Consider the following 112,841-nt stretch of genomic DNA (forward strand, 5'->3'; position numbering starts at 1 on the left):
GGCCGAACGCGGTGTCCTGGGCGAACACGAGCACCTTCTTGCCCTCGACGTCGTCGAGGAAGGTACCGGCGGTGGCCACGTCCTGCGAGCTCTGACGGCCCGAGCGGAACGTGTACTCGTTGATGCCGGTGATCGCGTCCGCGGCCGCGGGACCCGAGATGTACAGCACCTGGTTCTGGGCGGCCTGCTCGGCGACCGCGAGCGCGACGCCCGAGGACACCGTGCCCGTGAGGATGTTGACGCCCGAGCCGATGAGCTCCTTGGCGGCGGTGACGGCCTTGTCGGCGTCGCCCGCATCGTCGCGGTTCTCGATCACGATGGTGGTGTCGCCCACCATGTTCGTGCCGTCCGTCGCATAGTCGAGGCCGGCCTCGAAGCCCGCGAGGAACTGCTCGCCGTAGCCGGCGAGGACGCCGGACTCGCTGGTGATGACGCCGACGGTGACCTCGGTCGCCTGGGACATCCCCGACGAGGAGGAGGACGAGCTCGACGGCTCGGTGCCGGGAGACTCGGAGGTGGGAGCACAGGCTGCCAGGATGGTGGTCAACGCGGCTACGGCGCCGATGAGCGCCGCCTTCTCTTTACGCATGGGAACTGCCCTTTCGCCATTGAAAGTTGCGTACCTGAAAGGCGATTCAGGTTATGGGTCACGCTAGGGGCGTCGAGCGTTCGAGTCAAGCGGCGGCGTGTCCCGGAGTGTCGCGGGGCCGCTCACAGGGCTCGCTCGGGCTCCTGGCCGTGCACGCGCACCGTGTCCCTGCCTGCCGCCTTCGCCTCGTACAGCGCCGCGTCGGCGCGCGCGATCAGCGCCTCGAGCGGGACGCCCCGCTCCACACGGGCGACGCCGTGGCTCGCGGTCGGCGAGCCCGGACCGCCGCCGTCCTGGGCCGCGACGAAGCGCCGCGTCACGGCGTCCGCGCGCTCCGCCGCCCGCGCGGGGCTCACGCCGACCAGCACCGCCACGAACTCGTCGCCGCCCATGCGTCCGATGAGATCGCCGGGGCCGAGCTCCTGCCGCCACGCCTGCGCGAAGCGCACGAGCGCCCGGTCGCCCTCCGCGTGGCCGTGGGTGTCGTTGACCCGCTTGAAGAAGTCGAGGTCGGAGACGACGATCGCGTCCTCGCGTCCGGCGGGGCGTGAGGCGAGGAGGCGCGCCGCCCGCGCGAGCAGCTCGCCGCGGCCCAGCACGCCGGTGAGGTCGTCCGTGGTGGCACGGCGCCGCAGCTCGTCCCGGTGGCCCGCGTCAGCGAGGTGCGTGACCGCCAGCGTGACCGCGGTGACGGTGGCGATGAGGATGAGCGTCGTGAGGCCGGTGCCGCCCACGGAGGTGAAGAGCTCGCTGCGCGGTCCCTCCACCACGTAGAGCGCCCAGCGCACGGCGTAGAACGCCGCGTACACGGTGCCGGCGACCGCGAAGGTGAGGAGCGCGCCCCGCGCCGAGGGGTGCGCCTGGGTCGGGGCGGCGTCCCGGTCGCGCCACAGCCGCCACACCTCCCGCGCCGCCACGCCGACCGTCGCGCCCATGGCCGCGAGGAAGTACGCGCCGCCCGCCCAGGTCTCGTGCGCGGGGTCCCCGGCCAGGGCGGTGCCGAGGGCGCCCGCGAGCACCGTGGCGGCGAGCCACCACGGGAGCGGTCGACCGCGCAGGGAGCGCGCCGCGCCGACCACGCACAGCCCGCCCAGCACGCCGGCGGTGTTGGCGAGCGGCACCGTGATCGCCTGCAGCGGCGAGCCGTTGCCCAGGTACAGCACCGTGCTCGAGCCGTACGCGGCGAGCGCGCACGCCCACCATCCGACCACGGGCGCGTGCGACGTGCGGCGGAGCACGAGCACGGTGTGCACCGCGGCGAGGACGACCACGACGGCGAGCGCGAGGCGCACGCTCATCGGATCGATCACGGGGCCACCGTACGGAAGCCCGCGGGCCGCGGGAAGGGCGGTGTGGGCGTTCTCACATCGGGTCCCGCGCACGCCACCAGGGACGATGCGCGGGACCGGTGGCGTCGCGACCTCCGACGGCGTGCCACGGCCTACCCTGGACGCATGGCCCGCGTCCTCATCACCGCCTTCGAACCGATGCCCGGCGCCACCGCGGAGGCGTCCGCGGATGCCGTCAGGATCCTCGCCGAGACCTGGCACGGCAGCGCCGAGATCGTGCACCGCGACCTGGAGCCCGCGTACAAGGAGGCCGCGCGCCGCCTCCGCGCCTCCGTGGCCAAGCACCTCCCCGACGCGGTCATCGTCGTGGCCACCGCGCCCGGCGCCGACGCGGTCACGATCGAGCGCCTCGCCGTCAACCTCGACGACGCCGCGACGCCCGACGCCCACGGCGCCCAGCCCGTCGACGCCCCGGTGGTCGAGGGCGCCGCCGCGGCGCTGTGGTCGACCCTGCCCGGCAAGGACATCGTCGCGGCGCTCGCGGAGCGCGGGCTGCCCGCACGGCTGTCGCTCAACGCCGGCAGCGGCCTCGCGAACCACGTGTTCTACGTGATGCAGCGCGAGCTGGCCGAGTGGGGCGTCCCCAGCGGCCTCGTGCAGCTGCCGGCGACCCCGGAGATGGGTGCGCCCGGGCCGGCGCTCCCCGCCGAGGTCCTCGCCGAGGCGCTGCGCACCATCGTCGAGACCGTCATGGGCGAGCACCCCGAGCCCGAGCCGGAGATCGACGAGGAGGACGAGTCCGAGGCGACCCAGCCGTTCCTCATGCCCATCACGGCGCCGATCCCGGGCGACACCCCCGCGTTTGGCCTGCCCGTGGCGCCCGAGGCCGAGCCCGACGCCGCCGAACCGCTTCCCGAGCTCACGCCCGCCTGGTCGCCCACCTCGGGCGAGGTGCCCGAGGTTACGCAGGAGGCCGCCGCATCGTCCGCGCCGGAGGAGGAGCCCGAGCCGGAGCCCGCGCGCGACGACGAGGAGCCGGCCGCGCCGGACGAGGCACCCGCGTACCGTCATCCCACGTGGGACGAGATCATCTCGGGCGCCCGCACGGAGTCCTGACCCGCATCGTCCCCGGAGGAGACATGGCCCACGGCCTCGCCACCAGCGTCACCCTGTCCCTGCCCGCCTGGCTCGTCGACGAGATCCCCGCCCTTCCGGACGCGCTCGCGACGCCCGAGGAGCAGATGGCGCTGGTGCACCGGCTCGCGGATCGCAACTGGCGCGAGGGCGGCGGGGGGCCGTTCGCGGCCATCGTCGTCGACGGCACCACCGGCGAGCTCGTCTCGGTGGGCGTGAACGTGGTGCTCGGCACCGGCATCAGCGCGGGCCACGCGGAGGTCATGGCCCTCGCGCTCGCGCAGGCCCGCCTCGGCTCCTGGGACCTGGGCGCGGAGCGCGACCTCGCGCTCGTCGTCAACTGGCGCCCGTGCGTGCAGTGCTACGGCGCGACGCTGTGGTCGGGGGTGCGCCGGCTCGTGGTGGCCGGCGAAGGCCCCGAGCTCGAGAAGCTCACCCGCTTCGACGAGGGACCCGTGGTCGCCGACTGGGCCGAGCAGTTCGAGGCCCGCGGCATCGCCGTCACCAGCGACGTGCTGCGCGCCGAGGCGCTCGAGGTCTACCGCGCGTACGGCGAGTCCGCCTCGACCGTCTACAACGCGCGCGGCACGGGGCCGGTCGAGCAGGTCCGGTGACCGAGCCCGCGAACGCCGGCGCCATCGCGCGCGCCACCGGTCGCGCCTGGGAGGGTTGGGTCGCCGCCTTCGAGGACGCGGGAGGCGCGGAGCTCGATCACCGGGGCCTCGTCGCGGTGGCCGCGCGCGACCTCGGCCACGTGGACAACCCGGGCTGGTGGGCGCAGACGGTCGCCGTCGCGTACGAGCAGCACCTCGGGAGGCGCACCCTCGGCCAGCGCCAGGACGGCAGCTACGAGGCCTCGGCGAGCCGCACGCATGGCGGCACGCTCGACGAGGCCATCGGGGCCTGGCGCGCGGTCGTGGACGGGCTGACCGCGCTGGGAGGCGTGCCCTTCGCGGACGCGCCCACCGAGACCGCGACCGACGGCTACCGCCGGTGGCGCGTCACGCTCGCCGACGGCACGCGCGTTCTCGCGCAGGCGAGCCTGCGGTCCGGGCGCGCGGTCCTCACGCTCACCTGGTCGCGGCTCGCGTCCGACGAGGACCGGGAGCGCAAGCGCGCCGAGCTCAGGGCGCTGCTCGCACGGCTCTGATCCCGCCCGCCGGGACACTGAGTACTCCCCCACGGTGTTCCGGCGCCCGTGCGGGACGCTGAGTACTCGCTGTCCGCCGAGCCTCTCCGACCGACCCGAGTTCCGGGTGTCCCGCAGCGCGAGCGAGATGCGTGGGAGGAGTACTCAGTGTCCCGGCCGTGGTGGTGGACGTCAGCGGGCGTCGATCTTGACGAACAGCATCGCGACGAGCCCGAGCGCGACGACCGTGATGAGGCCCAGCACGCCCCAGATGGTCGCGCCGGTGAGCGCGATCGCGAGCGTCCACATGAGCGGCGCGAGGAACGAGACCGCGCGGCCCGTGGTGGCGTAGAGCCCGAAGATCTCGCCCTGCTTGCCCGGGGGGCACACGCGCGCGAGCAGCGACCGCGATGCGGACTGCACCGGACCCACGAAGAGGCACAGGGTCAGCCCCGCGATCCAGAACACGATCGGCCCGACGTCGTGCAGGAAGGCGACCGCGAGCCCCGCGACCACCATGCCGCTGAGCGAGCCGATGATGAGCCGGCGCGGACCGATCCGGTCGTCGACCAGGCCCGCGAGCATCGTCGCGAGCCCCGCGACCAGGTTCGCGGCGATGCCGAACATGATGACCTGGGTCGGGTCGAAGCCGTACGCGACCGAGGCGATCACGGCGCCGAAGGCGAACACGCCGGCCAGGCCGTCGCGGTAGACCGCGCTCGCGCCGAGGAACCACACGGTCGGACGGGACTCGCGCCACAGGGCCACGAGGTCGCCCCACAGCCGCGTGTAGCTGCCGAGCAGCGACACCTGCGGGCGTCCGGTCGCGGGCGCCTCCGGGACGTAGCGGAACACGGGCCACGCGAAGATCACGGCCCACACCGCGCACCCGACCGCGATGAGGCGGTACGCCATGCCGTTGGAGGTGTCCATGCCCCACCAGTCGGCGCCGTCGGCGACCACGACGATGACGAGCGCGACGATGCCGCCGACGTACCCGAAGCCCCAGCCCAGCCCCGACACACGACCGACGTTGCGCGGGCTGCTCACCTGCGAGATCAGCGCGTTGTAGTTGACGCCGCCGATCTCGCCGAAGACGCTGCCGAGCGCGATGAGCCCCACGCCGAGCGCGAAGAACGGCGGCGCGGCCTGGACGAAGAAGAGCCCGAGCATGCACAGCACGAGCAGCCCGGTGAAGAGCGCGAGCCAGGCCTTGCGCTTGCCCGACGTGTCGGCGCGCTGACCCAGCACGGGCGCGAGCACCGCGACGAGGATGCCGGCGACCGTCATCCCGGTGCCCAGGCCGCCCGCGAGCTGGGACAGGCCGAGGTCGTACGCGGGGTGCCCCTCGCCGAGCGACGCGATCTCGGGATCGAGGAAGGACTCGGAGGTGAGGTACAGCGCCACGAAGACGAACGTGACGATGACGGAGTTGAACGGCTGCGTGGCCCAGTCCCACAACGCCCACGCGACGACGCGGCCCCACCGCGTCGGCCGGGCCGCATCGTCGGGGGCCGCCGCGTGCGAGGTCGCCTCGGAGGTCATGGCCCAAGAGTGCCGTCCCCGGGTGAACTATGCGCGACCAACACGCCAACGGGGGCTGAACGTCGGGGCCGGAGGTGGCACGATCGGGGTATGGACGACGCCGGGACCTGGGGCGACGATGTGCTCGCCGGGTTCGAGGCACGCCCGCTGGGTCCCGCGACGCTCATCCGCTCGACGGCTCCCCCGCCGCACCCGCGGGGCGCCGTCCTGCACGTCCACGGCTACAACGACTACTTCTTCCAGGCGCACCTGGCGGAGTTCTTCGCGGGGCTCGGGCTCGCGTTCCACGCGCTCGACCTGCGCCGGGCCGGCCGGTCGCTGCGTCCCGGCGACACGCCCCACCTCATCCGGGACATCACGGAGCTGGGCGACGACATCTCCGCCGCCGCCGACGCGATCGCGGCGGAGCATCCCGGCCTGCCGCTCGTGATCCACGCGCACTCCACGGGCGGGCTCGCCGCGGCCATCTGGGCGTCGGACCGTCCCTCGCCCACGCTCACGGGCCTCATCCTCGACAGCCCGTTCTTCGCCCGGCCGGACAACCGGCGCGAGCGGGTGCTGCTGCACGCCGTCGGACCCGTCGCGCGCGTTCGACCCGGCGCCGTGCTCGCGCACCACCCGTCGCGCTACGCGGCCCACCTGCTGTCCGACGAGGGCGGGGCGTGGGGCTTCGACCCCGACTGGAAGACGCCGCTCGGCGTGCCCGCGCGCGCCTCCTGGCTCGCCGCGGTGCGGCGCGCGCAGCGGCGGGTCGCGCGCGGCCTCGACATCCGAGTGCCGGTGCTGGTCGCGCGGTCCCACAGCTCGGGCCCGGACACGCCCGACAACCCGCTCCTGGGCGTCCAGGACACCGCCGTCGACGTGGGTGCGATCGCGCGGCTGGCGCCGGGACTCGGTCCGGACGTCACCGAGGCGGTCATCACCGGCGGGGTCCACGAGCTGTCCCTGTCGTCCCCGGTGCCGCGCGCCGCGTACCTGGCCTCCATCCGCTCCTGGCTCCCGAAGGCGATCCCATGACCCCCACGCGCCCCGACCACCCGTACTTCGACGCCCCGTTCGCCGCGCTCGCGCACCGGGGCTTCTCGCGCGACGGCCTCGAGAACTCCATGACCGCGTTCCAGTCCGCGGTCGACCTCGGCTTCTCCTACGTCGAGACCGATGCGCACGGCACCGCCGACGGCATCGCCGTCGCGCTCCACGACTCGTCGCTCGACCGCACCACCGACGCGGAGGGCGAGGTCTCGGAGCTGCCGTGGTCGGAGGTCAGGGCCGCGAGGATCGGCGGGGTCGAGCCGGTGCCGCTGCTCGAGGACCTGCTCGGCACCTGGCCCGAGCTCCGCGTGAACATCGACGTCAAGGCCGAGTCCGGCATCGTCCCCATCGCGGAGGCCATCGAGCGCACGGGCGCGCACGATCGCGTCTGCGTCGCATCGTTCTCCACCGCCCGCCGCGAGGCGACCGTCGCGAGGCTGAGCCGGCCGGTCGCCACCAGCGCGGGGACCGGCGAGGCGGCACGCTTCCTCGTGGGCGGGCTGCTCGGCCTCGGGACGCTGCGCTCGCTCGCGCACGTGCACGGCCTGCAGATCCCGTGGCGGGTCGGCGTGCTGCCGGTGCTGACCGAGCGGCACGTGCGGCTCGCCCACGAGGCGGGCAGGGTGGTCCACGTCTGGACGGTCAACAACCGCGCCGAGATGGAGTCGCTCCTCGATGCGGGCGTCGACGGCATCGTCTCGGACCGCGCGGACCTCCTCCGGGAGGTGCTCGAGGCGCGCGGCCTATGGTGAGGGGATGAACAAGACCGTCCCCACCGAGGTCCCGGTCGAGGCGTTCGTCGCGGCCGTCGAGCCGGCACGCCGCCGCGAGGAGGCTGAGCGCGTCGTCGCGCTGCTGACCGAGGTCACCGGCGTCGAGCCGGTCATGTGGGGCCCGTCGATCATCGGCTGGGGCACGATGCACTACCGGTACGCGACGGGCCGCGAGGGCGACATGCCCAAGGTCGGCTTCTCGCCGCGCAAGGCGCAGCTGACGTTCTACGGGCTCAAGGACACCCCCGAGGGCGCGGGGCTGCTGCCGTCGCTCGGCCCCTCCACCGAGGGTGCCGGCTGCGTCTACGTCAAGCGCCTCGACGCGATCGACCTCGACGTGCTCGCCGACCTCGCGGAGATCGCCTTCGCCCGCGGCGACTACGACGCGGCCGCACGGTGATGCGGTCGGCGGCCCAGGGTCGCGTGGAGGAGGGAGCCGCCGATGGGCGACCGTGACGGCGAGCCGCCGATCCGGCCGTTGCCGTTCGCGGCCGGCATGCTGCTGGGCGCGATCACCGGCTTCCTCATCTGGATCGCGACCGACACGTTCGCCCTCTTCCCCGCCTTCGTGGGTCTCGGCTTCGTGCTGGGCCTGGTGTTCTCCCGGATGAGCGGCGGCGGCCCGCAGTAGCCGTCGGCCGGGCGGTGTTCGTGCCCCGGCCCCGGCACCGACCACCCCATGTTCGCGCCTGTTCCAGGATTCACTGAAACAGCCTGCGGTTCAGGATCCCGGCGGTCGCCCTACCAGGCACGATGCGGGCGGCTCAGCCCGGGGTCGCCCACTGTTTCAACCCGATGTGAAACACGTGGGAGAGAACCCCGCGCGCGCGCGACGACACGCCGCAAACGGCGGCCCAGGAAGCGGGTCGATCCCGCATCGACCCGCCTGACGTGCCGGAACCGGCACGCGTGGCGGGTCGATCGTGGAAGGACCCGCTTCCGAGGTCGGAGATCCGACCCCGAACGCGCCCGCGCCCTACTTCCTCCGCGCCCGCTTCTCGCGCACGCGCACCGAGATCTGGATCGGCGTGCCCTCGAAGCCGAAGTTCTCGCGCAGGCGGCGCTCGATGAAGCGGCGGTACTGCGGGTCGAGGAAGCCCGAGGCGAAGATCACGAAGCGCGGCGGGCGGGTCGCCGCCTGCGTCGCGAACAGGATCTTCGGCTGCTTACCGCCGCGGACCGGATGCGGGTGCTCCGCGACGAGCTCGCCGAGGAACGAGTTGAGCCTGCCGGTGGAGATGCGCTGGTCCCAGCTCGACAGCGCGAGGTCGAGCGCAGGGAGCAGGCGGTTGGTGTGCCAGCCGGTCTTGGCCGACAGGTTCACGCGCGGGACCCAGGTGTGCTGGACCATGTCCTGCTCGATCGAGCGCTCGAGCAGGAAGCGCTCGTCCTCGCCCACGAGGTCCCACTTGTTGTAGACGAAGATCATCGCGCGGCCGGCGTCGACCACCTGCTGCACGACGCGCAGGTCCTGGTCGGTCAGCGCCACCGAGGCGTCGAGCAGCACGAGTGCCACCTCGGCACGCTCGATCGCGGTCTGCGTGCGCAGCGAGGCGTAGAAGTCCGCGCCCTTGGTCATGTGGACGCGGCGGCGGATGCCGGCGGTGTCGACCAGGGTCCACGGGCGGTCGCCGATCTCGACGACCTCGTCGACCGGGTCGCGGGTGGTGCCCGCGATCTCGTTCACGACCACGCGCTCGGAGCCCGCGAGCTTGTTGAGCAGCGAGGACTTGCCGACGTTGGGGCGCCCGACGAGCGCGATGCGGCGGGGCGCGTGCTCGTCGATCTCGATCTGGTGCATCTCCGTGGGCAGGATCGCCATCGCGGCGTCGAGCAGGTCGCCCGTGCCGCGGCCGTGGAGCGCGGACACCGGGTACGGCTCGCCCAGGCCGAGGTTCCACAGCGCGGCGGCCTCGAGCTCGCCCTGCGGGCCGTCGACCTTGTTGGCGGCGAGCACCACGGGCTTCTCGGCCTTGCGCAGCAGGCGCACCACCTGCTCGTCGGTCGCGGTGGCGCCGACCATGGCGTCCACCACGAACAGGACCGCGTCGGCCATCTCGATCGCGGCCTCGGCGGCCTGCGCGACCGACAGGTCGATGCCGGTGACGTTCTTCTCCCAGCCGCCGGTGTCGAGCAGCGTGAAGTCGCGTCCCGCCCACTCGGCGCGGTACGCGACTCGGTCGCGGGTGACGCCCGGGGTGTCCTCGACGACGGCGAGGCGCTTGCCGATGATGCGGTTCACGAGCGTCGACTTGCCCACGTTCGGGCGGCCCACGATCGCGAGGACGGGCAGCGCCTCCTCGGTCTCCGGCAGCGGCTCGCCCGCCAGCTCGGCGAGGTCCTCCGGGGTCAGGTCGTACTCGTCGAGGCCCGCGCGCAGCGCGGCCTCGCGGATCTCGTCGAGCGTCTCGGGCGCGTCCGACTCGTGGGGCGCCGGAAGCGGCTGCTCGTCCGTCATGCGTGGTCCTTCTCTTCGCGCGTCTCGCGGCGCGGGTCGTCGAGCGGAAGCTCGAGGTCTGTCGTGTCAAGGGTACGTGTCACCTGGTCGCGGAGCGTCTCGGCGAGCCTCTCGGCCGCCCACGCCTGCTTCGCGCGGCCGCCGCGCACATCGTCCGGCGGGGTCAGCACCACCGGCTCGCCGAACGCGACCAGGAGCCGCCGCCCGGGCCGCGGCCACACGTTGACGGACTCGCCGGTGTGCCGCGAGCCGACGATCGCGGTCGGCACCACCGGGGCGCCGGACTGGATCGCGAGCCACGCGGCGCCGCCGTGCACGGCCTCGGCGGTGCCGCCGCCGCGGGTGCCCTCGGGGAACACCCCGATGACGTCGCCGCGACGCAGCACGGCGAGGCCCTGCGCGAGCGCCTCGCGGCCCGACTCCCGCACGGTGATCTGCTGGGCGGCGTTGAGGATGGCGCCGAGCGGGCCCGACATCATCCCCTCACGGATCAGGAAGTGCGAGCCGCGCGGGATCACGCCGTGCACCACGGGCCCGTCGATCAGGCCGACGTGGTTGCAGACGATGATCGCGGCGCCCTCGGCGGGCACGTTGCCGCGACCCCGGACCTCGGTGCGCCACAGCACGCGCGCGAGGAAGCGGCCCACCCAGCGGGACCAGCGCGGGCCCCAGCGGCTCGGGACGGGGGCGCTCACTCCCCTGCCTCGTCGGCGGCCTCGGCCGCGGGGGTCGCCGCCGCATCGTCCTCGCCGTCGCCGCGGGTCTCCGCGACGAGGTCGAGCACGGCCTGGACGGCCTCCTCGATGGTGAGGTCGCTGGTGTCGAGCGTGTGGACGCCGTCGGCCGCGGTGTGGAACGACACGACCGTGGCGTCCTTCTTGTCGCGGCCCAGCACGGCCTCGCGCACGGTGGCGAGGTCCGCGCCCTCGCCGGCGCGGCGCGCGACGCGGATCTCCTCGTCGGCGGTCATGAGGATCCGCACGTCGGCGTCGGGCGCGATGATCGTGGTGATGTCGCGCCCCTCGGAGACGATGCCGCGGCCGTCGGAGTAGCCGCCCTCGAGCTCCGCGGCGATGACCTCGCGCTGCCAGTGGCCGAGCGCCGCCCGCGCCTCGAGGTTGGTGGCGACCTTGGAGACGGTGAGCGCGACGGCGTCCGAGCGGATGAGCGAGGACACGTCCTCGCCCTCGAGCAGCACGCGCGGGTTGCCCGGGTCGAGCACGAGACCCACGTTCATGGTCTCCACCATGGCGGCGACGTCCGACTCGATGGTCAGGTCGACGCCCTCGCGCATGCACCACAGCGTGGCGACGCGGTAGGTGGCGCCCGTGTCGAAGTACGCGAGCTGGAGCCGTCGGGCGACCTCCTTGGCCACCGTCGACTTGCCGGTGCCCGCGGGCCCGTCGATCGCGATCGAGATTCCGGTCATGATGCAGCGATCTCCCAACCCTGCCGCTCGAGCGCCGCCACCAGGTCGGGCGCGCGCGAGGGCAGCACGTAGAGCGTCGTGAGTCCCACCGGCTGCCGCGGCGAGTGCTCGATGGCGATGTCCTCGACGTTGACGTCGACCTCGGCCGTGTGCGCGAGCAGGCGCAGCAGCTGGCCGGGAGTGTCGGGGACGATGACGGTGACCGGCGTCCAGTCGCGCGTGGCCCCGCCGTGCTTGCCGGGGATGCGCGCGGTCTCGAAGCGGCCGCGGTCGATGAGGTCGGTGAGGGCCTCGCCGATGTCGTCGGCCTCCCTCACCTCCTCGAGGTCGGCGATGATGTGGTCGAGCGTCTCGACCAGGTGCCCACGGTTGAGGCGCGCGATGTCCGCCCACATGCCGGGCAGCGACGCCGCGATGCGGGTGACGTCGCGCAGGCCCTGGCCCGCGAGGGCCACGTCGTCGGCGTCGAGGATGCCGAGCGCGGCGGCGACCGCGGAGGCCGCGACCTGGGGCGCGTGCGAGACGCGCGCGACCGCCGCATCGTGCGCCTCCGCGTCCATCGTCACCACGTCGCACTGCAGCGCGTCGGGGATGCGCGCGACGAGCGCGATCGCGTCCGCGGTGGCGCCGTTCGGGCACAGCACCCACGGGCGCGCCTTGAACAGGTCGCCCTGCGCGCCCAGGCCGCCCGAGACCTCGCGGCCCGCCATGGGGTGGGAGCCGACGTAGCGGGACGATGCGCCGGTGGCGTGGGCCGCGGCGGCGATGGGGGCCTTGACGCTCGCGACGTCGGTGACGACGGCGTCCGGGTAGCGGCCGAGCGCGGCCGCGACGACCGCGGCGGCGGCGGACGGCGGGACGGCGACGATGACGAGCTCGGGCTGCGCGTCCGCGGGCGCGCCGCCCGCGCCGATCGAGCGCGCGAGGGCCTGCGCCTCGGGGTCGTTGTCCTCGATCGTGACGGCCCAGCCCTCGGCGGACAGGCCGATGCCGATGCTCGCGCCGATCAGGCCGGCGCCGACGATGTGCGTGCGGGGAGACATGCCGCTCCTACTGGGCCAGGTCGCGGCGCAGCTTGACGGCGTCGCGCAGGTACACGTGCGCGATCTCGTCGCGCGGGCGCTCGAGGTGCGCGTGCATCATCACGCGCACCACCAGCGGGAGCGCGCCGGGCACGTCCATCTCCTGCGCGCACATGAGCGGGACGGCGCCGAAGCCCAGCGCACGGGCGGCGGCCGCCGGGAAGTCGCTGTGGACGTCGGGTGTGCACGTGAAGATCACCGAGATGAGGTCGTCGGTGGAGAGCGAGTTCTCCCGCATCAGCGCCTCGATCAGCTCGATGGTGCGCTCGTGCAGGTGGTCCTTCTCGTCGCGGTCCAGGGTGATGGCGCCACGGATCGCACGGATCGTCATGGCGTCCATCGTATCGGTCGCGGGGGTCCCGTCCGGGCCCCTCCCGGCTACATGCCGGCGGCGTCCATCAGCCGGCCGACGTCCACGGGGCCCAGCTGGCGGACCTCGCCGGGCGCGAGGGTGCCCAGGCGGATCGGGCCGAACTGGGTGCGCACGAGCTCGAGCACGGGGTGGCCCATCTGGTCGAGCATGCGGCGGACGATGCGGTTGCGGCCCTCGTGAAGCTCGACCTGGACGAGCGACGAGTCCTGGGTGACGTCGAGGATGTGGCACGCGGTGGCGCGCACGGGGCCGTCGTCGAGGTCGATGCCCTCCTTGAGGTGCGTGCACAGGTGCTTGGACACGCGGCCCTTCACCTTCGCGACGTACACCTTGGAGACGCCGTGCGTGGGGTGCGCGAGGCGGTTCGCGAGGTCGCCGTCGTTGGTGAGCAGGATCAGCCCGGTGGTCTCCGCGTCGAGGCGGCCCACGTGGAACAGGCGCTCGTCGTACTGCTGGACGAACTGGTCGAGGGCGGGACGTCCCTGCGGGTCGCTCATGGTGCTCACCACGCCGAAGGGCTTGTTGAGCACCACGGTGATGTGGCTCGCGTCGACGGCGATGCGCTCACCGTCGACCTCGATGACGACCTCCTCGGGCACGACGCGCACGCCGAGCTGGTCGACGACCGAGCCGTCGACCTTGACGCGGCCGGCCTCGATGAGGTCCTCGCACTTGCGGCGCGAGCCGACGCCCGCGGAGGCGAGCACCTTCTGGAGGCGGATGCCCTCGGGGCGGTGGATCTCGAGCTCGGCCATCAGCGGCCCTCCCCATCGATATCGGCCAGGTCGGGCAGGTACGGAGCGAGCGGCGGGAGGTCGTCGAGCGTGGACATGCCCATGCGCTCGAGGAACTCCGTCGACGTGCCGTAGAGGACGGCGCCGGAGCTCTCCCCCACCTCGGTGACGAGCCCGCGCGCGGCGAGCGTCTTCATGACGGAGTCGACGTTGACCCCACGGATCTGCGACACCTGGCCGCGGGTGACGGGCTGCCGGTAGGCGACCACGGCGAGGGTCTCGAGCGCCGCCTGCGACAGACGCGCGGACTGGCCCTCCACGATGAAGCGGCCGACCACGTCCGCGAACAGCCGCGACGAGTAGATGCGCCAGCCGCCGTCGACCTCGCGCAGCTCGAAGCCGCGCGGCGCCTCGGGGTCGGCGTACTCGTCGCGCAGGCCCTCGAGAGCCGCCTCGACCTCCGCCACGGGCACCTCGACGGCGGCGGCGAGCTCGGCCGCGGGCACGGGCTCGTCGACGACCATGAGCACGGCCTCGAGCGCGCCTCGCAGGGCTGCTGGGTTCACGACGGCTCCTCACCGGGTGCGGCCGCGATCCCCGCGGCCTCGGAGGCGACGCCCATCGCATCGTCCTCGTCGAACTCCGCCGACACCTCGACGGCGGAGTCGCCTCCGGTCCACCGGACCGTCAGCTCGCCGAGGGAGCGTACCTGATCGAAGGCCACCACGGCCTCCCGGAACAGCTCGAGCAGCGCGAGGAAGCGCGCGACCACCACGCCGGTGCTGCCCGCGTCGCGCACGAGCGAGCGGAACGACACCGCGCCCTCGCGCTGCAGGCGGTGGGTGATGACCGCGGCCTGCTCGCGCACGCTGACGGCCGGGTTGTGCAGATGGGCGATGCTCACGGTCGGCGCCGCCTTGGGCTGCAGCGCGTGCGCCGCGAGCTGCGCGAGCAGCTCGGGCGTCGCGGTCCACACCAGCTCGGGCAGCAGCATCGCGAACTGCGGCTCGAGCGGCACGTCGCGCGGGACCCGCCGGGGCGCGGACAGCATCTCCGCGAAGCCGCCGGCGGCCTGCTTGAAGGCGCGGTACTGGAGCAGCCGCGCGAACAGCAGGTCGCGCGCCTCTAGCAGCTCGAGGTCCTCGACGTCGTCGACCTCGCCCTGCGGCAGCAGGCGCGCGGCCTTGAGGTCGAGCAGCGTCGCCGCGACCACGAGGAACTCGGAGGCCTGCGACAGGTCCCAGTCGTCCTCGCGCTCGGCGATGGTGGCCAGGAACTCGTCGGTCACCCGGGCGAGCGCGACCTCGGTGATCTCGAGCTGGTGCTTCGAGATCAGGCTGAGGAGCAGGTCGAAGGGCCCCTCGAAGTTATCGAGGTGGACCTCGAAGCCCTTCGAGGACTCGGTCGCGACCTCGGCGGTCACGCTAGGCGGCGACCCCGCGCGCCACGAGCTCGCACGCGAGCTGACGGTAGGCCTCGGCGCCGGTGTGCGACGGGGCGAACGTGGTGATGGGCTCCGCGGCGACGGTCGCGTCGGGGAACTTCACGGTGCGGTGGATCATCGTCTCGGTGACGCTGTCGCCGAACGCGTCGCGCACCCGCTCGACGACCTCCTGAGCGTGCAGCGTGCGGCCGTCGTAGAGGGTCGGCACGATCGCGTCGATCGTGAGGCGCGTGTTGAGGCGGTCCTGCACCTTGCGGATCGTGTCGACCAGGAGCTTGACGCCGCGCATCGCGAAGTACTCCGCGGCGAGCGGGATCACCACGCCGTGCGCGGCGACCAGCGCGTTCACGGTGAGCAGGCCGAGCGACGGCTGGCAGTCGATGAGGATCGCGTCGTAGTCGTCCAGCACCGGGCGCAGCGCGCGCGCCAGGGCGCTCTCGCGCGCGACCTCGCCCACCAGCTGCACCTCGGCGGCCGACAGGTCGATGTTCGCGGGCAGCAGGTCGAGCCCGGGCACCTTGGTCTCGAGGATGACGTCGCGGGTGGCGACGCCGGTCTCCATGAGCAGGTTGTAGACCGTGTTCTCGAGCGCGTCCGCGTTGATCCCGAGCGCGGCCGAGGCGGCGCCCTGCGGGTCGAAGTCGATGAGCAGCACCTTGCGCCCGTACTCGGCGAGCGCCGCCGCGAGGTTGACCGACGTGGTGGTCTTGCCCACCCCGCCCTTCTGGTTGCACAGCGCGACGACGCGCGCGGGACCGTGGCTGGGAAGGGGTTCGGGTACGGGGAAGTCGGTCACGCGCCAACCCTACCGCCTGGTCGCAGCCCTGCTCAGCGGGCGCGCGGGTGCGTCGCGGCGTACACCTCGCGGAGCGTGTCGCGGGTCACGAGCGTGTAGATCTGGGTGGTCGTCACGGACGCGTGACCCAGCAGCTCCTGCACCACGCGCACGTCCGCGCCGCCGTTGAGCAGGTGCGTCGCGAACGAGTGCCGCAGCGTGTGCGGCGACACGTCCTCGACGCCCGCGCGCTCGGCGGCCGCCCGCAGGATGGCCCACGCGGACTGGCGCGAGAGCCGCCCGCCGCGGGTGTTGAGGAACAGCGCGGGGGTGCCGCGGCCGGCCTGTGCGAGCGGCCCACGGGCGCGCACGAGGTACGCGTCGAGCGCGTCGACGGCGTAGCCGCCCACGGGCACGATGCGCTCCTTGCGGCCCTTGCCGCGCAGCAGCACGGTCTCCTCGCCCCGGTCGAGCACCACGTCGTCGACGTCGAGCCCCACCGCCTCGGAGATGCGCGCGCCGGTCGCGTAGACGAGCTCGAGCAGCGCGCGGTCCCGCAGCGGGGACGCGCCGTCGCCCATGCCGGCCTGGACGAGGATCCGGTCGACCTCGTCGGTGCTGATCGCCTTGGGCAGGCGCTTGGGGATCGCGCGCGGCTTCACCTGCGCGGACGGGTCCGCGACGGTCCAGCCCTCGAGCACGGCGAAACGGTGCCAGCCGCGCACGGCGACCACGGTGCGGGAGGCCGATGCGGGGGCCAGGGCGCGGCCGCCGTCGTCCCCGGTGCTCACCCCCTGGGCGAACGCGGCCACGTCCTCGCGGGTGACGTCCTTGAGGTCGTCGAGCCCTCGCGTCGCGAGGAACGCCGCGTAGCGGTCGAGGTCCCGGCGGTACGCGGCGACCGTGTTGGGGCTGAGGCCCCGCTCGACGGCGACGTGCGCGAGGTACGCGTCACGCTGCCGGGCGAGCATCGTCAGCGGACCGACAGCACGTCGGTGAGGAACGGGTCGACCATCACTGCGGCGAACACGATCGAGAGGTAGGTGATCGAGTCCCGGAACAGCCGCATCTCGTGCAGCTTCGACTCCCCCGCGCGCGAGCGGCGGTACATGCGGACGCAGCCCGCGAGGAACCAGGCGCCCGCCGCGGCGGCGACGCCGACGTAGACCCAGGTCATGCCGGCCACCCACGCCAGCGCGAGCGACACCGCCACCATCGCGGCGGCGTAGCCGAGCATCTCGACGGCGACCTTCCGCACCGGCGCCACGACGGGCAGCATCGGCACGCGCGCCTGCTCGTAGTCGCCGCGGAACTTCATCGACAGCGGCCAGTAGTGCGGCGGCGTCCAGAAGAAGATGATGAGGAACAGCAGGAACGGCGTCCACGCGAGCTCGTTGGTGACGGCCGCCCAGCCGATGAGCACCGGCATGCAGCCCGCGATGCCGCCCCACACGATGTTCTGCGCGGTACGGCGCTTGAGGATCATCGTGTAGCCGACCACGTAGCCGAGGATCGCGAGCACCGACAGGACCGCCGCGAGCGGCGAGCCCACCACGAACCAGAACCACAGCGTCGAGAGGATCGACAGCGCCCACGCGAACACGAGCGCCCCGCGCTCGGACACGGCGCCCGTGACGAGCGGCCTGCGGCGCGTGCGCTTCATGACGGCGTCGATGTCGCGGTCCAGGTAGCTGTTGAACACCTGGGCGCCGCCGGCCGAGAGCGAGCCGCCGATCAGCGTGCCCGCGAGCAGCCCCAGCGAGGGCCAGCCGTCGGCGGCGAGGACCATGGTGGGGATGGTGGTGACGAGCAGCAGCTCGATGATCCGCGGCTTGGTCAGCGCGACGTACGCGCCGACCGTCGCCAGCACCCGGCGGGGGGCCGCGACGGGCGCGGCGGCATGAGCCTCGGTGGTGGCGATCGGCATGCGGACAAGTGTAACCGCGCGTACCGGGACCAGGGTCCGTGGCAGGCCCGTCCCAGCGCGTGAGATGGCACCGCTCCCAGAAATGTGAACGTACTACAAAGCCGCGCGGCCCGGGTAGGCTGGCCCCCGTACCCGATACCTGTCGAGGGAGACACCTGTGACCATCAACTGGACCGACGTCGACCGCCGCGCCGTCGACACCCTCCGCGTCCTCGCCGCCGACGCCGTCGAGAAGGTGGGCAACGGCCACCCCGGCACGGCCATCTCGCTGGCGCCCGCCGCGTACCTCCTCTTCCAGAACGTCATGAAGCACGACCCGGCCGACTCGAAGTGGCTCGGCCGCGACCGCTTCGTGCTGTCCGCGGGCCACTCGTCGCTCACCCTGTACCTCCAGCTCTTCGCGTCCGGCTACGACCTGACGCTCGAGGACCTCAAGTCGCTGCGCACCGAGGGCTCGCGCACCCCGGGCCACCCCGAGTACGGCCACACCGACGGCGTCGAGATCACGACCGGCCCGCTGGGCACCGGCATCGCCTCCTCCGTCGGCATGGCGATGGCCTCCCGCCGTGAGCGCGGCCTGCTCGACCCCGACGCCGCGCCCGGCACCTCGCCGTTCGACCACCACATCTACGTGATCGCCGGCGACGGCGACCTGCAGGAGGGCGTCTCGCACGAGGCGAGCGCGCTCGCCGGCACGCAGGAGCTCGGCAACCTCATCGTCATCTGGGACGACAACCGCATCTCGATCGAGCACGAGACCGACATCTCGTTCACCGAGGACGTCGTCGCCCGCTACGAGGCGTACGGCTGGCACACCCAGCACGTGTCGTGGGTCACCGAGGACGGCTACCAGGAGGACCCCGCCGCGCTGTACGAGGCGATCCAGGCCGCGAAGGCCGAGACCGGCAAGCCCTCGTTCATCCGCCTCAGCACCATCATCGGCTGGCCCTCGCCTACCAAGCAGAACTCCGGCGGCGTCCACGGCTCCGCGCTCGGCGCCGCCGAGGTCGCGGGCCTCAAGGAGGTGCTCGGCTTCGACCCCGAGCAGAGCTTCGCCGTCGAGCCCGAGGTCCTCGCGCACATGCAGCAGGTCAAGGAGCGCGGCCAGGCCGCCCACTCCGAGTGGAACGCCACCCTGTCGCGCTGGGAGGCCGAGAACCCCGAGCGCGCCGCGCTGCTCGCGCGCCTCGTGACCCGCACCCTCCCCGAGGGCTGGGACGATGCGCTGCCCACCTTCGAGGTCGGCGGCTCGGTCGCGACCCGCTCGGCGTCCGGCAAGGTGCTCACCGCCCTCGCCCCCGTGCTGCCCGAGCTGTGGGGCGGCTCAGCCGACCTCGCCGGCTCGAACAACACCACGATGGACGGCGAGCCGTCGTTCCTGCCCCCGAACCGCGCGACCCACTCGTGGCCGAACGCCGACTGGTACGGCCGCACGCTGCACTTCGGCATCCGCGAGTTCGGCATGGGCACGATCCTCAACGGCATCACCCTGCACGGCCTGACCCGCACGTACGGCGGCACGTTCCTCGTGTTCTCCGACTACATGCGCGCCTCGGTCCGCCTCGCGGCCCTCATGCAGATCCCCACCACGTTCGTGTGGACGCACGACTCGGTGGGCCTCGGCGAGGACGGCCCGACGCACCAGCCGATCGAGCACGTCGCGACGCTGCGCGCGATCCCGGGCCTCGACGTGCTCCGCCCCGCGGACGCCAACGAGACCGCCTTCGCGTGGAAGACGATCCTCGAGACCACCGACCGCCCGTCGGCGATCATCCTCACCCGCCAGAACGTCCCCACCCTCGAGGGCACCTCGGCGGAGGGCGTCGACAAGGGCGCGTACGTGATCGCTGGCGCCGACGAGGACGCCGACGTGCTGCTCCTCGCCACCGGCTCCGAGGTCTCGGTCGCGCTCGGCGCCCGCGAGCTCCTCGCGGCCGAGGGCGTCAAGGCGCGCGTCGTCTCGATGCCGTCGCGTGAGCGCTTCGCCCGCCAGGACGCGGCCTACCAGGAGTCGGTGCTCCCCGCCGCGCTCAAGGCCCGCGTCTCGGTCGAGGCCGGCTCGACGCTCGGCTGGCGCGAGCTGGTCGGCGACGCCGGCCGCATGGTCGGCGTGGACCACTTCGGCGAGTCCGCCTCGGGCGGCCTGCTGCTCAAGAAGTACGGCTTCACCGCGGAGAACGTCGCCGCGCAGGCACGCGAGAGCATCGCCGCCGCCGGCTGACGCACGCCGCACGCACGAAGGGGGTCCCGTCCGCGGGGCCCCCTTCGTCGTCCCCGCCCCCGGCCCGCGCATCGTCCCGCCGCCCGTCTCACCAGATGGCGCCGCCGCATCGTGCCCGCGGAATAGGATGGCGGGAGCATCGACGCCTGACCCGACGTCCCCCCTGGAAGGTCTCAGAGTGAACAATCCCTTGCGCGATCCGCGCGACCGTCGCCTGCCCCGCATCGCCGGCTCGTGCGGACTGGTCATGTTCGGCGTGACGGGCGACCTCGCCCGCAAGAAGCTCATGCCCGCGGTGTACGACCTCGCCAACCGCGGCCTGCTGCCGCCCGCCTTCGCGCTCACCGGCTTCGCGCGGCGCGACTGGGACGAGCAGGACTTCGCAAAGGTGGTCCACGACTCGGTGAAGAAGTACGCGCGCACGCCGTTCCGCGAGGAGACGTGGCAGCAGCTCGCCGAGGGCATCCGCTTCGTGCAGGGCACGTTCGACGACCCGGAGGCGTTCCAGCGCCTGCGCGAGACCGTCGAGGAGCTCGACCGCGAGCGGGGCACCGGCGGCAACCACGCGTTCTACCTGTCGATCCCGCCGTCGGCCTTCCCGCAGGTCATCACGCAGCTGCGCGAGTCGGGCCTGTCGGACCCGCGCGAGGGCACGTGGCGCCGCGTGGTCATCGAGAAGCCGTTCGGCCACGACCTCGAGTCCGCCGAGCAGCTCGACGCGGTGGTCTCCGACGTGTTCCCGCCCGACTCGGTGTTCCGCATCGACCACTACCTGGGCAAGGAGACGGTGCAGAACCTGCTGGCGCTGCGCTTCGCGAACCAGCTGTTCGAGCCCATCTGGAACTCGCAGTACATCGACCACGTGCAGATCACGATGGCCGAGGACATCGGCATCGGGTCGCGCGCCGGCTACTTCGACGGCATCGGCACCGCGCGCGACGTCATCCAGAACCACCTCCTGCAGCTCTTCGCGCTCACCGCGATGGAGGAGCCGGCCAGCTTCGAGGCCGACGACCTCCGCATGGAGAAGGAGAAGGTGCTGCGCTCGACCGTCCTCCCCGAGGACCTGGGCGAGGGCACGGCGCGCGGCCAGTACGCCGCGGGCTGGCGCGGCGGCGAGCAGGTGGGCGGCTTCCTCGACGAGGACGGCATCTCCGCGGACTCGATCACCGAGACCTACGCCGCGATCCGCCTCGAGGTGCCCAACCGGCGCTGGGCCGGCACCCCGTTCTACCTGCGGGCGGGCAAGCGCCTGGGCCGCCGCGTCACCGAGATCGCGCTCGTGTTCAAGAAGGCGCCCTCGCCGCACTTCCAGGAGGTCAGCGGCGGCGACGCCGGCGCGAACGCCCTGGTCATCCGCGTCCAGCCTGACGAGGGTGTGACGCTGCGCTTCGGCTCCAAGGTGCCCGGCACCGCGATGGAGGTGCGCGACGTCACGATGGACTTCGCGTACGGCAACGCGTTCACCGAGAGCTCGCCGGAGGCCTACGAGCGCCTCATCCTCGACGTGCTGCTCGGCGACCCGCCGCTGTTCCCCCGCCAGGAGGAGGTCGCCCTCTCCTGGAAGATCCTCGACCCCATCACCGACTTCTGGTCCACGCAGGGTCAGCCCGAGCCGTACCGCAGCGGCACCTGGGGCCCGGCCAGCTCGGACGCGATGATGGCCCGTGACGGACGTGCCTGGAGGCGCCCATGATCATCGAGATCCCCGACACCACGACCGGCGAGATCAACAAGCGCCTCGTCGACTCGCGCAAGGAGGGCGGCGTCATCACGCTCGCCCGCGTGATGACGCTCGTCATCGACGCGACGGACGCGGACGCGGAGCAGGCGATCGCCACCGCCAACGTGGCCTCGCGCGAGCACCCGTGCCGCATCATCGTCATCGCCCCGGGCAGCGCCGAGGAGGCGCGCCTCGACGCGGAGATCCGCGTGGGCGGCGACGCCGGCGCCTCCGAGGTCATCGTGCTGCGCCCGTCCGGTGCGCAGATCGGCCACGACGACACGCTCGTGACGCCGCTGCTGCTGCCCGACGCCCCCATCGTGGTGTGGTGGCCGGCCGGGGTCCCCGACGACATGGCGGAGTGCTCGCTGGGCCGCATGGCGCAGCGCCGCATCACCGACACCAAGGGCGAGCCGGACCCCGTCGCGACGCTGCTCTCGCTCGCGCAGTGCTACCGCCCGGGCGACACCGACCTCGCGTGGACGCGGCTCACCCGCTGGCGCGCGCTGCTCGCCGTCGCGCTCGAGCAGGTGCCGGACCCGCAGGTCACGCGCGCCCGCATCCACGGCGACACCAACAGCCCGTCGATCTTGCTGCTCGGCGCGTGGCTCAAGCGCGCGCTCGGCTGCGAGGTCGAGGCGGAGTACGACGACTCGGTCGCCGCGCTCCAGAGCATCGTGCTCGAGACGCCGTCCGGGCAGATCTCGATCAGCCGCCCCGACCGCTACAACGCGCGCATCACGCAGCCGGGCCAGCCCGACCACGTGATCGCGCTGCCAGCGCGCTCGCTCGAGGAGGCGCTCGCCGAGGAGCTGCGCCGCCTCGACTCCGACGAGGTCTACGGCGAGGCGCTCGCCTCGTTCACCGCCGAGACGGTGGTGCCGCTGTGAGCGGCGTCTCCGACCACGCGACCCGCGTCGTCGTCCACCCGTCCGCCGAGGCGGTGGCGGACGCGACCGCGGCGCGCCTGCTGGTGACGCTCATCGACACGCTGTCGGTGCAGGACCGCGCCGACGTGGTGGTGACCGGCGGCACCGTCGGCATCGCGACACTCGCCTCGGTCGCGCGCTCCCCCCTGGCGTCCGCCGTCGACTGGACCAGCGTGCACGTGTGGTGGGGCGACGAGCGCTTCGTGCCCGTCGGCGACCCCGACCGCAACGAGGGCCAGGCGCAGGAGACGCTGCTGGGCACGCTGCCGCTGCCGGAGGAGAACATCCACCGGATGGGCGCGTCGTCGGCGTTCGACACGGCCGAGGAGGCCGCCTTCTCGTACGCCGAGGACATCGCCGCCGAGGGCGCGCCGGCCTGGGACGTCCTCATGCTGGGCATGGGCCCCGACGGCCACGTCGCCTCACTGTTCCCTGGCCACCCCGGCTACGCCGAGCGTGGCGCCGAGGCGATCGCGGTGCACGACTCCCCCAAGCCCCCGCCCACGCGCGTCTCGCTCACGCTCGAGTCGATCCGCCGCGCGCGCCGCGTGTGGGTGGTCGCCGCGGGCGCCGCGAAGGCCGACGTGGTCGCCCGCGCGCTGCACGGCGACCTCGAGCTCCCCGCGGCCGCGGTCCGCGGCGCGGACGAGACGCTGTGGCTCGTCGACGCGGAGGCCGTCGCCAAGGTCTAGCCGCCCGTCCCGCTTGACACTGGCAACGGAATCCAGTTCGACACGCCGACGGCCGGCCCCGTTTCGGGGCCGGCCGTCGGCGTGTCGCGTTGAGATCCGTTCCTGGTGTCAGGGGCGGCGGTGGCTCAGTGGCGCTTGCCCATGAGCAGGTCGCGGCCCTCGGCGTCGACGCCCTCACGCGCAGGCAGCTTCTCGCGCACGGTCGAGACGATGCCCTCGATGTCGAACTCGGCGGGCTTGGCGTAGATCTCCTCGCCGTCGGCGCGGAACGTGAAGACGCCCTTGCGGCCCGTCTTGAGGGTCACGCCGGAGAGCGCGTTGCCGAACTCCTCCAGCAGGCGGGTCTGGGCGGCGGTGGCCCGCGGCAGGTAGCCGCACGGCACGCAGTACTCGATCTCGATCTGCATGGTGGATCCTTTCGTTCGTGCTGGGGCCAACGGTAGCGGCGCCTCAGAGATTCCTGCGCCGCCGGCGGTACGGCCGGGACGCGGGTGGACGATGCGCGGGCCGGCGGCCGCGCGCGGAGACGACGAGGGGCCGCTCCCCTGCTGGGGAGCGGCCCCTGTCACGACCGTGTCAGTCGGCGACCGCGAGGTCTCCGCGACGGACCCGCAGCGAGGTCAGCGCCTCATCCAGGAGGGCGGCGCCCTCCTCGTCGCTGCGACGCTCCTTCACGTACGCGAGGTGCGTCTTGTACGGCTCGTTCCGGATCGGCTCCGGCGGGTTGTCCGGGTCCAGGCCACCGGGGAGCCCGCAACGCGGGCAGTCCCACTCGACCGGGATCTCCTGGTCGTCGCCGGTGGCGAAGCTCGGCGAGGTCACGTGACCTCGCGCACAGTAGTAGGAGACGACCTGACGCGGCGCGGATTCGCCCCGCTCGTCCTCTCCCATGGGCCCGGCGCCTACGCGCGAGCCTCGGATGGCGTTGCCCCCTGCCATGGGTACGACCTCCGTCGCCTTGCTAGAGGGAGAACCGGGACATGAGCCCGAGCAGCACGACCACGGCCACCCAGACGATCGCGGTGCCCCACGTGATGCGCGTGAGGTTGCGCTCGCCTACGGCGGACGACTGGACGCCGGACGCGATGCCGCCGCCGAACATGTCCGTGATGCCGCCGCCACGACCGCGGTGGATGAGCACCAGCGCGATGATCAGCAGCGAGGTCACGACGAGCATGACCCACAGGATGGTCTCGAGGATGTCCACTGTTCTCCCAGATGATGGATTGCGCTCACAAGGATACGCGACGCACGGCACCGGGCCGGCCCCTCGAGGGGCCGGCCCGGTGGCGTGTCACATCGCGACGTTGTGCGACTTGAAGCGCGCGATCTTCGAGAACTCCTCGGGGTCGAGCGAGGCGCCGCCGACGAGGCCGCCGTCGACGTCCTCCTCGGCCATGAGCTGCGCGATCGACGACGACTTCACCGAGCCGCCGTAGAGGACGCGGACGCCGTCCGCGAGCTCCTGGTCGTACAGCTCCGCGAGACGGCCGCGGATGGCCGCGCAGACCTCCTGCGCGTCCGCCGGGGTCGCGACCTCGCCGGTGCCGATGGCCCACACGGGCTCGTAGGCGATGACGACGTCCTTGGCCTGCTCGGCGGGGAGGTCCTTGAGCGCGCCGTCGACCTGCGCGAGCGTGTAGGACACGTGCTCGCCGGCCTTGCGGATGTCGAGGCCCTCGCCGACGCAGACGATCGGCACGATGCCGTGTTCGAAGGCGGCCTTCGTCTTGGCCGCGACGACGTCGTCGGTCTCGCCGTGGTACTGGCGGCGCTCGGAGTGGCCGACGGCCACGAACGAGACGCCGAGCTTCGACAGCTGGGTGCCGGAGACCTCGCCGGTGTACGCGCCGGAGGTGTGCTCGGAGATGTCCTGGGCGCCGTACTTGAGCTCGAGCTGGTCGGCGTCGACGAGCGTCTGCACCGAGCGCAGCGAGGTGAACGACGGCAGGACCGCGACCTCGACCTCGGAGAAGTCGTGCTTGGCGTCACGGAGCAGCCAGGCGAGCTTCTGGACGGTGTGCGTCGCCTCGAGGTGGTCGAGGTTGAGCTTCCAGTTGCCGGCGATGAGCGGGGTGCGTGCCATGGGTATCAGTCCTCCAGAACGGCGAGGCCCGGCAGGACCTTGCCCTCGAGCAGCTCGAGCGACGCGCCGCCGCCCGTCGAGATGTGGCCGAAGCCGGCCTCGTCGAAGCCGAGCAGGCGCACGGCCGCAGCCGAGTCGCCGCCGCCGACGACCGAGAAGCCGTCGGAGTCGATCATGGCCTGGGCCACGGCCTTGGTGCCGGCCGCGAAGGCCTCCATCTCGAACACGCCCATGGGGCCGTTCCAGACGATGGTCTTGGCGTCGGCGAGCTTGGACGCGAACAGCGCGGCCGAGTCGGGGCCGATGTCGAGGCCCATGCGGTCCGCGGGGATCGCGTCCGCGGCGACGACGATCGCGTCGGCGTCGGCGGCGAACTTGTCCGCGGCGACGATGTCGGTCGGGAGCACGATCTCGACGCCGTTCTCCTCGGCGGTCGCGAGGTAGCCCTTGACCGTGTCGAGCTGGTCGGCCTCGAGCAGCGAGTTGCCGACCTCGTAGCCCTTGGCCGCGAGGAAGGTGAAGACCATGCCGCCGCCGATGAGGAGGCGGTCCGCCTTGGTGAGCAGGTTCGCGATGACGCCGAGCTTGTCGGAGACCTTCGAGCCGCCGAGGACCACCGCGTACGGGCGGGCCGGGTCGGTCACGGCCTTGCCCAGCGACACGACCTCCTTCTCGACGAGCGTGCCGGCCGCGGCGGGCAGCTTCTTGGCGATGTCGTAGACCGAGGCCTGCTTGCGGTGGACCACGCCGAAGCCGTCGGAGACGAAGACGTCGGCGAACGCGGCGAGCTCGGCGGCGAGCGCCTCGCGCTCCTCGTCGACCTTGGAGGTCTCGCGGGCGTCGAAGCGGACGTTCTCGAGCATCGCGACCTGGCCGGGCTCGAGGGCGTCGGTGACGGCCTTGGCAGACGGGCCGACGAGGTCCTCCGCGAGCGTGACGGGCTTGCCGAGCAGCTCCGCGAGGCGGGCCGCGGCGGGCGCGAGCGAGTACTTGTCCTCCGGGGCGCCCTTGGGGCGGCCCAGGTGCGCGGTGACGATGACGGCGGCACCGGCGTCGAGGAGCTTCTGGATGGTCGGGACGGAGGCGCGCACACGGCCGTCGTCGGTGATCGTGGTGCCGTCGAGCGGGACGTTGAGGTCCGAGCGGACGAGCACCTTCTTGCCGGCGAGGTCGCCAAGCGAGTCGATGGTCTTCATGGAGGTTCCTGTCCTAGTGGAGTGGGAAGGGGATGCGGGGTGACGCGACGACGGCCGCACACGTCAGAGCGTGCGCGGCCGTCGTTGCGTTCACATCGAGCGTGCTTAGAGGCGCTCGCCGACGTACTCGGTCAGCTTCACGAGCGACGAGGAGTAGCCCCACTCGTTGTCGTACCACGACACGATCTTGACGGTGGTGCCGCCGGAGACCTTCGTGAGCTTGGCGTCGAAGATCGACTGGTGCGGGTCGCCCACGATGTCCGAGGAGACGATCTCGTCCTCGACGTAGGAGAGCGTGCCGACCATCGAGCCCTCGGCGGCGGCCTTCACCGCGGCGTTGACCTCGTCGACCGTGACCTCGCGCGAGGCCTCGAAGGTGAGGTCGGTCGCCGAGCCGGTGATCGTCGGCACGCGCATCGCGAAGCCGTCGAGCTTGCCCTTGAGCTCGGGGAGCACGAGGGCCACGGCCTTGGCCGCACCGGTCGAGGTGGGGACGATGTTCTGCGCGGCGGCGCGGGCACGACGCATGTCGCGGTGCGGGCCGTCCTGCAGGTTCTGGTCACCGGTGTACGCGTGGATGGTGGTCATGAGGCCACGCTCGATGCCGATGGCGTCGTTGAGGGCCTTCGCGACGGGCGCGAGGCAGTTGGTGGTGCACGACGCGTTCGAGATGATGTGGTGCGCGGCCGGGTCGTAGTCGGTGTGGTTCACACCGATGACGAACGTCGCGTCCTCGTTCTTCGCGGGGGCGGAGATGATGACCTTCTTCGCGCCGGCCTCGATGTGGGCCTTCGCCTTCTCGGCGTCGGTGAAGAAGCCGGTCGACTCGATCACGATGTCGGCGCCCAGCTCGGCCCACGGGAGGTTGGCGGGGTCGCGCTCGGCCAGCGCCTTGATCGCCTTGCCGCCGACGTAGATGTTGTCGTCGTCGAAGGTGACCTCCTTGGGGAAACGACCCAGGACGGTGTCGTACTTGAGGAGGTGCGCCAGCGTGGCGTTGTCCGTGAGGTCGTTGACACCGACGACCTCGATGTCTGCACCCTGCGCCTCGATGGCGCGGAAGAAGTTACGTCCGATGCGGCCGAAGCCGTTGATACCGACCTTGATGGTCACTGTTGTGTCTCCTCCGGTGCGTCGCCGGGGCGACGCGATAGTGGATGGTGGGATGCGCACCTCGACGTGCGCCGGACGCCGCTGTGGAGCGGGCCACTGCTTGAGAGCCTACTACTTACCCGTTGCGCCGCCAGCCGGACAGAAGTCCCAGGTGAGGGCCTCGCGGGGGGCCTAGTCGTCCTCGAGGAGCTCCTGGCTGATGCCCGCCTCGGTGTCCGGGATGCCCAGCTCCTCGGCACGCTTGTCGGCGGTCGCCAGGAGGCGCCGGATGCGGCCCGCGACGGCGTCCTTCGTGAGCGGCGGGTCGGCGAGCTTGCCCAGCTCCTCGAGCGACGCCTCGCGGTTCGCCAGGCGCAGCTCGCCGGCCTCGCGCAGGTGCTCGGGCAGGTCCTCGCCGAGGATCTCGAAGGCGCGGGCGACGCGCGCGCCGGCCGCGACGGCCGCACGGGCGCTGCGGCGCAGGTTCGCGTCGTCGAAGTTCGCGAGGCGGTTGGCGGTGCCGCGCACCTCGCGGCGCGTGCGCTTCTCCTCCCACGCGAGGACGGAGTCGTGCGCGCCGAGCCGGGCCAGCAGCGCGGAGATCGCGTCGCCGTCACGGATCACCACGCGGTCGACGCCGCGCACCTCGCGCGACTTCGCGCCGATGCCGAGGCGACGGGCCGCGCCCACGAGCGCCAGGGCGGCCTCGGGTCCGGGCGACGTCACCTCGAGCGCGGACGAGCGGCCGGGCTCGGTGAGCGAGCCGTGCGCGAGGAAGGCGCCGCGCCAGGCGGCGACGGTGTCCTCGATCGCGCCGCCCACCACGTGCGGCGGGAGGCCGCGCACGGGCCGTCCGCGGTGGTCGAGGAGGCCGGTCTGACGCGCGAGCGCCTCGCCCTCCTTGACCACGCGCACCACGTAGCGGTTGCCCTTCTTGAGCGCGCCTCCGGAGACCACGATGATCTCGGAGCCGAGCCCGTAGGTCTCGTGGATGTAGGTGCGGAGCCGCCGCGCCGCGGCGGCGGTGTCGAGCTCCGCCTCGATGACGATGCGCCCGGAGACGATGTGCAGCCCACCCGCGAAGCGGAGGGTCGCCGCGATCTCCGCCTTGCGTGCGGAGACCTTCTCGACCGGGACGCGCGCGAGCTCGTCCTTCACCTGTGCCGTCAATGCCATGGCGACAATCCTGCCATCACTCAGCGCGCGAGCGCTCCGCCGCTGCGGACCCAGGACACGAGGGCCTGATACTGCTCGCGCAGGAGGCCCGCATCGTGACGGTCGAGCGTGCCCGGCTCGCGCACCGGCGCGACGACGTAGCGCGCCCCCCAGGACTCGACGGCGGCCCTCAGGGCCGCATCGTCCTCCGAGGCGTCGACCAGGACCGCCGCGGGGACGAAGCCGGGCGCGGCGTCGCGCAGCGCCGCGAGGTCGTCGACGCGGTCGGTGCCCGCGGTCTCCTCGTCCTCGTGGGCGATGTTGAGCGTGAGGATCGTGCGCGGGCCGGCCTCGACGAGCGCGGCCGCGACGCGCGGCACCAGGAAGTGGGTGAGCACGGACGTGTACCAGCTGCCGGGTCCGAGGATCACGGCGTCGGCCTCAGCGATCGCCTCGAGCGTGGCGGCCGGCACCGCGGGTTCGACCGGGTCGATCGCGAGGCAGCGCATGCGCCCGGGCGCCGTCGCCACTGCGACCTGTCCGACCACCCGTTCGACGCGGTCGCCGACCGCGAAGTCCGCGCTCACCGTGATGGGCTCGGTGGAGACGGGCAGGACGCGGCCCTCGCAGCGCAGCAGCCGCGCGACCCAGTCGAGGCCCTCGACGATGCCGCCGGTACGGTCCCACAGGCCCGCGATGAGGAGGTTGCCGACCGCGTGCCCGTCGAGCGGGCCGCTGGTGGCGAAGCGCCACTGGAGGACGTCGCGCCAGGTGCGGCCCCAGTCGGTGTCCTCGCACAGGGCGGACAGCGCCATGCGCAGGTCGCCCGGCGGCGGCACCGGCATCTCGGCGCGGATGCGGCCGGACGAGCCGCCGTCGTCGGCCACGGTGACGACCGCGGTGAGCGTCTCGCAGGCACCGCGCAGCGCGGTCAGCGAGGCGTAGAGCCCGTGCCCCCCGCCGAGGGCGACGACGTGCGGACCCGTCATCGCGGCTCCCGGTCACGATGCGTGACGCGCACCTGGTAGCCGCGGTCGCCGAGGACCCGGCCGAGCTCCTCGGCGATCGCGACCGAGCGGTGCTTGCCGCCCGTGCAGCCCACGCCGATGGTGACCGAGTGCTTGTCGTGCGCGCGGTAGCGGTCGAGGACGCCGGCGATCACGTCGGCATAGCCGTCGACGAAGTCGCGCGCGCCGTCGGACGCGAGCACGTAGTCCCGCACGGCGGGGTCGAGGCCGGTGAGGGGGCGGAGCTCGGGCTCCCAGTGCGGGTTCTGGAGGAAGCGGACGTCGGCGACGAAGTCGGCGTCGTGCGGCGAGCCGTTCTTGAAGCCGAAGGACTGGACGTTGACCTGGAGCGGGCGCTCGGTCTCCCCCGCGACCTCGGTCATGACGTCGCGGAGCTGGTGGACGTTGAGGCGGCTGGTGTCGACCACCTCGGTGGACCGCTCGCGCACCGCCGTGAGCGCGGCGCGCTCGCGCGCGATCCCCTCGAGGATGGTGCCGTCGCCCTGCAGCGGGTGCGGGCGGCGAGCCTCCTCGAAGCGGTGCACGAGGGCGGCGTCCGAGGCGTCGAGGAACACGAGGCGCACGGTGATGCCGCGCTCCTCGAGGTCGTCGAGGACCGCGATGACGTCCTGGAAGAAGTCGCCGCCGCGCACGTCGACGACGGCGGCGAGGCGGTGGTGGCGTCCGCGCCCGACCATCTCGACGAGGCCGGCGAGCAGCTGCGGCGGCAGGTTGTCGACCACGTACCAGCCGAGGTCCGCCAGCGCGGCGGCCGCCTTGGTGCGGCCGGCGCCCGACATGCCCGTGAGCACCATGACCTCCGCGTCGACGCCCGTCATGTCCAGCGCGGGGCGCGGGATGCCGGAGGGGAAGGTGACCGGGGGGACCTCGTCCATCATGCGTCCAGCATGCCAGCCTCGCCCCGCAGCGCCTGGTAGACAGTCCGGGCGGTGCCCGCCCCCACGCCGGGGACGAGCGCGATCTGCTCGATCGAGGCCTCCTTGAGCCGCGCGAGCGAGCCGAAGTGGGTGAGCAGCGCCTTCGCGCGGCCCGGGCCGACGCCGGGCACCTCGTCCAGCTGGGACACCTTCATCGCCTTGGTGCGCTTGGCGCGGTGGTGCTTGATCGCGAAGCGGTGGGCCTCGTCGCGGACCCGCTGCAGCAGGTACAGGGCCTCGGAGCCGCGCGGCAGGATCACGGGGAACTCGTCGCCCGGCACCCACACCTCCTCGAGGCGCTTCGCGAGGCCCACCACCGCGATCTCGGGCACGCCGACCTCATCCAGGGTCCGCCGCGCCGCGTTCACCTGCGGCAGGCCGCCGTCGACCACGACCAGCTGCGGCGGGTACGCGAAGCGTGCGGTCTCGCGCTCCTCGGGCGGGAGCTGCGACTCCTCGAGGTAGCGGCGGAAGCGGCGCGACAGCACCTCGCGCATCGCCTCGGTGTCGTCGACCGCGTCCGCGATCGAGAACTGCCGGTACTCGGGCTTGCGCGCGATCGCGTCCTCGAACACCACCATCGAGCCGACCTGGTTGGTGCCCTGGGTGTGCGAGATGTCGTAGCACTCGATGCGCAGCGGCGCCTCGGTCAGGCCGATCGCCTCCTGCAGCTCCTGCAGCGCCGCCGAGCGTGTGGTGAGGTCGGAGGCGCGCTTGAGCCGGTGCTGCTCGAGCACCTGCCGGGCGTTGCCGTGCCCGGTCTGCGCGAGCTCCGCCTTCTTGCCGCGGGCCGGGACGCGCATCGTCACCTTGGTGCCGCGCAGCCCGCTCAGCCACTCGGTGAGGATCGCGGAGTCGTCGGGCAGGTGCGGCACGAGCACCTCGGGCGGGATCTCCTCGGCGTCGGCGGCGCCGTACGCCTCCTCGAGGAGGCGCACGACCATCCCCGCCGGCCCCAGCGGCTCGGGCTTGTCGACCACCCAGCCCCGCTCGCCGGCGATGCGGCCGTCGCGCACGTGGAAGACGTGTGCCGCGGCCTCGAGCTCGTCGTCCTCGAGAGAGAAGATGTCGGCGTCCACGCCCGGATCGAGCACGATCGCGTTGCGCGCCATCACCGAGTCGAGCGCCCGCAGCCGGTCGCGTGCGCGCGCGGCCGCCTCGAAGTCCTCGCGCTCGGCTGCCGCCTGCATCGAGGCGGTCAGGTCGCGCACGAGCGACTTCGCGTCGCCCGCGAGGACCTGGCAGGCCCGCTCGGCGAGCGCCTGGTGGTCCTCCGGGGAGATGCGTCCCACGCACGGCGCCGCGCACTTGTCGATGTAGCCGAGCAGGCACGGCCGGCCCTGGCGCTCCGCCTTGCGGAACACCCCGGGCGCGCACGTGCGCACCGGCAGCGCGGTCAGCAGCGTGTCGACGGTCTCGCGGATCGCCCACGCCTTCGCGTACGGCCCGAAGTAGCGCACGCCCTTCTTGCGCTCGCCCCGCATCACCTGCATCCGCGGGAACTTCTCGTTCATCGTGATCGCGAGGTACGGGTAGGACTTGTCGTCCCGGAACACCACGTTGAAGCGCGGGTCGTACTGCTTGATCCACGTGTGCTCGAGGATGAGCGCCTCGACCTCGTTGCGCACCACCGTCCACTCCACGGACGCGGCGGTGGTCACCATGGCACGCGTGCGCGGGTGGAGCTGCGCGGGGTCCTGGAAGTAGTTCGCCAGGCGCGCCCGGAGGCTCTTCGCCTTGCCCACGTACACCACGCGGCCGTGCGGGTCCCGGAACCGGTACACGCCCGGCTTGGTCGGGATCGTGCCGGTGGCGGGGCGGTACGAGGCGGGGTCGGTCACGTCGCCAGCCTAGGGATCAGGCGGGCGCGGGCGCGCCGAGGATCTCCGCGAGGAACGCGCCCGTGTGGGAGCCCTCCGCGCGCGCGACCTCCTCCGGGGTGCCCTCGGCGATCACCGTGCCGCCGCCCGAGCCGCCCTCCGGACCCATGTCGATGACCCAGTCGGACGACTTGATGACGTCGAGGTTGTGCTCGATGACGATGACCGTGTTGCCCTTCTCGACCAGGCCCTGCAGCACGCCGAGCAGCTTGCGGACGTCCTCGAAGTGCAGACCCGTGGTGGGCTCGTCGAGGACGTAGACCGTGCGGCCCGTCGACCGGCGCTGCAGCTCCGAGGCGAGCTTGACGCGCTGCGCCTCGCCGCCCGACAGCGTGGGGGCCGGCTGGCCCAGGCGCACGTAGCCGAGGCCCACGTCGACGAGCGTGGTGAGGTGACGCGAGATCGCGGGGATCGCCTCGAAGAAGTGCGCGGCCTCCTCGATCGGCATGTCGAGCACGTCGGCCACGTTCTTGCCCTTGAAGTGCACCTCGAGCGTCTCGCGGTTGTAGCGGGCGCCCTTGCAGACCTCGCACGGGACGTACACGTCGGGAAGGAAGTTCATCTCGATCTTGAGCGTGCCGTCGCCCGCGCACGCCTCGCATCGTCCGCCCTTGACGTTGAACGAGAAGCGGCCGGGGCCGTAGCCGCGGACCTTCGCCTCCTGCGTCTCCGCGAAGAGCTTGCGCACCTTGTCCCACACGCCCGTGTACGTGGCGGGGTTGGAGCGCGGCGTGCGGCCGATGGGGCCCTGGTCGACGTGGACGATCTTGTCGAGCTGGTCGGTGCCCGTGATGCGCGTGTGGCGGCCAGCGACCTGGCGGGCGCCGTTGAGGGTGTTCGCGAGGCTCGTGTAGAGGATCGAGTTCACCAGCGTCGACTTGCCCGAGCCGGACACCCCCGTCACCGCCGTCAGCACGCCGAGCGGGAAGCTCACGTCGATGTCGCGCAGGTTGTGCTCGCGGGCGCCGACGACGGTGACCTCGCGCTTGGGGTCGATCGGGCGGCGGGTCTCCGGCAGCTCGATCGCGCGACGGCCCGCGACGTACGCGCCGGTGATGGAGCGCTCGTTGGCGAGCAGGTCCTCGTACGTGCCCGAGTGGACCACCTCTCCCCCGTGCTCGCCGGCGCCGGGGCCGATGTCGACCACCCAGTCGGCGGTGCGGATGGTGTCCTCGTCGTGCTCGACGACGATGAGCGTGTTGCCCAGGTCGCGCAGGCGCGTGAGGGTGTCGATGAGGCGGCGGTTGTCGCGCTGGTGGAGGCCGATGCTCGGCTCGTCGAGCACGTACAGGACGCCCACGAGGCCGGAGCCGATCTGCGTCGCGAGGCGGATGCGCTGCGCCTCGCCGCCGGACAGGGTGCCGGCGGCGCGCGCGAGGGTGAGGTAGTCGAGGCCCACGTCGAGGAGGAAGCCCAGGCGGGCGTCGATCTCCTTGAGCACCTGCACCGCGATGTGGCGGCCGCGCTCGTCGAGCTCGGCGGTGATGAGGAAGTCGCGCGCGTCCGCGATGGACAGCTCGCACACCTCGGCGATCGACCGGCCGCCGATGGTCACCGAGAGCACCTCGGGCTTGAGGCGCGCGCCGCGGCAGACCGGGCACGGCACCTCGCGCATGTACGACTCGTACTTCTCGCGCGACCACTCGGACTCGGTCTGCTCGTGCAGGCGCTCGATCCAGGTGATGACGCCCTCGAAGCCCGTCGTGTACTGACGCTCGCGGCCGTAACGGTTCTTGAAGCGCACGTGGACCTGGTAGTCCTTGCCCGTGAGGATCGCGGTGCGCGCCTCCTTGGGCAAGTCCTTCCACGGGGTGTCCATGTCGAAGCCCAGGTCGTCCGCGAGTGCCGTGAGGGTGCGGCTGAAGTAGTCCGAGCTCGTGGCCGCCCACGGCGCGACGGCGCCGCCGTTGAGCGACAGGTCGCGGTCCGGCACCACGAGGTCCGGGTCCACCTCGAGGCGGATGCCGATGCCCGTGCACTCGGGGCACGCGCCGTACGGGGCGTTGAAGGAGAACGTGCGGGGCTCCATCTCCTCGAGCGTCAGCACGTGGTCGTTAGGGCACGCGCGCTTCTCGGAGTAGCGGCGCGGCTCGATCTCGCCGTCGACGGGGTCGATGATGACGAGCCCGTCCGCGATGCGCAGCGCGGTCTCGACCGAGTCGGTGAGACGCTGGCGCACGCCGTCGCGCGCCACCAGGCGGTCGACCACCACCTCGATGTCGTGCTTGAGCTTCTTCTCCAGCTGCGGCGGCTCGGTGAGCTGGACGGTCTCGCCGTCGACGCGGGCGCGGGCGAAGCCCTGCTGCTGGAGGTCCTCGAAGAGGTCCTGGTACTCGCCCTTGCGGCCGCGGACCACGGGCGCGAGCACCTGGTAGCGGGTGCCCTCGGGCAGCGCGAGCACGGAATCGACGATCTGCTGCGGGGTCTGCGCCTGGATCTGCTCGCCGCAGACCGGGCAGTGCGGGGTGCCGACGCGCGCGTACAGGAGGCGCAGGTAGTCGTAGACCTCGGTGATGGTGCCGACCGTCGAGCGCGGGTTGCGGTTGGTCGACTTCTGATCGATCGACACCGCGGGGCTCAGGCCCTCGATGAAGTCGACGTCGGGCTTGTCCATCTGGCCCAGGAACTGGCGGGCGTACGCGCTCAGCGACTCGACGTAGCGGCGCTGGCCCTCGGCGAAGATCGTGTCGAACGCGAGGGACGACTTGCCGGAGCCGGAGAGGCCGGAGAAGACGATGAGTGCGTCGCGGGGAAGGTCGAGGTCGACACCCTTGAGGTTGTGCTCACGCGCACCGCGGACTAGGAGACGGTCGTTCACCCGGCCATGCTACGCGGAAACCGCTTCGAACACACGTTCGATGCGGCGTGTCGCGCGCCCGTGCGGCGCCGGGCGGCCGCGCCTCCCACCGTGCCACCGCGGCGCGGCGCGCATCGTCCCGTCGCCCGTCGGACCAGGATGGGCTCATGAGCCTCTACGCGATCCACTACGTCTACGACGAGCGCGCCGCCGAGCGCGAGGAGATGCGCCCCGTGCACCGCGCCTGGATGCTGGGACTCGCGGAGCTGGGCATCGCCAAGGTGTTCGGCCGCTACGAGGACGACGGCGAGCCCGGCGCGCTCCTGGTCTTCGACGCGGACGGGCCCGAGGAGGTCGAGGCGATGCTGGCCCAGGACCCGTACCAGAAGGCCGGGCTCGTGGTCCGTCACTCGGTGCGGACGTGGCCGGCCGGCGGCCCCTGGACCGCCTGAACCTCGCCGGACCATCAGTCCCGCCCGCCAGCCGTACCGCTGACGGTGCGGATCTCGCCCGCCTCGGTCCTTCCCGTACCGCTGACGGTGCGGACCGCTCCCTCAGCCCTTGAGGCCGGGAATCGTGTCGCTTCAGACCGCCGATCGGCCCCTATGGTGGCGATCCGTGCCGCCCGCGCACGCTGACCGGTACGGGAGACCCGGGATCCACCCCGAACCGCACCGTGAGCGGAACCGCTGGAGGTGCCGCGCTGAAGCGAGCCGTCAGGCGTCCTCGTGCCGGTCGTGATGATGGTGCTCGCGCGGCAGGGTCTCACCGGTGCGCCCCGAGGCGATGACGGACACCAGCGCGGCGCCGCCGATCGCGACGAGGATGACCACGAGGGAGGCCCACGTGGGGATCTCGGGGGCCCACTCGACGGGCTGCCCGCCGTTGATGAAGGGCACCGAGTTCTCGTGCAGAGCGCTCAGCAGGAGCTTGACTCCGATGAAGCCGAGCACCACCGCGAGCCCATACGACAGGTAGATGAGGCGCCGCAGCAGACCCTCCACCACGAAGAACAGCTGTCGCAGCCCCATGAGCGCGAAGGCGTTGGCGGTGAACACGATGTACGGGTCGTCGGTCAGGCCGAAGATCGCGGGGATCGAGTCGAGCGCGAACAGCACGTCCGTGGTGCCGATCGCGATCATCACCAGCAGCAGCGGCGTGATGAGGCGCCTGCCGCCCTCCTTCACGATGACCGAGCCGTTCCGATACCCGTCGGTCGCGGGCAGGAACCGGCGCGCCATCCTCACGGCGGCGGTCTCCTTGTACTCGACCTCGCCCTCCTCGGCGCCGCCCTCGCGGGCCACGCTCACCGCGGTCCACAGGAGGAAGAAGCCGAACAGGTAGAAGACCCACGAGAACGTGTGCAGCGCGGCCGCGCCCGCGGCGATGAACAGGCCGCGCAGCACGAGCGCGAGGACCACGCCGAACAGCAGCACCCGCTGCCGGTAGCGCGGCGGCACCTGGAAGCGCGCCAGGATCACGAGGAACACGAAGAGGTTGTCGACCGACAGCGACCATTCGGTCACGTAGCCCGCGAAGAACTCCGTCGCCTTCTGGGGCCCCGCCCAGCCGAGCATCCCGAGCCCGAACAGGCCGGCGAGCCCGACGTAGAAGCCCGTCCAGCGGACGGACTCCTTGAAGGACGGCTCGTGCGGGCGGCGCACCACCACGAGGAAGTCGAACGCGACGACCGCGATGACCCCGAGGATGGTGATGAGCCAGACAGTCGTCGATTCCACCGGACCATCCTAGGGGCGCGCGGGCGACGCAGCGGGCGTGGGCGGGCGTGGAGACCTCCGCGGGCGGCGCGTGGGCGATGCAGCGGGCGCGGGCAGCCGCGGAGACGACCGCGGAGACCCCCGCTGGTGACGCGCGGCGACGCAGCGTGCCGGCCTCAGCCGGCGTTGATCATCTGGCGCAGCTCCTTCTTGAGCTCGCCGATCTCGTCGCGGAGGCGCGCGGCGATCTCGAACTGCAGGTCCGCAGCCGCGGCGCGCATCTGGTCGGAGAGGTCCTCGATGAGCTGTGACAGCTCCTCGGCGGGCCGCTGCGCCAGCAGGGTCTTCTTGCCGTCGCCGCCGGGCGTGGGTGCGCGCTTGGCCTGCTCGAGTGTCGCGGCCGTGTCGGCCTCCTCGCGCGCGAGCATCTCGGTGATGTCGCCGATGCGCTTGCGCAGCGGCTGCGGGTCGATCCCGTTCGCCTCGTTGAACGCGACCTGGAGCTCGCGGCGCCGGTTGGTCTCGTCGATCGCGGAGGCCATCGAGTCCGTGATGGTGTCCGCGTACATGTGCACCTCGCCGGACACGTTACGGGCGGCGCGGCCGATGGTCTGGATGAGCGACGTCCCGGACCGCAGGAAGCCCTCCTTGTCGGCGTCGAGGATCGACACGAGAGATACCTCGGGCAGGTCGAGGCCCTCGCGCAGCAGGTTGATGCCGACGAGCACGTCGTAGCGGCCCATCCGGAGCTCGCGCAGCAGCTCGACGCGCCGCAGCGTGTCGACGTCCGAGTGCAGGTACTCGACGCGCACCCCGCGATCGCCCAGGTACTCGGTGAGGTCCTCGGCCATCTTCTTGGTGAGCGTGGTGACGAGGACGCGCTCGTCGCGCTCGACCCGCGCGCGGATGCACTCGAGGAGGTCGTCGATCTGACCCTCGGTGGGCTTGACGACCACCTTGGGGTCGACGAGGCCGGTGGGGCGGATGATCTGCTCCACCACGCCGTCGGAGCGCTCGAGCTCGTACTTGCCGGGCGTCGCGGAGAGGCACACGGTCTGGCCGATCCGCTCCTGGAACTCGGGCCACTTGAGCGGCCGGTTGTCGAGCGCGGACGGCAGGCGGAAGCCGTGCTCGACGAGCGTGCGCTTGCGCGACGTGTCGCCCTCGTACATCGCGCCGATCTGCGGCACGGTCACGTGCGACTCGTCGATCACCAGGAGGAAGTCGTCCGGGAAGTAGTCGAGCAGCGTGTGCGGCGGCGTGCCGGCCTCCCTCTGCTCGATGTGCCGCGAGTAGTTCTCGATGCCCGAGCACGTCCCGACCGAGCGCATCATCTCGAGGTCGAACGTGGTGCGCATCTTGAGACGCTGCGCCTCGAGGAGCTTGTTCTGCCGCTCGAGCTCCTGCAGCCGCTCCTCGAGCTCGAGCTCGATGGTGCGGATGGCGCGGTTCATGCGCTCCTCGCTCGCCACGTAGTGCGAGGCCGGGAAGATGTGGACCTGCTGCCGGCGCTCGACGACCTCGCCGGTGAGCGGGTGGAGCGAGTACAGCGCCTCGATCTCGTCCCCGAACATCTCGATGCGGATCGCGAGCTCCTCGTACACCGGGATGATCTCGACGGTGTCGCCGCGCACGCGGAAAGTGCCGCGCGTGAACGCGAGGTCGTTGCGCGAGTACTGCATCTGCACGAACTCGCGCAGCAGCGCGTCGCGGTCGAGCACGTCGCCCACCCCGAGCGTCACCATGCCCTGGATGTACTCCTCCGGCGTGCCGAGGCCGTAGATGCAGGACACCGACGACACGACGATGACGTCCCGCCGGGTCAGCAGCGAGTTGGTGGCCGAGTAGCGCAGCCGCTCGACCTCCTCGTTGATCGACGAGTCCTTCTCGATGAAGGTGTCCGTCTGCGGCACGTAGGCCTCGGGCTGGTAGTAGTCGTAGTAGCTGACGAAGTACTCGACCGCGTTGTTCGGGAGCAGGTCGCGGAACTCGTTCGCGAGCTGCGCCGCGAGCGTCTTGTTGTGCGCCATCACCAGCGTGGGCCGCTGGAGCCGCTCGACGAGCCACGCCGTGGTGGCCGACTTGCCGGTACCCGTCGCGCCCAGCAGCACCACGTCCCGCTCCCCCGCCTGGATGCGCCGCGCGAGGTCGTCGATGGCCTTCGGCTGGTCGCCGGAGGGCTTGTACTCGGACACCACCTGGAAGGGTGCCTCGCTGCGGCGGAGGTCGGGGCTGCTCATGCGACTACGGTACGCCGGACCTCCGACAGGACGATGCGCCGGTCAGCGGGGGACGTTGAGGTCCCAGAACGCGTCCACCTGACGGTCGAGCCCCGCGACGTCGCCCGACCCGTCGAGCACGACGTCCGCGATCGCGGCCCGCTCCTCGTCGGTCGCCTGCGCGCGGATCCTGGCCAGCGCATCGTGCTCCGTCATGCCGCGGGTCGCGACCATGCGGCTCACGCGGACGTGCTCGGGCGCCTCCACGGTGACCACGAGGTCGAAGTCGGGGCCCTGGCCGCTCTCGAGCAGCAGCGGGATGTCGTGGACGATCACCTTGACGCCGTCGCGGCGGGCCTGACGGTCCGCGGCCGCCCCCATCGCGTACACGTAGGGGTGCACGATCGCGTTGAGCCGCTCGCGGGCGCTCTGGTCGTGGAACACGATGCCGGCGAGCGCGCGGCGGTCGAGCGCCTCGTCCTTGATGACGCGGTCGCCGAACTCCGACACGATGTCGACGAGCGCGGCCGAGCCCGGCTCGACGGCCCGGCGGGCGAGCTCGTCGTGGTCGATCACGCGGGCGCCGCGCGCACGGAAGCGCGCGGAAGCGGTGGACTTGCCGGAGGCGATCCCGCCCGTGAGGCCGATACGAAGCACAGCGGCAGTCAAGCACGCCGGTCCGACAGCCGCCAACCCAGGGCGGATACGACGAAGGCCGCCACCCCCGCAGGGGTGACGGCCTTCGTACGGGACTGGCTTAGTTGCCGGTCAGCTTCTCGCGGAGAGCGGCGAGGCGCTCGTCCGAGGCAAGCGTGCCCTGGTCCGCCGACGCCTCGTCGTGCGACGAGTACGAGGTCGGGCCGTCGGCCTTGCGGCCGCCCTTGCGGGGAGCGGAGGACGCCGCGGGAGCGGTCGCCTCGGCCTCGGCGGCCTGCGCGTCCTGCTTGGCGACGAACGCCTTGTGCGCCTCCCAGCGCTCGTGCGCCTTGGCGTACTCGGCCTCCCAGGCCTCGCGCTCGGACTCGAAGCCCTCGCGCCACTCCTGGGTCTCGGGGTCGAAGCCCTCGGGGTACTTGTAGTTGCCCTGGGCGTCGTACTCGGCGGTCATGCCGTAGAGCGCGGGGTCGAAGTCCTCGCCCTGCGGGTCCACGCCCTCGTTCGCCTGCTTGATGGAGAGCGAGATGCGGCGACGCTCGAGGTCGATGTCGATGATCTTGACGAAGACGTCCTCGTCGGCCGACACGACCTGCTCGGGCAGCTCGACGTGGCGGGTCGCCAGCTCCGAGATGTGCACGAGGCCCTCGATGCCCTCGTAGACGCGGACGAACGCGCCGAACGGGACGAGCTTGGTGACCTTGCCCGGGACGATCTGGCCGATCGCGTGGGTGCGGGCGTAGACCGCCCACGGGTCCTCCTGGGTCGCCTTGAGCGACAGCGAGACGCGCTCGCGGTCCATCTCGACGGTGAGGACCTCGACCTCGACCTCCTGGCCGACCGAGACGACCTCGGACGGGTGGTCGATGTGCTTCCACGACAGCTCGGAGACGTGCACGAGGCCGTCCACGCCGCCGAGGTCGACGAACGCACCGAAGTTGACGATCGACGAGACGACACCCTTGCGGACCTGGCCCGGCGCGAGCGCGGTGAGGAACGACGAGCGCACCTCGGACTGCGTCTGCTCGAGGAAGGCACGGCGCGACAGGACCACGTTGTTGCGGTTCTTGTCGAGCTCGATGATCTTCGCCTCGATCGACTGGCCGATGTACGGCGCGAGGTCGCGCACGCGACGCATCTCGACGAGCGAGGCGGGCAGGAAGCCGCGGAGGCCGATGTCGACGATGAGGCCGCCCTTGACGACCTCGATGACGGTACCGGAGACGACGCCGTCCTCGTCCTTGATCTTCTCGATCGAGCCCCACGCGCGCTCGTACTGCGCACGCTTCTTCGAGAGGATCAGGCGACCCTCCTTGTCCTCCTTGGTGAGGACGAGCGCCTCGACGGTGTCGCCGACGTTGACGACCTCATCCGGGTTGGCGTCGTGGCGGATGGAAAGCTCGCGCGAGGGGATGACGCCCTCGGTCTTGTAGCCGATGTCGAGGAGGACCTCGTCACGGTCGACCTTGACGATGGTGCCCTCGACGAGGTCACCGTCGTCGAAGTTCTTGATGGTCGCGTCGACGGCAGCGAGGAAATCCTCAGCGGTGCCGATGTCGTTGACGGCGATTGCGGACTCGGGGGTGGAAACGGACATTAAGGAGTTGCTCCGGTGGACAGGGAATCGTATGGATATGGTCGGCCGGGCACGCGGGCGCACCAGACCAACGGATATCCTACCGCGTTCTTCCCGTTCCGGCCAATGCCGTCGTCCCCGGCGCGGCGGGACGATGCGCCTGGTCGCCGGCGCATCGTCCCCCGGTGTCGGACGCGTCAGAGCCCGCGCGCCGCCATGAGCAGCTCGTCGGGCACCCACTTGGTCTTGCCCATCATCGTCTCGAAGGGCTCGAGCACGATGTGGTTGCCCTGGAGCGCGGTGAACTTGTCCGTCTCGCCGCCGACGATGCCGTCGATCGCGGCGACGCCCATGCGGGTGCCGAGCAGGCGGTCCGCCGCGGTCGGCACGCCGCCGCGCTGCACGTAGCCGAGCACCGTGAGGCGGGTCGTGAAGCCCGTGGCGGCCTCGATGGCCTTGGTGACCTCGTGGCCGATCGAGCCGGCGATCGGGTTGCCCTTGGCGTCGAGGGTCTGCTTGCCCTCCCACTTCGAGCCCTCGGCGGGGATGGCGCCCTCGGCGACCGCGACGATCGAGAAGTTCTTGTAGCGGTGACGGTGCTTGATGCGCTTGGCGATCACGTCGATGTCGAACGGCTCCTCGGGCGCGAGGATGATGTCCGCGCCGCCCGCGATGCCCGCGGTCACCGAGATCCAGCCGCTGTGACGGCCCATGAGCTCGACGACCATGACACGGTTGTGGGACTCGGCCGTGGAGTGGAGGCGGTCGATCGCCTCGGTCGCGATGGACACCGCGGTGTCGAAGCCGATCGCGGCGTCCGTGCCGACCACGTCGTTGTCGATGGTCTTCGGGATGCCGATCACGGGGACGCCGAGCGCCTTCGACACCTTGCCGGCGGCCTTGAGCGTGCCGTCGCCGCCGATGCAGATGAAGCCGTCGAGCTTCTCGTTCTCGAAGGTCTCCTGCACGGCCTCCATGCCGCCGGGCACCTTGTGCGGGTGGCAGCGGGCCGTGCCGAGCATCGTGCCGCCGTGGACGAGGATGCCCGAGACGTCGTCGCGCGTCATCGGCCGGGCGTCGCCGTCGATGACGCCCTGCCAGCCGTTGTTGAACCCGACGATCGAGCAGCCGAGCTCGGACGTGCCGCGCTTGACCACCGCGCGGATCGCCGCGTTCAGACCGGGGCAGTCCCCGCCACCCGTGAGAAGACCGATTCGCATGCCACCAACCCTAGTGTCCAGCGGTGCGCCAGTCACCGCCCGTTCCGACGTTGACATCGAGAGGGACGCTGAGGTCGCCGGCGGCGCGCATCTCCTCCCTGAGGATGGCCTCGACCGCCTCGCGTTCACCGGGGGCTGTCTCGACCACGAGCTCATCATGCACCTGAAGTACCTGGCGTGATGCCAGACCTTCGTCCTTGAGACGCGATTCCACGCCCAGCATCGCGCGCTTGATCAGGTCCGCCGCCGAGCCCTGGATGGGCGCGTTGAGCGCGACCCGCTCCGCGATGTCGCGGCGCTGACGGTTGGTGGAGGTCAGATCCGGCACGTAGCGGCGCCGGCCGAAGATGGTCTCCGTGTAGCCGTCCTTGCGCGCCTGCACCACCACCGCGTCCAGGTACTCGCGCACCCCGCGGAACCGCGCGTAGTAGTCGTCCACGAGCGCCTGCGCGGCGTTGACGGAGATGCCCAGCTGACGCGACAGCCCGAAGGTCGACAGCCCGTACGCGAGGCCGTAGGACATCGCCTTGACGTGCGAGCGCATCTCCGGCGTGACGTCCTCCGGCGCGACGCCGTACACGCGCGAGCCGACGAAGCGGTGCAGGTCCTCCCCCGCCGCGAACGCCTCGATGAGCCCGGCGTCGCCCGACAGGTGCGCCATGATGCGCATCTCGATCTGCGAGTAGTCAGCCGTGACGAGCGTCTCGAAGCCCTCGCCCACCACGAACGCCTCGCGGATCCGGTGCCCCTCGGGCGTGCGGATCGGGATGTTCTGGAGGTTCGGGTCCTTGGAGCTGAGGCGCCCGGTCGCGGCGACGACCTGCGAGAAGGTCGTGTGGATGCGGCCGTCCGGCTGCACGGCCTGCGCGAGCGTCTCGATGATCTGCGACAGCTTGGACGCGTCACGATGCGCGAGCAGCGCCGTGAGGAACGGGTGCGGCGACTTCTCGTTGAGGTCGTGCAGGGACGATGCGTCGGTCGAGTAGCCCGTCTTGATCTTCTTGGTCTTGGGCATGCCCAGGCGGTCGAACAGCACCTCCTGCAGCTGCTTCGGCGAGCCGAGGTTGACCCGGTCGCCGCCGATCGCGGCGTACGCGTCCTCGGCGGCGCGGTCCGCGCGGCCCCGGGCCTCGTCGGACAGCGCGCCCAGCTGCTCGCGGTCGACCGCCATGCCGGCGTGCTCCATGCGCGCGAGCACGGACACGAGCGGGATCTCGAGATCGGTGTAGAGGTCCGCCATGCCGCGCTCCGCGACCATCGGGTCGAGCACGGCGGCCAGGGCGCGCACGTGCGCGGCGCGCTCCCCCGCGCCCTCCGCGGCCGAGCCGCCCAGCCCGAGGTCGAGCTCGCCCGATGCGGCGGCCGAGTCGAGCGTGAGCCCGAGGTGGCGCTGCAGGATCTGGTCGAGCTCGAAGCCGCGCTGGTCCGGGTTCACCAGGAAGGCCGCGATCTGGGTGTCCCCGACGATGCCCGCCAGGTCCCACCCGCGCGCCTGCAGCGCGTGCCACGCGTCCTTCGCGGCGTGCAGCACCTTGGGCACCGACGCGTCCGCGAGCCAGGCGGCCAGCGCCTTCTCGTCGGCCGGGCCGAGCGCGGTGAGGTCGATGCCCCACGCGACGTCGGCGGCGTCGGCGACGCCGAGGGCCCACGCGTCGGCGTCCGCGCCGCCGCGGCCGTCGACGTGGACCGCGACGGGGCCGGTCATCGCGGTGACGGCGCCCACGGCGCCCTCGGTGCGCACCACCACGGCGGCGGTCTCCACGGCCGCCTCCGCCGCATCGTCCCCCGCCGCGAACGGCAGCAGCCGGTCGCGCAGCGTGCGGAACTGGAGCGCGTCGCAGACCTGGTGGATCGCGGCGACGTCGCCGCCGGTGTACTCGAGGTCCTCGACCGGCACCTCGACCTCGAGATCGGTGAGGAGGTGGTTGAGCTCGCGGTTGAGGCGGACCTGGTCGACGTGGTCGCGCAGCGACTGGCCGGCCTTGCCGGGCACGTCCTCCGCGCTGTCGAGGATGCCGGCGAGGCCGCCGTAGACGCCGATCCACTTGGCGGCGGTCTTGGGGCCCACGCCGGGCACGCCCGGGAGGTTGTCGCTGGTCTCGCCGACCAGCGCCGCCATGTCGGGGTACTGCTCGGGGCGCACGCCGTACTTCTCCTGCACCGCGTCCGGGGTGAAGCGCACGAGGTCGGACACGCCCTTGCGCGGGTAGAGCAGGGTGACGTCGTCGTTGACGAGCTGGATGGTGTCGCGGTCGCCCGACACGACCAGCACGCGCAGGCCCGCCTCGCGCCCGAGGCGCGCGTAGGTCGCGAGGAGGTCGTCGGCCTCGTAGCGCGGCTTGTCGACCGCGGCGACGCCGAGCGCGCCGAGCACCTCGCGGATCAGCGGCACCTGGGGCTCGAACTCCGGCGGGGTCTCGTCGCGCGTGCCCTTGTAGGACGGCAGGCGCTCGGTGCGGAACGTGCCGCCCGGCAGGTCGAAGGCCACCGCGAGGTGGGTGGGCTGGTGGTCCTTCATCAGCGTCGCGAGCATCGTGGTGAAGCCGTAGACCGCGTTGGTCGGCACCCCCGTGCTGGTCGCGAAGTTCTCGACCGGGAGGCCGAAGAAGGCCCGGAACGCCATCGACAGACCGTCGACGAGCAGGAGTGTTCCCTTGGTGGATTCGCTCACAGGTGCCAACCTATCTTCCATGTCAGACGCCGAGGTCTCCCTGCCGCCGCTGCCCGAGGACGGGCTCATCACCCGGATGGGCATCTCCATCATGACCGTCACCCCCGACAGCGCGACGGGGACGATGCCCGTCGAGGGCAACACGCAACCCTATGGCCTGCTGCACGGCGGCGCGTCCGCCGTGCTCGCCGAGAGCCTCGCCTCGCTCGCCGCCGCCGCGCACGCCGGCCCCGACGGCATCGCGGTGGGCGTCGACCTCAACATGACCCACGTCCGAGGGGCGCGCACCGGCACCGTGACGGGTGTCGCCAGCGCGATCCACCGGGGCCGCACCGTGGCGGCGTACTCCATCACGATCACGGACGAATCGGGCGCAACCGTGTCCGTCGGACGCCTGACCTGCGCGATTCGGCCGCGCCATGCCACATGAACGAAACATGGCTCAGGTAGGTTCGGCGGCAACCTTGACCTTGGAGGGGGTTCCGTGTTGGCCACTCTTGACCGGCGAGCGTTGCTCAGGGCAGCGCTCGTCTTCCTGATCGCGGCGGTGGGCATCACCGCGGTCCTGACGATGGGGGGCGCGGCCGAGGCCGCGACCGCCGAGACGGAGGCCGTGACCACCACGGCATCGTCCGGCGGCACCAACCTCCTCATCCAGAACCTGTTCAACGGCATCGTCTTCGGCCTGCTGCTCGCGCTCGCCTCGGTGGGTCTGTCGCTCATCTACGGCACCACCGGCCTGAGCAACTTCGCGCACGGCGAGATGGTGACCTTCGGCGCGATGATCACGTACTTCCTCGCGACCCCGCAGGAGGTGTCGTTCCCGCTCCTGCCGTTCTCGTTCTCCGTGAACTGGCCGTTCTGGCTCGCGGCGCCCGTGGGCATCGCGATCGCGACGGGCTTCGGCTGGATCCAGGACAAGATCATCTGGAGCCAGCTGCGTCGCCGCCGCGTCGCGATGGTCCAGCAGATGATCGTGTCGATCGGCCTCTCGCTCGCCCTGGTGAACTTCATCCAGTGGTGGATGGGCGGCCGCCCGGTGCGCCTCGTCACGTCGATCGACCCCCGCAACCAGTACGGGCCGATCTCGGTGGGCAACGTCACGCTGATCTCGATGGCGATCGCCATCGCCGCGATCCTCGGCGTCGCGTTCTTCCTCCAGCGCACCCGCCTGGGCCGCGCGACCCGCGCGGTGTCCGACAACCCGGCGCTCGCCTCGGCGTCCGGCATCAAGGTCAACTCGATCATCCGCATCGTCTGGATGATGGCCGCCGGCCTCGCCGCCCTCGGCGGCATCCTGCTGGCGCTGTACCAGCAGGGCATCGGCTTCGACGACGGCACCAAGCTGCTGATGATGATGTTCGCCGCGGTCACCCTGGGCGGCCTCGGCCATCCGTACGGCGCGCTCGTCGGCTCGCTCATCATCGGCATCGTCGCCGAGGTGTCCACCGTGTGGCTGCCGCCGGACCTGAAGTTCGCCACGGCGCTCGGCATCCTCATCATCGTGCTGCTGGTGCGCCCGCAGGGCATCCTCGGCAAGCCGGAAAGGGTCGGCTGACATGGACATCCTCTTCGACGTTCTCCGCACGGCCATCGCGCCGTCGACCGCCGCCTTCGCGCTCGCCGCGATCGGTCTCAACTTCCACTTCGGCCTCACCGGCCTGCTCAACATGGGCCAGGCGGGCTTCATGCTCCTGGGCATGTACGGCTTCGCCATCTCGATCCAGCAGGGCTGGCCGATCTGGCTCGCCGTCATCGTGGGCCTCGTCGCGGCGGCGCTGTTCGCGCTGCTGCTCGGCTGGCCGACGCTGAAGCTGCGCGGCGACTATCTCGCCATCGTGACGATCGCGGCCGCCGAGATGGTCCGCTTCCTCGGGCGCTCCCAGAGCCTCAAGGACCTCACCGGCGCGTCGAGCGGCATCCGCGGCTCCGACTACAAGGCGCCCTTCGAGGAGCTGTCGCCGTTCCCCGACAGCATCGTCGAGATCGGACCGTTCTCGATGCACGGCTCCCGCTCGTCGTCGTGGTGGCTCACCCTCGTGACGTGGGCGCTCGTGTTCGTCTGCGCCGGCCTGTTCTGGCGCCTCGCGAACTCCCCGTGGGGCCGCGTGCTCAAGGGTGTCCGCGAGGACGAGGACGCCGTGCGCTCGCTCGGCAAGAACGTGTACTCGTACAAGATGCAGGCCCTCATCATCGGTGGCGTCATCGGCGCCCTGGGCGGCATCACGTGGTCGCTGGGCAACTCGGTGCAGCCCGACTCGATGGGCCGCCCCACCACCTTCTGGCTGTGGACGCTGCTGCTGCTCGGCGGCGCCGCGACCGTGTTCGGGCCGCTGCTCGGATCGATCCTCTTCTGGTCCTCGTTGACACTGGTGAAGAGCCTCGCATCCGCGTTCATCCCGTCCGATGTCCTCGCCCCCACCGAGCTCGAGCCCTTCTCCCTGGTGCTCGTCGGCGTGACGCTCATGCTGCTGGTGGTCTTCAGGCCGCAGGGAGTGCTGGGCAACAAGAAGGAGCTGGCGTTCTGATGGCAGACACCGCATTCGCCTCGGTCCCCCACGAGCCGGGCGCAGCCAAGCCCGACGCGATCCTGATCGCGGACGGCGTGACGCGCCGGTTCGGCGGCCTGACCGCGGTCAGCGTCGACCACTTCGAGGTCCAGCGCAACACGATCACGGCACTCATCGGCCCCAACGGCGCCGGCAAGTCCACGTTCTTCAACCTGCTCACCGGCTTCGACCAGGCGCAGGAGGGCGAGGGCGTGTTCAACGGCAAGCCGCTCCGCGGAGTGCCGTCGGCCAAGGTCGCCCGCGCCGGCATGGTGCGCACGTTCCAGCTGACCAAGGCGCTCAGCCGCATGACGGTCATCGAGAACATGCGCCTGGGCGCGCAGGAGCAGCCGGGTGAGAACCTGCTGCGCGCGTTCGCGCCGCCGCTGTGGAAGGCCCGCGAGCGGGAGATCACGGAGCAGGCTCACGACCTGCTCCACCGCTTCAAGCTCTACGAGAAGCGGGACGACTACGCGGGCTCGCTCTCGGGCGGTCAGCGCAAGCTCCTCGAGATGGCGCGCGCGCTCATGTCCAAGCCCACCATGGTGATGCTCGACGAGCCGATGGCGGGCGTGAACCCCGCGCTCACCGAGTCGCTCCTCGACCACATCGTGGAGCTCAAGGAGGACGGCATGACCGTGCTCTTCGTCGAGCACGACATGCACATGGTGCGCCGCATCTCCGACTGGGTGGTGGTGATGGCCGAGGGCAAGATCATCGCCGAGGGCCCGGCCGGCACCGTGATGTCGAACCCGGCGGTGCAGGACGCCTACCTCGGCGCCCACCACGACACCGACCTGTCCGAGCTGTCCCTGGAGGATGACGCATGACCGACAAGCCCGTGATCCTCAACGCGGACAACCTCATCGCCGGCTACCTCCCGGGCATCAACATCCTCAACGGCTGCTCGATGGAGGTGAAGGAGGGCGAGCTCATCGGCATCATCGGTCCGAACGGTGCCGGCAAGTCGACCTTCCTCAAGGCTCTGTTCGGCCTCGTGCCGGTGCGCGACGGCTCCGTGACGCTGGGCGGCGAGGACATCACCAACCTGCGCGCCGACGAGCTCGTCAAGCGCGGCGTCGGCTTCGTCCCGCAGACCAACAACGTGTTCCCGTCGCTCACCATCGAGGAGAACCTCGAGATGGGTGCGTACCAGGCCAGCAAGAACTTCAAGAAGCAGCTGAAGAGGATCGGCGACCTGTTCCCCGTGCTCATCGAGCGCAAGAACCAGCGCGCCGGCTCGCTGTCCGGCGGTGAGCGGCAGATGGTCGCCATGGCGCGCGCGCTCATGATGGACCCGCACGTGCTGCTGCTCGACGAGCCCAGCGCCGGCCTCTCCCCCGCGCGCCAGGACGAGACCTTCGTCCGCACGCGCGAGATCAACAAGACCGGCGTCACGGTGATCATGGTCGAGCAGAACGCCCGCCGCTGCCTGCAGATCTGCGACCGCGGCTACGTCCTCGACCAGGGCACGTCCGCCTACACCGCGACCGGCCAGGAGCTGCTCAAGGACCCCAAGGTCATCGAGCTGTACCTGGGCACGCTCGGCGCGTAGCGCCCGCCGCTCTCGGAAGGCCCGGTCCCGCCTCGGCGGGGCCGGGCCTTGTTCTGTGGCGGGCTCCCCCGTGCGTCGCAACCGGCGTACAGGACCGTCCCCGACCGCATCGTCCCTGGTCCCGTCCCGCACGCACGAGGGCGTACGCCGGTTCGCGCGCGGTGGGACGATGCGGTGGCGGGGTGGGTGGTCGCGGGGACGGGGCGACACGGATCGGCACCACAGGGGCCTCGCGCCCGTCCCAGGCGACACGGATCGTCACCACAGGCGCGAGGCGCCCTCGGGCGGAGGGCGGCGGCCGGGTCGAACCCGCGTGGCGGATCGCAGCCGTACTGCTGGTGGTGCGTTCGGCGCCGTTCTCGGGGCCTCCCGTGCCGCTGAGGGTGCAGCCGGCGGTGACACGTGGAGAGTCGCGGGGGCGGACGCTCAGCGGTACCGCTGACCCTCGCGACGCCTCTCTCCGCACCATGAGCGGTATCTCCGGCCACGGGGCCGGTGGGAGCGTCAAGAAGGCCGGAGGGCAAACGGAAGGGCCCCCGGCCGAAGCCGGGGGCCCTCCGCGTGTGCGAGGTCCTGGATCAGGACTCCGGCACCTCGCCGAAGACCGAGGTCAGCAGCGAGTAGGTGTTGTCGTCGCCGTACTCGTACACGCCGATGTAGGCGGACGAGGGGTCGTTGTCGGCGTTGAACGGGCCGGCACCGGAGATCGTCTGGTAGTTGATCTCCTCGCCGTCCTCGAGCAGCGCGACGCAGTCGGCGAAGCCGGTGCACTCCGTGCCGCCCTCGGCGCCGGAGACCGCCGCCAGGTTGTCGGCGATGGTCTGGCCGTCGACGGCGCCGCCGCGCACGGCCGCGAGGGCCGAGAGCATGACGGCGTCGTAGGACTCGGCGCCGTACGCGTACTCGTCGAGCGAGCCGCCGTCCGCGACCGAGTCGAGGAGCGAACGGAAGTCGCTCTCCGGGCTCGCGCCGGGCAGGGTGCCCTTGGCGCCGGTGAGGGCGCCCGCCTCGAGCTCGTCCGAGTAGTCGGCGAGGTTGCCGTCCACGAGGTACAGCTTCGACGTGTCGAAGCCGGCCGCGACGAGCTCGGGGATGATCAGCGAGGTCTGGTCGAACGCGATGAGCGCGATCGCCTCGGGGTTGGTGGCGAGGATCGCCTGGACGTCGGAGGCGAAGCTCGAGGCCGACGGGTCGAACTCCTGACCCGAGGTGCCGTAGGTGAGCGAGCCGCCGGCGGCCTCGACGGTCTCCTGGACGACGTCGCGGAGCGAGGTGCCGTAGTCGTCGTTGAAGACGAGGACACCGATGTTCTTGTAGCCGTCCTCGAGGATGAGGTTGCCGAGCGCGTTGCCCTGGACGGTGTCCGGCGGAGCGGTACGGAAGTACAGCGGCGAGTAGCCCGAGAGGCTGGTCGCGGTGTTGGCCGGCGAGATCTGCACGACGCCCGCGTTGGTGATGTCGTCCACCGCGTTGAGCGTGACCGACGACGAGGCCGCACCGATGACGACGGAGACGCCGCCGCTCAGAAGCTTGGTGACCGAGTCCGAGGTGATGTTCGGGTTGTCGGTGTCGGAGGAGTCCTCGTGCTGGACGGTGACGTCCGAGCCGAGCACGCCGCCGGCCTCGTTGATCTCCTGGATCGCGAGGTCCACGCCGGCGATCTCCGGCGGGCCGAGGAACGCGAGCGAGCCGGTGATCGGCAGCAGCGAACCAACCTTCAGACCCTCACCCGAACCGCCCTCGGCGCTCGAGCTCGAACCACCCTCGCTCGCGTCAGACGAGCAGGCGGCGAGGGAAATGGTCGCGACGGCGGCGACGGCCGCGCCACGGGCGATGGAGTTCCATCGTGCCATGTTTCTTCCTCCCACTAGGTGAGACGATCTCACCTTGGTTAGTGCGCGACGAGGGGAGTTCCTCATCGCGGTAACCGTCACGGTAGCGGGAGCCTGTTACGCGATTGCGTCGTGTCCATCACGATTTCGTGACCGAACTGAGCACGGGTAGAGCAGTTTGCTCTACTTTCCGCCCATCTGCTCGATGACGGCCTCAGCAACTTCTCGCATGGTGAGACGACGGTCCATCGAGGTCTTCTGGATCCAGCGGAAGGACTCGGGCTCGTTGAGCTTCATCTTCTCCATGAGGAGGCCCTTGGCGCGCTCGACCTTCTTGCGGGTCTCCATGCGCTCGTTGATGTCGGCGATCTCCGACTCGAGCGCCCGGATCTCCACGTAGCGCGACGCCGCGATCTCCACGGCCGGCAGCAGGTCGCCGGGCGTGAACGGCTTGACGACGTACGCCATGGCGCCCGCGTCGCGCGCGCGCTCGACGAGCTCGGTCTGCGAGAAGGCGGTCAGCAGCACCACCGGGGCGATGCGCTCCTTGGCGATCTGCTCCGCGGCCGTGATGCCGTCCATGACGGGCATCTTCACGTCCATCACGACGACGTCGGGCTTGTGCTCGCGCGCCAGGGCGACACCCTCCTCGCCGTTCGCACCCTCGCCGACGACGTCGTAGCCGCCCTCGCGGAGCGTCTCGACGATGTCCATCCGGATGAGCGCCTCGTCCTCGGCGACGACGGCGCGGCGCGCACGCTTGGGGGCCTGGGTCTGCTGCTCCGCCTGGGGAGCGTCCTTCTCATCAGTCACAGGCGCTAGCCTAGTGCCCTCGCCCCGGTAGCCCAACTGGCAGAGGCACGCGGCTCAAACCCGCGGTGTTGTGGGTTCGAATCCCACCCGGGGTACGCATCGTTCCCGGGGACGGGTCGCGCGAGGCGGCCCGTCCCGCGGGACGCGTCAGCCGAGCTCCCCCTTGGCGAGGGCCTCGAAGTTCTCCCACAGCGCCGGCACCGCGAACGCGTCGCGCTGGCGCAGCGCCGCCGGGCCGACCCGGTTCCACATGAGGCCGGGCGCCCACAGGTCGTAGACGAGACCCGCGTCGAGCACGCCCTGCTTGACGAACGTGCCGATGGTCTCGCCCAGCATGAGCATCACGAACACGTCCCGGTCCTGCACCGTCGCCACGTCCGGGTCGAATCCGGGGGCCATCAGCGCCATCGAGGCGTCCATGCCTCCCGCCGCCGTATGCCACTGGAGAAGCTGGACCATGAGGGACGCATCTGCCTGGGTCGACATGGGGACCTCCGCATCGTTGCTGGTGGACGCCGACCTTGTTCACGTTCCTCGCGTCCGGTCCGGCTGTCAATCGGAGGGCCTGCGGAGACGATGCGCCGCCGGGCGGCCGCGCGCCGCCGCACGCACACTGGGAGGGTGAGGGCCCAGCGAGCCACCCCGAGGCGTGATGCCCGCGCGCGCTCCCTGGTCGCCCCGGTGCGGTGCGGCGCCGCAGGGGTCCTCCTGGCGGTCGCGGTGCTGGTCCACGCGCGCCTCTACCCCGCGGAGGACTGCGGCGTCTCGGACGCCGAGTTCGCGCTGTGGTCGCTCCTCGTCCTCGGGGTGGGGCTCTCGGCGGGCCTCGCGTCCGCGCGGGGCCTCGGCGCGAGGCGGGAGGTGGCGCGCATCCGTGCCATCGCGTGGGGGCCGCCGAACGCCATCGCGGCGATCGGGCTGGCCGGCCTGGCGGGCCTCCTCGTCCTCGCCCAGGTCGTCGGCCGCGAATCGACCGCCAGCGCTCGCGGCGCCGTCCTGACGCTCGCCGCCGGCGTCGGCGGCGCGCTCATCGGGCGGGCCGGTGTCGGGATCGCCGCGGCCCAGGACGCGGCGCCCACGAGCGCGGGTCTCGGCGCGCGCGTCGCCGACCACCTTCTCCTGCGGGACCTCTCCCGTGCGCTGCTCCCCTGGCTGGGCTCGCTCGTCGCCCTCACCACCCTCGCGCTCGGGGTGGCCCGTCTACCCACCGACGCGTGCCCCCGTCCCGACGGACCGGTGGAGGTGCTCGTGTTCGGCCTCGTCGGCACCGCGCTCGTCGCGGGCATCCACGCGATCCCGCGGGCAGCGCTGCGGCGGGCGGCGACCGAGCTCCGCGACCTGCTCGCCCCCGTCGACGCTGACGACGCCGACGCCCTGCGCGCCCAGCTGCGTGCCCGTGAGGAGACCGAGCGGATGCTGGGCCTGACGACCTCCCTGCTCGACGAGCTCCAGGCCGGCGTATGGGTCGCGGGCCCGCTGCTGACGGCGCTCGCGGGACTCGCCGTCAGCGGCCTGTGACGTCGGGACGTCCGGCGAGCCTTCCGCGCCCCCGCCGTGGGATGCTCGTCTCGAGACCTGAGGAGCGCCCATGACGCACGCCACGACCCTGCACATCGCGCTGGTCGCGCACGACAACAAGAAGGCCGAGCTGCTCGAGTGGGCCTCCTTCAACAAGGGCAGCCTCGCCCACCACCAGCTCTACGCGACGGGCACCACGGGCACGATGCTCGAGTACGAGCTCGGCTTCCGCGTGCACCGCTTCCTGTCGGGCCCGGTGGGCGGCGACCAGCAGATCGGTGCGCGCATCGCCGAGGGCGCGATCGACATGCTCATCTTCTTCTGGGACCCGCTCGAGCCGCAGCCGCACGACCCCGACGTCAAGGCGCTGCTGCGGCTCGGCGCGCTGTGGAACATCCCGATCGCGTCCAACGTCGCCACCGCGGACTTCCTCATCTCGTCGCCGCTGTTCGCGCGCGGCTACGAGCGCAAGGTGCCGGACCTGGGGCCGCGCGACTGGGAGTCGATGCGCGGCGGCCCGGACGAGCCCGCGGCCGAGTAGATGGCTCAGCCCTCCAGCACGGGCGGGTCGGCGAGCAGGTCGTCGGTCTGGCCCTCGCGGCCCTGGTACCTCCACCACAGGCCCGCGCGGTGCGAGAGGAGGTCGACGGTGAGCTGCGCCTCGTCCTCCCCCGCCCGCCAGCTCATCGTGAGCACGCCGTCCTCGAGCGCGAAGGCGAAGCCGCCGTCGAAGACCGGCAGCTCCGAGCGGAACGCGCACAGCGCCATCAGCGCGCGCACCACCGGCCGCGCGAGCTCTCGATCGACCTCGCCCGGCGCGTAGCGGTGGCGGTTGATGTCGCGCCCGACGCCGCTCTCGCGCAGTAGGTCGACGTCGTTGCGGCCCGCCAGCGCGCCCACGTAGTACACCTGCGGGATGCCGGGCGTGAAGAACTGGATGGCGCGCGCCGCGAGGTAGGCGTGGTCGTCCGCGCCCAGCGCGTCGTAGAACGTGCAGTTGACCTGGTAGAGGTCGAGATTGGAGGCGGCGGCACCCGTCGCAAGGCGTGACGTGCCGCCGGACGCGGCGTGGATCCGCTCCACGAGCGCGTCGAGGTCCGCGGGCGGCAGCAGCCCGGGCGAGTCCGGCGCGGTCTGGTCCGCGCCGACGTCGATGACGCCGATGCCGTCGTGCGTGTCGAGCACCGTCACGGCGTTGCCGGGCCGGATCTCGAGCCAGCGTGCGAGCGGCTCGCCGTCACCGGTGGCGAGCGCGTGCAGCACGAGCGGCGGCAGCGCGAAGTCGTAGACCCGGTCGACCGCCGCGCCGATCTCGACCTGGCGCCGGTAGTACGAGTGCACCTCGACCAGCACCTCGAGGCCGCGCGCGCGGGCGCGGCCGGTGAACTCCTCGATGAACGCGAAGGTGTCCGGGGTCATGAAGCACGTCTCGCCGGGCGTCTTGACGGCGTAGCCCACCGCGTCGAGGCGCACCAGCGTCGCGCCGGCGCCCGCGATCGCGTCGAGGATCGCGTCGAGGTACGCGCGGGCCCCCGGATGGGCGATGTCGAGGTCGACCTGCTGCGGCGTGAACGTGGTCCACACCAGGCGCTTCTCCCCCGCGACCGTGTACGGCGTGAACGGCAGCCCGGGACGCGGGCGGTAGATGCGCGCCAGCTCCTCCTCGGTGGCGCCGTACGGGAACACGGCGGCCATGGTGAGGAACATCCCGGCGTACGGCGAGGCGTCGCCGCGCTCCTGCCAGTCGCGGAACGCCGCCGAGTCCGCCGACACGTGGTTGACGATGACGTCGACCATGAGGTCGCGCCCGCCGCCGACCGCGCCCAGGTCGTCCCACGTCCCCAGCCGCGGGTCCACGGCGGTGTGGTCGACGGGGTCGAAGCCGGCGTCCGCGCCGTCGTACGGCGTGAAGAACGGCAGGATGTGCACGCCCGTGAACGCCGCCGACCAGGGCGGCGAGCCGAGCAGCCGCGCCAGGCCGGGCAGGTCCCCCGCCAGCCTGTCGGCATACGTGATGAGCTGGACCCCGTTGCGAGCCATGGCGCACCCCCTCGCACCGCGCATCGTCGCGCCTGCTCCCACCTTAGGACGCGACGATGCGGCGGCGCCCGGGGAAGCCGCAGGGCCCCGCCGGCCGAAGCCGACGGGGCCCTGCGAACGAGGCCGGTGCCGCTTAGCCGCGGACCTGGCCCACCTTGTGCACGAAGATCGAGTTCGTGGTGCCGGGCACGCCCACCGGGGTGCCGGACACGACGACCACGTAGTCGCCGTCCACCGCGCGGCCCGAGGACTTGAGGTAGCCGTCGACCAGGTTGACCATCTCGTCGGTCGAGTCGACCTTCTCGACGAGCTCGGCCTGGATGCCCCAGGACAGCGCGAGGCGCTTCTGGGTGTCGGCCGACGGCGTGAAGGCGATCATCGGGGTCGACGGGCGCAGACGCGACATGCGCAGCGCCGAGTCGCCCGACTGGGTGAACGTCACGATGTACTTGATGTCGAGGTTCTCGGCGATCTCGGCGGCCGCGTGCGTGACGGCGCCACCGCGGGTGTGCGGCGTCGACAGGTACGGCGCGATGCGCGAGTAGCCCTTCTCCTCGGTGTTCTTGACGATGCGGGCCATCGTCTCGACCGTGACGATCGGGTAGTCGCCGACCGAGGTCTCGCCCGAGAGCATGACCGCGTCGGTGCCGTCGAGGATGGCGTTGGCGCAGTCCGAGGTCTCGGCGCGGGTCGGCACCGGCGAGTGCGTCATCGACTCGAGCACCTGGGTGGCGACGATGACCGGCTTGGCCTGCGAGCGGCACAGCTCGATGGCGCGCTTCTGGACGAGCGGCACCTCCTCGAGCGGGAGCTCCACGCCCAGGTCGCCGCGGGCAACCATGACGCCGTCGAACGCGTCGACGATCTCGGCCAGGTTGTCGACCGCCTGCGGCTTCTCGACCTTGGCGATGACGGGGACCGTGCGGCCCTCCTCGGCCATGATCGCGGCGACGTCCTCGTAGTCCTTCGCATTGCGCACGAAGGACAGGGCGATGAAGTCGGCGCCGAGCTTGAGGCCCCAGCGCAGGTCGTCCTCGTCCTTCTCCGACATCGCGGGCACCGACACGGCGACGCCCGGGAGGTTGATGCCCTTGTTGTTCGACACGGGGCCCGGCACGACGACCTTGGTGACGACGTCGGTCTCGGTCACGTCGGTGACCTCGAGGCGGACCTTGCCGTCGTCGATGAGGAGCGTGTCGCCGACGTGGCAGTCGCCCGGCAGGCCCTTGAACGTGGTGCCGCAGATGTCCTTGGTGCCCTCGACGTCACGCGTGGTGATCGTGAAGACGTCGTCGACGGCGAGGTCGTGCGGGCCGTTCGCGAACTTCTCGAGACGGATCTTGGGGCCCTGCAGGTCGACCAGCACGGCGACGTTGCGGCCCGACTCCTCCGCGGCCTGGCGGATGTTGCGGTACACCTGCTCGTGCTCCTCGGCGGAGCCGTGGCTGCGGTTGATGCGGGCGACATCCATGCCCGCGCCCACGAGCTTGCGCATCTGCTCAATCGGCGCGGTGGCCGGTCCGATAGTGCAGACGATCTTCGCGTTTCGCATGTTCTCCAACCTCGGTTCAGGCGCGCAGCGCCGACGTGTGCGCCGTCACCGGCGCCGGGAGCTCGGTGCTCCCTGTCAAGTATTCATCCATCGCGGCCGCGGCCGCGCGTCCTTCGGCGATCGCCCAGACCACGAGCGACGCGCCACGGCCGGCATCACCGGCCACGAACACGCCGTCCTGGGTGGTCGCGAAGTTGTCCGCACGCTCGATCTGAGCGCGCGACGTCAACGCTACCTGGGACTGTGCCTGGAGGTTCGTGACCTCCGGCCCAGTGAATCCCATAGCGATGAGGACCAGGTCCGCCGGGATCTCGCGCTCGGTGCCCGGGGTCGGGGTGCGCGAGCCGTCGGCGTTGTACTGCGTGACCGCCACCTTGAGCGAGCGCACGTGCCCGTCCTCGTCGCCCACGAACTCGACGGTCGACGCGAGGTACTCGCGCGTGCCGCCCTCCTCGTGGCTCGAGGAGACCTCGAACACGCGGGGGTCGGTGGGCCACGGCTGGTTGTCGGGGCGGCCGACCGGCGGCTTCTTGCCGATCGCGAGCGTGGTGACGCTCGCGGCGCCCTGGCGCAGGGCGGTGCCGATGCAGTCCGAGCCGGTGTCGCCGCCACCGATGACGATGACGTGCTTGCCTTCCGCGTGGATCTGGTCCGGGACCTCGTCGCCCGCCACGGCCTGGTTGCCCTGGTGGAGGTACGGCATCGCGAAGTGGATGCCGTCGAGGTCGCGGCCCGGGATCGGCAGGTCGCGCTCGATGGGCGCGCCGGTGGCGATGAGGACGGCGTCGTAGCGTGCCCGCAGGTCGTCCCACGTCATGTCCGTGCCGATCGCGATGCCGGTGCGGAAGCGGGTGCCCTCGCGCTCCATCTGCGCCACGCGGCGGTCGATGATGTGCTTCTCCATCTTGAAGTCCGGCACGCCGTAGCGGAGCAGGCCGCCGATGCGGTCGTCCTTCTCGTACACCGCGACCGTGTGGCCGGCGCGCGTCAGCTGCTGCGCGGCGGCGAGGCCCGCGGGGCCCGAGCCGACCACCGCGACCGTCTTGCCGGTGTGGCGCTGCGCGATGTGCGGCGTGACGTTGCCCTCCTCGAACGCGTGCTCGATGATCTCGACCTCGACGTTCTTGATGGTGACGGCGGGCTGGTTGATGCCCAGCACGCACGACGTCTCGCAGGGCGCCGGGCAGATGCGGCCGGTGAACTCCGGGAAGTTGTTGGTCGCGTGGAGGCGCTCGATGGCGTCGGGGTACTGGCCCCGCCACACGAGGTCGTTCCACTCGGGGATGAGGTTGCCGAGCGGGCAGCCCTGGTGGCAGAACGGGATGCCGCAGTCCATGCAGCGGCCCGCCTGGCGCTTGAGCACGACCTCGTCGCGCCCCAGCTCGTCCTTGACCTCGGACCAGTCGCGCAGGCGCACGGGCACGGGGCGGTAGGCGGGGACCTCCCGCTCTCGGATCTTCAGGAATCCACGGGGGTCAGCCACCGGTCACCTCCAGGAACTCGGCCCAGGCACCCGGGGCGGACAGGTCGCCGCCCTTCGCCTCGAGCTCGGTGAGCGCGTCACGGACGCGTGCGTACTGTGCGGGGAGGACGCGCGTGAAGCGCGCCACGGTCGAGGGCCAGTCGGCGAGCAGCTCGCGCGCCACGGGCGACCGGGTCTCGGCCTCGAAGCGCTCGACGAGCGTGCGGACGATGACCGCGTCCTCCTCGTCGAGCGGGCTGAGCGTGAGCTCGCCCGCGGCGAGGGCCTGGGCGTTGACGCGCTCGGCGCGCAGGTCGAGCACGTAGGCCGTGCCGCCCGACATGCCCGCGCCGAGGTTCCGGCCCGTGCGGCCCAGGATCACGGCCGTGCCGCCGGTCATGTACTCGAGGCCGTGGTCGCCCACGCCCGACACGACGGCGGTGACGCCGGAGTTGCGGACGAGGAAGCGCTCGCCCACCTGGCCGCGCAGCAGGATCTCGCCGCCGGTGGCGCCGTAGCCCACGACGTTGCCGGCGATGACGTCGCTGGTCTCGTCGAGCATCGACTCGCGCGCGGGGCGCACGATGACGCGGCCGCCGGACAGGCCCTTCGCGACGTAGTCGTTGGCGTCGCCCTCGAGGCGCAGCGTGATGCCGCGCGGGACGAACGCTCCGAACGACTGGCCGGCGCTGCCGGTGAACGTCACGTCGATGGTGTCGTCGGGCAGGCCCGCGCCGCGGTACCGGCGCGTGACCTCGTAGCCGAGCATCGTGCCGACGGTGCGGTTGATGTTGCGCACCTCGCGCTCGATGGCGACGGACTCGCCGCGCTCGAGCGCCGGCTGCGCGGCCGCGATGAGGTCGTTGTCGAGCGCCGCCTCGAGGCCGTGGTCCTGCGTGGTCGAGTTCATGAGCGCCGCGCCCTCCTTGGGGCGGGCGAGCACCGGCGTGAGGTCGAGGCCCTGCGCCTTCCAGTGGTCGATCGCCGCGCGGGTCTCGAGGACCTCGACGTGGCCGACCGCCTCCGCGATGGTGCGGAAGCCGAGCGCCGCGAGGTGCTCGCGCACCTGCTCGGCGATGAACTCGAAGAAGGTCTCGACGAACTCGGGCTTGCCGGAGAACCGGGACCGCAGCTCGGGGTTCTGCGTCGCGACGCCCACGGGGCACGTGTCGAGGTGGCACACGCGCATCATCACGCAGCCCTCGACGACCAGCGGCGCGGTCGCGAAGCCGAACTCCTCGGCGCCGAGCAGCGCCGCGATGACGACGTCGCGGCCGGTCTTCATCTGGCCGTCGACCTGGACGACGATGCGGTCGCGCAGGTCGTTGAGGACGAGCGTCTGCTGGGTGTCGGCGAGGCCGATCTCCCACGGGGCGCCCGCGTGCTTGAGCGAGTTCAGCGGGCTCGCGCCGGTGCCGCCGTCGTGGCCCGAGATGAGCACCACGTCGGACTTGCACTTGGCGACGCCCGCGGCGATCGTGCCGACGCCGACCTCGGCGACGAGCTTCACGTGGACGCGCGCCTTGGGGTTGGCGTTCTTCGCGTCGTGGATCAGCTGCTTGAGGTCCTCGATCGAGTAGATGTCGTGGTGCGGCGGCGGGGAGATGAGGCCCACGCCCGGCGTCGAGTGACGCGTCTCGCCGATCCAGGGGTACACCTTGTTGCCCGGCAGCTGGCCGCCCTCGCCGGGCTTGGCGCCCTGCGCGAGCTTGATCTGGATGTCGTCCGCGTTGACCAGGTACTCCGAGGTCACGCCGAAGCGGCCCGAGGCGATCTGCTTGATCGCGCTGCGGCGCTCGGGGTCGTACAGGCGGTCGACGGACTCGCCGCCCTCTCCGGTGTTGGAGCGGCCGCCGAGGCGGTTCATCGCGATCGCGAGGGTCTCGTGCGCCTCCTGCGAGATCGACCCGTAGGACATCGCGCCGGTGTTGAAGCGCTTGACGATCTCGCTGACGGGCTCGACCTCGTCGAGCGGGATCGGCCGGCGGTCCGCGTCGAACGCGAGCAGCCCGCGCAGCGTCATGAGGCGCTTGGCCTGGTCGTCGACGCGGTCGGTGTACTCGCGGAACACGTCGTAGCGGCGCGTGCGGGTCGCGTGCTGGAGCTTGAACACCGTCTCCGGGTCGAACAGGTGCTCCTCGCCGTCGCGGCGCCACTGGTACTCGCCGCCGGTGCGCAGGCGCTGGTGCGGCGGCAGCTCGCCGGAGGCGGGGTACGCGTCCGCGTGGCGCGCCTCGACCTCGGCCGCGACGACGTCGAGGCCGACGCCGTCGATCTGGCTGGGCGTGCCGTTGAAGTGGAGGTCGACCAGCTCCTTCGACAGGCCGATCGCCTCGAAGACCTGCGCGCCGCGGTAGGACGCCATGGTCGAGATGCCCATCTTCGACATGATCTTCAGGACGCCCTTGCCGAGCGCCTTGATGAGGTTGTGCGTCGCCTCCTCGGGGGCGACGTCGCCGAGGTAGCCGCGCTTGGCGAGGTCCTCGACCGTCTCCATCGCGAGGTACGGGTTGACGCAGCCGGCGCCGTAGCCGATGAGCAGCGCGACGTGGTGGACCTCGCGGACGTCGCCCGCCTCGACCACCATCGACAGCTGGGTGCGGCGGTGGGTGCGCACCAGGTAGTGGTGCACGGCCGACGTGAGCAGCAGCGACGGGATGGGCGCGAGGTCCGGGTTGGAGTCGCGGTCGGACAGCACGAGGAAGGACACGCCGTCCTCGAGCGCCTCGTCGACCTCGCGGAAGATCTCGCGCAGGCGCTGGTCGAGCGCCTCGGCGCCCTCCTTGACCGGGTACAGGCCGCGGATCTTGCGCGCGGAGAACACGCCGCGGCGCTTGGGGTCGCGGTCGATGTGGAGGATCTTGGCGAGCTCGTCGTTGTCGATCACCGGGAAGTCGATGATGATCTTGCGCGCGTGCTCGGGGGTGGCCTCGAGCAGGTTCGGCTCGGGACCGAGCGAGCCTCCGGTCGCGGTGACGATCTCCTCGCGGATCGAGTCCAGCGGCGGGTTGGTCACCTGCGCGAACATCTGCACGAAGTAGTCGAACAGCAGGCGGGGGCGCTTGGACAGCACGGCGATCGGCGTGTCCGAGCCCATCGCGCCGATCGGCTCGACGCCGGTCTTGCCCATCGGCGCGAGGAGGATCTTGAGCTCCTCCTCGGTGTAGCCGAAGGCGCGCTGGCGGCGCTGGACCGAGCGCGCGGAGTGCGAGATGTGCTCGCGGTCGGGCACCTCGGAGAGGCGGATCGCGTTGTCGGACACCCACTGCTCGTAGGGGTGCTCCGAGGCGAGCGCGCTCTTGATCTCCTCGTCCTCGACGATGCGGCCCTCGCGGGTGTCGACGAGGAACATGCGGCCGGGCTGCAGGCGGCCCTTGCGGATCACCTTCGCGGGGTCGATGTCGAGGAGGCCGGCCTCGGAGCCGCACACGACGAGGCCGTCGTCCGTGACCCAGTAGCGGCCGGGGCGCAGGCCGTTGCGGTCGAGCGTCGCGCCGATGACGGTGCCGTCGGTGAAGTGGAGCGCGGCGGGGCCGTCCCACGGCTCCATGAGGCCCGAGTGGTACTCGTAGAACGCGCGGCGGGCCGGGTCCATGGCCTCGTTGTTCTGCCACGCCTCGGGGATCATCATGAGCAGCGCGTGGTGGATCGGGCGCCCGCCCAGGTGCAGCAGCTCGAGGACCTCGTCGAACGACGCGGTGTCGGACGCGCTGGGGGTGCACACCGGCATGAGCGGCGCCATGTCGCCCAGCAGCTCGGAGCGCAGCATGCCCTCGCGGGCCGCCATCCAGTTGCGGTTGCCGCGGACCGTGTTGATCTCGCCGTTGTGGGCGATGCCGCGCAGCGGCTGCGCGAGCGGCCACGACGGGAAGGTGTTGGTGGAGAAGCGCGAGTGCACGAGCGCGAGCTCCGACGCGAACAGCGGGTGCGTGACGTCCGGGAAGACCTGCTCGAGCTGGTAGGTCGTCAGCATGCCCTTGTAGGTGAGGGTGCGCGACGACAGCGACGCGAAGAACGGGCCGCCCGCGCCCTCGGCGCGCTTGCGCACGCGGTACGCCTTGCGGTCGAGCTCGATGCCGGACAGGCCCTCGCGCGACAGGAACACCTGACGGAAGGTCGGCATGGCGCCGCGGGCGCTCGGGCCGAGCGGCTCGGGGTTCACCGGCACGTCGCGCCAGCCGAGGACGGTGACGCCCTCCTGGTCCGCGGCGGACTCGAAGGCGGCGACCTCGGCGGCCTCGGCCCCGGGGGTGAGGAACGCGATGCCCACCGCGTACTCCCCCGCGGCCGGCAGGTCGAAGCCCGCGACCTCGCGCAGGAACGCGTCCGGCACCTGCGTGAGGAGGCCCGCGCCGTCGCCGGTCTCCGTCTCGGCGCCCACGGCACCGCGGTGCTCGAGGTTCTTGAGGGCGGTGAGGCCCGCATCGACGATGTCCCTGCCTGCCGTGCCACGGAGGGTCGCGACGAAGGCGACGCCACAGGCGTCGTGCTCGTACGCGGGGTCGTAGAGACCCGCCGCGGGCTGGGGAGCGCCAAGATGCGCGACCATCACACCGTCCTTAAGCGTCCCCGGGAGTACGGGGACATTCGTAGATTTCGGGGCGCCGTCGACCCGGTGTTGACACGGGCGTTCAGCCTACCGCGAACGGCGGCCGGCACGGAATCCCGTCCCTCAGGCCCCGGCGGGGCCGTCGCCGTGGGTGTCGGCGACGTCGGGCGAGTCCTTCTCGCCCTGCGCGGCGGTGTCCTCGGGGTGGGAGGCACGCGCCGCGAGCCGCGACCGATCCGGTCGCTGGGCAGCCTTGCGCTGCCTCCATCCTAGGGCCGCGAACGCGGCGGTAGAACCCGCCAGCACGATGATGGACACCCACTCGTTGATGCGCAGGCCGAGGATGTGCACCGCATCGTCGATGCGGACGTGCTCGATCCACAGGCGGCCCGAGACGTAGACCATCACGTACAGCCAGAAGACGCGGCCGCCGTACAGCTTGAGGCGGCGGTCCAGGTAGATGATGAGCGCGGCGCCCGCGAGGTTCCACACCATCTCGTACAGGAACGTGGGGTGGAAGGTCGCGAACTGCTCGTAGCCGTCGGGCCGGAAGGCCGGGTCGATCTCGAGCGCCCACGGCAGGTCCGTGGGGCGGCCGAACAGCTCCTGGTTGAAGTAGTTGCCCATGCGGCCGATGGCCTGCGCGATGAGCACCGCCGGGGCCGCGGAGTCGGCGAAGGCCGTGAAGCTGACGCCCGCGCGGCGCGCGCCGATCCACGCGCCGAGCGCGCCGAGGGCGACCGCGCCCCAGATGCCGAGGCCGCCGTTCCAGATCTTGAGCGCGTCCCACGGGTTGCCGTCGGGGCCCCAGTACGGGGCCGGCGTGGTGATGACGTGGTAGAGCCGACCGCCGATGATGCCGAACGGGATGGCCCAGAAGGCGATGTCGCCCACGACCTCGGGGTCTCCCCCGCGCTCGACCCAGCGGCGCGTGGTCAGCCACAGGGCGACGAGGATGCCCAGCAGGATCCACAGCGCGTACGCGTGGATGGTCAGCGGGCCCACGGAGAACGAGCTCCACTCGATCGGCGGGCTGGGGATCGACGTGGTCATCGTGCGCTCCTCACGCCCTCCGCGAGCTCGGTCACCTTGGCGCGCAGCCGCTCGAGGTCGCCCTCGTCGCCGAGCGCGCGGACGAAGGCCGTGCCGACGATGACGCCGTCCGCGAAGCCCGCGATCTCGGCCGCCTGCGCCCCCGTGGACACGCCCACGCCGATGCAGACGCGCTCGGCGCCCGCGGCCCGCGCCTCGGACACCACGCGCTGCGCGGCGTCGCCCAGCGAGGCGCGCTCGCCCGTCACACCCATGAGCGGCGTGGCGTACACGAAGCCGCGGGACGCGTCGCACGTCAGCTTCATGCGCTCGCGCGTGGTCGACGGCGCGACCAGGAAGATCGTGTCGACGTCCTCGGCGCGCGCGGCCTCGACCCACTCCGGTGCGGCGTCGGGCGTCAGGTCCGGCGTGATGACCCCGGCTCCCCCGGCGGCCACGAGGTCCTGCGCGAAGCGCGACCAGCCGCGCTGCAGCATGACGTTCGCGTAGCTCATCACCACGGGCACCGCGCCCGCGTCCGCGACCGTCCGGACGGCGGTGAACGCATCGTCCACCTTGACGCCGCCCTCGAGCGCCTTCGCGGCGGCGTGCTGGATCATCGGGCCGTCGAGCACGGGGTCCGAGTAGGGCGGGCCGACCTCGACCACATCGCAGCCGGCCGCGACGAGCACGCGCATCGCGGCGAGCGAGGTCTCGACGTCGGGGTAGCCGACGGGCAGGTAGCCGACGAGCGCGGCGCGGCCCTCGGCCCGGCACGCGTCGAGCCGATCGGTGAGTGCGCTCACGCGTCCCCCTCCGGAAGCATGTCGAACCATCGCGCGGCCTGCTCGACGTCCTTGTCGCCGCGGCCCGAGAGCGTCACGAGCAGCGTCGCGCCGGGGCCCAGCTCGTTGCCGAGCCGCAGAGCGCCCGCGAGGGCGTGCGCCGACTCGATCGCGGGGAGGATGCCCTCCGTGCGCGTGAGGAGGCGGAAGGCCTCCATCGCCTCGGCGTCGGTGACGGGCCAGTACTCGGCGCGGCCGATGCTCGACAGCCACGTGTGCTCGGGACCGACACCGGGATAGTCCAGCCCCGCGGAGATGGAGTGCGAGGGCTGGGTCTGGCCGTCCTCGTCCTGGAGGATGTACGACATCGAGCCGTGGAGGATGCCCGGGCGCCCGCCGGTGAGGGTCGCCGCGTGGCGGCCCGTGTCGACGCCGTCGCCCGCCGCCTCGCAGCCGATGAGCCGCACGCCCGCATCGTCCAGGAACGCGTCGAACGAGCCGATCGCGTTGGAGCCGCCGCCCACGCACGCGAGGACCGCGTCCGGGAGGCCGCCGAGCGCGAGCATCTGCTCGCGGGCCTCGACGGAGATCACCCGCTGGAAGTCGCGGACCATGGCCGGGAACGGGTGGGGGCCGGCGGCGGTGCCGAACACGTAGTTGGTGGTCTCGACGTTGGTGACCCAGTCGCGGAACGCCTCGTTGATCGCGTCCCGGAGCGTGCGGGTGCCGGTGGCGACGGGGATCACCTCGGCGCCGAGGAGGCGCATGCGCGCGACGTTCAGCGCCTGCCGCTCGGTGTCCTCCTCGCCCATGTAGATCACGCACTCGAGGTCCATGAGCGCCGCCGCGGTCGCGGTCGCGACGCCGTGCTGGCCCGCGCCGGTCTCGGCGATCACGCGGGTCTTGCCGAGGCGCTTCGTGAGCAGCGCCTGGCCGAGCACGTTGTTGATCTTGTGCGAGCCGGTGTGGTTGAGGTCCTCGCGCTTGAGGAACACGCGCGCGCCGCCGGCGTGGGCGGCGAAGCGCGGCACCTCGGTGACGATCGAGGGGCGTCCCGTGTAGTCGCGGGCGAGCCGCTCGAGCTCGCCGGTGAACGCGGGGTCGATGCGGGCCTTGTCGTACGCGTCGGTGAGCTCGTCGAGCGCGGCCATGAGGGCCTCGGGGACGAAGCGGCCGCCGAACTCGCCGAAGTACGGCCCGGGGGCCGACTGGAGGGAGTCCGTCACGGGCGCACCGACCGCAGCGCGGGGTGCGCACCGGCGGCGACCATCTGGGCGACGGTCGCGCGGGGGTCACGGTCCTTGACGAGCGCCTCGCCGACGAGGACGGCGTCCGCGCCGAGGCGGGCGTACTCGACCACGTCGTGGCTGTCGCGGATGCCGGACTCGGCGATCTTGAGGATCCCGTCGGGGATGGTGGGCGCAAGCTTGGCGAACGTGGTGCGGTCCACCTCGAGCGTGCGCAGGTTGCGGGCGTTGACGCCGATGACGGTCGCGCCGGCGTCGGCCGCGCGCTTGACCTCCTCGGCGTCGTGGACCTCCACGAGGGCCGTCATGCCGAGCGAGTGGACCCGCTCGACGAGGCTCTCCAGGGCGAGCTGCTCGAGGGCGGCGACGATCAGCAGGACCACGTCCGCGCCGTGGGCGCGGGCCTCCCACACCTGGTACGGCGTGACGATGAAGTCCTTGCGAAGGATGGGGACGTCCACCTTGGCGCGCACGGCGTCGAGGTCCTGGAGCGAGCCGTTGAAGCGGCGCTGCTCGGTGAGGACCGAGATCACCGACGCCCCGCCCGCGGCGTACTCGGTGGCGAGCAGCGCGGGGTCGGTGATGTCCGCCAGCGCGCCCTTGGACGGGCTCGAGCGCTTGACCTCGGCGATGATCCCGACCTCGTCCCGCGCGAGGATCGCGCGGGCGTCGAGCGCCTCCGGGAGGCGTGCGGCGCGCTCCTTGAGCGCGTCCATCGTGGTGAGCTCCTTGCGGACCGCGAGGTCCTCGAGGACACCTGCGACGATGCTGTCCAGAACGCTTGTGCTGCTCCCACCCATGACGCCCACTCTACCGCCGCAAAGATCGCCTCAAGGACGCCTCAAGTTGCGGCACAGAGTGCCTAGGAGAGCGGCTGGCCGTGGCCGAGCGCGCGCAGCGCGGCACCCGCCGCGAGGGCCACGACACCGACGCCGATGCCGGTGAAGGTCACGGCGTGGACCGGGATCGCGATGCCGACCGAGATGAGGATCGCGGCGAGCACGAGGCCGACGTTGGTGACCCATCCGGCGGTGGTGCGGCCGTGGTTGTGCGGGGCGACGTCGGGAAGGTCCTGCGGCTCCAGGTGCACGCTCGACATGGTTACTCCTCGGGGGACTCGTGGAATTCGGCGTCAGTCTAGCGAAGCCGCGGGCTCCGCCAGGCGCGACGCCGTGCTGATCGCGCGGATGAGCGCGGCCGCCTTGTGCTTGGTCTCGGCGTCCTCCGTCGCGGGCACGGAGTCCGCCACGATGCCGGCGCCGGCCTGGACGTGCGCGGTGCCGTCCTCGATGAGCGCGGTGCGGATCGCGATGGCCATGTCCATGTTGCCGGCGAAGTCGAGGTAGCCGACGGCGCCGCCGTAGAACGCGCGCCGCGTCGGCTCGATCTCGTCGATGAGCGCGATCGCGCGCGGCTTGGGCGCGCCGGACAGCGTGCCGGCCGGGAACACGGCGGTGAACGCGTCGAGCGCGCCGTGGGGCGCCTCGAGCGTGCCCACCACCGTCGAGCAGATGTGCATGATGTGCGAGTAGCGGTTGACGGTCATGAACTCGACCACCTCGACCGAGGTCGGCTCGCACACCTTGACGAGGTCGTTGCGCGCCAGGTCGACGAGCATGATGTGCTCCGCGACCTCCTTGGGGTCCGCGAGCAGCTCCTCCTGCAGCGCCTTGTCCTCGCCGGGGGTGGCGCCGCGCGGGCGCGAGCCGGCGATCGGGTACGTCGACACCCGGCCGTCCTTGACGGTGCACAGCGACTCGGGGCTCGCGCCGACCACCGCGAACTCGCGGCCCCGGTCGTCCTCAAGCTGGAAGTAGTACATGTACGGGCTGGGGTTGAGGGTGCGCAGCACGCGGTAGACCTCGAGCGGCGTCGCCTCGCACGGCACGTCGAACCGCTGCGAGGGCACCATCTGGAACACCTCGCCGTCGCGGATCGCCTCCTTGGCGAACGCGACCGCGGCCTCGTACTCCCCCGGCGCGCTGCGCTGGGCCACGACGGGGTCGTCGCCCTCGGCGAGCACGGACACGGGTCCGGGCGTCGCGGCGGCGAGCTCGCGCTGCATGCGGTCGAGGCGCGCCACGGCGTCCGCGTACGCCCGGTCGATCCCGGTCTCCTGCGCGTCCGCGTTGACCGCGTTGGCGATGAGCCACACCGAGCCGTCGCGGTGGTCGATCGCGGCGATGTCCGTGGCGAGCAGCAGCAGCACGTCGGGCACGTCCAGCTCGCGCGGCGCCTTCATGGGCAGCGTCGGCTCCCACTGGCGGATGATGTCCCAGCCGAGCACGCCGACCATGCCGCCCGTGAGCGGCGGCAGCCCGTCGATGGCCTCGGAGCGCATCTCCTCGAGCACGTGCGCGATGGCCTCGAGCGGCGCGCCGTCGGCGAGGCCCACGGGCACGTCGCCCGACCACCGCGCATCGTCCCCGTCCACGGTGAGCATCGCGCGCGAGCGCACGCCCACGAACGAGAAGCGTGCGCGCGAGCCGTCGGGCTCGGCGGACTCGAGGATGAAGGTGCCGGGGCGCTCCTGCGCGAGCGCGCGGTAGACGGCGACGGGGGTGAGCGAGTCGGCGAGCACGCGGCGCACCACGGGGACCACGCGGTGGGACGCGCCGAGGTCGACGAAGCCCTCGAGCGTGGGCCAGGTCTGGCCCCACTCGACGTGCGCGGTGGTCATGCCTCGAGCCCGTTCACGGCGCCCAGGTCTCCCCCGGCCTCGAAGCACGTGCGGGTGCCGGTGTGGCACGCGGGACCCCGCTGGTCGACCTCGAGGAGCAGCGCGTCGCCGTCGCAGTCGAGGCTCGCGCGGACCACGCGCTGGACGTTGCCCGACGTGTCGCCCTTGCGCCACAGCTCCTGCCGCGAGCGGCTCCAGTACACCGCGCGGCCGGTCGTGAGGGTCTCGTGCAGGGCGTCGTCGTTCATCCACGCCACCATGAGGACCTCGCGGGTGTCGTGCTGCTGCACCACGGCGCAGACGAGTCCGGCGGGATCGCGCTTGAGGCGCGCGGCGATGTCAGCGGCGAGCGGCATGCGGCCCATCCTTCCACGGTTGCGGGCCCGCGCCGGTGCGCCTCTCCACACCGGCCGCGCCTCGGGAGCGCTCTCCGATGCAACTTCGGCGCAGAACCCGGGTGTGCCGGTGGATGAGTGCAGAACCTGTGTGGATGAGCGCACGGGCACGCCGGCCCTCAACCGAACGGTCAGAGCCGCGCGCGGCGCTCCATGACGAAGCGCCACGGCTCGGACAGGCGGACGTGGATGTCGATGCCCACGTCGGAGCCGAACAGCCGCGCGAGGCCCTGGCACGCGGCGGCGTCGGAGGCGGCCGCGCACAGGATCGGCAGCCCGTCGAGGCCGCGCTCGGCGCACACGCGCTGGACGGTGTCGTACGCCTCGCGCCACGCGGGGTGCCACTCGCCCACGAGGAAGTCCGTGTCGGCGAGGATGTCGAAGACCTCGGTGAGCCCGATGCGGCGTGCCTTGGACAGCTCGACCAGCTCGCGCACGGTGAGCTCCTCGAGCCGCGCGAGGTGCGACTCGAACGCCTCGCGGCGCAGCCCGCGCACGCTCGCTGCCAACGACTCGGTCACCGCTGCTCCTTCCAGGACCGCCGCCCGCGTGGGCGGCCGCACCGATTCCATCACCGCATCGTCCCGCTGCCAAGGAGCGACACGGGTGACGCTCCCCACACCGGACGATGCGCGGGCTCAGTCGCGGGTCTGCGCCACCCAGGCGGCGTGCAGGCCCGCGTAGATGCCGCCGGCCTTGACGAGCTCGTCGTGGTGGCCCACCTCGACCAGCTCGCCCTGCTCCATCACGCCCACGAGGTCGGCGCGCTCGGCGGTCGACAGGCGGTGCGCGATGACCACGGCGGTGCGGCCCTGCATGAGCGACTCGAGCGCGCGCGAGATGCGCACCTCGGTCGCGGGGTCCACGGCCGAGGTCGCCTCATCGAGGATGAGCAGGTCCGGATCGCGCAGGTAGGCGCGCGCGATCGAGACGAGCTGGCGCTCGCCGGCGGACAGCAGCTCGCCGCGCGGGCCCACGTGCGTGTCGAGGCCGTGCGGCAGTGTCTTCACCCAGCCGTCGAGGCCCAGCGACTCGAAGGCCGCGTGCGCGCGCCGCGACAGGTCCTCGGGGCTCGCGTCGGGCATCGCGTACGCGAGGTTGGACAGGATGCTGCCGTCGAACAGGAAGCCCTCCTGCGGCACGACGGCCACCGAGCGGCGCAGCGAGCCCATGGGCACCTCGCGCAGGTCGACGCCGCCGACGCGCACCGCGCCGTCGGTCGGGTCGAAGAAGCGCGACATCAGGCGCGCGAGCGACGTCTTGCCCGAGCCGGTCTGGCCGACCAGCGCGAGGCGCTTGCCCGCGGGCAGGTCGAGGTCGATGCCCTTGAGGACCTCGGGGCCGCCCGGGTAGGTCAGGCGGACGCCGTCGACATGCAGGTCGCCGCGGCCGTGCGGGATGGCGGTGCCGTCCTCGCCCGGGTCCGCGACCGTCACCTCCTGGTCGACGAGCTCGACCACGCGGCGCCAGCCGACCACCGCGCGCTGCATCTCCGCGAGCATCTCGATGATCCACATGAGCGGGCCCGAGAACATGTACACCAGGAACGCGAACGCGACGACGGTGCCGACGGTGATGTCGCCGCGCAGCGCGAGGTGCGTGCCGCCGATTAGCGCGATGCCGGTGGCGAGCGACTGGCCGAGGACCGTGGACGAGAAGTTGAGCGACGCGAGCACCGACGCGCGCTTCTCGGCACGCTGGATGTCGTCGATCTCCGTGCCGAGCTGGTCGCGCATGCGCTGCTGCACGCCGTACGCGCGGATGGTGGAGATGCCCACGAGCTGCTCCGAGGTGAGGCCGAGGAGGTCGGCCATCTTCGAGCGCACGATGTCGAAGGCGGCGCGCACGCGCGGCTGGATCCACAGCAGCGACATCACCATCGGGATGAAGGCGAGCAGCACCAGCAGCGACAGCTGCCACGAGTACGCGAGCATCACGAGGAACACCACGGCGGACTCCATCGCCGCGATCATCATCGCCGCGCCGGTCCACTGCATGAGGTCGCGCATCGTCTCGACGTCGCCCGTCACGCGCGACACGTAGCGGCCGCGCTGCTCCTCGTTCTGCGTGAGGACCGAGAGCTCGTGCACCTTGCCGAAGGCGGTGATGCGCAGCGTCGCCAGGCCCGCCTCCGCCGCGGTCACCATGCGCATGCGCACGCGCCACGCGACGATCGCGGCCATGATCAGCACGGCCGCGCCGGCCGCGGCGTACTGCACCACCACGGCGATGTCGACGCCGCCGGGCGCGAGGAGGCCCAGGTCGGTGATGCGCTGGGTGAGGAACGGCGTGGCCGCGCGGCCGGTCGCCGCGAGGGCGGCCAGCGCGAGGGTCACGCCGAGGCCCTTGCGGAACTCGGGGCTCAGCTCGAGGCCGCGCCGGAACAGCCGGCGCATCGTCATCTGGTCGCTCATCCCACGTACCCCGCCTGCTCCTCGGCCCGCCGGCGCGAGTCCTCCTCGTATGCGAGCACCAGCTCGCGGTAGCCCGCGTCGCGCGCGAGCAGCTCGGCGTGCGTGCCGGCGTCGACGACGCGGCCGCGCTCGACGTGGACGATGTGGTCCGCGAGCATGATCGACGCCAGACGGTAGGCGATGACGAGCACGGTGGGGCCGTCCTCGCCGGCGAGGCCCGTGAGGATCTCCCGCTCGACGCGCGGGTCGACCGCGCTCGTGGCGTCGTCGAGCACGAGCACGCGGGGCGCGCGCACGAGGGCGCGGGCCAGCGCGAGGCGCTGACGCTGGCCGCCGGACAGGTTCATGCCGCGCTCGGCGAGCACGGCGTCGAGGCCCGTGCGGTCGTCGCGCGCGAGACGCTCGACCACGTCGGTGACGTTGGCGCGGCGCAGCGCCTCCCAGACCTTCTCGTCCGAGTGGTCCTCGCCGAGCGTGACGTTGTCGCGCACGGTGCCCGCGAACACGAAGGCGGTCTGCGGCACGAGGGCGACGTGCGAGCCGAGGCGCGCGATGGCCTCGAGGTCGGTGCCGTCGAGCGTGACGGTGCCCTCGGCCGGGCGCGCGAGGCGCGCGGCGGCGAGCGCCACGGTGGACTTGCCGGAGCCGGTGGAGCCGACGAGGGCCGTCACCGTGCCGGGGCTCAGCTCGAGGGAGATCTCTTCGAGGATCACGGACAGCTCGCCGTCGCCGTCGTCAGCCGCGATCGAGGCGCGGTCGAAGCGCACCTCGCCCGCGCCCGTCGCGGGCAGCTCGAGGTGGCCGGGCTCGTCGACCTCGGTGGCCGCCTGCGCGATGGTGCCGATGCGGCGGAACGCCACGAGCGCCTGGGGCATCTGGCCGAGCACCCAGCCGAGGCCGCGGATCGGCACGGCCATGAGGGTGACCAGGTAGATCGCCGAGACGACGTCGCCGACCGAGACGGCGCCCACGGACGCGCGCACCGAGCCGACGATCATGAGCGCGACCGCGCCGAGCGGCACGATCACGTCCATCAGCGGCTCGAACCACGCCGATGTGTGGCCCACGCGGGTGTCCGCGTCGCGCAGGTCGCGCGCGACCCGCGCGAAGCGCGCGGTCTCGCGGTCCTCGGCGCCGAGCGCCTTGACGACGGTGCCGCCCTCGAAGCTCTCGTGGGCGATGGTGGACACGTCCGCGCGGAGGCTCTGGCCGAGGTCCCAGCGGGGCGTGATGACCTTCTCGTAGACCACGTTGATCGCGAAGATGATCGGCACCACCGCGAGGCCCGTGATCGCGAGCCAGGGGTCCATGCGCCACATCGTGATGCCCGCGGCGATCATCATGACGAACGAGCCGACGGTGAAGGCGAACGGGTGCAGCGGCGAGGTCGCGGTCTCCGAGTCGGAGGACATCGCGGACAGCATGCGCCCCGACGGGTTCGAGCGGTGCCAGCCGAGCGGCAGCGACGCGAGCGCATCGGCCACCACACGGCGGTGGCGGGCGCCCACGCCGGCGACGGCGAAGCCCTGCACCGTGCGGCGGATGCCGACGAGGATCGCGTTGGCGACGCCGATGAGCAGGAACGCGGCGCCGGCGATCCAGATCGCGGTCGACGGGTCCTGCGTGAGCGTGCCCCAGTAGCCCTGGATGGGCTCGCCGGCGACGCCCGGGATCACGACCTCGTCGGTGATGTCGCCGAGGAGCGTGCCGAACAGCACGGTGAGCAGGCTGAAGGTCGCGGCGGCGGCGACGGCGATGCCGAACTGCCACGGCTGCTCGCGCACCGCGTGGGCGAGGAGCTGGACGGCCTTCCGCGAGAAGCGGCCGGAGACCTCGTAGCGGCGCGCCTGGTCGCGCGACGTCATCGGACCTCGATCCCGGCCGCGCGCATCGCGTCCTTGACCTCCTGGATCGACAGCGTGCCGAAGTGGAACACCGACGCGGCGAGCACCGCATCGGCCCCGGCCTTCGCCGCCGCGACGAAGTGCTCGACCGTGCCCGCGCCGCCCGAGGCGATGAGGGGCACGTCGACGACGGCGCGCACCGCGGCGAGCATCTCGAGGTCGAAGCCGTCGGTGGTGCCGTCGGCGTCCATCGAGTTGAGGAGGATCTCGCCGGCGCCCAGCTCCGCGCCGCGGCGGGCCCACTCGACCGCGTCGATGCCGGTGCCCTGGCGGCCGCCGTGCGTGGTCACCTCGAAGCCCGACGGCGTGACGGTGCCGTCCTGGCAGCGGCGCGCGTCCACGGACAGCACGAGCACCTGGTTGCCGAAGCGGCGCGCGATCTCGGAGATGAGCTCGGGGCGCGCGATCGCGGCGGTGTTGACGCCCACCTTGTCCGCGCCGGCGCGCAGCAGCCGGTCCACGTCCTCGGGCGAGCGCACGCCGCCGCCCACGGTCAGCGGCACGAAGACCTGCTCGGCGGTGCGGCGGACCACGTCGAGCGTGGTCTCGCGGTTGCCGGAGGACGCGGTGACGTCGAGGAACGTCACCTCGTCGGCGCCGGCGGCGCCGTACGCGGCCGCGAGCTCGACGGGGTCGCCCGCGTCGCGGAGGTTCTCGAAGTTGACCCCCTTGACGACGCGCCCGGCGTCGACGTCGAGGCACGGGATGAGACGGACTGCGACACCCATCAGGCGCTTCCCTCCGGATTCCACACGTCGAGGATGTCCACGACGAAGACGAGCGTGCCCTTGGACGCGTAGCCGTAGCTCGCGGGCACCACGAGCAGGACCTGGGAGCCGGCGGTCTGGTCGAGCAGGCCCTCGTCGAGCCCGCGGACCACCTGGCCCGAGCCGATCTGGAGCTCGAACGGCGCGGTCTCGACGGGCCACGACGAGTCCAGCACGTCGCCCTTCTTCCACTTCCCGTCCTCGTCCTTGCCGGCGGACCAGTACCACGCGGTGTAGTTGACGCTGAGGTACGAGCCGTCCTTGACCTGCGACCCCGAGCCCTGCACGAGCGTCGCGATCTGCAGGTCGGCGGGCCCGTCGCCCTTGGGGATCGTCACCGACGGCTCGCCGGACGCGGACCGCGTCACCTGGGGCAGCGCGGGATCCTCGGCCACCTCGGCGCCGACGGCGTGGTCGGGCAGCACGTCGACCACCATGGCGATGGGCGACTCCGCGTCCGCGTCCAGGCCCGGGGGCGCGACCACGAGCAGGCGCGCGCCCACGCGGACGTCGAGGAGGCGCTGGTAGAGCTCCTGGCCCACGACCTCGGGCGCGAGCAGGAAGGACCGCGGCAGGCCGTCGTACGTGTTGATCAGCGTGGTGCCGTCGTCGAGCGACGCCCCGTAGATGTCCAGCAGCAGCGGCTCGCCGTCCTGCAGGTACTCGCCGTCGCCGTCCCACACGACCTTCGACTGCTCCTCCGAGTAGTCGAGCCCGGGCGTGAACTCGAGCGAGGGCGCGAGCGTGTCCGAGCCGCCGATCACGATGTCGGAGATGTCGCCCGAGGGCGAGGCGCTCGCGTCGACGTCGGACGACGTGGCGCTGCACGCCCCGAGCACCAGGGGCACGAGGGCGAGCGCGAGCACGGCGAGACGACGCATAGGGGTGGCTTCCTTTCGGGACCGTAAGAGTCTACGGCCGGTCAGGCGGGGTTCAAGGCGTCGAGGAGCGCGTCGACGCGCGCGTCCTCGGTGCGGAAGGGGTCCTTGAGCAGGACCGTCGTGCCGGACGAGCCCGCGATCTTGAGGTGCACCCAGTCGACGGTGAAGTCGCGGCCGGACTCGAGCGCGCGGGTGACGAACGCGCCGCGCAGCCGCGCGCGCGTGGTCTGGGGCGCGACGGTCATCGCGCGCTGGATGTCGGCCTCGGAGACGATGCGTCGGGCCAGCCCCTGGTCCTGGAGGCGGGAGAAGACGCCCCGCTCGGGCGACACGTCGTGGAACGCGAGCTCGAGGCGCGCGAGGCGCGCGTCGTCGAGGTCGCAGCCGAGCCTCTCGCGGTAGCGCATCACGAGGCGGTGCTTGATCGCCCAGTCGAGCTCGGTCTCGACGCCGGAGAAGTCCTGCGTGCGGACCGCGTCGACGCCGCGCTGCCACAGGTCGAGGATCCGGTCGACCTCCTCGGTGGGCGCGATGACGCCGCCGAGGTGCGAGCGCACCAGGTCGATGTACTGCTGCTGGACCTCGACCGCGGTGAGGCGGCGGCCGTCGGCGAGCTCGACGGTCGCCTTCCCGGACAGGTCGTGGGCGACGTCGCGGATGGCCTGCATCTCGCGCGCGAGCGTGAGCTCGGGCAGCACCACGCGCGCCTCCATGAGGCGCAGGATGAGGTCCGTCGCGCCCACCTTGAGCAGGGTCGTCGGCTCGGCCATGGTCGAGTCGCCGACGATGACGTGCATGCGGCGGTAGAGCTCGGCGTTCGCGTGCGGCTCGTCGCGGGTGTTGATCATGGGGCGCGACCGCGTGGTGGCGGAGCTGAGCCCCTCCCACATGTGGTCCGCGCGCGGCGAGAAGCTGTAGTGCGCGCCCGACGGCGTGCGCGTGATGGTGCCCGCGCCGGCGACGATCTGCCGGGTGACGAGGAACGGCAGCAGCGCGGAGGCGAAGGCCTTGAAGTCCGCGCGGCGGCGCACGAGGTAGTTCTCGTGGCAGCCGTAGCTGTTGCCCGCCGAGTCGGTGTTGTTCTTGTAGAGGTGGATGGTGCCCTCGACGCCTGCGGCGCGCAGGCGCTCCTCTCCCCCGGCGACCAGGTCGTGGACGATGCGCTCGCCGGCCTTGTCGTACGCGATGAGGTCGGTGAGGGTGTCGCACTCCGCGGTCGCGTACTCGGGGTGCGCGCCCACGTCGATGTAGAGGCGCGACGCGTTCGGCAGGAACACGTTGGACGAGCGGCCCCACTGGACGACCGAGTGGAACAGGTGGCCGGCGACCTCCTCCGGCGTGACCGGGCGCGCGGCGCCGGTGTCGAGGTGGAGGCCGAACTCCGTCTCGAGCCCGAAGATGCGGCGGGCGGGGTCGACGTCGAGGGGCGGCGGGATGTCGGTGGAGAGCATGGTGCGTCGCCCGCGGGAGGCTACTGGCCGCCCTTCTGGACGAACGATCGGACGAACTGCTCCGCGTTGACCTGCAGCGACCCGTCGATCTCCGCGAGGAGGTCGTCGAGCGCGTCCGTGGAGGCGGTCGCCGCGGCGGGGGCGGGCGCCTCCGGCTCGGGGGCGTCGTCCTCGTAGGGCTGTCCTTGCGCGTTGAGCTGGGCCATGCCGCGAGTCTATCCGCCGATGAGCGCGTCGAGGAGGGGGTGACGCGCCGCGGCCGGCTCGTCGAGGTGGACCACCTCGAGGTGCCCGTGGTCGGTCTCGCGGTCGAGCACCACGGTGGACCAGCCGGCCGCGTCGACGAGGTCGGGGCGGGCCGCGACGATGCCGCCGCGCAGGCGCGCGCGGGTGTCCTGGGGAGCTCGGGTGGTCGCGGCCGCGACCTCGTCGTCCGAGGCGAGCCGCTCGACCTGGCCCGCGTCCGCGAGCCGCGTCGCCCACCCGTCCCCGAGGCGGCTCCACTGCAGGTCCATCGCGGCGAGCCGCGCATCGTCCCACGGCAGGCCGTCGGGGTGGCCCTCGCTCGCGTGGCGCGCGCGCAGCCTGCCGAGGAGCTGGAGCTTGGCGACCCACTCGACCTCGCGGGCGGCGGAGAACAGGTCGCCGCCGAGCCGCTCGAGGACGCCCTCCCAGCGGGCGAGGACGGCGGCGTCGCCGGCGTCGGTCGCGTAGCTGCGGCAGATCTCGAGCAGCGCGCGCTGGATCTCGAGCGCCGTCGCGCTCTCGCCGGACGCGAGCTCGAGGCGCGCGCGCAGCTGCAGGTCGCGGGAGACCGTCTGCACGTCCTCGACGGGGGTCGCGAGCTCGAGCGCGTCGAGGCGCTCGTCGTCGGCCTCGATCGCGGACAGCACGAGCGACGTGGTGCCGATCTTGAGGAACGTCGCGACGTCGAAGAGGTTCGCGTCGCCGATGATGACGTGGAGGCGGCGGTAGCGGTCGCGGGCGGCGTGCGGCTCGTCGCGCGTGTTGACGATGGGGCGGCGCAGGGTGGTCTCGAGGCCGATCTCGGCCTCCATGTAGTCCGCGCGCTGCGACATCTGGAAGCCCGGCTCCTCGCCGAACTGCCCGAGGCCCACGCGTCCCGCGCCGGTGTAGACCTGGCGGGTCACGAGGTGCGGCGTGAGGCGCCGCGCGAGGTCGTCGAACGCGACCGCCCGGTCCACCAGGAAGTTCTCGTGGGTGCCGTAGCTCGCACCCTTGCCGTCGACGTTGTTCTTGTACAGCTCGACACGTGAGCCCTCGTCCTCGGCGTAACGCGCCGCGGAGGCCAGGGCGACGGCGTCGCCCGCGCGGTCCCAGACCACCGCATCGTGCGCGCCGGTGACCTCGGGGCCCGAGTACTCGGGGTGCGCGTGGTCGACGTAGAAGCGCGCGCCGTTGGCGAGCACCGCGTTGAGGTGGGCGGGGTCCTCCCACGAGCCGCGGCGGCGGCGCAGCGTCACCCGGCCCTCGGCGGCGTCGAACTCGGACGCGTCGGTGAGGAGGTCCTCGGAGGCCCCGAGGCGCGAGCGGCGGAAGCCGCGCTGGTCCTGGAGCGGGTCCTCACCGCCGTAGTCCCAGCGGCTGGTGGCCTCGCCCGCCCACGCGCGGCACGCCGTGACCAGGCGCGACGACATGAGGATCGGGTTGGCGCGCGGCTCGTCCGGGTCGACGATGCCGTACTCGGTCTCGATCCCGACGACCCTCACGTCACTCCCCCGCGAGGGTGCCGGCGACGACGGCGCGCGCCTCGGCGAGCTCCTGGTCCGCCGCCACCTCGAGGTGGGCGCGCGTGAGGCCCTTGGCGTGGCCAGCGACGACGCCCTTGATCGCGGCCGTCTTGGCGCGGTCGACGACGTTGCGCACGACGGCGCCGGACACGTGCCGCGACGCGTCGCCGTGCGCGAAGATGCGGGACACGCCGGCGTCGATGAGCCCCCGTGCGGTGGCGTCGCGGTCGCCGCCGTGCGCGTCGAGCTCGGCCTGCGCGAGCGGCAGCGCGGACGTGAGGTACTTGCCGAAGATGTCCGCCGTCGCCTCGGGGCTGGGGCGCGAGATCTCGATCTTCACGTCGAGGCGGCCGGGGCGCAGGATCGCGGGGTCGATCATGTCCTCGCGGTTCGACGCCCCGATGACGATGACGTTGCCGAGCGCCTCGACGCCGTCGAGCTCGGTGAGCAGCTGCGGCACGATCGTGGTCTCCATGTCGGAGCTCACGCCGGAGCCGCGGGCGCGGAACAGAGCGTCCATCTCGTCGAAGAAGACGACGACCGGGGCGCCCGAGTGCGCCTTGGCACGGGCGCGCTCGAAGATGGTGCGGATGTAGCGCTCGGTCTCGCCCACGTACTTGTTGAGCAGCTCCGGTCCCTTGACGGACAGGAAGTACGAGCGGTCCGCGCCCACGGCCTCGGCGAGCGAGTGCGCGACGGCCTTCGCGATGAGCGTCTTGCCGCAGCCGGGGGGGCCGTAGAGCAGCAGGCCGCGCGGCGGGCGCAGCGCGTGCTCGCGGTACAGCTCGGGGTGGACGAGCGGGAGCTCGATCGCGTCGCGGATGCGCTCGATCTGCGGGGTGAGGCCGCCGATCGACGAGTAGTCGATGTCCGGCACCTCCTCGAGCAGCAGCGCCTCGACGCCCGTGCGCTCGACCTTCTCCGTCGCGAAGCCGGTGCGCGGGTCGATGATGACGGTGTCGCCCTCGTGCACGCGGCGCGGGGCGTCGCCTCCCACGAGCGTGACGACGCGCTCGTCCTCGCCGCGCGACACCACGAGGAGACGGTCCTCGTCGACGACCTCGCGGACGATCGCGGCCTGGCCGGTGCGGTCCGGCTTGGCGACGTCCACGACGACGCTCATGGCGTTGAGCAGCACCTCGTCGCCGGGCGCGAGGTCCGCCTCGAGCGTGGGCAGCACGGCCACGCGCAGGCGGCGGCCGCTCGCGACCACGTCGGCGTTGCGGCCGGACCACTCGACGAAGGTGGCGAAGGTCTGCGGCGGCTGCGAGGCCTCCGCGAGCTTCTCGCGCATCTCGCCGATCTGGTCGCGCGCGAGCGTGAGCAGGCGCTGCAGCTCCGCGTTCTGGCGCTCGAGGCGCGCGATGACGTCCTGGGCCTCGGCCACCATCAGTCCTCCTCGGCCGCGGCGTCGCGCGCGGTCGTCGCGTCGCGGCGCACCTTGCGGATCTTCTTCTCCGACACGGCGCGCTCGCCCAGGTCCTCCGGGCTCCACTGCTCCTCGTGCGGGTAGGCGCCCTTCGCGGGACGGCGCGTGCGGCGCGGCGGCTCGACCCCGGGGGCCATGCGGCGCGCGGTGAGCAGGAAGCCGGTGTGGCCGATCATGCGGTGGTCGGGGCGCACCGCGAGGCCCTCGAGGTGCCACGTGCGCACCATCGACTCCCACGCGCGCGGCTCGGTGAAGCCGCCGTGCTCGCGCAGGTCCTCGGCGAGGCGGGACAGCTGCGTCGTGGTCGCGACGTAGGCGAGGAAGACGCCGCCGGGCGCCAGCGCATCGGCGGCCGCCTCGATGTTCTCCCACGGGGCGAGCATGTCGAGGATGATGCGGTCGACCGTGCCGGGCTCGAACACGTCCGCGACGCGGTCGGCGAAGTCGCCGATCTCGAGGCGCCAGGCGGGGTGCGCGCCGCCGAAGTGCGACTCGACGTTGGCGCGAGCGATGTCCGCGAAGTCCTCGCGGCGCTCGATGCTCACCAGCTGGCCGGCGTCGCCCACCGCGCGCAGCAGCGACATGGTGAGGGCGCCGGAGCCGACGCCCGCCTCGACCACGCGCGCGCCCGGGTAGATGTCGGCCATCTGCACGATCTGGCCGGAGTCCTTGGGGTAGACCACCGCGGCGCCGCGCGGCATCGACAGCACGAAGTCGCTGAGCAGCGGGCGCAGCACGAGGTAGTCGAAGCCGGCGGTGTTGGTGACGACGGTGCCCTCGGGCTGACCGATGACGTCGTCGTGGTGGAACATGCCGCGGTGCGTGTGGAACTGCTTGCCGGGCGTGAGGACGATGGTGTGGTGGCGGCCCTTGGCGTCGGTCAGCTGGACACGGTCGCCGGCGCGGAGCGGGCCCCGGCGCTCGGACGCGCCGACGGGCTCGGAGGTCTGGGTCATGCGGTCAGTCTATGGGGCGCGGGGGCCGCGAAGTCCGGGGCCACCGGGGGCCCGGCAGGCCCCTTCCGCGCGGTGCGCGGCGCATCGTCCCTCTCAGCTGAGCGCCTCGCGGATCTCCTCGAGCTTGGCCACCCCGACGGGCAGCCCGTCCTCGTCGGTGACCACGAGCACGTCCGTGCGGCCGAACCACGGCACCACGGCCTCGACCAGCGTCTCGCCCGTCGCGGAGGCGGGGATCTGCGCGCCGCGCACCACCGGCATCGTGACGGACATGAGCGTCGTGGTGGCGCGCGCCTCCTCGGGCACGGCCTCGGTGAGCGCGACCGGGAAGTGGCCGGCGGCCTGGCCGTCGGCGGTCAGCACGACCACCTCGCGCGCGCCGGCGGTCGCGGCGACCTGCCGGGCCTGCGCGACGGTGGCGTCGAAGGGCACGCCCACTGCGGGGGCCGCGAGCGACAGCGCGGTGACCTTCTCGCGGCGGCCGAGCACGGTGGCGGCGCGCAGCTCCGCCGAGGCGGCCGGCCAGATGACCGAGAAGAGGAACATCGCCCACACGGCCGCGACGATGTCGACGGACCCGCCCGTGAGCAGCGGCACACCCACGGCGAGCACGATGACCGCGATCGCGACGATGCGGCCGCCGTTCGCCGCCCAGCGGTGGCCCTTCCAGCGGTCGCCGGAGACGCCCCACACGATCGCGTTGACCACGCGCCCGCCGTCCAGCGGCGAGCCGGGCAGGGCGTTGAAGCCCGCGAGGATGAGGTTGAGCAGACCGGCGTACGACAGGATCCGGCCGGTCATACCGTCGAAGGCGCCCGCCGCCGCGAGGGCGCCGGCGCCGATGACCGCGTTGGTGATTGGGCCCGCGGCCGCGATGACGCCGATCTCGACGGGGCGCGGGTCCGAGCTGCGGAACTGCGTGTGGCCGCCGAAGAACGTCAGGACGATCTCCTGGACCTCGCGCCCGAACGCGCGGGCGGCCGCGGTGTGCGCGAGCTCGTGGAGGAAGACCGAGACGAAGAGCAGGATCGCGACCGCGAGGCCGATCGAGAAGCCCTGACGGCTGAAGCCGTCGGCGCCGGTGCCGTAGAAGGCCGCGAGGATGAGCGCCATCACGATCGTCGAGGGCATGAGGACGACGCGCGCGCCGAGCACGCGCCCGAGCGTGATGCCGCGCTGCTTGGCGGCGGGGGTGCGGGGCGGGGGCTGGCTCATGGGGACCACGGTAGTGGGCGGCAGCGGCCGTCCCGGCGCGCGCGGCCGCGCCGTCGCGGTTGTCGGGGCCGATGTCGGAGGGTGCACCTAGGGTGGTCGCATGCCTCGACCGCCAGCCCTCTCCCCCTCCCGTGCCGGAGACTTCCAGCAGTGCCCGCTGCTATTCCGCTACCGCACGGTGGACCGGCTGCCGGAGCCGCCGTCGGCGGCCGCGACGCTCGGCACGCTCGTGCACGCGGTGCTGGAGAAGCTGTACGACCTGCCGGCGCGCGAGCGCACGGTCGAGAGCGCGCACGCGCGGCTCGAGCCGCAGTGGCGGGCCATGCTGGCGAAGGACCCGGCGCTCGCCGAGCTGCACGAGGACCAGGCCGCGGAGCAGGCGTGGCTCGCGGAGGGCCGGCAGCGCCTGTCCACGTACTTCGACCTCGAGAATCCCCAGCGCCTCGAGCCGGCCGGCCGCGAGGAGTTCGTCGAGCTGCAGCTCGAGGACGGGCCGCTGCTGCGCGGCATCGTCGACCGCATCGACATCGCCCCCGACGGCTCGATCCGCATCGTCGACTACAAGACCGGCAAGACGCCCAACCCGCGCTACGGCGAACGCAAGGAACGCTTCCAGATGCGCTTCTACGCGCTCGTGATCGAGCGGCTCCGCCAGCGCCGTCCCGCGCTGCTGCAGCTGCTGTTCCTCAAGGACGGCGGGCGGCTCGAGATCCGCCCCACCGGGGACGACATCTCGCAGATCGAGCACGAGATCCGCGAGATCTGGAACGAGATCACCGCGGCCGCGCGGGACGGGCGGTTCCGGACGCGCAAGTCGGCGCTGTGCGGGTGGTGCAGCTTCCAGGAGCAGTGCCCGGAGTTCGGCGGCGCGGAGCTGCCGCTCGACCCGGATGCGGTCGAGCGCGCCCTGGGCGTCCGTCCCCTCACCGCCTGAGGCGCCGCCCGCCCTCTCCCGCTCCACCCGCTCCCTCCCCGCGGAAGTGGTAGCTGGTGGTCGGTTTCAGGAGATCCGTGCGCGCCATGGGTGACTGGTGGTCGTTTCAGTGCGAGATCAGCATGCGCGGCCCACTGCCCGCCGCCGCTCGGGCATCCTCACGCGCGGACCAGGCCGCGGCCGGGCCCACCGCGAGACGACAACGATCTACCCCTGAGGCGCAGGAACCGCCCGAAAGCGACCACCATCCACCATTTTCCGTGGAGGCGTGAGGGGCTCGAGGGACTAGGTGTCCTCGCCGAGCTCGTCGACGACCTCTCCCCCGAGGATCCGCGCCAGCCCGTCGACGTCGAGGCCCGCGAGCGACCTCACGCGGCTGAGACCGAGGCGCGCCTCGATGGGCACCAGCCGTCGCACGCCGATGGTCGCCGCCCCGGAGGCATACGCCGAGCCGACGCCCGCGGGCGAGTCCTCGAGCGCGACGCAGTCGGCGATGTCGACGCCGAGCCGCTCGGCCGCGGTCAGGTAGGGCTCGGGGTGCGGCTTGCCGTGGGTGACCTGGTCGCCCGTGACCACGACCGCGAACGCGTCGGGGGCGCGCGAGACGAAGGCCTCGGCGAGCATCGAGTACGACATGGTCACGAGCGCGCACGGGATGCCCGCGGTGACGACGTCGTCCAGCAGCGCCCGCGCATCGTCCATCCACGGCGTGCGCTGGCGCACCTGGGCCGTGACGCGGCCGAGCAGGTAGGTGATGATCTCGTCGGGGTCGAGCGCGACGCCGCGGTCGATCATGATCTGCGCCGAGACGGACAACGGGTTGCCGACGAGCTGCAGGCCGTCCTCGTGGGTCCAGCCCACGCCGAACTTCCTGGCGAGCTCGGTCTCCGCCGCGATCCAGTACGGCTCCGAATCGATCAGGGTGCCGTCCATGTCCCACAGCACGGCGGCCGGGAGCGTCGCCTTCTCATTCATATGGGGTGAGTCTAGGCTGGCGCAATGACAGCCGAGAGCGACCCCGCAGCCCTGGCCGCCGACCAGTCCGTGATGATCGCGGCCTTCGAGGGATGGAACGACGCGGGCTCCGCGGCGTCCTCCGCGCTCGACCACCTGGCGAAGATGTGGAACGCACGCGAGTACGCGGCTCTCGACCCCGAGGACTACCACGACTTCCAGGTGAGCCGCCCGAGCATCCAGACGCTCGCGGGCGGCGAGCGGGTCATCTCCTGGCCCGGCACCGTGGTGTCGACCGCGAACGGCCCGTGGGTGGGCGACCGCGACATCGCGCTCGTGCGCGGGATCGAGCCGTCGATGCGGTGGCGCCGCTTCTGCCGCGAGATCCTCGACTGCGCCGACGACCTCGAGGTCAAGACGCTCATCACGTGCGGCGCGCTGCTGGTCGACGCCCCGCACACGCGCCCGCTGCCCACCTTCGTGACGAGCGAGGACGCCCGCGCCCGCGAGGCCTTCGACCTCGAGCGCTCCGACTACGAGGGCCCCACCGGCGTCCTCGGCGTGCTGGGCCACGAGGCCGCGCTGCGCGGTATCACCGTGATCTCCGTGTGGGTGGGGGTGCCGCACTACATCGCGCACCCGCCGAGCCCCAAGGCGACCGTGTCGATCCTGTCGCAGCTCGAGCGCTTCCTGGGCGAGCCGATCGACCTGGGCGACCTGCCCGAGGAGGTCGAGGCGTGGCAGCACGGCGCGGACGAGCTCGCGGAGGAGGACGAGGAGATCTCGGCCCACGTCGAGCAGCTGGAGTCCGTCATGGACGAGACGTCCCTGCCGGAGGCGTCGGGCGACGCGATCGCCGCCGAGTTCGAGAAGTTCCTGCGCCGCCGCGACCTGGGCAACGGCAAGGCCTAGCGGCCGGTCCCGCTTCCCGGCGCATCGTCCGGCGGGACGATGCGCGCGTCAGGTCGCGCTGATGGCCCCCGCCGCGAGCAGGCCGACGATCGCGCCCGAGGCCGCGATGCGGTAGATCACGAACGGCGTGTAGCTGTGGTGCGAGATGAGCCTGAGGAACCACACGATCACCGCGTAGCCCACGCCGAAGGCGACGGCCGTAGCGATCGCGGTGTTGAGGAAGCTCGGCGAGCCGGCCTCCCCCAGCGTGTCCCACTCGGTGAACAGCTCGAAGAAGCCCGAGCCGAGCACCGCGGGGATCGCCAGCAGGAACGAGATGCGGGCGGCGGCCTCGCGCGTCATGCCGAGGAACAGGCCCATGGTGATGGTGCCGCCCGAGCGGGAGACGCCCGGGATCAGCGCCATCGCCTGCGCGAAGCCCAGCAGGATCGCGTCCTTGAGGGTGATGTCCTCGAGGTGGCGGCGCTTCTCGCCCATGCGGTCCGCGATCCACAGCACGATCGCGAAGCCCGCGAGCACGAAGGCCGTGATGTAGAGGTTGCGCAGCGTGGTCTCGATCGTGTCCTTGAACAGGACGCCGAGGATCACGATGGGGAACGAGCCGAGGATGACCCACCAGCCCATGCGCGCGTCGGGGTCGGCGGCGCCGATGGTGCGGGCCTTCCAGCCCACGGCCTCGCGGTCGAGCAGGGCGCGGAACCACGCCGCGATGATGCGGACGATGTCCTTCCAGAAGTAGAGGATCACCGCCGCCTCGGTACCGATCTGGATGATCGCGGTGAAGGCGGCGCCCGGGTCCTCGCCGTGCGGGAGCAGCGCGCCGATGACGCGGATGTGCGCGCTCGAGGAGATCGGCAGGAACTCCGTGAGTCCCTGCACCAGCCCGAGGATGACTGCTTCCCACCAACCCATGGCGGCAACCTTAGTGCCCGCGTGTTGCGCGCCGGTGACGCCGTCGACCTTCGGTAGCGTCACCCCCATGCAGCGCGCACGGATCGGCACCACGGGACTCGAGGTGTCGCGTCTGGCGCTCGGCACGATGACGTGGAGCCGCGACACCGACGCCGAGGAGGCGGGCGGCCAGCTCGACGCGTTCCTCGACGCGGGCGGCACGCTGCTCGACACCGCCGCCTCGTACGCGGACGGGGGTTCCGAGGAGCTGATCGGCCGCATGCTCGGCGGCTCCGTCTCCCGCACCGACATGCAGATCTGCACCAAGGCCGGCATCCGCCGCACCGCCCACGGCGGCATGGTCGACGCCTCCCGCGACACGATGCTCGACACCCTCGACGCGTCGCTGCGCCGGCTCGGCACGGACCACGTCGACGTGTGGCTCGTCCACCAGTACGACGCCGGCACGCCGCTTGACGAGACCCTCCACGCGCTCGAGATCGCGGTGAACAGCGGCCGCGCCCGCTACGTGGGCGTCTCCAACTACCCCGGCTGGGCGACCGCGCACATCGCGGCCCTCGCCGACCGGCGCCCCACGCTCGCCGCGACCCAGGTGGAGTACTCGCTGCTCCAGCGCGGCATCGAGCGCGAGGTGGTGCCCGCCGCATCGTCCCTGGGTCTGGGCGTGATGGCCTGGTCGCCGCTGGGACGCGGCGTCCTCACCGGCAAGTACCGCACGTCCATCCCCGCGGACTCGCGGGCCGCCTCCGAGCACCTCGCGGGCTTCGTCGAGCCGTACCTCGACGACCGCGCCGGCAGCATCGTCGAGGCGCTGGCGATCGCGTCCGAGGGCCTCGGCGTGACGCCGCTCGAGACCGCGCTGGCGTGGGTGCTCGCACGTCCGTTCGTGGCGACCGCCGTCGTGGGCGCGCGGACCGCCGAGCAGCTGCTCCCCTCCCTCACCGCGGCGACGCTCAAGCTGCCGCCCGCGATCGTCGACGCGCTCGACGAGGTCTCCGCCATCGAGCTCGGATACCCGGAGCGCCGATGACCACGGCGCGCACGGGCCTCGTCGACCGGGGAACGTGCGCGCGCGACGCGGGTGACGGACGACGCGCCGGGACGCCTCAGCGCAGCTGGAAGTCGTCGAGGTCGTCGTCGAGGACGTCCTCGTCCTCCTCGGCGTGCGGGTCGAGGCCGTCGTCGTCCTCGTCCTCGTCGACGTCGGACTCGTCGCCCTCGTCGGGCTCCTCCAGCTCGATGTCGTCGAGCAGCATCGGCAGGGTCTCCCCGTACTCGACGTCGAGGACGGCCTCGTACCGGTCGAAGGCGTCGGCGAGCGCGTCGTACGCGTCGTCGACGGCGACGTCGGAGTCGCCCCGACGGGCCAGCACGGCGGCGAGGTGCTCCTCGTACGCCGCGATCAGCAGCCTCAGCGCCTCGTGCGCCTGGGAATCCATGGCTATGACGTTACCCGCGGAACAGGTTGAATGGGAGGCGAGATGAACCACGACGCACGCAGGACCGCCCACATCATCACCCCTCGACGCACGGCCGCCCCGGCGGACTCGCGCTTCGACTGGCGGGTGGTGGACATCCCCGTGGAGGTGACACGGGCGGAGGCGCGCGCGCTCCTGACGGAGCAGGCCGAATACGGCCGGTGGGACCTCATCCGCTCCCAGACCTTCATCGGCGGCGCGCGTCGCGTGTGGCTGCGCCGCCGCGTCATGAACGTGCGCCGCACCGACGACGCGGCGTAGGGCTCGCGCACTCGCGCCTCCCCCTTCCGGAAGTCACACGTCTGACGACCGGCGCGCGCCGCCTGAACGGGGATCCCGGATCACGTGCCGCCAGCGGTGTGACTTGCGTACCGCGGGACGATGCGCCGCTACCGCGGGACGATGCGGGGGTGGCGCGCGCGGGACTGCGCCCGGGTGCCGCTAGGCCTCGTCCGGCTCGGGCAGCCCCGCGATGAAGTCCGCGACCAGGTTGAGGTTGGCCTTCTCGAGCCGCCACGGCTCGTCTCCCAGCTGCCCGCGCAACGGGTCCGCGGTCACCACGACCACGAGGCCGAGCTCGGGCAGCACCGCGATCTGCTGGCCGCCGTGGCCCCACGCGAGCCGGTACGTGTGCGGCCCGGCGTCGATGATCCACCACTGGTACCCGTAGGCCGTGCGGTCGAAGTTGTCGCCCACCTTGTAGTACCAGGCGCTCTCCGTGTACGGCGTCCAGGACTGCTCGACCCAGGCCTCGGGCACCACCTGCTCGCCGTCGACCCGGCCGCCGTCCAGGTACATCTGGCCGAAGCGGGCCATCTCCCGCGCGGTCACGAAGAGCTCGGTGTAGCCGAGGCGATAACCCTCCCAGTCCTGGGTCCACTCGCTCGGCGTGGTCGCGAGCGGGTCGAACAGGCGCGCCTGCGCGTAGGCGAGCAGGTCGTCGTCGGCGCAGGCCCGGGCGACGGCGATCGCCAGGAAGTGCGACGACAGGTTCGAGTAGTCCCAGCCGGTGCCCGGGTCGCGGGCCAGCGGCACGTCGACGACGTTGGACGGCGCGAAGCCGTGGAACAGCAGCTCGACGCCCTCCGCGGACGCCTCGAGCCACGGGTAGCCCGCGCGCATCTGCAGCAGCTCCTCGATGGTGATCTGCTCCTTGCGGGGGTCGGCGACGCGGCCCGCCAGCTCCGGGAAGTAGGTCATCATCGGCTCGTCGAGGCCGGCGATGCATCCCTCCTCGATCGCGATGCCCACGAGCGCGCCCGTGTAGCTCTTGGTCACGGACTGCACGTTCTGCGACAGGTCCGCGTCCGTGCCGTTGAAGTAGTCCTGCGCCACCACGTACCCGTTCTTGATGACGGTGAGGCTGTGGATGCTCTCGAGGGTGCCGGCGCGCCAGTAGAGCTCCGCGACGGCGTCGGGGTCGAGGCCCTGCTCCTCCGGGGTCGACGCCTCGAAGCCCTCGAAGGATTCGGGCGCGTACTCCACCACGGCGAGCTCCTCGGCCGACGGGCCGCCCGCTGCGCAGGCGCCGAGGACCAGGACCGCGACCGCCCCCGCGAGCGCGGCGCGACCCCCGGACGCTCCCCGTCGGAGCCTCGCGCGCATCGGGAATCACCTCGCCGGTCCTGTGGCGCTCCCTCCCCGTCCACCATAGGCACGATGCGTTCGGCCGCGCCCGCGCGCGGCCCGGCTCAGCAGTCGGTGAGGAAGCGCACCATCACGTCCGTGCCGAACTCGAGCGAGTCGATCGGCACGCGCTCGTCGATGCCGTGGAACAGGCCAGGGAAGTCCAGCTCGGGCGGCAGCTTCAGCGGCGCGAAGCCGTAGCCCGCGATGCCGATCGTCGCGAGGTGCTTGTTGTCGGTGCCGCCCATCATCGTGTACGGCAGGACGATCGCCTCGGGGTCGTCGAACGTCACGGCCTCGATGGCCTTGTGCACCAGCGGCACGTCGAACGGCAGCTCGATCGACGCCTCGGTGATGTACTGCTCGACCTTGACGTGCGTGCCCGCGAGCTCCTCGATCTTGCGCAGCACCTGCTCCTGCTGGCCGTGGAGGAAGCGCGAGTCGACGAAGCCGCCCGCAGTGTCGGGGATGACGTTGACCTTGTAGCCCGCGTCGAGCATCGTCGGGTTCGACGTGTTCCGCAGCGACGCCTCGACCATGCGGCCCACCGCGCCGAGACCCGCGACGAGCGCGTCGATGGTGGCGGGGTCGTCCGCGTAGTCGACGCCGAGCAGGTCGGCGGTGCCGCGCAGCAGGTGCTCGGACGTGGGCGAGATCTCCATCGGCCACTCGTAGGCGCCGATGCGCGCCATCGCGCCGCCCAGGTGCACGACCGCGTTGTCGTGGTGGACGAGCGAGCCGTGGCCCTGTACCCCGGAGGCGGCGAGGCGCAGCCACTGCATGCCCTTCTCCCCCGTCTGGAAGAGGTAGACGCGCTTGCCGGCGACCTGGATCGAGAAGCCGCCGACCTCCGACACGGCCTCGGTGGCGCCGCGGAAGTCGTCGGGGTGGTTCTCCACCATCCACTTCGCGCCGCGGTGGCCGCCGTGCTCCTCGTCCGCGAAGAACGCGATGACGATGTCGCGGGCGGGCTTCACGCCGGCGCCGATCATGCGGCCGATGGCCGCGAGGTACATCGCGTCGACGCCCTTCATGTCGACCGCTCCGCGGCCCCAGATCATGCCGTCCTTGACCTCGGCGCCGAACGGGTCGACCGTCCAGTCCTCCGGGAAGGCGGGCACGACGTCGAGGTGGCCGTGGAGCACGAGCGGCGGGCGCGTCCGGTCGGCTCCCTCCCACAGCGCGGTGACCGAGGCGCGGCCCGGCTCGGACTCGCGGATCACGGGCTCGAGGCCCAGGTCGGACAGGAACGTGGCGACGTACTCGGCCGCGGCGCGCTCGCCGGGGCCCTCCTCGTCGCCGTAGTTCGAGGTGTCGATGCGCATGAGGTCGCGCGCGAGGCGGACGACGTCGGACTCGGTCATGCGGTCAGGCTAGCGGTCCCCGACCGACCGCTCACATGACGCGCCAGCCGTTGACGATGACGATCCCGAGCACGACGAGCCCGGCGGTCGCGAGCAGGTAGGTGAGCCAGCGGAAGCCCGCCTTCCACGCCGCGATCACGAGGCACGCGACGGCTCCCGGGATGAGCGCGAGGCCGTAGCGGCCGGTGACGTTCGGGAAGTACTGCGGCACCGCGGTGTTGAGGTACGCCTGCATCTGCACGACCGTCGGGTACAGGATCGTGCCCGCCATCACCATCCACCCGAGCGAGCGGCGCGCGGGCTCCTTCGCGCACGCCACGATGACGCCGAAGATCGCGCCGATGACGAGGAAGTTGAGCAGCCGCGTCCACGAGATCATCAGCGCGACGTTGAGCGGCTCCTGCAGGTAGTAGTCGGAGGCGAGGTTGAGCCCGCTGAACGCGGTCTCGAGCCACTCCGAGCCCGGCAGGCCGAGCACGTCGCGCGTGTTGAGCCCCACCAGCGGGTTCTGCCAGTTCGGGTCGCCGCGCGTGCCCTGCCAGGCCTGCCAGATCAGGTACGGCACGAGGATCGCGCCGGCCATCGCGCCCACGATCGCGGCGTCCCGCCCGCGCGGGCGCGAGCGGCGCCAGTCGCGCAGCATGCGGAAGGCGAGGAGCGCGCCGAGCGCGATGAACGGGATCGCCGCGATGGTCTTGGTCATGCCCGCCACGCCGGCGAGCAGCGCGGGCAGCCGCCAGTCGACGTCGTCGTCGACGAAGATGCGCGCCGCGATCCAGACGGCCGAGGCGCCGATGAGGACGGTCGCCGCGTCGGGGTTGACGGTGGTGACGGCGTGCAGCACGCGAGGGAAGGCGGGCAGCAGCAGCGGCGCGATGATCGCCGCCGCCGGGTCGATGCGCCACCGCCGCAGCGCGACGAACATCACGAACATGCCCAGGCCGAGCCACAGGACGCCGAGCAGGCGGGCCGCCGTGAGGAAGTCGACCGCCGGGATGAGCGCGTCGACGGCGCGCGCCGGCAGGCCCACCGCGAAGTAGTACAGGGGCGGGTGGGAGAAGTTGTACTGCTGTCCCTCGTAGGGGAACTCCCACGCGTCGGCGTCCTCGCCGCAGTCGGGCAGCTCGTAACGCTCCTGCCCCACGCACGCCCAGGCCTCGCGGATCTCGGGCGAGATGATCGACCCGGCGTAGGGGATCTGGAAGTGGGCGGCGCGCCAGGCGTAGTCCGCGTGGGTCGGCTCGTCGATGCGCGACATCGCGGTACCGGGCCCCAGCACCACGGGGACCACGATCGCGGCGGCGACGGCGAGGTAGAGCGCGAGGACGGCGAGGCGGGAGCGGCGGGAGTCGCGGAACGATGCGGCCCAGCCCTCGGCGAGGCCCAGCCACTCGGAGGGCAACGGCGCTCTCCGCGAAGTCGTGGCTGCCACCTGCTCTCCTTGTCCGTCCGCCGGGAGGCGCCGGGGTCCGGCGCGCTGCTCGCATCGTATCGGCGGATCCGCCCGGGAGGCGCGCGGCACCCCCGCGCCGTTGCAGGGGGAACGCAGAAGGCCCCGACCTTGCGGTCGGGGCCTTCCCTTGGTGTCCGAGGGGGGACTTGAACCCCCACGCCCTAATACGGGCACTAGCACCTCAAGCTAGCGCGTCTGCCAATTCCGCCACCCGGACAGGTGGTCCGAGGAGCTCTTCCGAGCGCCTCAGCGCGAGAAGAACTTTAGCACGGTCTGACGGGCGCAAAATCCACTTGGGGCTCGAACCACCGAAAAACAAAGTGATCAGGCGTCAGGTGAGCAGGCTGACTCCCCCGGGGCCGACGAGCAGGCCGATGACGATGAGCACGACTCCCCAGAGGATCTGCTTCTGGAAGATGCGGATCACGCCGAACACGACGAGGATCACCGCGGCGATCCAGAGGATGAAGTCCCACATGGTTTGTTCCTTCCTTCGGTTGAGTGCGCTTTCCCGGGTTGCGCCTCTGACAACCACGCGCGACGCCCCAGGTATTCCCGCTGCTCCGGAACGAGGTGCGCGCGAGGCCGGCCCGCAGGGACCTTGGACCCTCGCATCCGGCACCCCGCTGCGTAGCGTGGGAGGTGGTTCCCGGAGCACGCATCTGGCAAGGGGGTCGGCCGTGATCGCATCGGGCAGGGACATCGTCGGGACCGCCTTCTCGGGCGCCGCCGTGGCGCTCGCGTGGGCGCACGCGACAGGGGCGGACTGGCCCCTCGTCGACTCCGCGCGCACCACCGCGGGCCTCGTCTACGTCATGGGCGTGGCCGCCTGCGCGGGAGGCTCCGCCGAGTCGTTCGAGTCGGACCCGCAGGCCCGGCGGTGGTACCACCGCGTGGGCGGGCTGCTGAGCATCGTGGCGACGGCCGCGCTCGTGTGGGCGCTCGTCGCCGGCACGACGACCCCGGTCCTCGTGCTGGCATCCGTCGTGGCCGTGAAGTGGCTCCTCGCGACGGTGCGCCATCTCGTCACCGCCGCTCCTGCCCCCGCCGCGGCCACCTGACGCCGCGCGCCGGTCAACGTCGCCCGGCGCCGCGGTGCTGAGGGTCCACCTCAGCGGAAGTCGCGCGACCGCGACGGCACCTTGAGCGACATGGGCGAGAGGTGCTCGGCGACCAGGTTGGTCGCGCCGTCGGCACGCTCGATGCGCCCGCGGATGATGAGTGCCGGGGAGCGCCGGGCCACCGCCTGGAACCTCTTCCACACCCCCACCGAGCAGATGACGTTGAGGAAGCCCGTCTCGTCCTCGAGCGAGATGAACGTGACGCCGCGGGCCGTGCCGGGCCGCTGACGGTGCGTGACCACGCCCGCGACCGTGACGCGCCGCTCCGCCTCGTGCGCGAGCACCTCGGCGACGCGCAGCACCCCCGCCTTGTCGAGTCCGTCGCGCACGAAGGCCGTCGGGTAACCCTCGACGGACACGCCGGACGCCCACACGTCCGCCACCGCCTCCTCGACCACGCTCATGCCGGGCAGCGTGGGCGCCTGCGCGCCCGGCACTGTGCCGGGCAGCGTGTCGGGACCCTCGCGCGACAGCACGCCCGAGGCCCACAGCCCCTCGCGTCGCGTCACCCCGAGATCCTCGAGCGCGCCCGCCGTCGCGAGCGCCTCCCACTGCGCCGTCGACAGCCCCTTCTCGGGCGCCAGCCCCGACTGCCCCGACACCCCCTTCGGGCGGATGCGGACGCGGCGGGCCATGTCGTGCAGGTCCGCGAACGGGCGCTCGGCGCGCGCCGCGACGATGGCGGCCGCGGCATCGTCCCCGAGGCCGCGCACCGCGCCGAGGCCCATCCGCACCGCGAGCTTAGAGTCGACGCGGACGAGCCGGGCCATCTCCTCGCGCCGCTCCCCCGGCGGCGCGAACGGCACGGCGAGCGCCTCGACCCGCGCGAGCACCTCGGAGCGGACCACGCAGGGGCGCAGGATCGCCTGACCGTGGCGGCGCGCGTCCGCCGCGAGCGACTGCGGCGAGTAGAAGCCCATGGGCTGAGCGGCGAGCAGGCCCGCGTAGAACGCGGCGGGCCGGTGCACCTTGAGCCAGCTCGAGGCGTAGACGAGGTACGCGAACGAGAACGAGTGCGACTCGGGGAAGCCGAAGTCCGCGAACGCCTTGAGCTTGTCGAAGATCTGATGGGCGACGTCCGCGGGGATGCCGCGCTCGTTCGCGCCCACCATGAAGCGCGCCCGCAGCGCCTCCATGCGCTCGGGGCTGCGCTTGGAGCCCATCGCGCGGCGCAGCTGGTCCGCGAGGGCGCCGTCGAAGCCGGCCGCGTCCATCGCCATCTGCATGAGCTGCTCCTGGAACAGCGGCACGCCGAGCGTCTTGCCGAGCGACCGCTCCAGCAGCGGGTGGAGGTAGGTGACCTTCTCGCGGCCGCGCGCCCGGTTGATGTACGGGTGCACGGAGCCGCCCTGGATCGGGCCCGGACGGATGAGCGCGACCTCGATGACGATGTCGTAGAAGCGCCGGGGCCGCAGGCGCGGCAGGGTCGCCATCTGGGCGCGGGACTCGACCTGGAACACGCCCACGGTGTCGGCTGCGCACAGCAGGTCGTAGACCTCCGGGTCCTCCTGCGGCAGCGAGTGCAGGCCGAGGTCCTCGCCGCGGGTCTCCTGCAGGTAGCGGAACGCGTACTTGAGGGCGGACAGCATGCCGAGGCCGAGCAGGTCGAACTTCACCAGGCCGGCGTCGGCGCAGTCGTCCTTGTCCCACTGGAGGACGGTGCGGCCGGGCATGCGCGCCCACTCGACCGGGCACACGTCGATGACGGGCCGGTCGCACAGCACCATGCCGCCGGGGTGGATGCCGAGGTGGCGCGGCAGGCGCAGGAAGCGGTCCGCGAGCGCGAGGACGTTGTCGGGGATGTGGTCGAGCTCCTGCGCGGGCGGAGGCTCGGGCCACATCGCGTCGCGCTGCTTCGCCGCCCACTCCTCCTCCTGCTGCGGGGACATCCGCAGCGTGCTCCACCGGTCGATCGACTTGGACCACGCGTCCTGCTGGCCCACGTCGAAGCCGAGCGCCCGCGCCGCGTCCCGGACCGCCGAGCGCGGCCGGTACTGGATGACGTTCGCGACCATGGCCGCGTTGATGCGCCCGAAGCGCGAGAAGACGTACTGGATGACCTCCTCGCGACGGTCCGACTCGATGTCGACGTCGATGTCCGGCGGCCCGTCGCGCTCGGGCGCGAGGAAGCGCTCGAACAGCAGCCCGTGGGTGACCGCGTCCACCGCGGTGACGCCGAGCGCGAAGCACACGGCGCTGTTGGCCGCCGAGCCGCGCCCCTGGCACAGGATGTCCGCGCGCCGGCAGAACGCCACGATGTCGTGGACGATCAGGAAGTAGCCGGGGAAGTCGAGCGCCTCGATGACGGCGAGCTCGTGCTCGATCTGCCGCCAGGCGCCCTTGACCCGCTCCGCGTCGGGCGGCCCGTAGCGCTCGCGCGCGCCCCGGTACGTGAGCTCGCGCAGCCACGTGGCCTCGGTGTGGCCGGGCGGCACGGGGTACGGCGGCAGGTTCGGCGCGACCAGGTCGAGGTCGAAGGCGCACTCGGCGGCCAGCCGCGCCGCGGTCGCGACGGCCTGCGGGTGGCGGCGGTGCCGGAACAGCATCTCCCCCGCGCTGCGCAGGTGCTGGCCGGGCGAGCCGGGCAGCCAGCCGTCCATGTCGTCGAGCGAGGACCGCGCGCGCACCGCGGCGAGCGCGCCGGCGAGGTCCGCGTCGCGCGGGGTCGCGTAGTGCGCGTTGGTGGTCGCGACGAGCGGCAGGCCCGCGTCGAAGGCCAGGTCCGCCAGCGCCGCGTTGACCTCGGAGTCGAAGGGCGAGCCCGTGTCCGTGACCTCCACCGCGACGCCCTCGCGGCCGAACAGCGCGACGAGCCGGTCGAGCTCGGCCCGCGCCGCCGCGTGCCCCTCCCGGGAGACGCCGGCCGGCCCCGGGCCGCCGAGGCCCGTGAGCGCGGCGCGCACCGGGCCCTTGCGGCAGCCGGTGAGCACGAGCAGGTCCCCGCCTCCCGCCTCGGCGAGCATCTCGAGCGTGTAGCGGGCGAGGCCCTTCTCCCCGGTCGCGAGGTGCGCCATGCCGATCGCGTGGCTGAGCCGCGAGTAGCCGCTCGCGCCGCGCGCGAGCACGACGAGGTGGGACGCGCGCGGGTCGGGCACGCCGGTGGGCGGGTCGAGCACGGGCCGCCCGCCCGGGCCGTCCGCGGCGAGGCTGAGCTCCGCCCCGAACACCGTGGGCAGGCCGATCTCCCGGGCCGCGCCCGCGAAGCGCACCGCGCCGTACAGGCCGTCGTGGTCGGTGATCGCGAGCGCGCTGAGGCCCAGCCGGCCCGCCTCCGCCGCCATCTCCTCCGGCTGGCTCGCGCCGTCGAGGAAGCTGAAGGCGCTGTGGGAGTGGAGCTCGGCGTACTCGGGGACGTCAGTCATAGACGGCCTCCAGCCGCCACTCGCCGCCGCCGTACGCGAGCAGCACCGCGGTCACCGTGTCCTCGCCGTCGCGCAGCGCGACCTGGAGGTACGCGCTCCGCGACGCGTCCTCGGACCACCAGCGCTCGGACACCGGCCAGGGCCCCGCCCACGACTCGACCGGACGGGGACGGTCCCACACCGGCCCCTCGACCCGGCCGACGTGACCCGAGGAGGGGTGCCGGTTGGCGGCCTGCGCGCGCTCGTCGGACGGGTCCGCCTCGATCCGCACCCAGGTGGGCGAGGCGCTCACCGCGAGGCGCCGGCTGATGGTGACCGGCGCGCCGCCCGCGTCGAGCACGAGCGCCGGCCGCGCGGCAGGCGGCACGGTGGCGGGCGGCGGGTCGGGGATGCGCCCCGGCCACGGATGCGCGATCGCGCGGGCGGGGGGCGCCTCCTGGCCCCAGGGCGCGAGGTGCGCCCTGTCGCGGGGAGAGCGTCCGCCCTGCTCGGCGACCGCGAGCACGCCCTCGAGGCCGAGCAGCCCCTGGACGCGCTCGAGGGCACGATGCGCGCGCGAGTCCGCGCCCGACACCCCGCCCCACAGGTAGGCCTGCTCGGCACCGAGCGGCACCACGTCCTCGGCGACCAGGCCGAGTGACACGAGCGGCGAGGGCTCCGGCACGCCGCCCGCCGGCCCGACGCCCGGGCGGTGGGCCGCGCCGGGCCCGCCCGCCGTGCCCGACAGCCAGCCCTCGAGCTGCCAGCGCACGCGGTCCGTCATGTGCCGCGCGAACGCGCCGGCGCGGGTGCCGACGTCCGTGCGCCACACGCGCTCGAGCTCCTGGCCCTTCTCCGTGCGGGCGGTGATGCGCACGCGCCCGCAGCGCATGCCGGCGTCGAGCAGGGCGCGGTCGAGGGCCGCGGCCGCCTCCTTGGCGACGTGGACGAGCTGCTCGATGCGCTCCGCCGGGTCCTCGAACACGTGCTCGACGGCGATGTCCTCCTCGGTGCGGCGCAGCACCGGCGGGGCGAGGTCCTCCCCCGACGCGAGCCGGTGCGCCCACACCCCCACGGGCCCGAAGCGCGCGAGCACGTCCGCGAACGGCAGCGCCGCGAGGTCGCCCAGCGTGACGATGCCCAGCCGCGTGAGCACGCTCGCGAGGCGCTCGACCTCCTGCCGCTGCGCGCGTTCCATGGCCGCGAGCGCGAGCGAGTCGACGGGCGCGGGCGCGAGGTACTCCCGCGAGGCCCCGGCGGGGACCACCTCGGACGAGCGGGCCGCGAGCACGGCCGCGAGCAGCCCGTCCGCGGCGCCGACCGCGCACTCGATGCCGGCGTGCTCGGCGACGGCGGTGACGAGCGCCTCCGCGAGCGCCTCCTCCGAGCCGTGGAAGCGGGCCGCGCCGTCCGCGGGGATGATCATGAGCCCGGGACGGGAGATCTCGACGCCGGAGACGGCCTGCTCGGCGGCGGCCGCGACGGCCTCGAACAGGCGCGAGTCGCGGCCCTCGTCGTGGGGCAGGATCGCAAGCTCGGGGCAGGCGCGCTGCGCGAGGCGGCGGGTGCTGCCGCGCCGCACCCCGGCGCTGCGCGCGGCGGCCGACACCGCGATCAGCCCGCGCCCGTGCAGGACCGCCGCGGGCACGTCCGCGCCGAGACCGGCCTCCGTCATCGCGGCGACCACGGGCCAGTCGGGCACCCACAGGACGGCGCGGCGGACGACGGTGATGACGCTCATGCCGCGCCCCCGAGCGCGCGCAGGGACGCCGCCGGGGCGGACGCGCCGCGCCGTGCCGGGGCCCGGACGCCGGCGGCCGCGACGCCGAGCGCCGCCCCCTCGATCGGCAGGGTCACGAGCCGCGCGGTGCCGCCGCGGCGCTCCTCGATCCTCACCGTGAGCTCCCGGCCCCGCAGGCGGCCGTCGCCCGCACCGAGCCCGTGCCAGCGCGAGCCCACCGCGGTGAGCGTGGTGTGGGCGCCCGTCCAGGCCCCCTCGGCGAGGATGACCGTGCCGCGCTCCCGGGCGCGGGAGGCGAGGCGGCGCCGGTCCGCCTCGGACAGCGCGAGGCGTGGCCCCAGCAGCACCACGTCCATCCCGTCGACGCACGCGCCGGCCGTCGCGGCCGCCTGCGCGCCCGGGTGGGGCACGAGCGCGAGGCGCGCGAGGTCGAGGCCGCGCCGCGCCGCCGCGACCACCCCGAGGGCGGGCATCCCCACGGCCGCGGTCCACGAGCCCGCCTCCGAGGCGGCGGCCGCGAGCGCGAGCATGAGCGACGTCGAGCCGGCCACCGCGATCACCTGACCGCGCCGCAGCCCCTGCGGCAGCACCTGGTCGAGCAGCGGCGTCAGCGGCAGCGTGGGCGCCTCCCAGCGGTCGCGGGTGGTGCCCACCCGCCGCTGGACCCCCGCGAGCGCCTCGCGCGCCCGGGCGATCCTCGCCTCGGCCGTCTCCATCGCGTCACCCGCCTCCCGCATCGTCCGTTCGAACACCTGTTCGAACGTATGTTCGATTATGGACCCGCCCTCCGACACTCGGCAAGACGCCCGCGGGACGAGGGCGGATGTGCGCGCGGACACCCCGGGAAGGCCCTACGATGGCGTTCCATGTCGACGATGCAAGCGTTTGCATCGCAACCGATACGGAGGACGCATCGATGAGGATGCTCAGCACCCGCCGCTCCCGCGTCGTGGCCGGCGCCGCCGCCGCCGCGACGCTCGTCGGAGGCGGCATCGCCGCCGCGCTGCTGCTGGGAGGCGAGGACGGCCCGCACGCGGTCCCGCCCGCGCGCGAGGCCCCCGCCGACGAGGTGCTCTACTTCCTCATGGCGGACCGGTTCGCGAACGGCGACCCGTCCAACGACGACGGCGGCCTGGGCGCCGACCCCCTCGTGTCCGGCCTCGACACCACCGATGCGGGCTTCTACCAGGGCGGCGACCTCGCCGGAGTGGAGCAGCGCCTCGACTACCTCGCGGGGCTCGGGGTCACCGGCATCTGGGTGTCGCCGCCGTTCACCAACAAGCCGGTGCAGCTCGAGGACGCGTCGGCGGGCTACCACGGCTACTGGATCACCGACTTCACGAGCGTCGACCCGCACCTGGGCGGCACCGAGGCGCTCGAGAGCCTGGTCGAGGCCGCGCACGCGCGCGGCATCAAGGTCTTCCTCGACATCATCACCAACCACACCGCGGACGTCATCGGCTACGCGGAGGGCGACCGCATGCCGTACGTGAGCACCGACACCGCCCCCTACCTCGACGCCGACGGGACCGCGTTCGACGACCGTGCCGCCGCGGCGGCCGGCGACTTCCCCGCCGTCACCGCATCGTCCTTCCCCTACGCGCCGGTGCTCGCGGACGGCGAGGAGGACGCCAAGAGCCCCGCGTGGCTCAACGACGTGACGGCGTACCACAACCGCGGCAACACCACCTTCACGGGCGAGGACTCGCAGTACGGCGACTTCTTCGGGCTCGACGACCTGTGGACCGAGAATCCGGTCGTGGTCGAGGGCATGACCGCGATCTACTCCGACTGGATCGACGCCGGCATCGACGGCTACCGGGTCGACACGGTGCGCCATGTCGACGACGGCTTCTGGGAGTCCTTCCTGCCGGGCGTCCTCGGCGCCGCACAGGACAAGGGGACCGAGGACTTCTTCGTGTTCGGCGAGGTCTACGACGGCTCGCGCGCCGCCACGTCGCGCTACACCACCGAGGTGGGCTTCCAGGCGGTGCTCGACTTCCCGTTCCAGGGCGCCGCGCGCGCCTTCGCCTCCGGCAAGGGCGACGCCTCCGACCTCGCCGCCTTCTACGCGGCCGACGACTGGTACACCGACGCGGACTCGAGCGCCGCCCAGCTGCCCACCTTCCTGGGCAACCACGACATGGGCCGCTTCGGCGGGATGCTGCTCGAGGACAACCCCGGCGCCGCCGACGACGAGCTGCTCGCCCGCGACCTGCTCGCGCACTCGCTGCTGCTGCTCGGGCGCGGCAACCCCGTCGTCTACTACGGCGACGAGCAGGGCCTCACCGGGGACGGCGGCGACAAGGCCGCGCGGCAGCCCCTGTTCGGCACGTCGATCCCGGAGTACGTGGACGATGCGCTGATCGGGTCCGACGCGACGCTCGCCGACCCGGCCTACGACACCGCGCAGCCGCTCTACGCCTGGATCGCGGAGCTGACGGCCGTCACCGACGCGACGCCGGCGCTGCGCTCGGGCGCGCAGGTGACGCGTCTCGCGGAGGAGGGCCGCGGCGTCTACGCGTTCTCGCGCATCGACCGCGACGAGCGCGTCGAGACCGTGGTCGCGCTCAACAGCGACGACGAGCCGCGCACCGTCGACATCCCGACGTGGTCGCGCGGCACCCTCACGCTGCTCGCGGGCGACGGCGAGGCCACCGTCGAGACGGACGATGCGGGGGTCGCCACGGTGACCGTGCCCGCCTTCGGGACGGTCGTCTACCAGGCCGGATCCGGCATCGTCGAACGCGACGAGGCGGCGACGGTCACGCTCGAGGCGGGCTGGGACGGCGACGCGGGCGACGAGGTCGACCCCGGACGCCTGCCCGTGCGCGCGAGCGTCGACGGCGACGGCTACGCCGAGGTGTCCTTCTGGGCGCGCGCCGAGGGCGGCGCGTGGGAGCACCTCGGCACGGACGACGCCGCGCCCTTCCAGGTGTACGACGTCGTCACGGACCTCGCGCCCGGCGCCACTGTCGAGTACCAGGCGGTGGTCTCCGACGGCATCGGCCACGAGTCCGCCGGCGAGGCGATCACGGCGACCGTGCCGGAACCGACCGTCGCGATCGCGGACCCGCTCGCGGGCGGCACCCTCGGCGCCGAGGCCACCGTCGTGGCCGAGGTGTCGCCGGCGCGCGCCGACACGTCCGTGACGATCTCGCGACGCGTCGGCGGCGGCGAGTGGACCGAGGTCGGGACCGACGCCACCGCGCCCGCGTACGCCGTCACCGACGACCTGGCCGACGTCGAGGTCGGGGCCGAGGTGCAGTACAAGGCCGTGGCGACGCAGGGCGACGCGTCCGTCGAGTCCGTCATCGTCGCGGCCCGCGCGGGCGGAGCGAGGGGCGCCGGCCAGCCGTCCGTGCCCGGCAGCTTCAACGAGCTCGTGGGCTGCGCCGAGTGGTGGCAGCCCGACTGCGAGCAGATCGCGATGACGTTCGACGAATCCGCGTCCGCGTGGACGCTCACGGTCGAACTGCCCGCGGGCGCCCACGAGTTCAAGATCGCGATCGACGGCGCATGGGACGAGAACTACGGCGCGGGCGGCGTGAGCGACGGCCCCAACATGGCGCTGGAGCTCGACGAGGACGCGACCGTGACCTTCGTCTACGACCCGCTCACGCACGAGGCGACGGCGGAGGTGTCCTAGCGCGCGCGGAGCTCCCACATCGCGACCGCGGACGCCGCGGCCACGTTGAGCGAGTCCACTCCCCCGTGCATCGGGATCACCACGGCCTCGTCGACGTGCGCGAGCGCCTGGCGGGTCAACCCGTCGCCCTCGGTGCCCATCACCAGGGCGACCCGCTCGCCCGCCCGGGCGGCGAAGTCGTCGAGCGCCACCGCATCGTCCGTCAGCGCGAGCCCCGCCACCGAGAAGCCCAGGCCCCTCAGCTCGTCCAGCGCGCCCGGCCACGACTCCGCGCGCGTCCACGGCACCTGGAACACCGTGCCCATCGACACCTTGACGGAGCGCCGGTAGAGCGGGTCGGCGCACGTGGGCGAGACGACGACCGCGTCCGCGCCGATGCCCGCCGCGGAGCGGAAGATCGCGCCCACGTTGGTGTGGTCGACGATGCCCTCGAGCACCACGATGCGCCGCGCGTCGCGCGCGAGGTCCGCGAGCGCGGGCAGCGCCGGCCTCTCCATCGACGCGAGCGCGCCACGATGCACCTGGTAGCCGGTGACGTCCTCGAGCAGCGCGGCCGGGGCGAGGTACACGGGCGTGCCCTCGTCGACGAGCGGCGCGACCGACTCGAGCCAGCGCTCGCTCACCAGCACGGAGCGGGGACGATGCGCGGCACGGATCGCACGCTCGATCACCTTGGCGCCCTCGGCCATGTAGAGGCCCCGCTCGGGCTCGAGGACGCGCCGCAGCGCGACGTCGGTGAGGCCGCGGTAGTCGGCCAGGCGGGGGTCGGCGGGGTCGTCGATCGGGATGACGGGCATGGGTGCCATCATCCCAGGATCCGGTGGCCGCGCGCCCGGCCCGGGCGTAGCCTGAAGGTGTCGACGACGACGTCGGTGTCGCTGGAGGGAAGCGGCCATGAACGGGCTCGAGGCACGTATCGACCGGTGGGTCGAGGCGGGGCTCATCACCCCCGCCGTGGGGGACGACCTGCGCCGGTACGAGCACGAGCACCAGGACATCGCGCCACCTCCGACCGCACCCGACGCCGTCGCCCACGTCCCCGAGGCCGCCGCACCACCCCCACCGCCATCACAGCCGCGTGCGCTCGCGCTCGTGGGCGAGGTGGTCGGCTACCTCGGGGCGGCGCTCGTGATCTCCGCCGTGTCGTTCCTGCTGGGCCGGACCTGGGCCGACCTGCCGACGGCCGGCCGGATCGCGATCGTCGCCGGCCTGCTCGCCGTCGTGGCGGTGGGCGGGACGCTCGCCGCACGCGTCGCGACGGACCCGGCGCAGCGCCTCGCGTCGGTCCTGCTGCTCGCCACCGTGGGCCTGACCGCATGGCTCGCGTGGGTGATCGCGGAGGCGGCGGGCGTCTCGGACGAGCCCATGGGGATCGCCGTGACCGCGCCCGCCCTCGTGGTGGCGGCGGCGATCTACGTCGTGCGCAGACGAGGCCTCGCTCAGCTGGCGACGCTCGCCGCGCTCGCGGGCCTCGCCTCGTCGATCGTGTCCGTGACGGTCGCGGACGACCTCGACATGGGCGCCGCGATCGGCGTCACGCTCGCGACCGTGGGCGCCGTGTGGGTCGTGGCGGGGGCGCTCGGCTGGCTGCGTCCGACGGCGGCGGCGCTCGTCGCAGGCGGCATGCTGACGGTGCTCGCCCTGCAGACGACGGCGTACGACGAGACGCGCACGCCGATGCTGATCACGGCCGTGGCGGTCGCGATCGCGATGATCGCCGTCGCGATCGCCGTGTCGCGGCTGGCCCTGCTCATCGTGCCCGGCGGGATCGGGCTCCTCGTGTCCACGCCGCAGCTCATCGACCACCTGGTCGGGGACGCGGTCGCGACCTGGGTGGGCGTGCTGCTCACCGGCGTCGCCCTCGTCGTGGCCGCGGTGTGGATGGTCCGCGAGCGCCGGCAGCTGCCCGGCGGATGAGCGCGTCCCCGGGGCGGCCCGTCACGCACCCCGGGGACGGCGAGGGCCCCGAGGGATCGCTCCCCCGGGGCCCGTCGCATCGTCCCTACTGGCCCTTCTCGGCGTCCGGGTCGAACGGCTTGCCCGACCGGGTGCCCGCCTGCTCCGCCTCGCCCGAGATGCCCTCGGCCTGACGACGGGCCTCCTCGAGCGCGGCGCGCGGGTCGGCGAGCGCCGACGTGATCCGCGAGCCGGCACGCTTCGCGCGCTCGGGATCGCGCTCGAGCGGCTCCGGCTCGGTGACGGCGCCGAAGCCCGCCGCGATCGCGTTGAGCGCGCCCGTGAACTCGGTGGGCACGAACCACATCTGGTTGTTGTTGCCCTTCGCGATCTCCGGGAGCATCTGCAGGTACTGGTACGACAACAGCTTGGAGTCCGCGTCGCCCTCGTGGATCGCGTCGAAGACCTGGAGGATCGCGCGCGCCTCACCCTCCGCCTCAAGGATGCGCGACTGCGCCGCGCCCTCGGCCCTCAGGATCGCGGACTGCTTCTCGCCCTCCGCCGTGAGGATCGCCGACTGCTTGACGCCCTCCGCCGTGAGGATCGCGGCGCGGCGGTCACGCTCGGCACGCATCTGCTTCTCCATCGAGTCCTTGATGGACAGCGGCGGCTCGATCGACTTGAGCTCCACGCGGTTGACGCGGATGCCCCACTTGCCGGTCGCGTCGTCGAGGACGCCGCGCAGCTGGCCGTTGATCTGGTCGCGGCTGGTGAGCGTCTGCTCGAGATCCATCGTGCCGACGATGTTGCGGAGCGTGGTCGTGGTCAGCTGCTCGACACCGGTGATGTAGTTGGCGATCTCGTACACCGCCGACTTCGGGTCCGTCACCTGGAAGTAGATGACCGTGTCGATGTCCACCACGAGGTTGTCCGACGTGATGACGGACTGCGGCGGGAACGAGTAGACCATCTCGCGCAGGTCGACCTTGGCCCGCACCTTGTCGATGAACGGCACCAGCAGGTGCAGGCCCGCGTCCATGGTGCTGTGATAGCGGCCGAGCCGCTCCACCAGGTACGCCTGCGTCTGCTGCACGACGATGATCGCGCGCGCGATCGCGGTGATGACGAAGATCGCGAGGACCGCGATCGCGATCCACACGATGATCGTTCCGACGTTGTCCATCTCAGCTCTCCTTCTCGGGCGCGACCACGGCGGTCGCGCCATCGATCCTGAGGACGCGAACCTCGGAACCCTCGGGGATGGCCGGCGCATCGTCCTCGGTGCGCGCGGTCCACACCTCCCCGTTGAGCTTGACGCGGCCCCGGGTCTCCGTGACCTCGTCGAGCGCCCGTGCGGGACGGCCGACGAGCGCCGCGGTGTTGGTCTGCGGGGCGCCCTCGCCCTTGGCGCGCAACGAGCGCAGCAGGAACGGGCGCAGCAGCCCGATGAGCGCCGATGCGACGACCAGCGCGATGATCATGGCCAACCACCACGGCGCCCCCAGGAGCGCCGCCACGCCGCCGGCGAGAGCGCCGACCGCGAGCATCGCGAACAACAGGTCGAGCGTGAAGATCTCGACCGCTCCGAGAATCATCGCCGCGATGAACCACCACAGGAACTGTTCCACAGCATCCTCCTTCTCAGGTGGACGCTAGCAGGGACGACGAGAGGCGCGCATCGTCCCCGCGGACGATGCGCGCCTCCCGGAGGATGACCCGGCGGCAGGGCCCCTGGTCAGGCCGCGGCGGCCTCCGCGGGCGCGTCCGTACGGACCGCCTGGTCCGCGCGGTGGCCGCGCCAGGCGCGGGCGATCGCCCAGGCCCAGACGGCGACGATGAGGGCGTAGACGCCCCACGCGTAGGGGGCCACGGCGGACAGCGCGTCGGTGTGCAGCAGCGTGCGCGCGTTGGTCAGCAGGATCATGCCGCCGACCGCGGCGCCGAGCATGCGCGGCGGGACGTGGCGCACGAGGTACGCGGCCAGCGGCGCGGCGATGAGGCCGCCGGCGAGGAGCGCGAGCACCCACCCGAAGTCGATGCCGGAGGTGCCCAGCCCGACGAGGAAGCCGACCGACGCGGCGGCGGCGACGAGGAACTCGGAGGTGTCGATCGAGCCGATGACCTTGCGCGGCTCCATGCGACCCGAGGCGAGGAGCGTGGGCGTGCCGATGGGGCCCCAGCCGCCGCCGCCCGTCGCGTCGACGAAGCCCGCGACGAGGCCGAGCGGGCCGAGGAAGCGGGTGCGCAGCGGGCGTACCGCCTTGTCGGCGCTGACCTTGGTGCCCGTGAAGCGTGTGAGGACGTAGATGCCGAGGCCGAAGAGCAGCATCGCCATGATCGGGCCGGCGGCCTCGGTCGAGATCCTCGACAGGAACGTCGCGCCGGCGAAGGCGCCGATCGCGCCGGGGACGCCGACCCGCCACACGACCCGCCAGTCGACGTTGCCGAAGCGGGCGTGCGCGACGCCGGAGGCGAGCGTGGTGCCCACCTCGGCCAGGTGGACGGTGGCCGACGCGAGGGCCGGCGAGAGGCCCACGGCGAGCATGAGCGTGGACGACGTGACGCCGTAGGCCATGCCGAGGCTGCCGTCGACGAGCTGCGCTCCGAAGCCGACGATCGCCACCAGGACGAGAGTGCGCATGAGGGTCTCCGCCCCGAGCCGGTCGCGGGCGCGGCCATGAGTCGAGGTGAGACAAACCATACCCACCTAGTAGGTAGGAATCAATCCCTACTCGCCAAGTAGGTTGGTCTGCGCGTCCTCCCATGCCGCCTGGTCCTCGACCAGCTCCCGGATCTCCCCTGGCAGGTCGCCGGAGGCGAGGTCCGCCACGGTCACGCGCTCGAGCACCGCGCGGATGCTCGCACGCACCGCGACCCAGATGGTGAGGAGCTCGGACGCGGCGCCGTCGTACTCGAGGCCGGAGGGGCGCTCGCCGCGCACGAACACGAGCGGCCCGTCGACGGCGCGCACGACGTCCGCGAGCGTGATGTCGACGGCCTCGCGCGCGAGACGGTAGCCGCCGCCGATGCCGCGCTGGCCCACCACGAGGCCGTCGTCACGCAGCGAGGTGAGGATGCCCTCGAGGAACTTGCGCGGGATGCCCTGGCTCGACGCGATCTCGCCCGTGGTGCGGGGCGCGTCGGCGCGCGCGAGCTCGGCGACGGCCCGGAGGGCGTAGTCGGCGCGGGCCGAGACCTTCACGACGGCCCCTAGCCGCGGCGCGCCGAGTAGCGGCCGCCCGCCGCGGTGAGCTCGACGGGCATGCCGTAGGTCTGCGTCAGCGCCTGGGAGGTGAGGGTCTCGGCGATCGGGCCGGCGGCGACGATCTGGCCCTCGCGCAGCAGCATCACGTGGGTGAAGCCCACGGGGATCTCCTCGACGTGGTGGGTCACCATGACGATCGCCGGCGAGCGGTGGTCGCCCGCGAGCTCGCGGAGCGCCTCGAGCAGCTCCTCGCGGCCGCCGAGGTCGAGGCCCGCGGCGGGCTCGTCGAGCAGCAGCAGCTCGGGGTCCGGCATGAGCGCGCGTGCGACCTGCACGCGCTTGCGCTCGCCCTCGGACAGGGTGCCGAACTCGCGCTGCGCGAAGTCCTCCATGCCGAAGGCCCACAGGAGCGCGTCCGCGCGGTCCTCGTCGAACTCGTCGTACTGCTCCTGCCAGCGGCCGGTGACGCCGTAGGCCGCGGTCATCACGACGTTGCGCACCGTCTCGTGCGGCGGGATGCGGTCCGCGAGCGCGGCGCTCGACAGTCCGACACGCACGCGCAGCTCGCGCGTGTCCGTGTCGCCCAGGCGCTCGCCCAGGATGGTCGCGGTGCCCTCGCTGGGAAACATACGCGCCGCGGCGATCGACAGCAGCGTGGTCTTGCCCGCGCCGTTGGGACCGAGGATCACCCACCGGTCCGAGTCGGACACGCTCCAGGACACGTCCCGGAGGATCTCGTTGTCATCTCGGCGCACCCGCACGCCCTCGAACCCGAGCACCTCAGTCATGGCAGGTGAGCCTATCCAAGAATCGTGCGGTAGACGCCCAGCGTCCTCTCGCCGATCGCGTCCCACGAGAAGCTCTCCGCCGCGCGGCGGCGTCCGGCCTCGCCCATCGTGCGCGCGCGGGCCTCGTCGGAGACCATGTCGGTGAGCGCGGCGGCCAGGTCGGAGGCGAAGCCCTCGGGGTCGAGCGGCGTGCCCGTGCCGTCCTGCACCTGGTCGATCGCGACGAGCGTGCCGGTCTCCCCCGGCACCACGACCTCCGGGATGCCGCCGGTGGCGGTCGCGACGACGGGCAGGCCCACCGCCATGGCCTCGAGGTTGACGATGCCGAGCGGCTCGTACACGGACGGGCAGACGAAGGCGGTGCACGCGTCGAGCACCGCGACCAGCTCGTCGCGCGGCAGCATCTTCTCGATCCATACGACGCCGTCGCGCTCCTGCTGGAGCTTCGCGACCGCGCCGGAGACCTCGGCCGCGATCTCCTTGGTGTCGGGCGCACCCGCGCACAGCACAACCTGGATGTCCTTCGGGAGGCGCTCGACGGCCTTGAGGAAGTACGGCAGGCCCTTCTGGCGGGTGATGCGGCCCACGAACACGATCGCGGGACGGGACGGGTCGATGCCGTGCTCCGCGACCACCGCGTCGGCCTTCGCGCGCGCCTCGTCGGTGGTCGGCGCCGCCCACGCGTCGACGTCGATGCCGTTGTGCACCACGAGCACCTTGCCGGGGTCGACGTCCGGGTAGCAGCGCAGCACGTCCTGGCGCATGCCCTCGGACACGGCGATGATCCCGTCGGCGGCCTCGTACGCGGTCTTCTCGATCCAGCTCGAGACGCGGTAGCCGCCGCCGAGCTGCTCGGCCTTCCACGGGCGCAGCGGCTCGAGCGAGTGCGCCGACAGCACATGCGGGATCCCGTGGAGCTTCGCGGCGAGGTGGCCGGCCATGTTCGCGTACCAGGTGTGCGAGTGGACGAGGTCCGCGCCGCCGCAGTCCTTGGCCATCGGGAGGTTGTGCGCGAGCACGTCGAGGGACGCGTCGCCGACCCCGCCGCCGAGCGCATCGTAGCCGGTCACGCCCGGCTCGTCGCGCGGTCCGTCGAACGCGCGGACCCGCACATCGAGGTGCCGGCGCAGCACCGCGGCAAGCTCGGTGACGTGGACTCCGGCGCCTCCGTAGATGTGGGGCGGGTACTCACGGGTGAGGATGTCGACGCGCATGACCCCCACGCTAGCGGCTCGCCCGGCGCATAGCCCGACCTTGCCCCGCTTTGCCCCCTATGCTGGCTGTATGCCAGCGCAGAAGGTTCTCGCCATCGTCCTTGCAGGAGGTGAGGGCAAGCGCCTGATGCCCCTCACCGCAGCCCGCGCGAAGCCGGCGGTCCCGTTCGGAGGGACGTTCCGCCTCATCGACTTCGCACTGAGCAACCTCGTGAACTCGAGGTACCTCCACGTGGTCGTGCTCACGCAGTACAAGTCGCACTCGCTCGACCGCCACATCGCCCGCACGTGGCGCATGTCGCCGCTGCTGGGCAACTACGTCGCACCGGTGCCGGCGCAGCAGCGTCGCGGCCCGCACTGGTACCTCGGCAGCGCGGACGCGATCTACCAGACCGTCAACATCATCGAGGACGAGCAGCCGGACATCGTGGTCATCGTCGGCGCCGACCACGTCTACCGCATGGACTTCTCGCAGATGGTGGACGCGCACATCGAGTCGGGCGCGGACTTCACCGTCGCGGGCATCCGCCAGCCGATCTCGCTGGCCGACCAGTTCGGCGTCATCGACATCGACCCGGACCAGCCGGACCGCATCCGCGCGTTCCTCGAGAAGCCCAAGAACCCGGACGGCCTGCCGGACAGCCCCGGCGAGATCCTCGCGTCGATGGGCAACTACGTCGCCAACGCGGACGCGCTGCTCGAGGCGCTGACCGCGGACGCGAACAACCCGACGTCGAAGCACGACATGGGCGGCGACATCGTCCCCCACTTCGTCGACAAGGGCACGTGCGGCTTCTACGACTTCATCCGCAACGACGTCCCAGGCTCGACCGACCGCGACCGCGACTACTGGCGCGACGTGGGAACGCTCGACATGTACTACGACGCCCACATGGACCTCATCGCGGTGCAGCCGGTCTTCAACGTCTACAACGACCAGTGGCCGCTGCACCAGGGCCTCATCACGCACCCGCCGGCGAAGTTCATCCACTCCGAGGAGGGCCGCCTGGGCCACGCCGCGGACTCGATCGTCTCCCCCGGCGTGATCGTCTCGGGTGCGACCGTGACGGGATCGGTGCTGTCCCCCGGCGTGCGCCTGCACTCGTGGTCGACCGTGTGCGACTCGGTGCTGCTCGACGGCGTGCAGGTGCACCGCCACGCGCAGGTGCACCGCGCGATCCTCGACAAGAACGTCGACGTCCAGGAGGGCGCGCGCGTGGGCATCGACCGCGAGTCGGACGTCGCGCGCGGGTTCACGGTCACGGAGTCGGGCATCACCGTCGTGCCGAAGGGGACGGTCGTCACGGCATGAGGCTGTGCGTCCTCGACGTCGATTCCACCCTGATCACCGCCGAGGTCATCGAGCTCATCGCCGCCCGTGCGGGCACGCGCGAGCTGGTGGCCGAGATCACCGAGCGCGCCATGCGCGGCGAGCTCGACTTCTCGGCCTCGCTCAAGGAGCGCGTCGCGACCCTGGCGGGCGTGGCCGACACCGTGTTCGCCGACGTGCTCGCCGAGGTCGAGCTCACGCCGGGTGCGCCTGAGCTGGTCGCCGGCCTCCAGGCCGCCGGCTGGGAGGTCGCGCTCGTCTCGGGCGGCTTCGCCGAGGTGGTGGGTCCCCTGGCCGCGCGGCTCGGGATCACGCGGTACCGCGCCAACCGCCTCGAGGTGGCCGACGGCGTGCTCACCGGCCGCACCGTCGGGACGGTCGTCAACCGCGAGGTCAAGGCGGAAACGCTGCGCGCGTTCGCCGCCGAGGTCGGCTGCGCGCTCGAGGACGCGGTCGCGATCGGCGACGGCGCCAACGACCTCGACATGATGGCCGCCGCCGGGCTCGGCATCGCGTGGCACGCCAAGCCGATCGTGCAGGAGAAGGCGGACGTCGCCCTCAACGCGCCTCGTCTCGACGCCGCGCTCGACATCATCCTGGGCTGAGCCCCGGCACTCGGCGCGCGCAGGCGCGTGCCCGTGCGCGACGCTGCCGTGATTCATGCACGATGCGCCGGGCGACGGCGCCTCGTGCATGAATAGCGGCAGCACGGCGCGACGAGCCGCCGGGGGGCGCGGCGTCACCCTCCACGACGCTCGGCGATTTCATGCACTTCGGCGCGCGCACGGCCACGTGCCGAGGCGCCATCGGGGTCGCGCTGGGTCACACGCGGGCGATCCGTGCGCGGCGACGCGCGTCTCGCCGGCCGTCCGGCCGCGCAACTGCATGAAAACGCCGAGCGGGGCGGGCGACGCTACCGAGTCCCGTGCTGCTCGTCTCGGCGCAGCGGGCCTCAGCCGAGGCGGCGGCGCGCGGCGATCGCCATGATCGCGAAGGCTTGCGCCTCCGCGCTGCTCCCCTGCCGGTCGAAGCCGGGGGCGCCGCAGACCTCGCGGACGATGCCGTCCTCGCCCACGTGCGCGAGCGCGGCGTCTGCCCAGCGGGCCGCATCGTCCGCGTAGGAGGCCGGCAGCCAGCCGTCCGCGACGCCCGTGAACGCGGCGTAGGCGAGCATGAGGCCGGCGCAGCCGTCGACGAAGCTCGCCGGGTCGTCGAGCACGTCGTGGAAGCGCCCGTCCTCGCGCTCGTGGCGCGCGCACGCGTCGAGCAGCGCGCGGGCGTCGCCCTCCCAGCGCGTGCGGACGGTCTCGGCGGCGACACGCAGGTGGAGGGCGCGCGCGAGCCCGGCGGCGACCCAGCCGTTGCCGCTCGCCCAGTAGGCGTCGCGCGCGAACGTGCGGGACGCCATGTCGAAGCGGTGGCGGTAGAGCCCGGTGCCCTCGTCCCACAACTGCTCGCGGTGCATGCGGTGCTGCATGTCCGCGGGAGCGAGGTCCCCGGCGGCGACGAGCGCCGGCACGACCATGTAGACCGAGTCGGCCCACACCTCGGTCGAGCCCTTGAGGTGGTGCAGCACGCCCCAGTCGTCGCGCGGCGAGAAACGCAGCAGCCACCAGCGCTGACGCTGGGCGGCCTCGGCGACCGCCGCGTCGTCCTCACCCAGCAGCAGCGCGGCCTCGAGCAGCGCGCCCGAGTTCACGGCCGCCGCGTCGTCCATCGCGCCCAGCTGGCCGTCGGCGTCCTGGCGCGCGACCGCGTCACGCGCGAGCAGGTGCGCCAGTCCGGTGTCGCCGTCGTCGATCGCGGCATGGCTGGCGACGCCCTGCTCCCAGCCGAAGCGCTGCATCGCGAGCAGGGCGCGCCACAGCGGCGCGGTGTCGCTGACGGCGGGAGGCGCCCCGGTCACTCCTCGACGTCGCGGCCCGACAGGACCGCGGTCAGCCGGCCGCAGCGCGACGTGATGTCGGTCCACGGGCAGTCGAACTCGAGCACCGCGGCGGTCGCGGTGGGCAGGCCGTGGGCGACCCGCTGCAGGGCGGACTTGTCCGAGCCCGACCCCGCGAGGTGCGCGGCGGCGGCCGACGACGTCGGCTCGTGGCCCACGACGACCACGGTGTCCGCGTCGCCTGCGGTCTTGAGGACGTCGAGCAGGCCGGGCACGTTGGTCTCGTACAGCTCGTCGTCGAGTACCGTCTCGCAGTCGCCGAACGCGTTCGACATGAGCTTCCACGTCTGCTGCGTGCGGTTGGACGGCGACACCAGCGCGAGGGTCGGGGTGAGTCCGGCCTCGGCGATCACCTGACCGAGGCGGGTGGAGGCCTTGCGGCCGATGAGCTCGAGTGCTCGGTCGGAGTCGCTCAGGCCGGCCGCGGGGGCCTCGGCCTTGGCATGGCGGGCGAGGATCAGCGTAGGCACGGTGTCACTGTCCCATGGCGTGCACGCCGCCGTCTACGTGGATCATCTCGCCCGTGGTGGCGGGGAACCAGTCCGACAGCAGGGCCGTCACCGCACGGGCGGTCGGCTCGGTGGCCTCGGAGTCCCAGCCGAGCGGGGCGCGCTCGGACCAGCGGCCCTCCATCTGCTCGAAGCCCGGGATGTGCTTCGCGGCGGTGGTCTTGATCGGACCGGCCGACACCACGTTGCAGCGGATGCCCTGCGG

At 72.4% G+C, this 112,841-nt stretch carries 104 protein-coding genes and 2 tRNA genes (2 of these 106 running past the window's edge); 29 read left to right on the forward strand and 77 right to left on the reverse strand.

Going from position 1 to position 112,841, the window contains the following annotated elements; all coding sequences use genetic code 11:
- A protein-coding gene (locus AOM02_RS01545) for a substrate-binding domain-containing protein (RefSeq protein WP_062295920.1) crosses the window boundary here: on the reverse strand, positions 1–589 show its beginning. 632 nt of this gene lie to the left of the window's left edge; only the first 589 of its 1,221 coding nucleotides appear in the window; the start codon lies at positions 587–589; its stop codon lies off the left edge, out of view.
- 122 nt (positions 590–711) lie between these two features.
- Positions 712–1,899: a GGDEF domain-containing protein gene (locus AOM02_RS01550; protein WP_062295921.1), complete on the reverse strand. Its 1,188-nt coding sequence runs from the start codon at positions 1,897–1,899 to the stop codon at positions 712–714.
- A 144-nt stretch (positions 1,900–2,043) separates the two neighbouring features.
- Between AOM02_RS01550 and AOM02_RS01555 the strand changes: the two genes are divergently transcribed.
- From AOM02_RS01555 to AOM02_RS01565, 3 genes are read left to right on the forward strand one after another with little or no spacing between them, the layout of a single operon-like run.
- Positions 2,044–2,994 carry a pyroglutamyl-peptidase I gene (locus AOM02_RS01555; RefSeq protein WP_062295923.1) on the forward strand — a complete coding sequence of 317 codons (951 nt, stop codon included), beginning with the start codon at positions 2,044–2,046 and terminating at the stop codon, positions 2,992–2,994.
- Between the two features lie 23 nt (positions 2,995–3,017).
- A complete protein-coding gene (locus AOM02_RS01560; RefSeq protein WP_062295925.1) occupies positions 3,018–3,626 on the forward strand; it encodes a nucleoside deaminase in 609 nt (202 codons plus the stop codon).
- Complete coding sequence (locus AOM02_RS01565) at positions 3,623–4,162, forward strand: hypothetical protein (protein ID WP_062295927.1); 540 nt, start codon at positions 3,623–3,625, stop codon at positions 4,160–4,162. The genes AOM02_RS01560 and AOM02_RS01565 overlap by 4 nt, the downstream gene beginning before the upstream one ends.
- Before the next feature lie 171 nt (positions 4,163–4,333).
- Here AOM02_RS01565 and AOM02_RS01570 read toward each other — a convergent pair whose 3' ends face one another.
- Positions 4,334–5,686, reverse strand: a complete 1,353-nt coding sequence (locus tag AOM02_RS01570; protein WP_062295929.1) for an MFS transporter — start codon at positions 5,684–5,686, stop codon at positions 4,334–4,336.
- A 90-nt stretch (positions 5,687–5,776) separates the two neighbouring features.
- Here AOM02_RS01570 and AOM02_RS01575 point away from each other — a divergent pair, with 90 nt between their 5' ends.
- The 4 genes from AOM02_RS01575 to AOM02_RS01590 are packed head-to-tail and all read left to right on the forward strand — an operon-like array spanning position 5,777 to position 8,122.
- Entirely contained in the window at positions 5,777–6,703 is a 927-nt protein-coding gene (locus tag AOM02_RS01575; protein WP_062295931.1) for an alpha/beta hydrolase, read from the forward strand.
- Entirely contained in the window at positions 6,700–7,470 is a 771-nt protein-coding gene (locus AOM02_RS01580) for a glycerophosphodiester phosphodiesterase family protein (protein WP_062295933.1), read from the forward strand. The genes AOM02_RS01575 and AOM02_RS01580 overlap by 4 nt, the downstream gene beginning before the upstream one ends.
- Before the next feature lie 4 nt (positions 7,471–7,474).
- Positions 7,475–7,891, forward strand: coding sequence for a DUF1801 domain-containing protein (locus tag AOM02_RS01585; RefSeq protein ID WP_062295936.1), 417 nt, complete (start codon positions 7,475–7,477; stop codon positions 7,889–7,891).
- A 42-nt stretch (positions 7,892–7,933) separates the two neighbouring features.
- The gene (locus tag AOM02_RS01590; protein ID WP_062295938.1) at positions 7,934–8,122 is read left to right on the forward strand and encodes a hypothetical protein; all 189 of its coding nucleotides are present in this window, start codon (positions 7,934–7,936) and stop codon (positions 8,120–8,122) included.
- 345 nt (positions 8,123–8,467) lie between these two features.
- Here the strand turns inward: AOM02_RS01590 and der are convergent, their stop codons facing one another.
- From der to AOM02_RS01645, 11 genes are read right to left on the reverse strand one after another with little or no spacing between them, the layout of a single operon-like run.
- Positions 8,468–9,949 carry a ribosome biogenesis GTPase Der gene (der, locus tag AOM02_RS01595; protein WP_062295940.1) on the reverse strand — a complete coding sequence of 494 codons (1,482 nt, stop codon included), beginning with the start codon at positions 9,947–9,949 and terminating at the stop codon, positions 8,468–8,470.
- Positions 9,946–10,644 carry a lysophospholipid acyltransferase family protein gene (locus AOM02_RS01600; protein WP_062295942.1) on the reverse strand — a complete coding sequence of 233 codons (699 nt, stop codon included), beginning with the start codon at positions 10,642–10,644 and terminating at the stop codon, positions 9,946–9,948. Before AOM02_RS01600 ends, der begins: the two co-directional genes overlap by 4 nt.
- Positions 10,641–11,378: a (d)CMP kinase gene (gene cmk, locus AOM02_RS01605; protein WP_082104810.1), complete on the reverse strand. Its 738-nt coding sequence runs from the start codon at positions 11,376–11,378 to the stop codon at positions 10,641–10,643. The genes AOM02_RS01600 and cmk overlap by 4 nt, the downstream gene beginning before the upstream one ends.
- Positions 11,375–12,421, reverse strand: coding sequence for a prephenate dehydrogenase (locus tag AOM02_RS01610; protein ID WP_062295943.1), 1,047 nt, complete (start codon positions 12,419–12,421; stop codon positions 11,375–11,377). Before AOM02_RS01610 ends, cmk begins: the two co-directional genes overlap by 4 nt.
- 7 nt (positions 12,422–12,428) lie before the next feature.
- Entirely contained in the window at positions 12,429–12,791 is a 363-nt protein-coding gene (gene aroH, locus AOM02_RS01615; RefSeq protein ID WP_062296224.1) for a chorismate mutase, read from the reverse strand.
- Positions 12,792–12,838: 47 nt separating this feature from the next.
- Positions 12,839–13,588 (reverse strand): pseudouridine synthase, encoded by a 750-nt coding sequence (locus tag AOM02_RS01620; protein WP_062295945.1) that lies wholly within the window; start codon positions 13,586–13,588, stop codon positions 12,839–12,841.
- Positions 13,588–14,133, reverse strand: coding sequence for an SMC-Scp complex subunit ScpB (gene scpB, locus AOM02_RS01625; RefSeq protein WP_062295947.1), 546 nt, complete (start codon positions 14,131–14,133; stop codon positions 13,588–13,590). The genes AOM02_RS01620 and scpB overlap by 1 nt, the downstream gene beginning before the upstream one ends.
- On the reverse strand, positions 14,130–14,990 hold the full coding sequence (locus AOM02_RS01630; protein WP_062295948.1) for a segregation and condensation protein A: 861 nt from the start codon (positions 14,988–14,990) through the stop codon (positions 14,130–14,132). The genes scpB and AOM02_RS01630 overlap by 4 nt, the downstream gene beginning before the upstream one ends.
- 1 nt (position 14,991) lies before the next feature.
- The gene (locus AOM02_RS01635; RefSeq protein WP_062295950.1) at positions 14,992–15,807 is read right to left on the reverse strand and encodes a ParA family protein; all 816 of its coding nucleotides are present in this window, start codon (positions 15,805–15,807) and stop codon (positions 14,992–14,994) included.
- Positions 15,808–15,839: 32 nt separating this feature from the next.
- Positions 15,840–16,757: a site-specific tyrosine recombinase XerD gene (locus AOM02_RS01640; RefSeq protein ID WP_062295953.1), complete on the reverse strand. Its 918-nt coding sequence runs from the start codon at positions 16,755–16,757 to the stop codon at positions 15,840–15,842.
- A 2-nt stretch (positions 16,758–16,759) separates the two neighbouring features.
- Positions 16,760–17,713 carry a heme o synthase gene (locus AOM02_RS01645; RefSeq protein WP_082099410.1) on the reverse strand — a complete coding sequence of 318 codons (954 nt, stop codon included), beginning with the start codon at positions 17,711–17,713 and terminating at the stop codon, positions 16,760–16,762.
- Positions 17,714–17,870: 157 nt separating this feature from the next.
- On the opposite strand from AOM02_RS01645, the gene tkt reads away from it, so the two are divergent.
- From tkt to pgl, 4 genes are all read left to right on the forward strand, one after another.
- The gene (tkt, locus tag AOM02_RS01650) at positions 17,871–19,934 is read left to right on the forward strand and encodes a transketolase (RefSeq protein WP_228373748.1); all 2,064 of its coding nucleotides are present in this window, start codon (positions 17,871–17,873) and stop codon (positions 19,932–19,934) included.
- 178 nt (positions 19,935–20,112) lie between these two features.
- Complete coding sequence (gene zwf, locus AOM02_RS01655) at positions 20,113–21,630, forward strand: glucose-6-phosphate dehydrogenase (RefSeq protein WP_228373749.1); 1,518 nt, start codon at positions 20,113–20,115, stop codon at positions 21,628–21,630.
- Positions 21,627–22,547: a glucose-6-phosphate dehydrogenase assembly protein OpcA gene (locus AOM02_RS01660; protein ID WP_062295959.1), complete on the forward strand. Its 921-nt coding sequence runs from the start codon at positions 21,627–21,629 to the stop codon at positions 22,545–22,547. The genes zwf and AOM02_RS01660 overlap by 4 nt, the downstream gene beginning before the upstream one ends.
- On the forward strand, positions 22,544–23,278 hold the full coding sequence (gene pgl / locus AOM02_RS01665) for a 6-phosphogluconolactonase (protein ID WP_062295961.1): 735 nt from the start codon (positions 22,544–22,546) through the stop codon (positions 23,276–23,278). The genes AOM02_RS01660 and pgl overlap by 4 nt, the downstream gene beginning before the upstream one ends.
- Positions 23,279–23,403: 125 nt before the next feature.
- On the opposite strand, the gene AOM02_RS01670 is transcribed toward pgl, so the two are convergent.
- The 11 genes from AOM02_RS01670 to uvrA all read right to left on the reverse strand — a co-directional run bounded on the left by AOM02_RS01670 (position 23,404) and on the right by uvrA (position 35,450).
- Positions 23,404–23,685: a SelT/SelW/SelH family protein gene (locus tag AOM02_RS01670; RefSeq protein ID WP_062295963.1), complete on the reverse strand. Its 282-nt coding sequence runs from the start codon at positions 23,683–23,685 to the stop codon at positions 23,404–23,406.
- Between the two features lie 169 nt (positions 23,686–23,854).
- Complete coding sequence (locus tag AOM02_RS01675) at positions 23,855–24,217, reverse strand: RNA polymerase-binding protein RbpA (RefSeq protein ID WP_062295965.1); 363 nt, start codon at positions 24,215–24,217, stop codon at positions 23,855–23,857.
- 22 nt (positions 24,218–24,239) lie between these two features.
- Complete coding sequence (gene secG, locus AOM02_RS01680) at positions 24,240–24,485, reverse strand: preprotein translocase subunit SecG (RefSeq protein ID WP_062295967.1); 246 nt, start codon at positions 24,483–24,485, stop codon at positions 24,240–24,242.
- 87 nt (positions 24,486–24,572) lie between these two features.
- Entirely contained in the window at positions 24,573–25,364 is a 792-nt protein-coding gene (tpiA, locus tag AOM02_RS01685; RefSeq protein ID WP_062295968.1) for a triose-phosphate isomerase, read from the reverse strand.
- Between the two features lie 5 nt (positions 25,365–25,369).
- A complete protein-coding gene (locus AOM02_RS01690) occupies positions 25,370–26,560 on the reverse strand; it encodes a phosphoglycerate kinase (protein ID WP_062295972.1) in 1,191 nt (396 codons plus the stop codon).
- 105 nt (positions 26,561–26,665) lie between these two features.
- Positions 26,666–27,673: a type I glyceraldehyde-3-phosphate dehydrogenase gene (gene gap, locus AOM02_RS01695; protein ID WP_062295974.1), complete on the reverse strand. Its 1,008-nt coding sequence runs from the start codon at positions 27,671–27,673 to the stop codon at positions 26,666–26,668.
- 171 nt (positions 27,674–27,844) lie between these two features.
- Entirely contained in the window at positions 27,845–28,828 is a 984-nt protein-coding gene (gene whiA, locus AOM02_RS01700; protein WP_062295976.1) for a DNA-binding protein WhiA, read from the reverse strand.
- 20 nt (positions 28,829–28,848) lie between these two features.
- Positions 28,849–29,796, reverse strand: coding sequence for a gluconeogenesis factor YvcK family protein (locus AOM02_RS01705; RefSeq protein WP_082104811.1), 948 nt, complete (start codon positions 29,794–29,796; stop codon positions 28,849–28,851).
- On the reverse strand, positions 29,793–30,713 hold the full coding sequence (gene rapZ, locus AOM02_RS01710) for an RNase adapter RapZ (RefSeq protein ID WP_082100410.1): 921 nt from the start codon (positions 30,711–30,713) through the stop codon (positions 29,793–29,795). The genes AOM02_RS01705 and rapZ overlap by 4 nt, the downstream gene beginning before the upstream one ends.
- Entirely contained in the window at positions 30,710–32,593 is a 1,884-nt protein-coding gene (gene uvrC / locus AOM02_RS01715) for an excinuclease ABC subunit UvrC (protein ID WP_062295978.1), read from the reverse strand. Before uvrC ends, rapZ begins: the two co-directional genes overlap by 4 nt.
- A gap of 16 nt (positions 32,594–32,609) precedes the next feature.
- A complete protein-coding gene (uvrA, locus tag AOM02_RS01720) occupies positions 32,610–35,450 on the reverse strand; it encodes an excinuclease ABC subunit UvrA (RefSeq protein WP_062295980.1) in 2,841 nt (946 codons plus the stop codon).
- Positions 35,451–35,596: 146 nt separating this feature from the next.
- On the opposite strand from uvrA, the gene AOM02_RS01725 reads away from it, so the two are divergent.
- Positions 35,597–35,881, forward strand: a complete 285-nt coding sequence (locus tag AOM02_RS01725) for a YciI family protein (protein WP_062295981.1) — start codon at positions 35,597–35,599, stop codon at positions 35,879–35,881.
- A gap of 264 nt (positions 35,882–36,145) precedes the next feature.
- On the opposite strand, the gene AOM02_RS01730 is transcribed toward AOM02_RS01725, so the two are convergent.
- From AOM02_RS01730 to polA, 6 genes are all read right to left on the reverse strand, one after another.
- On the reverse strand, positions 36,146–37,168 hold the full coding sequence (locus AOM02_RS01730) for a TerC/Alx family metal homeostasis membrane protein (RefSeq protein WP_062295983.1): 1,023 nt from the start codon (positions 37,166–37,168) through the stop codon (positions 36,146–36,148).
- Positions 37,169–37,323: 155 nt separating this feature from the next.
- Positions 37,324–39,387, reverse strand: a complete 2,064-nt coding sequence (gene uvrB, locus AOM02_RS01735) for an excinuclease ABC subunit UvrB (RefSeq protein ID WP_062295985.1) — start codon at positions 39,385–39,387, stop codon at positions 37,324–37,326.
- 42 nt (positions 39,388–39,429) lie between these two features.
- A complete protein-coding gene (gene coaE, locus AOM02_RS01740) occupies positions 39,430–40,023 on the reverse strand; it encodes a dephospho-CoA kinase (protein ID WP_062295987.1) in 594 nt (197 codons plus the stop codon).
- A gap of 100 nt (positions 40,024–40,123) precedes the next feature.
- A complete protein-coding gene (rpsA, locus tag AOM02_RS01745; RefSeq protein WP_062295989.1) occupies positions 40,124–41,617 on the reverse strand; it encodes a 30S ribosomal protein S1 in 1,494 nt (497 codons plus the stop codon).
- 176 nt (positions 41,618–41,793) lie between these two features.
- Positions 41,794–42,816: a 6-phosphofructokinase gene (locus tag AOM02_RS01750; RefSeq protein ID WP_062295991.1), complete on the reverse strand. Its 1,023-nt coding sequence runs from the start codon at positions 42,814–42,816 to the stop codon at positions 41,794–41,796.
- Positions 42,817–42,826: 10 nt separating this feature from the next.
- Positions 42,827–45,508 (reverse strand): DNA polymerase I, encoded by a 2,682-nt coding sequence (gene polA / locus AOM02_RS01755; protein WP_062295993.1) that lies wholly within the window; start codon positions 45,506–45,508, stop codon positions 42,827–42,829.
- Between polA and AOM02_RS01760 the strand changes: the two genes are divergently transcribed.
- The 5 genes from AOM02_RS01760 to AOM02_RS01780 all read left to right on the forward strand — a co-directional run bounded on the left by AOM02_RS01760 (position 45,507) and on the right by AOM02_RS01780 (position 49,591).
- Positions 45,507–45,917 carry a PaaI family thioesterase gene (locus AOM02_RS01760; RefSeq protein WP_062295995.1) on the forward strand — a complete coding sequence of 137 codons (411 nt, stop codon included), beginning with the start codon at positions 45,507–45,509 and terminating at the stop codon, positions 45,915–45,917. The genes polA and AOM02_RS01760 overlap by 2 nt on opposite strands.
- Positions 45,918–45,998: 81 nt before the next feature.
- Entirely contained in the window at positions 45,999–47,045 is a 1,047-nt protein-coding gene (locus AOM02_RS01765) for a branched-chain amino acid ABC transporter permease (RefSeq protein WP_062295997.1), read from the forward strand.
- A 1-nt stretch (position 47,046) separates the two neighbouring features.
- Positions 47,047–48,015 (forward strand): branched-chain amino acid ABC transporter permease, encoded by a 969-nt coding sequence (locus AOM02_RS01770; protein ID WP_062295999.1) that lies wholly within the window; start codon positions 47,047–47,049, stop codon positions 48,013–48,015.
- On the forward strand, positions 48,015–48,866 hold the full coding sequence (locus AOM02_RS01775) for an ABC transporter ATP-binding protein (protein WP_062296001.1): 852 nt from the start codon (positions 48,015–48,017) through the stop codon (positions 48,864–48,866). The genes AOM02_RS01770 and AOM02_RS01775 overlap by 1 nt, the downstream gene beginning before the upstream one ends.
- Entirely contained in the window at positions 48,863–49,591 is a 729-nt protein-coding gene (locus tag AOM02_RS01780; RefSeq protein ID WP_062296003.1) for an ABC transporter ATP-binding protein, read from the forward strand. Before AOM02_RS01775 ends, AOM02_RS01780 begins: the two co-directional genes overlap by 4 nt.
- 578 nt (positions 49,592–50,169) lie before the next feature.
- Here AOM02_RS01780 and AOM02_RS01785 read toward each other — a convergent pair.
- Together AOM02_RS01785 and AOM02_RS01790 are read right to left on the reverse strand one after the other, a co-directional pair.
- A complete protein-coding gene (locus tag AOM02_RS01785) occupies positions 50,170–51,444 on the reverse strand; it encodes an ABC transporter substrate-binding protein (RefSeq protein WP_062296006.1) in 1,275 nt (424 codons plus the stop codon).
- Positions 51,445–51,606: 162 nt separating this feature from the next.
- A complete protein-coding gene (locus AOM02_RS01790; protein WP_062296008.1) occupies positions 51,607–52,236 on the reverse strand; it encodes an ANTAR domain-containing response regulator in 630 nt (209 codons plus the stop codon).
- Between the two features lie 21 nt (positions 52,237–52,257).
- On the opposite strand from AOM02_RS01790, the gene AOM02_RS01795 reads away from it, so the two are divergent.
- A tRNA-Leu gene (locus AOM02_RS01795) sits at positions 52,258–52,331 on the forward strand.
- A 52-nt stretch (positions 52,332–52,383) separates the two neighbouring features.
- On the opposite strand, the gene AOM02_RS01800 is transcribed toward AOM02_RS01795, so the two are convergent.
- A complete protein-coding gene (locus AOM02_RS01800) occupies positions 52,384–52,722 on the reverse strand; it encodes a DUF4760 domain-containing protein (protein ID WP_156156031.1) in 339 nt (112 codons plus the stop codon).
- 135 nt (positions 52,723–52,857) lie between these two features.
- On the opposite strand from AOM02_RS01800, the gene AOM02_RS01805 reads away from it, so the two are divergent.
- Both AOM02_RS01805 and AOM02_RS01810 read left to right on the forward strand, forming a co-directional pair.
- Positions 52,858–53,754 carry a hypothetical protein gene (locus AOM02_RS01805; protein ID WP_156156032.1) on the forward strand — a complete coding sequence of 299 codons (897 nt, stop codon included), beginning with the start codon at positions 52,858–52,860 and terminating at the stop codon, positions 53,752–53,754.
- A gap of 70 nt (positions 53,755–53,824) precedes the next feature.
- Positions 53,825–54,295 (forward strand): methylglyoxal synthase, encoded by a 471-nt coding sequence (locus AOM02_RS01810; protein WP_062296015.1) that lies wholly within the window; start codon positions 53,825–53,827, stop codon positions 54,293–54,295.
- A gap of 5 nt (positions 54,296–54,300) precedes the next feature.
- Here the strand turns inward: AOM02_RS01810 and gtfA are convergent, their stop codons facing one another.
- The 22 genes from gtfA to AOM02_RS01920 form a co-directional block, all read right to left on the reverse strand.
- Positions 54,301–55,794: a sucrose phosphorylase gene (gtfA, locus tag AOM02_RS01815; RefSeq protein WP_062296017.1), complete on the reverse strand. Its 1,494-nt coding sequence runs from the start codon at positions 55,792–55,794 to the stop codon at positions 54,301–54,303.
- A 133-nt stretch (positions 55,795–55,927) separates the two neighbouring features.
- Positions 55,928–57,346 carry a pyruvate kinase gene (pyk, locus tag AOM02_RS01820; protein ID WP_062296019.1) on the reverse strand — a complete coding sequence of 473 codons (1,419 nt, stop codon included), beginning with the start codon at positions 57,344–57,346 and terminating at the stop codon, positions 55,928–55,930.
- 16 nt (positions 57,347–57,362) lie between these two features.
- Complete coding sequence (locus AOM02_RS01825; protein ID WP_062296020.1) at positions 57,363–58,829, reverse strand: glutamate synthase subunit beta; 1,467 nt, start codon at positions 58,827–58,829, stop codon at positions 57,363–57,365.
- Positions 58,822–63,357 carry a glutamate synthase large subunit gene (gene gltB / locus AOM02_RS01830; protein WP_062296023.1) on the reverse strand — a complete coding sequence of 1,512 codons (4,536 nt, stop codon included), beginning with the start codon at positions 63,355–63,357 and terminating at the stop codon, positions 58,822–58,824. Before gltB ends, AOM02_RS01825 begins: the two co-directional genes overlap by 8 nt.
- A gap of 123 nt (positions 63,358–63,480) precedes the next feature.
- Positions 63,481–64,410 (reverse strand): prolipoprotein diacylglyceryl transferase, encoded by a 930-nt coding sequence (gene lgt, locus AOM02_RS01835; protein ID WP_062296024.1) that lies wholly within the window; start codon positions 64,408–64,410, stop codon positions 63,481–63,483.
- A complete protein-coding gene (gene trpA / locus AOM02_RS01840) occupies positions 64,407–65,195 on the reverse strand; it encodes a tryptophan synthase subunit alpha (RefSeq protein ID WP_228373750.1) in 789 nt (262 codons plus the stop codon). Before trpA ends, lgt begins: the two co-directional genes overlap by 4 nt.
- Positions 65,192–66,400: a tryptophan synthase subunit beta gene (gene trpB, locus AOM02_RS01845; RefSeq protein ID WP_062296028.1), complete on the reverse strand. Its 1,209-nt coding sequence runs from the start codon at positions 66,398–66,400 to the stop codon at positions 65,192–65,194. Before trpB ends, trpA begins: the two co-directional genes overlap by 4 nt.
- Positions 66,397–67,221, reverse strand: a complete 825-nt coding sequence (trpC, locus tag AOM02_RS01850) for an indole-3-glycerol phosphate synthase TrpC (RefSeq protein WP_062296231.1) — start codon at positions 67,219–67,221, stop codon at positions 66,397–66,399. The genes trpB and trpC overlap by 4 nt, the downstream gene beginning before the upstream one ends.
- Positions 67,222–67,283: 62 nt before the next feature.
- On the reverse strand, positions 67,284–67,520 hold the full coding sequence (locus AOM02_RS01855) for a hypothetical protein (RefSeq protein ID WP_062296030.1): 237 nt from the start codon (positions 67,518–67,520) through the stop codon (positions 67,284–67,286).
- 33 nt (positions 67,521–67,553) lie between these two features.
- Positions 67,554–69,101, reverse strand: a complete 1,548-nt coding sequence (locus tag AOM02_RS01860; RefSeq protein ID WP_062296033.1) for an anthranilate synthase component I — start codon at positions 69,099–69,101, stop codon at positions 67,554–67,556.
- Positions 69,098–69,457: a phosphoribosyl-AMP cyclohydrolase gene (gene hisI, locus AOM02_RS01865; RefSeq protein WP_062296036.1), complete on the reverse strand. Its 360-nt coding sequence runs from the start codon at positions 69,455–69,457 to the stop codon at positions 69,098–69,100. Before hisI ends, AOM02_RS01860 begins: the two co-directional genes overlap by 4 nt.
- Before the next feature lie 170 nt (positions 69,458–69,627).
- A complete protein-coding gene (locus AOM02_RS01870) occupies positions 69,628–70,017 on the reverse strand; it encodes a hypothetical protein (protein ID WP_062296038.1) in 390 nt (129 codons plus the stop codon).
- A 117-nt stretch (positions 70,018–70,134) separates the two neighbouring features.
- Positions 70,135–71,910 carry an ABC transporter ATP-binding protein gene (locus AOM02_RS01875; protein WP_062296040.1) on the reverse strand — a complete coding sequence of 592 codons (1,776 nt, stop codon included), beginning with the start codon at positions 71,908–71,910 and terminating at the stop codon, positions 70,135–70,137.
- Positions 71,907–73,775: an ABC transporter ATP-binding protein gene (locus AOM02_RS01880; protein WP_062296042.1), complete on the reverse strand. Its 1,869-nt coding sequence runs from the start codon at positions 73,773–73,775 to the stop codon at positions 71,907–71,909. The genes AOM02_RS01875 and AOM02_RS01880 overlap by 4 nt, the downstream gene beginning before the upstream one ends.
- Complete coding sequence (gene hisF / locus AOM02_RS01885; RefSeq protein WP_062296044.1) at positions 73,772–74,542, reverse strand: imidazole glycerol phosphate synthase subunit HisF; 771 nt, start codon at positions 74,540–74,542, stop codon at positions 73,772–73,774. The genes AOM02_RS01880 and hisF overlap by 4 nt, the downstream gene beginning before the upstream one ends.
- The gene (locus AOM02_RS01890) at positions 74,542–75,462 is read right to left on the reverse strand and encodes an FKBP-type peptidyl-prolyl cis-trans isomerase (protein WP_062296046.1); all 921 of its coding nucleotides are present in this window, start codon (positions 75,460–75,462) and stop codon (positions 74,542–74,544) included. The genes hisF and AOM02_RS01890 overlap by 1 nt, the downstream gene beginning before the upstream one ends.
- Before the next feature lie 41 nt (positions 75,463–75,503).
- Entirely contained in the window at positions 75,504–76,913 is a 1,410-nt protein-coding gene (gene pafA, locus AOM02_RS01895) for a Pup--protein ligase (protein ID WP_062296048.1), read from the reverse strand.
- 20 nt (positions 76,914–76,933) lie between these two features.
- Positions 76,934–77,119 carry a ubiquitin-like protein Pup gene (locus AOM02_RS01900; protein ID WP_062296050.1) on the reverse strand — a complete coding sequence of 62 codons (186 nt, stop codon included), beginning with the start codon at positions 77,117–77,119 and terminating at the stop codon, positions 76,934–76,936.
- A 9-nt stretch (positions 77,120–77,128) separates the two neighbouring features.
- Complete coding sequence (dop, locus tag AOM02_RS01905) at positions 77,129–78,643, reverse strand: depupylase/deamidase Dop (RefSeq protein ID WP_062296053.1); 1,515 nt, start codon at positions 78,641–78,643, stop codon at positions 77,129–77,131.
- 1 nt (position 78,644) lies between these two features.
- The gene (gene arc, locus AOM02_RS01910; RefSeq protein WP_062296055.1) at positions 78,645–80,054 is read right to left on the reverse strand and encodes a proteasome ATPase; all 1,410 of its coding nucleotides are present in this window, start codon (positions 80,052–80,054) and stop codon (positions 78,645–78,647) included.
- The gene (locus AOM02_RS01915; RefSeq protein WP_062296057.1) at positions 80,054–81,049 is read right to left on the reverse strand and encodes a tRNA (adenine-N1)-methyltransferase; all 996 of its coding nucleotides are present in this window, start codon (positions 81,047–81,049) and stop codon (positions 80,054–80,056) included. Before AOM02_RS01915 ends, arc begins: the two co-directional genes overlap by 1 nt.
- A gap of 93 nt (positions 81,050–81,142) precedes the next feature.
- Positions 81,143–82,264, reverse strand: coding sequence for a M50 family metallopeptidase (locus AOM02_RS01920; RefSeq protein WP_062296059.1), 1,122 nt, complete (start codon positions 82,262–82,264; stop codon positions 81,143–81,145).
- Between the two features lie 100 nt (positions 82,265–82,364).
- On the opposite strand from AOM02_RS01920, the gene AOM02_RS01925 reads away from it, so the two are divergent.
- A complete protein-coding gene (locus tag AOM02_RS01925) occupies positions 82,365–83,198 on the forward strand; it encodes a RecB family exonuclease (protein WP_062296062.1) in 834 nt (277 codons plus the stop codon).
- Between the two features lie 285 nt (positions 83,199–83,483).
- On the opposite strand, the gene AOM02_RS01930 is transcribed toward AOM02_RS01925, so the two are convergent.
- Positions 83,484–84,173 carry an HAD family hydrolase gene (locus tag AOM02_RS01930; RefSeq protein WP_062296064.1) on the reverse strand — a complete coding sequence of 230 codons (690 nt, stop codon included), beginning with the start codon at positions 84,171–84,173 and terminating at the stop codon, positions 83,484–83,486.
- A gap of 24 nt (positions 84,174–84,197) precedes the next feature.
- On the opposite strand from AOM02_RS01930, the gene AOM02_RS01935 reads away from it, so the two are divergent.
- A complete protein-coding gene (locus AOM02_RS01935; protein ID WP_062296067.1) occupies positions 84,198–85,064 on the forward strand; it encodes a PAC2 family protein in 867 nt (288 codons plus the stop codon).
- 48 nt (positions 85,065–85,112) lie between these two features.
- Here the strand turns inward: AOM02_RS01935 and AOM02_RS01940 are convergent, their stop codons facing one another.
- Positions 85,113–85,976 (reverse strand): undecaprenyl-diphosphate phosphatase, encoded by an 864-nt coding sequence (locus tag AOM02_RS01940; RefSeq protein ID WP_062296069.1) that lies wholly within the window; start codon positions 85,974–85,976, stop codon positions 85,113–85,115.
- 67 nt (positions 85,977–86,043) lie between these two features.
- On the opposite strand from AOM02_RS01940, the gene AOM02_RS01945 reads away from it, so the two are divergent.
- On the forward strand, positions 86,044–87,006 hold the full coding sequence (locus tag AOM02_RS01945; RefSeq protein ID WP_062296071.1) for an aldo/keto reductase: 963 nt from the start codon (positions 86,044–86,046) through the stop codon (positions 87,004–87,006).
- A 76-nt stretch (positions 87,007–87,082) separates the two neighbouring features.
- On the opposite strand, the gene AOM02_RS01950 is transcribed toward AOM02_RS01945, so the two are convergent.
- Entirely contained in the window at positions 87,083–87,415 is a 333-nt protein-coding gene (locus AOM02_RS01950; protein WP_062296073.1) for a hypothetical protein, read from the reverse strand.
- Positions 87,416–87,457: 42 nt separating this feature from the next.
- On the opposite strand from AOM02_RS01950, the gene AOM02_RS01955 reads away from it, so the two are divergent.
- Positions 87,458–87,715, forward strand: coding sequence for a DUF5703 family protein (locus AOM02_RS01955; protein ID WP_228372681.1), 258 nt, complete (start codon positions 87,458–87,460; stop codon positions 87,713–87,715).
- Positions 87,716–87,895: 180 nt separating this feature from the next.
- On the opposite strand, the gene AOM02_RS01960 is transcribed toward AOM02_RS01955, so the two are convergent.
- The 5 genes from AOM02_RS01960 to AOM02_RS14440 all read right to left on the reverse strand — a co-directional run bounded on the left by AOM02_RS01960 (position 87,896) and on the right by AOM02_RS14440 (position 92,375).
- Positions 87,896–89,059 carry a serine hydrolase domain-containing protein gene (locus AOM02_RS01960; RefSeq protein WP_062296075.1) on the reverse strand — a complete coding sequence of 388 codons (1,164 nt, stop codon included), beginning with the start codon at positions 89,057–89,059 and terminating at the stop codon, positions 87,896–87,898.
- Positions 89,060–89,145: 86 nt separating this feature from the next.
- Positions 89,146–90,444, reverse strand: a complete 1,299-nt coding sequence (locus tag AOM02_RS01965; protein ID WP_062296077.1) for a M20/M25/M40 family metallo-hydrolase — start codon at positions 90,442–90,444, stop codon at positions 89,146–89,148.
- A 31-nt stretch (positions 90,445–90,475) separates the two neighbouring features.
- Entirely contained in the window at positions 90,476–91,876 is a 1,401-nt protein-coding gene (locus tag AOM02_RS01970) for an ArnT family glycosyltransferase (RefSeq protein WP_156156033.1), read from the reverse strand.
- A 149-nt stretch (positions 91,877–92,025) separates the two neighbouring features.
- Positions 92,026–92,114, reverse strand: a tRNA-Leu gene (locus AOM02_RS01975).
- Between the two features lie 114 nt (positions 92,115–92,228).
- Positions 92,229–92,375 carry a GPGG-motif small membrane protein gene (locus AOM02_RS14440; protein WP_169746579.1) on the reverse strand — a complete coding sequence of 49 codons (147 nt, stop codon included), beginning with the start codon at positions 92,373–92,375 and terminating at the stop codon, positions 92,229–92,231.
- A gap of 202 nt (positions 92,376–92,577) precedes the next feature.
- Here AOM02_RS14440 and AOM02_RS01980 point away from each other — a divergent pair, with 202 nt between their 5' ends.
- Positions 92,578–92,958, forward strand: a complete 381-nt coding sequence (locus AOM02_RS01980) for a hypothetical protein (protein WP_062296081.1) — start codon at positions 92,578–92,580, stop codon at positions 92,956–92,958.
- A 50-nt stretch (positions 92,959–93,008) separates the two neighbouring features.
- Here AOM02_RS01980 and AOM02_RS01985 read toward each other — a convergent pair whose 3' ends face one another.
- Genes AOM02_RS01985 through imuA' form a run of 3 tightly spaced genes read right to left on the reverse strand, consistent with a single transcriptional unit; the run spans position 93,009 to position 98,852 of the window.
- Positions 93,009–96,380, reverse strand: coding sequence for an error-prone DNA polymerase (locus tag AOM02_RS01985; protein ID WP_062296083.1), 3,372 nt, complete (start codon positions 96,378–96,380; stop codon positions 93,009–93,011).
- The gene (locus AOM02_RS01990; protein WP_062296085.1) at positions 96,373–98,100 is read right to left on the reverse strand and encodes a DNA polymerase Y family protein; all 1,728 of its coding nucleotides are present in this window, start codon (positions 98,098–98,100) and stop codon (positions 96,373–96,375) included. Before AOM02_RS01990 ends, AOM02_RS01985 begins: the two co-directional genes overlap by 8 nt.
- Complete coding sequence (imuA', locus tag AOM02_RS14180) at positions 98,097–98,852, reverse strand: DnaE2-dependent mutagenesis accessory factor ImuA' (RefSeq protein ID WP_156156034.1); 756 nt, start codon at positions 98,850–98,852, stop codon at positions 98,097–98,099. Before imuA' ends, AOM02_RS01990 begins: the two co-directional genes overlap by 4 nt.
- Before the next feature lie 164 nt (positions 98,853–99,016).
- On the opposite strand from imuA', the gene AOM02_RS02000 reads away from it, so the two are divergent.
- Positions 99,017–101,749, forward strand: a complete 2,733-nt coding sequence (locus tag AOM02_RS02000) for an alpha-amylase family glycosyl hydrolase (protein WP_062296090.1) — start codon at positions 99,017–99,019, stop codon at positions 101,747–101,749.
- On the opposite strand, the gene AOM02_RS02005 is transcribed toward AOM02_RS02000, so the two are convergent.
- Positions 101,746–102,546 (reverse strand): TrmH family RNA methyltransferase, encoded by an 801-nt coding sequence (locus tag AOM02_RS02005; RefSeq protein ID WP_062296092.1) that lies wholly within the window; start codon positions 102,544–102,546, stop codon positions 101,746–101,748. The genes AOM02_RS02000 and AOM02_RS02005 overlap by 4 nt on opposite strands.
- Before the next feature lie 97 nt (positions 102,547–102,643).
- On the opposite strand from AOM02_RS02005, the gene AOM02_RS02010 reads away from it, so the two are divergent.
- Entirely contained in the window at positions 102,644–103,666 is a 1,023-nt protein-coding gene (locus tag AOM02_RS02010) for a DUF2157 domain-containing protein (RefSeq protein WP_062296094.1), read from the forward strand.
- Between the two features lie 85 nt (positions 103,667–103,751).
- Here the strand turns inward: AOM02_RS02010 and AOM02_RS02015 are convergent, their stop codons facing one another.
- The 6 genes from AOM02_RS02015 to glgA all read right to left on the reverse strand — a co-directional run bounded on the left by AOM02_RS02015 (position 103,752) and on the right by glgA (position 108,852).
- Positions 103,752–104,828: an SPFH domain-containing protein gene (locus AOM02_RS02015; protein WP_062296096.1), complete on the reverse strand. Its 1,077-nt coding sequence runs from the start codon at positions 104,826–104,828 to the stop codon at positions 103,752–103,754.
- Between the two features lies 1 nt (position 104,829).
- On the reverse strand, positions 104,830–105,273 hold the full coding sequence (locus AOM02_RS02020; protein ID WP_228372680.1) for an NfeD family protein: 444 nt from the start codon (positions 105,271–105,273) through the stop codon (positions 104,830–104,832).
- 107 nt (positions 105,274–105,380) lie between these two features.
- The gene (locus AOM02_RS02025; RefSeq protein ID WP_062296099.1) at positions 105,381–106,286 is read right to left on the reverse strand and encodes a sulfite exporter TauE/SafE family protein; all 906 of its coding nucleotides are present in this window, start codon (positions 106,284–106,286) and stop codon (positions 105,381–105,383) included.
- Positions 106,287–106,373: 87 nt separating this feature from the next.
- Positions 106,374–106,847 carry an RrF2 family transcriptional regulator gene (locus AOM02_RS02030; RefSeq protein ID WP_062296101.1) on the reverse strand — a complete coding sequence of 158 codons (474 nt, stop codon included), beginning with the start codon at positions 106,845–106,847 and terminating at the stop codon, positions 106,374–106,376.
- 8 nt (positions 106,848–106,855) lie between these two features.
- A complete protein-coding gene (locus AOM02_RS02035; RefSeq protein ID WP_062296103.1) occupies positions 106,856–107,638 on the reverse strand; it encodes an ABC transporter ATP-binding protein in 783 nt (260 codons plus the stop codon).
- An 11-nt stretch (positions 107,639–107,649) separates the two neighbouring features.
- Positions 107,650–108,852, reverse strand: a complete 1,203-nt coding sequence (gene glgA, locus AOM02_RS02040; protein WP_062296106.1) for a glycogen synthase — start codon at positions 108,850–108,852, stop codon at positions 107,650–107,652.
- 70 nt (positions 108,853–108,922) lie between these two features.
- Here glgA and glgC point away from each other — a divergent pair, with 70 nt between their 5' ends.
- Both glgC and serB read left to right on the forward strand, forming a co-directional pair.
- Positions 108,923–110,164: a glucose-1-phosphate adenylyltransferase gene (gene glgC / locus AOM02_RS02045; protein ID WP_062296107.1), complete on the forward strand. Its 1,242-nt coding sequence runs from the start codon at positions 108,923–108,925 to the stop codon at positions 110,162–110,164.
- On the forward strand, positions 110,161–110,787 hold the full coding sequence (serB, locus tag AOM02_RS02050) for a phosphoserine phosphatase SerB (protein ID WP_062296109.1): 627 nt from the start codon (positions 110,161–110,163) through the stop codon (positions 110,785–110,787). The genes glgC and serB overlap by 4 nt, the downstream gene beginning before the upstream one ends.
- A 347-nt stretch (positions 110,788–111,134) precedes the next feature.
- Here the strand turns inward: serB and AOM02_RS02055 are convergent, their stop codons facing one another.
- The 3 genes in view from AOM02_RS02055 to fabI are tightly spaced (at most 4 nt apart) and all read right to left on the reverse strand, a layout consistent with a single transcriptional unit that may run on beyond the window.
- Positions 111,135–112,088 carry a glycoside hydrolase family 88 protein gene (locus tag AOM02_RS02055; protein WP_062296119.1) on the reverse strand — a complete coding sequence of 318 codons (954 nt, stop codon included), beginning with the start codon at positions 112,086–112,088 and terminating at the stop codon, positions 111,135–111,137.
- Positions 112,085–112,597 (reverse strand): SixA phosphatase family protein, encoded by a 513-nt coding sequence (locus tag AOM02_RS02060; RefSeq protein WP_062296120.1) that lies wholly within the window; start codon positions 112,595–112,597, stop codon positions 112,085–112,087. Before AOM02_RS02060 ends, AOM02_RS02055 begins: the two co-directional genes overlap by 4 nt.
- 4 nt (positions 112,598–112,601) lie before the next feature.
- On the reverse strand, positions 112,602–112,841 hold the 3' end of the coding sequence (gene fabI / locus AOM02_RS02065) for an enoyl-ACP reductase FabI (protein WP_062296121.1). Its footprint extends 528 nt past the window's final position; the window shows 240 of its 768 coding nt (coding positions 529–768); the start codon falls outside the window, past its right edge; the stop codon is at positions 112,602–112,604.

The sequence above is a fragment of the Demequina maris genome (assembly GCF_000971155.1).
GTDB lineage: Bacteria > Actinomycetota > Actinomycetes > Actinomycetales > Demequinaceae > Demequina > Demequina maris.

What these genes read in the sequence shown, in the direction of transcription:
- AOM02_RS01940 (WP_062296069.1), bottom strand. Translation starts at nt 85,976, where the DNA reads ATGGGTTGGTGGGAAGCAGTCATCCTCGGGCTGGTGCAGGGACTCACG.
- AOM02_RS01900 (WP_062296050.1), bottom strand. Translation starts at nt 77,119, where the DNA reads ATGGCCCAGCTCAACGCGCAAGGACAGCCCTACGAGGACGACGCCCCC.
- AOM02_RS01945 (WP_062296071.1), top strand. Translation starts at nt 86,044, where the DNA reads ATGCAGCGCGCACGGATCGGCACCACGGGACTCGAGGTGTCGCGTCTG.
- AOM02_RS01640 (WP_062295953.1), bottom strand. Translation starts at nt 16,757, where the DNA reads ATGCTCGCCCGGCAGCGTGACGCGTACCTCGCGCACGTCGCCGTCGAG.
- pyk (WP_062296019.1), bottom strand. Translation starts at nt 57,346, where the DNA reads ATGCGAAACGCGAAGATCGTCTGCACTATCGGACCGGCCACCGCGCCG.
- whiA (WP_062295976.1), bottom strand. Translation starts at nt 28,828, where the DNA reads ATGGCATTGACGGCACAGGTGAAGGACGAGCTCGCGCGCGTCCCGGTC.
- AOM02_RS01935 (WP_062296067.1), top strand. Translation starts at nt 84,198, where the DNA reads ATGACAGCCGAGAGCGACCCCGCAGCCCTGGCCGCCGACCAGTCCGTG.
- glgA (WP_062296106.1), bottom strand. Translation starts at nt 108,852, where the DNA reads ATGCGCGTCGACATCCTCACCCGTGAGTACCCGCCCCACATCTACGGA.
- AOM02_RS01670 (WP_062295963.1), bottom strand. Translation starts at nt 23,685, where the DNA reads ATGCAGATCGAGATCGAGTACTGCGTGCCGTGCGGCTACCTGCCGCGG.
- AOM02_RS02015 (WP_062296096.1), bottom strand. Translation starts at nt 104,828, where the DNA reads ATGGACAACGTCGGAACGATCATCGTGTGGATCGCGATCGCGGTCCTC.
- AOM02_RS01875 (WP_062296040.1), bottom strand. Translation starts at nt 71,910, where the DNA reads ATGAGCGACCAGATGACGATGCGCCGGCTGTTCCGGCGCGGCCTCGAG.
- hisF (WP_062296044.1), bottom strand. Translation starts at nt 74,542, where the DNA reads ATGGGTGTCGCAGTCCGTCTCATCCCGTGCCTCGACGTCGACGCCGGG.
- AOM02_RS01775 (WP_062296001.1), top strand. Translation starts at nt 48,015, where the DNA reads ATGGCAGACACCGCATTCGCCTCGGTCCCCCACGAGCCGGGCGCAGCC.
- rpsA (WP_062295989.1), bottom strand. Translation starts at nt 41,617, where the DNA reads ATGTCCGTTTCCACCCCCGAGTCCGCAATCGCCGTCAACGACATCGGC.
- AOM02_RS01570 (WP_062295929.1), bottom strand. Translation starts at nt 5,686, where the DNA reads ATGACCTCCGAGGCGACCTCGCACGCGGCGGCCCCCGACGATGCGGCC.
- AOM02_RS01800 (WP_156156031.1), bottom strand. Translation starts at nt 52,722, where the DNA reads ATGTCGACCCAGGCAGATGCGTCCCTCATGGTCCAGCTTCTCCAGTGG.
- aroH (WP_062296224.1), bottom strand. Translation starts at nt 12,791, where the DNA reads ATGACGATCCGTGCGATCCGTGGCGCCATCACCCTGGACCGCGACGAG.
- AOM02_RS01810 (WP_062296015.1), top strand. Translation starts at nt 53,825, where the DNA reads ATGACGCACGCCACGACCCTGCACATCGCGCTGGTCGCGCACGACAAC.
- gltB (WP_062296023.1), bottom strand. Translation starts at nt 63,357, where the DNA reads ATGGTCGCGCATCTTGGCGCTCCCCAGCCCGCGGCGGGTCTCTACGAC.
- AOM02_RS01560 (WP_062295925.1), top strand. Translation starts at nt 3,018, where the DNA reads ATGGCCCACGGCCTCGCCACCAGCGTCACCCTGTCCCTGCCCGCCTGG.
- serB (WP_062296109.1), top strand. Translation starts at nt 110,161, where the DNA reads ATGAGGCTGTGCGTCCTCGACGTCGATTCCACCCTGATCACCGCCGAG.
- glgC (WP_062296107.1), top strand. Translation starts at nt 108,923, where the DNA reads ATGCCAGCGCAGAAGGTTCTCGCCATCGTCCTTGCAGGAGGTGAGGGC.
- AOM02_RS01990 (WP_062296085.1), bottom strand. Translation starts at nt 98,100, where the DNA reads ATGAGCGTCATCACCGTCGTCCGCCGCGCCGTCCTGTGGGTGCCCGAC.
- AOM02_RS01675 (WP_062295965.1), bottom strand. Translation starts at nt 24,217, where the DNA reads ATGGCAGGGGGCAACGCCATCCGAGGCTCGCGCGTAGGCGCCGGGCCC.
- AOM02_RS01915 (WP_062296057.1), bottom strand. Translation starts at nt 81,049, where the DNA reads ATGACCCAGACCTCCGAGCCCGTCGGCGCGTCCGAGCGCCGGGGCCCG.
- AOM02_RS01770 (WP_062295999.1), top strand. Translation starts at nt 47,047, where the DNA reads ATGGACATCCTCTTCGACGTTCTCCGCACGGCCATCGCGCCGTCGACC.
- pafA (WP_062296048.1), bottom strand. Translation starts at nt 76,913, where the DNA reads ATGCTCTCCACCGACATCCCGCCGCCCCTCGACGTCGACCCCGCCCGC.
- AOM02_RS01690 (WP_062295972.1), bottom strand. Translation starts at nt 26,560, where the DNA reads ATGAAGACCATCGACTCGCTTGGCGACCTCGCCGGCAAGAAGGTGCTC.
- AOM02_RS02025 (WP_062296099.1), bottom strand. Translation starts at nt 106,286, where the DNA reads ATGCGCACTCTCGTCCTGGTGGCGATCGTCGGCTTCGGAGCGCAGCTC.
- AOM02_RS01610 (WP_062295943.1), bottom strand. Translation starts at nt 12,421, where the DNA reads ATGTCTCCCCGCACGCACATCGTCGGCGCCGGCCTGATCGGCGCGAGC.
- AOM02_RS01645 (WP_082099410.1), bottom strand. Translation starts at nt 17,713, where the DNA reads ATGCCGATCGCCACCACCGAGGCTCATGCCGCCGCGCCCGTCGCGGCC.
- AOM02_RS01580 (WP_062295933.1), top strand. Translation starts at nt 6,700, where the DNA reads ATGACCCCCACGCGCCCCGACCACCCGTACTTCGACGCCCCGTTCGCC.
- AOM02_RS01555 (WP_062295923.1), top strand. Translation starts at nt 2,044, where the DNA reads ATGGCCCGCGTCCTCATCACCGCCTTCGAACCGATGCCCGGCGCCACC.
- polA (WP_062295993.1), bottom strand. Translation starts at nt 45,508, where the DNA reads ATGGAAGATAGGTTGGCACCTGTGAGCGAATCCACCAAGGGAACACTC.
- AOM02_RS01880 (WP_062296042.1), bottom strand. Translation starts at nt 73,775, where the DNA reads ATGACGTCGCGCGACCAGGCGCGCCGCTACGAGGTCTCCGGCCGCTTC.
- trpC (WP_062296231.1), bottom strand. Translation starts at nt 67,221, where the DNA reads ATGGGTGGGAGCAGCACAAGCGTTCTGGACAGCATCGTCGCAGGTGTC.
- gtfA (WP_062296017.1), bottom strand. Translation starts at nt 55,794, where the DNA reads ATGGCTCGCAACGGGGTCCAGCTCATCACGTATGCCGACAGGCTGGCG.
- AOM02_RS02000 (WP_062296090.1), top strand. Translation starts at nt 99,017, where the DNA reads ATGAGGATGCTCAGCACCCGCCGCTCCCGCGTCGTGGCCGGCGCCGCC.
- AOM02_RS01760 (WP_062295995.1), top strand. Translation starts at nt 45,507, where the DNA reads ATGTCAGACGCCGAGGTCTCCCTGCCGCCGCTGCCCGAGGACGGGCTC.
- AOM02_RS01890 (WP_062296046.1), bottom strand. Translation starts at nt 75,462, where the DNA reads ATGCGTCGTCTCGCCGTGCTCGCGCTCGCCCTCGTGCCCCTGGTGCTC.
- AOM02_RS14440 (WP_169746579.1), bottom strand. Translation starts at nt 92,375, where the DNA reads ATGTGGGACTTCATCCTCTGGATCGCCGCGGTGATCCTCGTCGTGTTC.
- AOM02_RS01985 (WP_062296083.1), bottom strand. Translation starts at nt 96,380, where the DNA reads ATGACTGACGTCCCCGAGTACGCCGAGCTCCACTCCCACAGCGCCTTC.
- AOM02_RS01780 (WP_062296003.1), top strand. Translation starts at nt 48,863, where the DNA reads ATGACCGACAAGCCCGTGATCCTCAACGCGGACAACCTCATCGCCGGC.
- der (WP_062295940.1), bottom strand. Translation starts at nt 9,949, where the DNA reads ATGACGGACGAGCAGCCGCTTCCGGCGCCCCACGAGTCGGACGCGCCC.
- AOM02_RS01725 (WP_062295981.1), top strand. Translation starts at nt 35,597, where the DNA reads ATGAGCCTCTACGCGATCCACTACGTCTACGACGAGCGCGCCGCCGAG.
- tpiA (WP_062295968.1), bottom strand. Translation starts at nt 25,364, where the DNA reads ATGGCACGCACCCCGCTCATCGCCGGCAACTGGAAGCTCAACCTCGAC.
- AOM02_RS02010 (WP_062296094.1), top strand. Translation starts at nt 102,644, where the DNA reads ATGAACGGGCTCGAGGCACGTATCGACCGGTGGGTCGAGGCGGGGCTC.
- AOM02_RS01950 (WP_062296073.1), bottom strand. Translation starts at nt 87,415, where the DNA reads ATGGATTCCCAGGCGCACGAGGCGCTGAGGCTGCTGATCGCGGCGTAC.
- AOM02_RS02035 (WP_062296103.1), bottom strand. Translation starts at nt 107,638, where the DNA reads ATGACTGAGGTGCTCGGGTTCGAGGGCGTGCGGGTGCGCCGAGATGAC.
- AOM02_RS01925 (WP_062296062.1), top strand. Translation starts at nt 82,365, where the DNA reads ATGCCTCGACCGCCAGCCCTCTCCCCCTCCCGTGCCGGAGACTTCCAG.
- AOM02_RS01785 (WP_062296006.1), bottom strand. Translation starts at nt 51,444, where the DNA reads ATGGCACGATGGAACTCCATCGCCCGTGGCGCGGCCGTCGCCGCCGTC.
- AOM02_RS01920 (WP_062296059.1), bottom strand. Translation starts at nt 82,264, where the DNA reads ATGAGCCAGCCCCCGCCCCGCACCCCCGCCGCCAAGCAGCGCGGCATC.
- AOM02_RS01590 (WP_062295938.1), top strand. Translation starts at nt 7,934, where the DNA reads ATGGGCGACCGTGACGGCGAGCCGCCGATCCGGCCGTTGCCGTTCGCG.
- AOM02_RS01575 (WP_062295931.1), top strand. Translation starts at nt 5,777, where the DNA reads ATGGACGACGCCGGGACCTGGGGCGACGATGTGCTCGCCGGGTTCGAG.
- AOM02_RS01930 (WP_062296064.1), bottom strand. Translation starts at nt 84,173, where the DNA reads ATGAATGAGAAGGCGACGCTCCCGGCCGCCGTGCTGTGGGACATGGAC.
- uvrB (WP_062295985.1), bottom strand. Translation starts at nt 39,387, where the DNA reads ATGAGCAGCCCCGACCTCCGCCGCAGCGAGGCACCCTTCCAGGTGGTG.
- AOM02_RS01660 (WP_062295959.1), top strand. Translation starts at nt 21,627, where the DNA reads ATGATCATCGAGATCCCCGACACCACGACCGGCGAGATCAACAAGCGC.
- hisI (WP_062296036.1), bottom strand. Translation starts at nt 69,457, where the DNA reads ATGCCGCTCGCCGCTGACATCGCCGCGCGCCTCAAGCGCGATCCCGCC.
- AOM02_RS01965 (WP_062296077.1), bottom strand. Translation starts at nt 90,444, where the DNA reads ATGACCGAGTCCGACGTCGTCCGCCTCGCGCGCGACCTCATGCGCATC.
- AOM02_RS01585 (WP_062295936.1), top strand. Translation starts at nt 7,475, where the DNA reads ATGAACAAGACCGTCCCCACCGAGGTCCCGGTCGAGGCGTTCGTCGCG.
- AOM02_RS02005 (WP_062296092.1), bottom strand. Translation starts at nt 102,546, where the DNA reads ATGCCCGTCATCCCGATCGACGACCCCGCCGACCCCCGCCTGGCCGAC.
- rapZ (WP_082100410.1), bottom strand. Translation starts at nt 30,713, where the DNA reads ATGATGGACGAGGTCCCCCCGGTCACCTTCCCCTCCGGCATCCCGCGC.
- AOM02_RS01860 (WP_062296033.1), bottom strand. Translation starts at nt 69,101, where the DNA reads ATGACCACCGCGCACGTCGAGTGGGGCCAGACCTGGCCCACGCTCGAG.
- AOM02_RS01750 (WP_062295991.1), bottom strand. Translation starts at nt 42,816, where the DNA reads ATGCGAATCGGTCTTCTCACGGGTGGCGGGGACTGCCCCGGTCTGAAC.
- arc (WP_062296055.1), bottom strand. Translation starts at nt 80,054, where the DNA reads ATGGTGGCCGAGGCCCAGGACGTCATCGCGCGCCTCGAGCGCCAGAAC.
- AOM02_RS01705 (WP_082104811.1), bottom strand. Translation starts at nt 29,796, where the DNA reads ATGACGGGTCCGCACGTCGTCGCCCTCGGCGGGGGGCACGGGCTCTAC.
- AOM02_RS01960 (WP_062296075.1), bottom strand. Translation starts at nt 89,059, where the DNA reads ATGCGCGCGAGGCTCCGACGGGGAGCGTCCGGGGGTCGCGCCGCGCTC.
- AOM02_RS01620 (WP_062295945.1), bottom strand. Translation starts at nt 13,588, where the DNA reads ATGGCCGAGCTCGAGATCCACCGCCCCGAGGGCATCCGCCTCCAGAAG.
- AOM02_RS01955 (WP_228372681.1), top strand. Translation starts at nt 87,458, where the DNA reads ATGAACCACGACGCACGCAGGACCGCCCACATCATCACCCCTCGACGC.
- lgt (WP_062296024.1), bottom strand. Translation starts at nt 64,410, where the DNA reads ATGACCACGTCGATCCCCAGCCCGCCGATCGAGTGGAGCTCGTTCTCC.
- cmk (WP_082104810.1), bottom strand. Translation starts at nt 11,378, where the DNA reads ATGACCGGAATCTCGATCGCGATCGACGGGCCCGCGGGCACCGGCAAG.
- AOM02_RS01855 (WP_062296030.1), bottom strand. Translation starts at nt 67,520, where the DNA reads ATGTCGAGCGTGCACCTGGAGCCGCAGGACCTTCCCGACGTCGCCCCG.